We start from the raw sequence: 86,621 nt of genomic DNA on the forward strand, positions 1-86,621 counted from the left end.
TGCGATCCCCGTAAGTGTCGGGGACCTCCTTCACCAGCACGATGATCTTCACTGACATCTCCTCTCGCCGCCTTCTTCGCGACGGCTGTCGCAATGTGATGCGGAGCCGCAAGGACTCCTCGTTCAGCCAACTCTTGTCGAATATGTGCAGACCGCCCGTACGTGCCTCGCCATGAACGACGTTCGCCTGCAATGATCAACTACGTCAGGAATGAGCCTTCCTGGCCAACGGCCCGCTGCGCCAGAAGCACGTATTCTTCGGCCAGATCGGCCGGTGAAAGCCGGCCACCGAGCCGGTACCACTGCGCCACACCGGTACACATGGTGACGACGGCGCGGCTGGCAGCACGCGGGCTCTCCGTACCAAAAAGCCCTGTTCGAACACCTTCCTCCACGATCCCATCAAGAATCCTTTGCTGTCGGTCACGGGACGCAATGTGTCGCGCGCGGGCTTCCGGCTCCAGTGCGCGTATCTCGGTCGCCGCTACGAACGCGAGCTCGCCGCGATGCGCGTGGAACAGCACGAGAGACTCGATGTGCGACCTGAACCTGGCTTCCACCGACTCACCTGCCTCTTCGAGCGCGGCGATGCTGCGGCCGTACAGGTCCGCCATCGCGATCTCCATGAGACTCACGAGCATCGCTTGCTTCGACTCGAAGTGGTGATAGAGGCCAGGTACCGAGAGGCCCGCGGCGGATGCAAGCTGCCGCGTTGTGGTCCCGTGGTACCCGTGCTCGACGAAGCAGGTCAGCGCGGCCTGCAGGATCGGCGGCACCGGTGAATCGCCATATTCCTTCCAGCCGGCCATGGTCCCCGTTCCGTTCGTCCGCTCGGCGTCTGTCATGAGGCTGCCCCTGCGCTCGGCAACTCGCACCACCGAGTCCCATGGCACGGCCGCAGAGACCGAATCCGCCGACGGATGCGCGATCACGGATGCTCGTTCCGGGTTTGAGATCGTCTTATCCATCGCCATTGCGTGATACTTCCATTCGTCCATTGCACGGGCCGGGTTGGGATGCCGTCTTGACATCGCCCCCGGTTCGAACCAAGCTTACTTTACCGAGCGCTAGCTCGGCTAGCCTCGATCAGGAAGGGTGATAATGCTCGGAGAGTTGACCGCGCAGCGGCTGTCGGGCAAGCACGCAATCGTGACCGGAGCCAGCCGCGGCATTGGGCTGGCAATCACTCAGCGCATGGTGTCTGAAGGAGCCAAGGTCGTGATCACCGCGCGCGAGCCGGAGGCTCTCGCGCAGGTGGCAGCGACCTTCCCCGAGGGAACAGTTGTCGCGATAGCAGGCAAGGCTGACGACCCGCAACACCGGGTGGACGTGTTCGCGACCGTCGCCCGCGAGTTCGGCGGGCTTGACATCCTCGTGAACAATGCAGGCATCAACCCCGTGTACGGGCCCCTTGCAGATCTCGAGCTGGACAGCGCACGCAAGATTCTCGAAGTTAATCTGCTTGGTACCCTCGCATGGGTGCAGGGCGCGTTCCACCACCCAGAACTCCAGTTTCCAAACCGCGGCGGTTCAGTTGTTAACATCTCTTCCGTGACCGGCCAGGTGCCGTCTGAAGGCATCGGCTGGTACGGCGTGAGCAAGGCAGCGATCGCCCACTTGACGCGCACGCTCAGCGTGGAACTGGGGCCCGACATTCGAGTAAACGCAGTGGCTCCAGCAGTCGTCAAAACCCAATTCGCACGAGCCCTCTACGAGGGCAAGGAAGACGAGGTCAACGCGGACTATCCGCTCGGGCGGTTGGGCACCCCTGAAGACGTCGCCGCAGCAGTCGCCTTCCTCGCCTCCTCCGACGCGTCATGGATCACCGGACAGGTCCTCAACCTCGACGGCGGGCTGCTCAACGCGGGAGGAACGGCGTGACCACGACTGAAATTGACAACAGGAACGGCGTGACCATGACTGAGATTAACGACCTACGACTTCGCACCCGTGCCTTCATCCGCGACTACGTCATTCCCGCTGAGCCGGCACCCGGGGAACGGCTCGATCCGGCAGTCCGCGCGCGACTTCAATCGGAAGCCAAGGCCGCCGGGGTCTTCGCGCCCCACGTCGAACGGAGGTTCGGTGGGCAGGGGGTGGCTATCGAACATTGGTCCCCGATCTTCCAGGAAGCCGGCTATTCGCCGATCGGGCCAAGCGCTCTCAATTGCATGGCACCGGATGAAGGCAACATGCACATGCTCGAGCTCATCGCCACGCCGGAGCAGCAGGAGCGATACCTCATGCCGCTTGCGGCTGGTGTCATCCGCTCGTGCTTCGCAATGACCGAGCCGCACCCCGGTGCGGGATCGGACCCTGCCGCTCTCATGACGGAAGCCCGGCGCGTCGACGGCGGATGGCGCATCTCTGGTCATAAGCGGTTTATCAGCGGCGCGGACGGGGCGGCGCTAACGATTGTGATGGCACGCAATGGGGAATCGGACGGAGTTCCGGAGGGCGCGACGATGTTCCTCATCGATGCCGATAATCCGGGCATGCGCATGGGCGAGCATATCCACACCATCGACCGGGCCATCGACGGCGGACACCCGCATGTCTACTTCGACGACTGCTTTGTGGAAGATGCGGCCGTGCTCGGTCAGGCGGGCGAAGGCTTCCGCTACGCTCAGGTTCGCCTCGCGCCGGCGCGCCTGACGCATTGCATGCGATGGCTGGGACTGGCCCGCAGGGCCCTTGACGTCGCCCTCGACCGTGCCGATAATCGGGAGCTGTTCGGCTCAGCCATGAAGGACTTGGGACTCGTGCAGGAGCTGATCGCGCAGTCAGTCATCGACCTCGAAACGTCGGATGCGATCATCACAAAAACCGCGAACCTGCTCGCCACAGATCCGAGAGCCGGATCAGCTATGTCCTCGATCGCAAAGGTGCACTGCTCCGAGGCGATTTACCGAGTGATTGACCGCGCGATCCAAATCTGCGGCGGCGACGGCGTGTCTGACGCCCTTCCGCTCGCACAGTATCTTAACGAGGTGCGGCCGTTCCGGATCTATGACGGCTCCAACGAGACGCACAAGTGGGCAATTTCCCGTCGTGCATCGAAAGCCAGGGCCAAGGCCGTGACGAACGGCGAGCCCCGCCTCGATCAGGCGGTGATCCGATGAGCACCGTCGGCGACGGCGTTCAGATCGTCGATACGCGTGCGGACGCCGCCGCACTTGCCTTGCCGCCGCTGCTCGTCCTCGATGCAGTCCGCGAGTTCTTCGACATGCATCAGCTCGGCCTCGGGCCGCTGGAGGTCGACCGCATCGGGGACGGTCAGTCAAATGTGACCTACCGCATTGTTCGCGGAGACGAGACATTCGTCCTACGACGCGGCCCACGCCCGCCGCACCCGAAGTCCGCCCACGACATGGTGCGGGAGGCTAGGATACAGCGCCTGGTGCGCGCCGCAGGTGTCCCCGCGCCGCGCATAGTCGCCGTCTGCGAGGACGACTCGACGCTCGATGTGCCGTTCTATGTCATGGAGTTCGTCGATGGCGAGGTGATCACCAAACAAATACCGCCAAAATTCGACTCCGTAGAGCAGCGGCGCGCTACCGCGTTCGCCGCGATTGATACGATGGTCGCCCTGCACAGGGTCGACGTGGGGTCCGGGGAGCTGGCGACCCTTGGCCGACCAGACGGTTACTTAGAGCGGCAAGTCAGGCTCTTTTCATCGTTGTGGGACGGGAACACCGAGCGCGACCTGCCGGAAGTGGCAGCCACCGCAGATTGGCTCGCCGCAAATCTGCCAGAAAGTCAGATGGCGTCAGTCGTCCACGGCGATTTCCGCCTTGGCAACTTAATGTTCAATAGCAACCCTCCCGTAACAGTCGCAGCGATCCTCGACTGGGAGATGGCCACCATCGGCGACCCGCTCGCGGACCTAGGCTACTTCACTGCAACCTATGCCGAGCCCGGCGCGGAACCTACCCCGATGGAGCTGACGCCGGTTACCCGGGAAACGGGATATCCCTCGCGCGACGAGCTCATCGCCAGATACGCCCAACAACTGCCGCTGGACCTGAGCCAATTGCACTGGTATCAGACACTCGCCCTGTGGAAGGCGGCGATCTTCTGCGAAGCCATCTACACGCGTTGGCTGCACGGCGAACGCCCAGGCGATGACTTCGCACCGACCCTCGAGGAGGGCGTGCCAACCCTGCTTCGGGCTGCGTCCTCCTTCGCGCGGAACTGATTGTTGGTTGACCCGAGGTGACCTACCTGCAAAGTGCCGCCAGTCTCTACCCGCGATCGAGCAACGAATGAGCCTGCCGCCGATTACCATCACCGGCCACGCGCAGAAAGAAGCGTGGCAGAAGAAGGTGCTGCCGCCCGTGGAGCAGCTTAACGGGGATGTGTGGTCCATCCCCGTCCCGTTCCCGGACAACCCCATGCGCTATACCCTGAGCTACCTGCTCCTGGGTGACGGGGACGCCGTCCTGGTTGATCCGGGTTGGGACAGTGATGGCGGCCTGGCCCATCTGGCCGACGGGCTACGGCGGGCCGGCCTGGGCCTGTCCGATCTGACCGGCATCGTGGCGACCCATTTCCACTCGGACCATCTGGGCATGGCTGCCCGGCTGCGGACGGCAACGGGGGCGTGGGTGGCCCTGGGCGAGAAAGAGGTGCGCCGGCTCAGCGCCGCCGGGGACCTGGACCTTGTCCTGCGGACCCACCGCGAGGAGCTGACCTTGTGGGGCGTTCCGGCGGACCGGTTGGCCGAGGCGGCCATGGACCACTCGAGCCTGGTTCACCTGCAGAACCTCGCCGATCCGGACCTGCGGCTCACCGGCGGCAGCCGGGTGCCCGCCAAAGGGCTGGACCTGCGGGTCGTCACCACCCCCGGGCATTCACCGGGGCATATCTGCCTGGTCGATAAGCCCCACGGCATGATCTTCAGCGGGGACCACGTCCTGCCGCGGATCTCCCCGCATATAGCCCTGGAGCTGCCCGGGCCGCCAAACCCGCTGGCGGACTACTACGAATCCCTGAGCCTGATCGGGTTCGAGGACGAGATGGAGGTCTGCCCGGCCCACGAGTATCGGTTCAGCGGGATGCAGCGCCGGGTGGCCCAGCTGGTCAGGCACAACCGCGAACGCTCCGCCGAGGTCCTGCAGGTGCTGGAGGCACACCGGCCCGAAACCGTCTGGGACATCGCCCGGTGTCTTACATGGTCCCGCGGCTGGGAGTCCCTGCAGGCCTTCTCGCTGCGCCTGGCCGTCTCCGAAACAGCCAGCCACGTGGTGTACCTGCGCTCACAGGGCCACGACATTCACGTAGCCACAGAACTGAATGCAGTTCGCTGATTACAACACGATCAGATATTTATGCGGTTCGTTGCCTTCTTGAATGGATGGCGAGTAAACATGACCTACGAAACAATTATTTGGAAGATCGCAATGACGGGCTCGCCTCGCTGACGCAAACCGGCCCGAAGGCCTCAACGCCTTCAATCTCACGATGGCCCGGGAGTTCGAGCAGACTGCTTCCAAGCCCTCAACAGACAACAGCGTTTCCGCGAACACATACACGCGCACCCCCGACGGGGTACGCATCGGCGTGTTCTATACGAAGGTTCACTACCCGTTGCTCGGGCCGCTCTGCAGCGCAGATCAGCCCCCCCCACTCCGGTGGCGGGTGTCATTCGTCGGCGGCAGTAGTCGTTCGCCGCAAACGCCTGAGTTGCATCTTTGGCGAGATCGCCGTCAGGCTGTGGCTACCTTCGATACCATTCGGACTGCACGGTGTGTGTAGCGGGCGGCGATTTCCTCAGCAGACAGAGCCCCGCCCGCGGCATACCAGTCAAGGATTCCTGCGACCATGCCGAGGAGCAACCTGGTTGTGAAGCGCGGCTCTTCATCTTCGAAGATGCCTTCGGCGATGCCCCGCGTGAGCAAATTCTCCAGCGCGTCGTCGACAGCGCGTCTTCTGGATGCGTACTTTGCCCGGTAATCGGGGCTCAGGAACCGATACTCGGCATGCAGCATGGCCAGGTCCCGCCGATGGGTGTAGTGCAACGCGACGCTGGTGATTAAATTAGTAAATCCCTTGAAGGTGTCGTTGCCGGCATCCTCGAGACCCAGATTGATGTGCAACTGGAGATCGTCCATCGCAAGCTCAAGCAGGGCGTACAGAATCCCCTCTTTATTGCCATAGTGGTAGTAGAGCGTAGGCATGGTCAGATTTACGCCTGATGCAATACTTCGGACGGATGTCCCGTGATAGCCAAGCTGATGGAAGTGTTCCAGCGCGGAAGCGAGAATGGGTGGTATGTTCAGTTTGGGATACGCCCGCCAGTCGAGTTCGGCCGACGTCGAATCGCTTTCATCCCTAGCGCTCATTACATCTCCTCATGAAGGGGCAGCAGTAAGGGAGTCGCGGTGGGGCGTCCCACCTTTTGCCGCTGCATCCAAGCTTATCGAACGTTGGCTAGAGAGTCGAATTAAACTACGGCCGCCCCTATTGACGACTCACTGTGGCACAGGGCATAGTTACCCATAGCGAGCGCTACAAAAGGTGCGATCGCTATAAGTATTCCAGCTGACGAGTCCGGCGGGCTGGAGGCATCGACCGGGCCAGTCATTCGAATAGAAGGGACTCTTGCGTGAGTTTCCGTCAGTCAGCAGAGAGCATTGCCCGGATTAACGCCACTTTGGCGAACAAGCGCCTGAGCGGTGAGCGCATCGAGGTTGCTTTTCGTAGTGATCCCGATGTCATCGCTTCGGTACTGCCTGCGCCACTGAAGCCGAATGGTTCGGATCGCGTGGTCGTGCGCGTCACCCGATGGGTAACGAACTACTGTGGCGCCTTCACGATGGCGGGTCTGTATGTTGACTCGGTTCATAATGGCATCGAGGGCGAATACATCCTCGCGATGTTCATCGACTCCTTCGATCCGGCGCTGCTCATCGGACGTGAGGGGTTTGGCGAACCGAAAAAGATGGCCTCGATCGATCTGATCCGCACCCAGAACTCCTTCGTGGGAACCGTTGATCGGATGGGTGCTCGCCTGATGACGTTGCACCTGGATGCGGGGGAGAACGTGGGCCCTGTCGCAAGCAACGGGGTGCTCTACTCGGTCAAGGCGACGCTGGCGCTTGGAGGGGGCCTTCAGGACGATGCGCTCCTTCTCGCGCAAGAAGTCGAGGTTCACAGTGCGGAGGTTCGGCCGGGCGTCGGCTCAGTTGTTCTTGGCGGAACATTACACGACCCGCTCAATGAGTTCCCGGTTCTCGAGGTCCTGAGTTCCTCGTATGCAACATCTGAGATGGGTCAACCCCGCCCCGTAGGTGACAGCTTCATTCAAGCAGTCATCCCCAAGGAGGAGTTTCTCCCCTTCCATTACGGACGACTGGACGATTGGAGTGCTCACAACGCTCTGGACCAGCTCGAGAGCGGGCTGGTGGGAAATTACCGGGATGTGTTGTCCGCGTGATTGGTAGCGATCTGACTGACTCGCAAGCCAACGACTTCAGCTCACGATCACCGCAGAGGAGGTGTTGATCATCGCAGAAATGATCAGTAAGACGAAACCGGAGCCCGGCGTCTTTCTGCCGGGTCTGATGATGGACTTTCCTCTCACCGTACATCATGTGATTCGCAGGATGGCGGGGAATTATGCCACCAGCAAGGTCGTGACCCTCGTTGACCCTGACTCTGGTGAGTGCACCGAGCGAAATTTTCGCGACATTGTGGCGCGAGCGGGGCAGTTGGCGCATGCGTTGCAGCGACTCGGTGTCCGTCCGGGCGATCGTGTCGGGAGCCTGGCCTGGAACAACGCGCAGCATCTCGAGGTGTATCTTGCCGTGATGTGCATGGGCGCAGTGCTGCACACCATGAACGTGCGGCTTCACGGGGAACAGCTTGCCTACACCGTCGATCACGCAGAAGACGTCGTTGTGCTCGTGGAAAGCTCACTCGCCGATCAGTTTGCCGAAGTGCAGCCGAAGCTGTCCGCGGTGAGGGATGTCATCGTCATCGATGATTTCAGCACCCCCTGCGCAGAACTTCCGAACGCATTGGATTATGAGCGTCTGCTTGAGCAGGAAAGCCCCGATTTCGACTGGCCACAGTTCGATGAGAGGACGGCTGCCGCCCTCTGCTACACCTCGGGCACAACCGGCGATCCGAAGGGTGTGCTGTACTCCCATCGCTCGATTGTCCTGCACGCGCTGTCAATGGCGGGCGCCGACGCCTACGGAATCACCGGGCGAGATCGTGTGCTGGCTCTGGTGCCGCTGTTCCACGCGATGGGCTGGGGGCTGCCGTTCATCTGCGGGCTGGTGGGAAGTGACATCATCATGCCCGGGCGCCACCTCAAGCCAGCCCCTCTCGCACGCTTGATCGAGGATCAGCAGGCGACGTGGTCAGCTGGTGTCCCGACTCTCTGGCTTGACCTCCTCCAGTACCTCGACAGCGATCAGCAAGAGGGCCGGACGCACGACCTCTCATCACTTCGAACCATCCTGTGCGGTGGTACTGCCGTGGCAGAGAGCCTCATCGAGGAGTACAAGCGGCGATTTGATGCGACCATGATGGAGGGATGGGGCATGACGGAGATCTTCCCGGGCGCCTCTGTCGACCGTGGGACTGTTTCCGAGATGAACGTCAGGAGCAAACGTCGTAAGAGCGTTGGCCGAGCCTCGCCGTTGTACGAGTTCCGGCTGGTTGATGCTGAGGGCTCTGTCGTTGCGAACGATGGTGACGCCGTGGGTCACATAGAGGTCCGTGGCCCGGCCGTTGCCAGCGGATACTTCGAGGCGCCGGCAGCGACGGCGGCGGCCATTCACGACGGGTGGTTGCGTACCGGCGACGTGGGGACAATCGATAGCTCGGGGTATCTGCGCATCACCGATCGCGACAAGGACGTCATCAAGTCCGGTGGAGAGTGGATTTCTTCGCAAGATCTCGAGGTGGCGCTGTTGGCGCATTACGCGGTACGCGAAGCCGCCGTGATAGGTGTTGCAGATGAACGCTGGGGCGAGCGACCCTTGGCTTTCGTCGTGCTGAGAGCACCGGCGACGGACGCCGACCTGAAGGAGTTCCTTATGACTCGCGTAGCCCGGTGGTGGGTGCCGGAGCAGTTCAAGTTCGTCGAGGAGATCCCCCGAACAACGGTCGGAAAGTTTGACAAGAAGCGATTGCGATCATGGGTCGAGGAACGAGAATAGCTGATTGGGGGATTGGCGGGCGCGCTTTCTCAATACCCAGCCTCGGGGTACACGGTTGACCGCAACGTGCCAGGCCCCGGACGCGTCGTATGGCGCGACTGCCGCCTTCAAGTGGTTAGTTGAGCAGGGCGTGCCCTCCGGCCGCATTCTCCCCACTGGGGACAGCGGCGGAGCTGCGCCGGCGTTAACGACGTTGTTCGAACTCGCGCGCGATGTCTCCACACCGGCCGGTGGCATCCTCATGTCGCCGTGGGCCGACTTCACGCTCACGTCGAGTTCCTTCGAGTCGAACGCCGAATCCGACGTCGTGTGCTCGAGGCCGATGATGGTGCCTCTGCGCGAGAATTACTGCCAGTCGGGGGACTTTGAGAATCCGCGCGTATCTCCTGCGGCCACCGGCAACTTCGCCGGACTTCCTCCTCTGATTATTCAGGCGAGCGCGGAAGAGGTCCTCCTAGGAGACGCGAAGCCCATCGCCCAGCGTGCCGAGGAAGCAGGGGGCGATGCGACTTACCAGGAGTACGAAGAAGTACTTCCGCACGTCTTCCAGCTGTATGCCGGGAATCTCCCGGAGGCCGATGACGCGCTGCAAGCGATACGCCGAGTGGGCCACACAAAAGGTATTTTTGGACGCCTGAGCACGGACCACCAGTGTGTGTGCTGTTCGGCCATGAAAAAATCGTTTAGTACGGCGGGCCGCCCCAGCGAGAGCATTGGGGCATGAGAGCGAATCGTCGCGCCTGGCACCCGTCGGGATCCGTGCCATGACCTCCACCCCGAAAAGGCTTAGCTGTGTTGCCTTGTCTGGGTTATTGCTTAGCAGTCGCACCCGGTCCGCGCCGAGCGCGAGCAACGTCTGGGCCGCTGCCCGGTAGTCCCGCTCGTCCTCGCTTCGTCCCAGAGCCACGTTTGCCTGGTACGTGTCCAAGTCCTCGTCCTGCAACGAGTGCGCGTCAAGCTTTGGCTACAGGCCTATACCCGTCCTTCTTGCCGCGAGTACAGCAGGAATCCACCAGACGCCGTGGTCCGCTCGACCGCCTCGCGCAACTGCGGGCCGCAGTCGCACCGCTGCGACCCGAATACATCCCGCTCAGAGACTCGCTGTGAGGGCGGACCGGAGGTGCTTTACGGTTCTCCACGGTCTGGGGCGCGATTCAGGTGAGGGTTCGCGTATGTGAAAACTCCGACTTCCTGAACGTGCTTTCGCTCTTTGCGACTTGTCCGTCGAGGAAGCCCTGAGTGTACGCTTCGTCGCTGCCGAGCCTGAACATATCCTTCTCAGCGGGACGGACGAGAGCGCGGGCGCTATCCACCGGGTTTCGTTCGTTCAGGTGGGTGAGCACCAAATGGCCAAGTCCACGCACAACGGCTACTGGCCGACCGGCGGTTTTGCCCTTGACCAGGTCCGCGGCGCCGGCTATTTCGTCGGCGACGGCAGCGGCTGAAACGGCGAGCAGGTTGCCGTGGGTGTCGTGCATTCCCCTGTAGTCGTCCAGGACGCGCAGGCCGGCGGCGCCGATCGCGGCGTCGGTCTGTCCTTCGCGCCAGGGCCGGCCCAGAGTGTCGCTGAGGATCACGCCCAAGGTCACGCCGAATCTCGTACGCAGGGCGGTACAGAGCCGGCGCGCCGAGGCGTCCGGGTCCTCGGGCAGCAGCAGGATGGTGCCGTCCGCGGTGTTGCTGTTGTCCACCCCGGCGGCGGCCAGGATCAGCCCCTGCCGGTTTTCGACGATCCGGGTTACGCCGCCGGGATGGGTTCGGCTGGCGACCAGGCGTACGGTTTCGGCGGTGATGGCCTCCTCCCGGTCCGCCGCGGACAATTGGCGGCCCTCGGCCTTGGATACTATCTTGCTGGTAACCACGAGGATGTCACCATCACGGATGCCTTCGTCGTACGCGGCGAGGGCATCTCCTATAAGGGCCGCCAGGTCATCGCCCGGGCCAATTTCGGGAATGCCGTCGAGTGCTGTGATGGAAAGGCTTGGCATGGGATACCTCTGCAGGGTGGGAGTTGCGGAAACGGGAGGACTGGAGCAGCTGCGACCGGATCAGACGGCAGCCGCGGTCAAGGGTGAGTGGTCGCTGGCAGGTCTGGCGCCGTAGGCGCGGGGCGGGGCAAGCAACATCGTGGAGCGGGTGTGGTGGCCAGTGCCGCGGTGCAGCGCCCGGTTGAGGTCCTCGACGGTGTCGACGTCGAGGCGCAGGGTGGAGGACGCGGGGATGGGCAGCAGATCGTGGCCGCCCCGGCTGTGGGCGGCACACGAGCCGGGGCCGAACCGCGGGTTGAGTTCCTGCCCAGGCAGTGCGGTGACCAAGGTGGTGCCGGTGCCATGGCGGTCCGGAACCACCGAGCGCGGGTGCTTTCCTGCCGCGGCGAGGGCGGCGGCCAGGTCCTCCGGAACAAGGCAGGGCAGATCCCCGGTCAAGGCCGCGACCGGGCGGTGCGGCGCATGCGCCCTGGCCCATTCGATGCCCGCCGTCACGGCGGCGTTGAGCCCGTGTCCGGGGTCGGGGACCAGAACGATGTCCGAAATGGCGGTGAGCAGGGACGGGTCCGAGGAGACGATCACGATGTCCGCCACTTCGGGGACGATCTGGGCCGCGGCGACGGTGTCGGCCAGGAAGGCCAATGCCAGGCGGCTGCGCACGTCGGGGCGGACTCCGGGGGAGGCCTGCGCACTGTGCCCGAGCCTGCTTTTGGCTCCCTGACCGCCCTTGAACGGCACCACGAGGGTCCACGCCCGGTGCGGCGCGCTTGGGACGTTTGTCAGCGGCATGAGAGCACTCCTTCCACACGGTCCTGTTCCGGTCGTCCTAGCCCGGGCATGCCCAAAGAAACCGGGACGGCGTCGATGGGCACGCGGCCTGCGTCGGCAGCCTCGGGCAGGACTTTCAGGGATTTGCCGGTGGCTGCGTAGCCGGTCTCGGCGTGCTTGCGGGCAGTCGCGAGACGTTCCGCCGTCGGCGTGCCGTAGGTGGTGGTGCGCTGCCAAGGAGCGCGGCGGATGCCCCGGATCATCTTCTCGAGTTCGGAGACAGTTTTTTCCGAACCGTTCTCGGCCCCGGCCATGCGGGAGATGGTCTCCTCCATCAGGGTCCCGCCGAGGTCGTCCGCCCCGCCGGTGAGCATCAACTGCGTGCCATGGTTGCCGAGCTTGACCCAGGAGGTTTGGATGTGATTGATCCGGCCGTGCAGCATGAGACGGGCCACGGCATGCACGGCTCGGTTTTCCTGCAGGGTCGGCCCGGGCCGGGAGATGCCGGCAAGGTAGACCGGGGCGTTCGTGTGGATGAAGGGCAGGAGCACGAACTCGGTGAAACCTCCGGTATCGTCCTGAATGCGGGACAGGGTGCGCAGGTGTGCCACCCAGTGCGAGGGGTTGTCCACGTGCCCGTACATCATCGTGGCGCTGGAGCGGATGCCGAGCCGGTGGGCGGTGGTCACGATCTCGATCCAGTCGGCGGCCGGCAGTTTGCCTTTGGTCAGGATCCAGCGCACCTCGTCATCGAGGATCTCTGCTGCCGTGCCCGGGATGGTGTCCAAGCCCGCGGCTTTGGCCTCGGCCAGAAAGTCTGCGTAGGACAGACCGGTGCGGGCCGCGCCATTGACTATCTCCATCGGGCTGAAGGCGTGCAAGTGGATGCCGGGCTGGCGCTTCTTGACTTCACGGGCGAGGTCGAAGTAAGCGGTGCCGGGCAGGTCCGGATGGATGCCGCCCTGCATGCAGATCTCTGTCGCTCCGATCGCCCAAGCCTCGTCCACGCGCTCGCCCACCTGGGACAAGGAGAGTGTATAGGCATCTGCGTCGGTACGGCGCTGGGCAAAAGCGCAGAACCTGCATCCGGTGTAGCAAACGTTGGTGAAGTTGATGTTCCGGTTGACGACATAGCCCACACCATTGCCCACCGACTCTTGCCGCACCCGATCGGCCAGGGCTGCGAGGGCCTCCAGCTCGGAACCGTTGGCAGTGAGCAGTGCGAGGTAGTCGGCATCGGACAGGCCGGCAGGATTGTCTTCCGCCTTTGCCAATGCCGCCCGTACCTGGTTCTGGCCGCCGGTGGCGAGAGATGCCTGGCCGCGGGTGGCTTCCTCGCGCAACGCTTCCCAGCTCCCGTAGACCCCGTCAAAATCCCCGCGGCGGTCGCCGGCCCGTCCCATGGTGTCAATCTCACTGTGCAGGTCTACCCTGCCGGTCCCGGCCCAGTCGGGATCGGGTTCCTGCCAAGGCCGCCCCACCGGATCAGCGTCCTCGAGGGCCAGCCCGTCTTCGGACGCCAAGGCGCGCACATGCGGGGCAACGCGTGGATCGATCCAGGGTTCCCCTGCCAGGATGTAGCGAGGATGGGCGGTAAGCCGTTCACGAAGGGTGAAGCCGGATTTGGCAGTGAGCCGGGCCAAGTCATTCAAATGCGGCCATGGCCGCTCGGGGTTGACATGGTCCGGGGTCAGCGGGCTGACCCCGCCCCAGTCATCGACTCCGGCGCGGATAAGCAGAGACAACTCATGGGCGTCCGTCAAGTTCGGTGGTGCCTGGACCCGTGCTTTGGGGCCGAGCACCAGGCGGGTCACGGCAACCGCGGCCAAGTACTCCTCCGTTGCCAGGTCCGGGGCACCCATCATGGCGGTGGCGTCCTTCGCCCGGAAGTTCTGTACGATCACCTCCTGGATGTGGCCGTAGCGCCGGTCTGTGGCCCGGAGAGCAAAGATCGCCTCCACACGTTCGGCGTAGCTCTCCCCGATCCCCAGCAACAGGCCAGAGGTGAAAGGCACGGAGGAACGGCCGGCGTCCTCGAGTACCCTCAGGCGAACGGCCGGGTCCTTGTCCGGGGACCCGAAGTGCGGGCCGCCCTTCTCGGACCAGAGCCGGGTGGCCGTGGTTTCGAGCATCATGCCCATCGACGGGGCCACCGGCTTCAGGCGCTGGATTTCTTCCCAAGTCATCACCCCCGGGTTCAGGTGCGGCAACAGGCCGGTTTCCTCCAGGATCCGGACGGCCATAGCCCGGACGTAGTCCAGAGTGGAGTCGTAACCGTGGGCGTCCAACCACTCGCGTGCGGCCGGCCAACGATCCTCAGGCCGATCCCCGAGGGTCAGTAAAGCCTCTTTGCAGCCAGCGGCTGCGCCGGCCCGGGCGATCTCCAGGATCTCGTCGGGGGACAGGTACATTCCCTTGCCTGCCCTGGCCAACTGCCCGGGCGTCTGGACGAACGTGCAGTAGTGGCAACGGTCCCGGCACAAATGTGTCACCGGAACGAACACCTTCTTCGAGTAGGTGATGATGCCCGGACGGCCCGCCTGCTGCAAACCGGCATCACGCACCCGCGAGGCCGCTGCCAGCAGTCGCTCCAGGTGGTCACCACGCGCATGCAGCAGCGTCTCTGCCTCCACCTCATTTAGCGCTACTCCGTCTTCGGCTCGGCGCAGGGCTCGACGAAGCGCACTTTCGGACGGAACAAAGGGCTGGTGCTCGGACATTGGCATTGCTCCTAGAAGTCTGGGTCGGGTGAGGAAGTGTCGGGGCAGTCGGACGCGGAGGCCGAAGGCATTCTCAGGTGGGGGCGGGCTGCCCGGCCAGGGACAAGGCTTCGGCTGCAATGGCGGCGGTTAAGGGAACATCCGTCATCCAGAGGGGTACGGCGGCGGCCCTCAAGCCGGCATCGGACAGGGTAGCCAGGGCCGCCCCATCGGCGGTGTCAACGAGCCAGCCGTCCAACAGTCCGTTCCTGTTCCGAGCTCCGTAATGGCGTCCGACATCTGCTGCCGTAGTCGGAACCCCAATGGAAGCCAAGCACTGGTCCGCCATGCCGCGGACGGCCGACCCGCCGATAATGGGCGATACGCCGACCACGGAGGCCGGGGTGGCGCGCACCGCATCGCTGATGCCGGGCACGGCCATGATGGTGCCCACGGACACTACAGGATTCGACGGCGGGACCAGCACGACGTCGGCGTTCAGGATGGCATCGACCACACCCGGGGCCGCCGTTGAAGACTCCAGGCCCACCTGCACGAAGCCGGCGGCCGGCACGCCGGCCCGGTACCTAACCCACCATTCCTCGAAATGGATGAACTCCCCGGCCCGATGCTCGTCCGCGGCCTCGGCCAGCCGGACGTGGGTCTCCACCGGGTCATCGCTCATCGGCAGCAGCGTGACCCCGGGCTGCCAGCGCCGACACAGGAACTCCGTGGCCTCGCTCAGCGTGGCGCCCTCCCGCAGCAGTTCCGAGCGGACAATATGGGTGCCCAAGTCCAGGTCTCCCAGCGTGAACCAGTCCCAGCCGCGCCCGTACGCAGCGATTTCCGCGGATGTGCGGCGGCTTTCGACGGCCCGGCCCCAGCCCTGCTCCTCCTCGATGCCGCCGCCGAGAGTGTACATGATGGTGTCCAGGTCCGGGCAGACCCGCAGCCCGCTCAGCCACATGTCATCCCCGGTGTTCGCTATCACCGTGACCTCCACCGAGGAGCCGGTGCCGGAGGGATAAGCGGCGGAGAGATGGGCCAGCAGCCCGCGCACGAACCGGGCACCGCCAATGCCCCCGGACAGGACAGTGATTTTCTCCATGTGCCGCCCTTCTTCGCGCCAACGAGGCCTATTCAGCCACTCCCGTAATTCGAACGCCCGATCGGGTTTTGTAGCGCTTGTTGATGCTAATCAGAACCGCAGTCAGCGGCTCGAGTTGACGGGCCAGCCGCAAGGCACCTGCATCGATGCCGTCCCTGCCGGTAACGGCGCGGGCCAAGTCCATCACTACAGCTTTGGCTCCAGCATCATCGCCACACACGAGAACATCCTCGTGGTCAAGGAACTCGGCAGGCCCCCACAAACTCGGGGCCGAGAGATGGTGGAACGCTCCGACAACCGAGGCCGTTGGCACCAGGCGCTGGGCCTCTTCAGCAGCGCTTTCCGTCACATCCAGTCCGTACGGGCCGCGTTTGTCAAACCCCAACGGATTGACACAGCTAATAACAATCTTGCCGACAAGTTCACTGGCCAGTCCGGTCAGGAGTTCACTGTGTCCGTTATAGGGGACGGCAAGCAGGACGACGTCGGCGCCAGATACAGCCGCGGTATTGTCGATTCCCGAAACAGAGCCGATGCCGCCCAGCCGCTCAAAGACTTCCTTCGCGGCCGCTTCGGCACGTGCGGCAGCGCGCGAACCGAGGGCCACCGTGTGTCCGGCCATCGCAAATCGGTATCCCAAGGACTTGCCCTGCGGTCCTGAACCGCCGACAACCGCGATCTTGTATGTGCCCATTTCTAACCTCCTTCACACGTCCAGGCGCTAAGTGCTCCAGCACCGAGGATTCCAATATGCATGAGCTGCCCTTTCACTAGTCAGCCGGACCTAAGCCACTTTGCGTCCCACACGCGGCTCCTGCTGCTTAAATCCCGCTGCTTCACCTCCGACGGAACGGAGTTGCGTCTCAAGCCACCGACGGCGAGACGCACCTCCGACGGAACGGAGTTGCGTCTCAAGCCACCGACGGCGAGACGTCTCTCATCTGTTCGGCCAACGCGCCCACGTCCCGGATGAATTCTCGCTTTTCTGTAGGGGTCGCAAGGGTCGGTATCACGTAAACCACCCGGTCCACCCCCATGGCTGCGTACTGCTCGGCAAACTCGAGGCGTCCAAAGTTCAGGCTGACGTCGACCGTCCGACCCGCGTTAGCCGCCCGCTCACGTAGCTCCACAATACGGTCGCCCAATCCATCGAACGTATCGTCCGTGTGCCCCGGAAACCAGCCATCAGCATGGCTGAGAACTCGGTCGAGCACGGTAGGTCCGAGGCCTCCCATCATGATCGGTGGATGCGGCGAGGAGATCGGCTTGGGCCAACTAAAGATCGGGTCGAAATCTACATGCTCACCATGAAACTCGGCACGCTCTTCAGCCCAGATAGTCTTCATCGCGTCGATACGCTCGAGCATAAGAGCAGTACGGGTCTTGAGAACCACGCCGTGGTTCTTAAGTTCGCCTCGATTCCAACCGGCTCCTGCACCAACTCCGAAAATGAACCTGCCATTTGTGAAGTGGTCGATCGAAGCAACCTGTTTCGCAAGGAATAATGGCTCCCGTTGAACGACAAGGCAAATTCCTGTCGCCAGACGAAGCGTCGTTGTCACCGCACCCATTGCAGCGATAGTAGTCAGCTGGTCGTAGTTCCGATAATACTCACGAGGAAGGGCACCAGGCGAGGCAGCAAAGCGCTCTTCACGCTCTTCCCCTCCGCCATACGCGACCTTCTTTTCCTCTGCAAGTTGTGAGCCTGCCGGTACATGAGAGTGATCAGGGAGCCAAATCGACTCAATGCCACTGTCTTCAACGAGTCGGGCGAGATCCAGCGGCGAAATGCCGTCCTCGTCAGTGTTCATCGACATCACGCCGGTTTTCATTCTCAATACTCCTTCGTTATCGATCGATGTGCTCTTAATCGCGTTGAATAGTGCTTCTTCAGCGCCTAAACCGGGAGAGGTGCGGCGAAGGGTCGTACGACCGGTACTTCTGGTTCACCTTGATGAACTGCTCCAGGACGCTGGGACGTGTCGATTCCTGCGTAGCTTGGAACAGCGAGGACTTGGTCTAGGTGATTGCTCCTCGAATTCTCTGCTGGTTGAGCTGCGTTTAAGGCGCATGCAATTGAGTCGGCTGTGGCTGGAATGGGACGGAGTCGGTTCCAGAGTTTGGAAATCGCTGCTCCACACCCTAAGACTATCGATCGCTAGAACAAAATAGCAAGGGCCGAGGGCCGCTTGGATCATCTCGCATTCGCAGAACCGAAGATCGGTCCTGATCGACTTACCAAGGCGAAACGATTTCGCCGAGTTTGCCGTCGCGCTGGACCGCGGCGACCTGAACGTCTACCTGCCGGAGACCCGGCCACAGGTCTTTCAGCACGGGGATACCGTCTAAGGTGTCATCGAGCACCCGCAGCGCGCGGTCGAGGATGGTTTGCTCCTGGTCCGTCGGAGGGGCGTTGCGGCTGATGCCAAGGAATCTTCGAAAGCTTCCGAGAACATGGCGGCTTCCCGATCATGACCACTGGAAGCGGTAGGCGTAAACAACCCGGACGCCGCATTAGCGGGTCCTCCAAGGACCACTCCACTGAGGGAAACGAGGCGTGAGGTTCTCCGCGTTTCCGTGGTTCACCATTACGCGGTTGCCCCGCCCGTAAAAGCGCCCGCGTAGGAAGCTCAAGTCAGAATTTGGTTCCTATTTAGGGACTCTGGCAATCGCTCGTAAACCATGGGCCCGGCTGGGACTTTGAACGTCTTGCGGAACGCGGACTTCCAGAGAGGCTGGATCCGTACGTCTGGGAACCATCCTTCCGATGCTTTCTTCGGTTCCAGGTGTCCGGGGTCGCGGTGTTCTTTCATGTCGCAGCTGTAGAACGGTCCTTGCGGGCCCAGGAGGACTCTCATGTGGTGATCTGCGTGGTCCCGCCACCAGACGCTCATGCCGCTGGCAGCGTGCAGGCGCAGGTGCTCCCAGGAACGCCACATGGCCGTGACACGTGAGACTGCTTCGGGGTGGAAGTACCACTCGGTGCACCATTTTGCTGATTTTCCAGTGACACTGCGGACGTAGGTGGGCGGCAACTGCTCGTGCAGGAATTCTTCGGCCGAACCGTAGACGAGCTCCGGTCTCTCCCAGGCCTTTCCGTCCCCGCTCTGGCTTTTTTGTAACCGGCCTTTCGGCGCTCATCCTCTCCGGTCCGTCGATCGAACTCAGAGACTGCGAGTTAAGCCTTCCGCCATTGCGAGCGTTCTCAGGGGGCGTCAATAGGGGTGCGCTGGCGACGATGCTTCAGATATCTCCACCGTGTCCGGGTGTGGGTATGGTTGCGCGTCGATAGCCTCCCGCACTTGTCAGTGCACTTCTTGGGGCTAGAGGCCCTGCCAGTTTGGCGTGCGCTTTTGTGCGAATGCTCGAGGGCCTTCCAGATAGTCGGCCGTCTTCCTGAGTTCTGCGAATTCGTTTTTCGACTGTTCCCAGTACCGTTGGTCCGAAGCGATCTGGTCGCCCTCGATCCCAAGTGCCAGGCGTTTGGTGGCCTGTACGGAGAGGGGGGCGTTGGCGCAGATGCGCTCGGAGAGTTCAAGAGCTGCTTCCAGGAGTTGCTCTCTCGGCACCACGCGATTGACCAGGCCGAGGTCACGGGCGCGGTCGGCGCTGAGGGATTCGCCGGTCAACAGGATCTCCATAGCGATCTTTTTCGGGAGTTGCTGGGGCAATCTGAACGCGCCGCCGGCGCCCGCGAGCAGTCCGCGTTTGACCTCAGGCAATCCGAAGACTGCGGTGTCGGCCGCGACAACGAGGTCGCTGGCGAGTGCCATCTCTGTGCCACCTCCGAGGGCGAATCCGTTGACGGCTGCAATGACGGGTTTACTGATCACGTGTTTGACGAATCCTCCGAAGTGCCACTTATCGAACTCCTCCTGGGAGGCATGGGTCGACTCTCCGCGTGCGGCGGCCTTGAGGTCCACTCCGGCGCAGAAGGCCTTATCTCCTGCGCCGGTGAGGATGACGACCCAGACGGAGGGATCATGTGCCGCTTCCTCAACGGCGCTTCCGAGCGCCCCCGAGAGTTCCGCGTTCATGGCATTCATCGCGTATGGACGGTTCAGCGTAAGGATAAGCGTGCGACCCCGTCGCTCCTGCAGCAGTACTGGCTCTGTGCTCGATTGCGTCGGAGAGTTCACGATGAATCCTTTAGTTCGGAGGCCAAATTTGGCGTCTTAGCCAATATAACGATCGTACGCTATTGATTGTAGCTAGGATTGCCCAGTAAGGTCGAGTCGACGTAGTTCGGGAATCCACGGGTCGATGATCTACGCGTCGATGATCTTGGGACCGCGCGATGGCCGGGAGGTTTACGGTCGTTGGGCTGAGTCCCACGAAGTGTCCAGTACGTATCGATGTTGGGGAGGTTCTCACGATGCCCGCCATGGGTGCAATTGCAGGACTGGGTACGACCGATATGGGCAAGGGTCTATGGCCGGTCGGCTGAGGACTTCGCCGACGAAGCGGTCGTACGGGCCTGCCAGGACGCCGGGATACCCGTGTCCAATATCGATGGATTGTTGGTCAACGCAGGGCATTCGCCTGTGAGTATGAAGGTTCGAGTCTCGCTGATGCGATGCGAGCAACGACGTGAGTTGCATGCTCCACTTTCCTGTGCGCTTCAAGGAACGAACTTGAAAGAGCACCTGCAAGTGGGTGCTTATGGCGCGTCGATGTGCAGGCCCCCAGAAAAGAATGATTGCCCGAGCATGCGGGTAGGAAGTGAGGAAGCGTGGCTACGCTAGAGGATCTGGCGGCGATCGAGGAGATCAAGCGGCTGAAGGCGCAGTACTGTTACTGCGTGGACCATAAGGACTGGCCACGCTGGGCGTCCCTATTCACACCCGATGCGATAGTCGACGAGCGCGAGTTCGCAGTCGCTCGAGATCCGTTTACCAACGAGCGAGTCCCCGTTGAGCACTTCTCGTTCGAGTTTCTCGATCGTCTGGCCGATTTCGACTGGCCTTTGGTCGGACGCGACGCGCTCCGGTCGTTCGGCGAGACGATAGCCGTAAACAACCGCACGATCCACCATATTTTTGTGCCGGAGATCGAACTCACATCAAGCACCACCGCGAAAGCGATCTGGCCCATGGAGGATTACGCCTGGTGGCCGGAAGGCTCGCCTGTTCGTCACCAGCACGGCATGGGCCATTATCACGAAACCTACGAGCGGTTGGATGATGGCAGGTGGTATATCAAGACCATCAACTTCACCCGTTCGTGGATCGAATGGCGCTGACCACCTCCGCCGACCAGCCGACGAATCGCTCGAAGGAGCTCCGTCGCTGAACCCGCACGGCGGCTAGGGCTTCGTGGACCAGTACGACGTCGAGCGCAAGTTTCGCGAGACCCGCATGTACCAGGTGGCCCCGATAAACAACAACGAATAGCCCGAATTCGGTGCGGTTCGGAGGAATATGAGATGGCACACATCACGGCGCTGGTGCACCTGCCCACGGATACGGGTAGCTATTAGCAGCATTTCTGCCCTCCGATTCCGCATTTCCCACAGCTCGACACCCTAGCGACCAACGCCAAAACCGTCTTATTAACGGCACCGTTTCTTGGCGCTCCACGTTCATTCCAAACGAAGTTACGAAAGGGACAACCATGGCTTTTGAAACTGCCGACGCAATCCTGCTATCACAATCCAACGAGGCGCTGGCGAACATTCCCGGCAGCGATTTAGCGTCGCTCGGAGATATTCCGGTCACCGATCCAGCGACCGGCGAGCAGATTGCGATGGTGCCGAACCATTCGATCGAGTCGGCGATTGAGGCTGTCTCGCGTGCGGATGCCGCGGGCAAAGAGTGGGGCAAGACCACGCCTCGTCGCCGTTCTGATGTGCTGCACGCTGCGTACGCAAATCTCATCAAAAATCGAGACGCGCTTGCATTAGTGATGAGCCGTGAAATGGGCAAGACCATCACCGAGTCGTACGCGGAGGTGCAGTACGCGGCTGACTATGTGCGCTGGTTCGCCGAGGAGGCGCTGCGAGCGGGGGGCAGCTATCGGCAGGCCCCGGCCGGCGGTGCAACGATGATCACACTCCGCGGTCCAGTTGGTCTGTCCGTGCTGATCACGCCTTGGAACTTCCCAATGGCAATGGCGACCCGCAAGATCGCCCCGGCTCTGGCCGCTGGCTGTGGGTGCGTAGTGAAGCCCGCGACACTGACGCCGCTCACGACCTACCTCACCGTCAAGCTTATGGAGGAGGCTGGCGTTCCCGAGGGACTCATCCAGGTCGTCACCACTCGAAGCGCTTCGGCGTTCAGCGAGGCGGTTCTGGCGGATGAGCGGGTGCGCAAGGTCTCCTTTACCGGCTCGACGCCGGTCGGCGCCACCCTGATGGAGTTGGCGGCGAAAAACATTGTCAAGAGCTCCATGGAGCTTGGAGGCAATGCCCCGCTGTTGGTGTTCAATGATGCGGATCTTGAGCGCGCCGTCGAGGGGGCGATACTGGCGAAGATGCGCAATGGCGGCCAGACGTGTGTGTCGGCGAACCGCATGCTGGTCCAAGACGGAATCGCCGACGCATTCATTGAGGGCTTCACTGAGAAAATGGCGTCGCTTGTGCAGGGGAACCCGTTGAACCGCGAGGTGGAGCTCGGCCCGGTGGTGGATGGGCGTGCGGTCAAACGGCTCGAAGATCTCGTGAATGACGCAGTAGGGAAAGGTGCACATCTTCGCACCGGTGGCTCGGCGATGGAGGGTGATGGAACCTTCTTCCGAGCCACGGTGCTCGATAACGTGCCCAACGCCGCCGACATAACAACCACCGAGATCTTCGGTCCGGTGGCCGCGATTAGCCGCTTCTCCACTCAGGAGGAGGCGATCCAGAAGGCTAACGACACCTGCTTCGGTCTTGCAGGTTTCGTGTTCACCGAGAACGTCGATCGTGCGCTGAATGTCGCAGAAGCCCTGGAAACCGGCATGGTCGGCATCAATCAGGGTTTGTTGTCGAATGTGGCGGCACCCTTCGGAGGAGTCAAGCACTCGGGTGTGGGCCGTGAAGGCAGCTCAGAAGGCCTTGAAGAGTACCAAGAGATTCGCTATTTCAACCTCGGGCGGCGGGAAACTTGCTGACTCTTCCTAGGTTAGATGAGGTACGTGGAGGACGGCTGCCATAGGATTCATTCCCCACCGTTCTGATTTACGGTGCTGAACCAAAGAAGTCTCCGAGAATCTACTCATGGAGCCCCGCCGGGTACATCAGCTTGTTTACTGGCAGCAGGGAAACGCGGTTTGAAGTTATGGTTCCTTAGACCGCAGCGAGCCTGTGGCCCTGGATACACCTGCCGGCCTTCGGTTCTGGCTGGGGCGACAGGGTCGGCCATGCCATGTCCTACAGGGCTGTCTATGGACCTGGTGGTAGCGGCTGCGGATGAGGAAGGGCCCGGATTTCGACCCGCACTGGTTCCGGCACACCGCCGCGACGCGGATGCTGCGGGACGCGGTGCCGCTGGGGGTGGTCCCGACCCTTCTGGGACATGTCTGTCACCACGACGATGGTGGCAACTCACTGCCGAGGACACCCGCATGGTACTGCAGGAGGCCGGCTGGTTCGCGGGCACCGCGGTGGTCCTGTGCCGTCCTCGGCCCCTGACGGCCGGCCATGAGGCGGTCGGGGCGGAGGCTTCTGGAAAGACTCATGGGCGTCTTGCCCGCGATGTCCCGCTCCGACACCCTGCGAATTTGTAATCCGTCTTCGTTGTAGGTGTCGCCTCGGATCCAGTGGACGGATTTCGATGGCCCAGGTGTCCGCGATGAGGGCGTCAACTGACTAAGCCTCGATCTACCGATGGAGATCGGGGCTCGGACGGTGTTTTAAACCGCGAATGTCTGTCTTTTCAAGGAATATGGAGCTTGTCTAGAGCACATTAACAACCGAAAAGAGGGGCATCCCGTAGATGCAAGTTTCCCATAAGCGTGCCGCGAGGACGCGGGGCTGCAGGAGCCGGCCGATGAACGGCTGTCGATCCCTACGGACAAGGGCGCGAATGCCGGGCTGAAGGGTCGCGTCGCTGGTGGCGGGGATAGTGGGCGGCGCGGATTCGATCGATGACATGGCACTGCTGCGCCACGTGGGGATGAAACATGTTTTCCGGGCCTGCTACGCGCCTATCGCTTGGCCATCAGCTACGAGGATCCGGCATCCCCGTCGGGCTGGTGCGATCGCTCGGGGCCGGGCCGTAGTCAATTCTGCCGGGGCAGCTACGTCAACTGGGACGTCAAGACCACGGCCCACGAGCGGAATCACCCGCGCGTCGGGTCCGCTCCGAGAAGCAGGTCTTTGAGCGGGATGCTAGCGTCCGCCAGCTCCGATGGGTCGACGACCGCTCTTTGGTTGACCATTTTCCGCGCAATGCCAAAGTCTCTCGGACTGGACACGACCTCCGCGGCGCAGACCCGGTTGTCCCGCAGGTAGAACACGGCTATGCGTCGGGCCTTGTCGGGATCCCGGCGGACGAGCACCGCGTCACCCGGGCTCGCCAAACCAACGACTTGCAGCTTCATGTCGTACTGGTCGGACCAGAACCACGGCACCGCGTTGTACGGTTCCGGTTTGCCCGTGAGGGTCCGGGCCAGAGCGCGCGCCTGCTCCGTGCAGTTCGGAATGGATTCGAGCCGCCTGGTGTCCCCAAATTGGGAGTACGGATAACGCGCAGCATCGCCAATGGCGTAGATCGCTAGGTCGTTGGTGCGTAGCGAGGGATCAACCAGGATGCCGTCGCTGACGTCTAGTCCAGCAGAATGCGCCAGGTCCGTGCTCGGCTGTAGGCCGATGCCGATGAGGCAGACATCTGTCGGGATCGTTGTGCCGTCGTCAAGCACGACTGCTGTCAGTTTTTGATCCGTGTCGACCTCGAAGTCACTGACCGATCGACTCGTGCGGACGATGACGCCTTCTTGCTCATGGACCTCGGCGAAGAAGGCAGAAGTAGCAGGCGAGGTCACACGCGCCAGCACGCGTTCCTCGCGTTCAACGACTGTCACCTCCACACCTAGGCCTCTGGCTACAGCCGCAACCTCGAGCCCGATGTACCCACCCCCGATCACGGTCAACCGAGCACCGGGAGTCAGGTGTCCCCGCATCGCATCTGCATGCTCAGGATCCCGCAGGTAGAAGACGTTCGATGCCCCCTGCAAAGACTCGTCCGGGTAGGCCCGCGGCGAGCCGCCGGTTGCGAGGACAAGGGCGTCATAGTTGACGCTCTGGCCATCTTCGAGGATCACGCGCCTGTGCTCGCGCTCGATGGACACGGCCCGCAGGCCCAGCTTGACGTCGATGTCGAAGCGCCGATATGAATCTTCTGGCCTGATCAGAAGCTCCGGCCGTGTCTTGTGTCCCATGAGATATGACTTGGACAGCGGGTGGCGGGAATACGGATACGAGTCCTCACAGCCGATCACCGTGATCTGGCCGGCATACTCCTGCTCACGCAAGCTCGCCGCGAGATCGCCGCCAGCCTGACCCGCGCCGACGATCACAACGTGATTCACACCGTCTGCATCCACTGCTCGCTCGTGCACGTCGCCGATAGCCATGCTCACTGGCTTTCGGGGATGTGCAGCACAATGCCATCCGTCTCAGCGGTACAGGGAAGCTGGCAGCTCAGCCGGCTGAACTCGGTGGGCTCCTCGGCCGTCGCCTCGAGCATCCCCAACTCGTCGGCGTCGGCCGGAGGCAGGCGGTCGAACCATTCCGGCTCGACGAAAACGTGACATGTGGCGCATGACAACTCGCCACCACATTCCCCGATGACGCCACTGACCAAGTTGTCCGTGGCGGCGTGAAGCATGGACGTGCCGATGAGCACCTCCACTTCAGTCCGGTGCCCGTCCTTGACGAAGACAACTCTCGACTTATCGCTCATCTGTAATTTCCTTAAGTAATCGTGACAACTGTAGGTACTGCAAACCATCTCGTGGTCAACGATCGCGCTTTACGCCGATCATCCGACCCGCACGGTAACCGGGAGCGCGGAAAGTGAGTTCACGACGCCGCTCGCCTCACGCTCCGCCTCACCGTCCATGCTGATGACGACGATGCTTGGATGCAGCTCCTCAAGCAGGATGCGAAGCTCAAGCTTGACGAGCACACGCCTGATGCACGGTGCGGACCAGCGCCGAAGGCCATGCCTTCGCTCACTGCGACACCGGTGCGGTCGGCTGGCGCAAGGACTCGATCCGCATCGGCGCACTGTGGAACAGATTGATGAATGACTTGTCCGTATTGCCGACCACCTTGGCGGTGTCGATCGAATACGTCTCTACGCGCTCCAGCAGAGCCTGGATCACGGCGCCCACCAGGCCCTGTGCCAGCCCGGCACCAAGACAGGAATGCGCGCCGGCCCCGAAACCTAGGTGTGGAATGGCGCCCCGTGAAATATCGAACTCATCCGGACGGTCATACCTGGCCGGATCGAGATTTGCTGAAGGAAGCAATGCGAGGACGCGATCGCCCTTGCGGATCTGCATCCCTGCGAGTTCGACATCGCGCTTTGCGCTCCTCGCGACTCCCATCGCCACATTGAAATAGCGCAAGCCCTCGCGGACGAAGACCGGAATCTGCTTCGGATCATCGCGCAGCTGAGCGCGGAGATCGGGCCGATCGGCCAAAAACATAAGGGCGTGCGCGGTGAGTGCCGCTGCCGTATCCGCAGCCCCAAAGATGATGTTGGTGCACATGCCCTGGATCTCGTTATCCGTGAACTGACCGTCGTTCGCGAGAACGAGAGCAGAAATCACATCATCACGCGGCTCGGCCCGACGAGCCCTCACCACTTCCCCGATGTAGATCCAGCCATCCTTGAACGTCACAATGGCCTGGTTATCCACCTCAGCCTTCTTGTCGTGCGACTGGTCGGACATCGCGCGGAAGATGGGCGCCGGATCATCCAGTCCGAATCCCATGTGGTCATTGACGATTCCAGCCACGATAGGCGAAGCCAGGTCGTAGACGATGTCGAACTGGGACAGCAGTAAGACTTGATCGAGGACCTGATCCACCCTCGACTTGATCGCGCCTTCCATCGCTTTGACACGCCGCCTGGAAAAATGCGGGTTCAGCGCGGCACGCACGGTCTCATGGCGTTGACCGTCAAAGAAGTTGAACAATGTGTTCCCAGGCGACAACCACGCGGCTTTCGGCGGGGTAGGGATGAGCGAGCCACCCTCCGTCTCGCTGTCGACAGCTTCGATGGTGAAGGAGTCAGAGTCCTGCAGCACCGCGCTGGCGTGTTCAAAGTCGTTGGCGATCCAGAATCCGCCGTACGCTTCACTCCACACCACGGGACCGGCTTCTCGTAGTTCCTGGAACATCTCGCGGTGTCCCGTGGCGTACTCGGCGGAGTGGTGGTCGAAGGGACAAACCTTTCTACCGTCTTGGAACGCAGCAGACTCCGCGTTGCTACGGGCAGTTTCCCTGGCATCCATTGGGCCACCTCTATCGCGTTAGACCATATTGAGTAGTTGCGACTGCAACTGCGACTCGACGTCATCGCATCGAGCCACTTGACACATATTCCATCACCCCTGAGCACTTTAGCTATCGTGCGCTATAACTACAAGAGTGGCACAGGCCTGGGGAGCTGCCTGGACGGACCTCAGCTCAAGCGATGGTTGAAGCCGACGGCATCCCCGGTGTATTATCTAGCGCTATAGCAGCTCGCGTTCGCCTTCGCGACTAAGTACTTCCCTCGTCAAGGTCGGTCGACACGCCTGGGGCTAGGAGCAAGGAGATGGCACGGATGGACGACTTCGTACTAAGCGCGGTGGACGGCCCGATCGGCTGGATCACCCTGAACGATCCGGATCGGCTAAACCCCGTTACGTTTACGCGCATCCGCGCAATTAATGAAGCTGCGGCTGCCATGTCTGCGCGGGATGACGTACACGTCGTCGTCATCACGGGAGCTGGCCGCGCGTTCTGTGCCGGCGCCGATCTTTCTGGCGCCGACACCTTTATGAGCGACGACTCTCCGCCTGCGAGCGGATCTATCACCGACGCGGCTGGTTTGTGGACTCTCACCTCAATTCGCCAGCCAGTCATAGCCATGGTCAACGGGCCTGCGGTCGGGTACGGCTTCGAGTTGGCGTTGCAGGCGGACATCCGGGTCGTCGCCGCTGGCGCTAGGCTCGGGCACCCGGCCGTCAAGCTGGGCACTATCACCGACACCGGCGCTGCCACCTGGCTGCTCCCACGGCTCGTCGGCTTTGGAGTCGCCGCGGAGATTCTCTACTCAGGAACGCTTTACGACGCGACCGAGGCGTATGGGATGGGGCTAGTCAACCACGTCGTTCCCGACGCGGAGTTGCGCGAGTTCACCTTAGGACTCGCCAAAACCATCGCGGCCAACTCGCCTTGGGCAGTTCGCACTACGAAGGCACTGCTGTTCCAAGCTATGCAAGAATCCGCGCGCGCCAGCGTGCTGGAACAATACATCAAAGTCAACCAGAGAGATCCGTCGTACGACCCTTCGGCGCACTTCGAGCGGTTCAGGCGATGACAGCTCAACTCTAGTGAAAGGGCAGCGCATGCGTATCGGCATCCTCGGTGCTGGTTCGATCGGTGCGACTTTGACGCGATCGCTGAGCCGATCAGATCACGATGTCAAGGTCGCAAATTCCCGCGGGCGTGACACAATCGATCCCTGGCTACTTGGCTTCGGGGCCCGGCCAGTCGAGGCAACTGAGGTGATCACCGACGCCGATGTGGTCATCACCTCGATTCCGTTGAAGATGATTCCGGGGATCGCCCCGCTAATCGCTTCCGCCTCCCCTGAGGCAGTCATTATCGACACCTCGAATTACTATCCGAGCCGTGACGGTAGTCTGCCTGCGATCGACGAGGGCCAGGTCGAAAGCGTTTGGGTGGCCCAGCTGCTCGGACGGCCGATCGCGAAGGCTTGGAACGCGATCAGCGCGGAGTCACTCGCCACCAAAGCAACGCTTCCGGGAGCCAGCGGGCGGATCGCCATTCCGGTTGCCGCCGATCGGGATAGCGACCGCGCCATCGCGATGCAGCTTGTGGAGGAGACCGGTTTCGACGCTTTCGATGCGGGAGCCACGGCCCATTCCTGGCGCCAGCAGCCCGCCTCGCCAGCCTACTGCACCGACCTCACGCGCGAGCAGATGGCGGATGCCCTCGCCGGAGCCGACAAAGACAGCCTGCCGCGGCTCCGTGATCTAACAATGGCGATTATCGCAGAACGAACCCAGGGCTACACGAACAAGGGCGATGCATTCGGCGACTGGCTCGTGCGACTGAACCGCGCCATATATATGTAATCGCCTACTTGCACCGCGCCGTACATGTGTATGTACTCGAATGTCCTGGGACGTGTCGACGACGGTTGAACTGCGGGCGAGCCGTCCTGGGAAAGGATCGCGGGTTGGACGTCCCAGAAGAAGTCCTCGATCATTTTCCATGTGGGCAACCCGGCGGCGCGGTCTACCTAGGGATGCGGAGTGCTTTGAGCGCTGTGGGCGAAAGGTGATCTGTTTCACCGACGCTGACCGGGCTCTCCCGTTCATCAGTCCACCTCGCCGTTGAGCCCGAACGTGTGATCAAAGTTGCCGAGGTCGCGTGCGTGATCAACTGCGGGACTGAAGATCGAGGTGCTGGAACTGCTGGCACAGCCGGGCGGCCGTGTATACATGGGCGGGGCCGGTGACGGTCACCCCACGCGCCCAAACGCTGGCGTGGTCGGCAACAATCCGCCCGTCGGCGCTTGCGCGCGGACCCGGTCGAGGTCTGCTGTGACATTGACGAGTCGGCCGACCGCGGTCGGGTCGGAGTGGTCGTTCGTGTCCAAGCGGACGAAGGAGTCCCGGTCTGGGCGTCCCCTGTTGCGCCAGCCCAGTTGCAGCGGGATCGGTAGCAGCGGCAGCATCACGGCTGGGTCAACGTTCAGCCGATCAACGGGGGCAGTCTTCGTCGTGCGAACAACCGCGCGTTGGCTCGTCTCAACAAATCGGTGAACTGTGCGTTAAAGCTGCAGGCGACGCGAACGATCGTCCGGGATGAACTAGGTCTCGAACCAGGACGGCAAAAGCCTGATGATCTTCACGGGCAAGACGGCGGATCCGCTGCACGGGCCGTGACAGCTGATGCAGCAACCCGGCCCGATCCCGCGCCGGCGGATCGGACAACAGGGCCCGGCATTTGCCGCGGCAAACGTCACGCGGATGCCGTCCCCTTGTTTATGGGACTCGTGCAACGATGTTGGGCCCGTGATGTACTTCGAGTGTGCGGTCGTGATGGCCAGCGCCGGTAGCAGCATTGCCGTTCCGTCCTCGAGCGGGATCTTCCGCGGCGGGAACCATCGCATTGCGCAGCGTCGTCAGGCTCCCAGGGCAGGTGGTACCGTTGTGCTTTTGCTCTGCGTGTTCGTTCGTCGGGGTCCGGTATTCGTCCCGAGGTTTGGGGGCGGACTCGGTGGGGCCGGCGTCTGTGGGCGTGGTCAGTGTCCGACCCACGTCGGTTGGCGTTTCTCGGCGAAGGCGGTGGCGCCTTCGCGGGCGTCGGTGGAGGCCAGCAATCGTGCCATCTCTTCGTCTTGGCGTTTCCACAGGGCTCGGTCATCGTGGGAGTCGGCCCCTGCCGCTGCGTGCATCATTGCTTTCGTCACTGCCACCGCAAGTGGTGCGTTGGCCGCGATGCGGCCGGCGAGTTCGAGGGCTGCGGGCAGCACTTTGGCAGGCGGTGCGACTTCGTTGACCAGGCCCCACTGAACTGCTTCGCGTGCGGTCAGGGGTTGGCCGGTGCATGCAACATGAAGTGCGACTTTGAGCGGTACCTGGCGGGGGAGTCGGATTGTTCCGCCCGCTGCGGCGTAGAGTCCTCTTGTCACCTCGGGCAGGCCGATCACTGCGTCCTCGGACATTACCGCGAGGTCGCATGCCAGGACGATTTCGGCGCCGCCGCCCATCGCGTGCCCGTTGACGGCGGCGATCAGGGGCATCGAGACCGGGTGCTGCACGAGCCCGGCGAATCCCCATTCGGGGTGTCCGGGGGCGGTCAGGGGCTGACCGGCGGCGATGCCCTTGAGGTCGGCCCCGGCGCAGAAGGCCGGTCCCTCTCCCGTGACGACGACTGCGCGCACGGCAGGATCTGCTTCGGCCTCCTCGAGAGCTTCGCCGACCGCGAGCGACAGGCGGGCGTTGACGGCGTTGCGGGCGTGTGGCCGCCGGAGAGTTACGAGTGCGACGCCGTCCGAGACCTCGTAGGTGGCCGCCGGGTCCGTGCTCACGTCGGTCCTTGCCAGTTGCGCACTCATCGCGCCGCCATCCGTATGGCCCCGTCGAGCCGTATGACCTCACCGTTTAGCATGGGGTTGCGGATGATCGCGTTTACCAGGTCAGCGTACTCGTCCGGGAGGCCGAGCCGCGGCGGGAACGGCACCGAGGCGCCGAGTTCGTCTCGCACAGTCTGTGGCAGTTGGCCCAGCAGGGGTGTCTCGAAAAGGCCTGGCGCGATGGTTACCGTGCGGATTGCCGCATCCGCAAGCTCGCGGGCGATCGGGAGCGTCATGCCCGCGATCGCGGCCTTGGACGCCGAGTAGGCGGCCTGGCCGACCTGGCCGTCGAATGCAGCGACCGAGGCGGTGTTGATGATGATGCCGCGCTCCTCGCCCTTGAGCTCGTTGCCGCTCATCGCGTGCGCGGCCAACCGGATCACGTTGAACGTACCGAAGAGATTGATCCTGATCACACGCTCGAACCGCTCGAGCGCCAGGGGTCCGCTCCTGCTCACGACCCGGCCGGGGTCGCCGATCCCTGCGCAGTTGACCACGACCGCCAGATCGGCGTCCCGGTTGGCCACCGCGACGGCACGCTGGACCGCGTCGGAGTCACAGACGTCCGCAACCACAAACTCGATCTGTGGCTGGTGCTCTGCTGCGCGTTGCACCGCAGGTTCGAGATCGAGCGCGACCACTCGCATGCCGTCGGCGGCGAGGCGCAGTGCCGTGGCAAGTCCAAGTCCCGACGCACCTCCCGTGACCAGCGCTGTGCGTTCCTTTACGTCCATGTCATGCTCCTTTCACTTCGCGGCGGTCCGCAAAGGGGCACCGCGTCCTGTGCCGTCGCGCTTGTCGCGACCGTCTTTTGGGTCCCATGCGGTCTTTGTCAGACGCGTTCGATGATGGTGGCGTTCGCCATTCCGCCGCCCTCGCACATGGTCTGCAACCCGAAGCGCCCGCCGGATGACTCCAACTGGTTGAGCATGGTGGTGAGCAGTCTGGTACCCGAGGCGCCAAGCGGGTGGCCAAGAGCGATCGCTCCGCCGCGGGGATTGACCTTCGCCAGGTCCACGCTGAATTCCCGGGCCCATGCCAGTGGTACGGATGCGAAGGCCTCATTGACCTCGAAGGTGTCAATATCGCCAATGCCCAGTCCCGATCGCTCGAGCGCACGACGTGTGGCGGGAATGACGCCGCTGAGCATGATGGTCGGATCCGATCCGGTGACCGCAAGGGTGTGAATACGCGCGCGCGGCGTGAGGCCCAGTTCGGCGGCCCGCTTTTCGCTCATGATCAAGACGGCGGAGGCACCGTCCGTGAACGGTGATGAGTTGCCCGCGGTGAGCCGCCAGTCGATCTCGGGGAACCGTGCGGCGAACCGCTCGTCGCTAAACGCCGACCGAAGCTCGGAGAGCTTCTGCACCGTTGTGTCGGCCCGGATTGTCTCGTCGTTCACATGCTCACCGCCGCCCGGCAGCGCGACGGGCACGATCTCGCCCTTGAACGCTCCGGCCGCAGCAGCCTCAGCAGCACGGCGGTGCGATTCCGCCGCAAACGTGTCGAGTGTGACCCGGTCCGCTCCCCAACGGACCGCCATGAGCTCGGCCCCGATCCCCTGGTGGGGCATTCCTTCGGGATAACGCCCGGACAGGGGAGCCAAGGGATCACCGCCGACGGCGTTCGACCCCATCGGCACCCGGCTCATCGACTCCACGCCGCAGGCGATGACGATGTCATAGGTGCCCGCCATGACCCCCTGGGCCGCGAAGTGCACCGCCTGCTGGCTTGACCCGCACTGACGATCGATGGTCGTGCCCGGGACGTGTTCGGGCAGACCGGCCGTCAGAGCAGCAGTACGAGCGATATTGAGTGCCTGATCTCCGACTTGGACGACGCATCCTGCCAGCACATCCTCCACCAGTGCAGGGTCGAGTTCGGACCGGGACAGCAACTGCTGCAAGGTCTGGGCGAGCAGTTCAGCGGGATGGACCCCGCTCAACGCCCCGCCAGACTTCCCGCGCCCGGATGCGGTACGGACGGCATCGACGATAACTGCTCGAGTCAATTCATTCTCCTGAAGTCGATGGGGCCTCTTCGGCGAACGGTTTCGGCCCAAGTGGATATCTTATCGATCGATCGCTAGTAAGCTATGCTAGCATCCTTGGCACTTCCTGCACGCCGCGTAGCTCCGCCGTCGCGGATGAGCGCGGCCGCCCGGCGCCATCCCCGGGTTCGTGGAGATCGACTAACTGGCAGGGTCGCTAGCTCGACAACCAATACCTTACTTTTCCGGTTCGTACGATCGGTGAGCCGTTCGAGTTGGCTGAGGCGACGGTGGTGTCGCCCCAGCCGTAACGATAGTTTCAGGCATGTCCGCCGATCTCGGGTGGATCCTATGCGGGTGCGGTCGGGGGCTGCAGGATGTCCTCGGCGATCATCCGCTCAATTTCTGACAGTTCAATGCCGAGTAAGTTCGTGCAAATGTCCACCGTGTCCCGTCCCATCTCGGGGGACTCTTTGATCTCGGGGAAAACGATGTTGTGAGCCAAGAACGGCCGCCGAACTGCTGGTAGTGGGTCCTCAAAACCTGGCTGGATCTGCGGAGCAAGGAAGTCGCGGGCTAGGAGATGCGGGTCCGACTCGAGTTGAGGTGGCCGCTTCATGACTCCGGCCGGAACACTATTCGCCTGCAGGAGTTTCACTATCTCTTCCGGAGTATGTTTCCGCGTCCAATCCCTGAGGTGCTGGTCCAGCTCACCTTTGTTCCGGAGGCGCGAGGCTGAATCGCTGTACCTGATGTCAGCACTCCAGGCAGGGTGATCGAGCGCTGCGCGTAGACCCTCCCAGTCGCGGTCATCGCAAACGCAAATCACGCACCATTCGTCGTCACCAGCGCACTCATACACTCCCCACGGAGCATCTCGCGTTTCGGTTGCAGGTTGTCCGAGCGCAACCCGGGCGAATTGTTCCGACAGTTGATTCAAGACGACTTCCGCCTGCGAAACGCGAATGTCAGCGCCTCGACCCGATCGCTTTCGCCTGATGAGTGCTGACAGGATGGCCACACCCGCGATACGCGCGGCCGCGTGGTCGGGGTAAACAGAAGTGTTGTCGCCGAAGCCGCCGGGATCGTCTGGATACCGCCACAGTGATGTGAGTCCGGCGCCGCTCCGAACGCCGGGGCCGTAGGCAAGCCATTTGGCCCATTCGCCGGTGTCCCCGAAGCCGCTGGATGACATCCATACAATTTGTGGGTTGACGGCCGACAACTCTGAATATCCGAGGCCTAGACGCTCAAGCGTCCCGGGCTTGTAGTTCGATACGACGACGTCGGCTGACGCAACGAGCTTCTTCACGAGTGCCCGACCTTCGGGTGAGCGCGTATCGACTCCGAAGCTCCTGCGGCCACGGTTGCCCAAGGCGAAGTTTTTCGCGATCAGGGACCCTGGCTCGCTGCCGCCGCGGTACTTGTCCGGGTAAGCCTTGTTCTCGACCTTGATGACGTCCGCTCCCAAATCGGAGAAAAGGCGGCCGACCTCCGCGCCGAATACGATGCTTCCGAAATCAATGACTCGCACTCCCGACAGGGGGAGTGAGCGATCGTTGTTCAGCGAGGAAGCGTCCGGGGTTGTCGTCGCTAATGTCGAATCGCTGCCGTCGTCGCGTGGGGAAGTCAACTCGCGATTGTGTTCGCCAGGGCGTGGCGCGCGTCGTCGGTACCCAATGCGGTTCCGGTCGATCTCGACGAATCCGGAAGGTATGAGTGCGCGGATATCGGTGTCGAGTTCGGCGTCCACAAATGCTCCGCGCTGAGCGTAGTGCTCCTGTGCTGGTACTTCTGCGATGCTCAGCACCGGTGTGATCGGGATGCCGCGGGCCTGCCCCTCAGCAGCAAGATCACTCTTGCTTCGCTCGCGGAAGAGTTCGATGTAGGCGCTCTCTAACTGATCCTTTTCTTGATTCCGCCCGAGGATCGTTTGAAACTTGGGGTCGCTGAAAGCCGTCGGCTTACCCAGCCACTCATACATTGCCTGCCATTGGCCCGGTGCGAGCACCAAGCACCGCACGAATCCATCCGCGCAAGGGTAGATGGGGTAAGGAACCGACTGGGGTCTTGCCCACTCGGAGAGATCAGGGTCAGTCGGTGCGCCGACTTGCTTGGTGCCGGCGGAAGCAGAGCCGGCGGTTCCGAATGGCGGATCAACCACTTCAATCGTCGCCTCGAAGACGGAGAAGTCGATGTGGTCGCCGCGTCCTGATGCCAACCGATGGTAGTAAGCCGCTATGGCTGCCCATGCTGCTTGGGTTGCACTGGATTGATAGGCAAGATCGAACGGAATCATCGCGGGCTCGCGAGGCCATTTTCCTGACCTGCTGAGCTGACTTGCCATGGCTAAATGCACGTCGTCAGTTGCGACGAAGTCTTTGTACGGGCCGGTGGCGCCAAAGTCACTCACGGACAGCACGACCAAATGCGGGAAATGTAAGACTAGATCGGTCGGGTTGACAGGGTGCTCCTGTGCTCGGTGGCCGGCTTGAATGAAGATGTCAGTCGATGCGAGCAGCGTGAACAGCTTGTCCCAGTCTGCGGGATCCGACAAATCCAGTGAGGCGCCAGACTTGTTGAAATTCTCAACCAAGAACTTCACGTCCCGTGGTGACTGGTCTGGCGAGGGCTGGGCGTCATTCTTGCCGACCGGTTGCTCTATTTTGATCACTTCGGCGCCAAAATCCGCGAGAATTCTACCGGCCATGTCGAGCAGGCCATCGGTGAGTTCCACGACTCTGACCCCGCGCAGTGGCAGATCTGACTTTCTCATGCGGTCGACTCCATCTACTTCGTCAGGGCGCGGGGCAACTATCTCTCCGCGCCATGGTCATCGTATTCATAGCGATCGCGCGGATGATCATTCATTTCGCGATCAGAGACTTATCATAGCTATCGCTAGATTGATTGCAACAGACAACTCCTTTAGAATCAGTTGAGCAGTCGCATTGAACATCCACCGTAGGAGGAATTGTGGTAGCAGTACTCACCGAAGACCATGCGAGCCTGGTGGAATCGTTACGCGCACTCTTTGCGGCACGGGCTCCTGAGTCTGAAGTGCGCCGTCTTATGGATACAGACGAGGGCTACAGCAGTGAACTCTGGCGACAACTAGCGCAGGAGCAGGGTCTTCAAGGCATGATCGTGCCGGAAGAGCACGGTGGATCAGGCTACACCTGGGTGGAGTTGGGTCTCGTCCTTGAGGAGATGGGACGAGTTCTGTTCTGCGGGCCCTTCTTCTCTACAGCGGTCTTGGCTGTCAGTGCTCTTCTGGAGAGCGGAGACGAGCGCGCTCAGGCGGAGTACCTGCCGCGAATCGCATCGGGTGAGGCCATCGGGACGTTGGCCTTCCTGGAGGACTCGAAGCGGTGGGACGGCACTGGAATCTCTCTCGAAGCCACAGCGCGAGGCGACGGGTACTTGCTTACCGGCGAGAAACTCTTCGTGCTAGACGGCCACATCGCCGACTTCTTCGTTGTCGCTGCTCGAAACGGCGACGAAATTTCACTGTTTACCGTTGACAGTGACACCCCGCACGTGAGCTCAGAGCTTTTGGAGACGCTCGATCAGACGAGAAAGTTTGCGACCGTCCGATTCGACAACGCTCCCGCGAGGCTGCTTGGTTCTGAACGGACCGGAGGCGAAACGCTGACTCAGGTGCTCGATCTCGCTGCGATCGGCTTGGCAGCGGAACAGGTGGGAGCTGCTCAAGCGTCACTGGACATGGCCGTCGAGTACGCCAAGCTGCGAGTTCAGTTTGGTCAACCGATTGGCGCGTTTCAGGCCATCAAGCACATGCTCGCTGACGTCATGCTTGAAGTGGAATCGGCCAGGTCGGCGATGTTAATGGGACTCGCCACGGCCGCTGGCCAGTCTGAGATGAACCTCTCGACGATCGCACCGTTAGCTAAGGCGTACTGCTCGGACGCGTTCGAACTGGCGTCTCACCAAAACATTCAGGTCCACGGCGGAATGGGATTCACCTGGGAGGTGCCGGCCCACCTTTACTTCAAGCGGGCTAAGTCAACGGCGCTGTTCTTGGGAAGCGCTGACTACCACCGCGAACGGCTCGCAACGACTCTGGGTGTCTAACTCGTCTTTCTTACATTCGGCCGGATGCTCGGCCCCTCTCGCGCACAGGAGCGTTCTCATGAGTACCGACACTGAAACCCATGCACTTCGACGAGAAGTGCAGGCATGGCTGTCCGACAACTGGCACGGCACGGACGACGCAGAATGGCGACGAAAGCTAGTTGACGCTGGGTGGGCCGTCCCTACTTTTCCAACCGATGGGTTCGGGCGGAACCTCAGCCATGCGATGGCCAAGGTTGTCGCCTCCGAGTTCGACGCAGCGGGCGCGCCGCACGCCGTACAGGACCTGGGTATCGACGCGGTGTGTGGTTGGGTCCGCATGACGGGACTGGCCGTCGCGCTATATGGTGGGCCCCGACTGAAGGAGACCTTCCTGCGTGAGCTTCTGACCGGTGAATCGGTGGACGGCGTAGCGCTCTACAGCGAACCGGGTGCGGGTTCTGACCTCGCTAGTCTTCAGGCGAAGGCGGTCCTCGATGGCGACCACTGGGTCATCAACGGGCAGAAGATTTGGTCGTCGTCAGCTGAGGAAGCGGACTGGGGCGTGATTCTAGTTCGCACGAACGAAGACGTTCCGAAGCACCAGGGCATCAGCTGTTTCATTATTTCCATGCAGCAGCCCGGCATCGACGTCCGACCCATTAAGCAAATCACCGGCGACTCGGAATTCAGTGAGGTTTTTCTCACGGATGTGCGCGTCCCGGTCGAGAACATTGTGGGAGAGGTCGACGGCGGCTGGGCAGTTCTCCTAACGATGCTGGCCGCCGAGCGCGAATGGCTGGGCGAGTTTCTTGAAGCCGGCAACCGTCCGGGCGCTGGCGCCGAACAGGTAGCGCGCGCAGTCGAGTCGAGCCAGACTGGCGCGAGCGACCTTATCGAAGCGGCTCGTAGCGCCGGACGAAGTGGGGATGCTGTCGTCCGTCAAGAGATTGCGCGACTTTACACCTGGCGAATGGTCCACTCCTGGAACAACGATCGTCTGATGAACAGTTCCGAGCCGAGCCAACAGAATGCGGTCGCCGCAGCGGCACTGGGGAAGCTAGCCACCTCAAGGATCTTGCACACGGGCGGGCGGTTCAAGGCCGAGATGTTAGGGCCTGAAGCAATGCTCTACGGGTCGGAGCATCCTGCGGGGGATTACGTGAACCGGGAAATCATGAACGCTTTCATCAACTCGGTGGGCGGCGGGACCGATCAGATTCAGCGCAACATTATCGGTGAGCGGCTTCTCGGCCTACCTAGGGGGGAAGCCCCAGACCGGGGCATCCCGTTTAAGGACATTAGGAAGACCGCGACGGATCCCTCGAAGTCCAGTTAGTCAGCGCAGGCGGAACTTGCGCTGCTTTAGACGTGCTGTATATCCAGGAATCGATACGGAGACACACTTGGAAATTATCTCGCTAGACATGCGGAGCCCACGGTGAGCGCTTTGGGTGCCATTGCCGGCCTCGGTATGACTGAGATGGGCAAGGTGTATGGTCGGTCGGCAGAGGACTTCGCAGACGAAGCTGTCCTGCGGGCGTGCCGCGACGCCGGTATACCCCTCTCTGATATTGATGGGCTACTCGTCAATGCCGGGGCGATGCGCGGTGTGAATTTGCGTCTTTCCAAGAGGCTTGGCCTGGGCGACCTCCGGCTTGCGGCGGATGTCCAGGCCTTCGGATCGTCCGCCGGCGTAATGGTGCAGACGGCCTGCCTCGCGATTTCGGCAGGCATGGCTGAGGTGGTCGTTTGCATCTTCGCAGATAATCCGCTGAGCGAAGGCGCGTCCGCCGGGGCTCGATATGCGGGCAAGTCCGATGAGTTGACGGGCTTGGATGCTCTACCGCGTGCCGTGGGACTTCGGGGCGCAGTTGCGGGTTACGCAATGGCAGCTCGTCGACATATGTCGGTGTACGGAACCACGAGTTCCGATCTCGCGGAGGTTGCGGTGAGCGCGCGCTCATGGGCATCCATAAACCCTCATGCGCAGATGCGCCAGCCAATGGCGATAGCCGATCATCAGCAGTCGCGGATGATCGCTGAACCGTTTCGTCTCTTCGACTGCTGCTTGGTCTCTAACGGTGCAGTCGCCGTGATCGTGACGTCGGTCGAGCGTGCTCGCGACCTTGCCCAGCCGCTGGTCACGGTGATCGGCATCGGGCAGTCGCACCCGGATTATCCGATGGACGACCGCAGTCGGTTCGGGTTGGTAACCGGGGCAGCTGAATCGGGACGTCAGGCATACGAGATGGCCGGGGTAACGCCGAGCGACATTGCACTAGCCGAGCTATATGACTGCTTCACGTTCACGACCCTCGTCAGTGCCGAGGACTACGGGTTCTGCGAAAAGGGTGAGGGCGGGGAATTCTTCCGCTCCGGGGCTGCAAGCCCCGGGGGCCGTCTGCCCATTAATACCGGCGGGGGCCAGCTGTCCGGTTACTACATGTGGGGGATGACGCCGTTGTCGGAAGCGATCATGCAGGTGCGAGGTCAGGCCGGCGAAAGACAAGTGGTGCGTCATGACCTGGCGCTGGTCAGTGGAAACGGCGGAACACTTGACGACCACTCGACGCTGATTTTGGCAGACAGGGAATGACCGCATGAGTATGCTTGCGCTGCAGCGCGACGAATGGTCGACCCCATTTTTCGACGCCGCCCGGGAGGGCCGGTTGATGATTCGCCGTTGCCTGGATTGCCGGGGATTGTCGGCCCCGACCTGCTACCGGTGCGCACTTTGCTCGTCGCAAAATATCGAATGGGTGGATTCTTCGGGGCGGGGACGGATCGTCACCTGGACGGCACCACACGTGCGAGATGGTCAAGAGACCGCGCGTGCCTATCAGGTAGCGATTGTGCAATTGGACGAGGGGCCGTGGATCCATGTTCATGCGGGGGCGGAACTCGAACTCACATGCGAGCAACCCGTGGGAATTGAGTTCTCTTCAGAAAGCGGCGGTGAGCCGCTCCCCATTGTGAGGGTTCTGGAGTAGTTCAGTTGCTTCGCGCGCAACCGGTGCGTTGATGCCTAGTCCAACGAGGGAGAAATGTAATGAAGCTGGATCGTCTGGAGTTTGTTGGCATCGTAGTCGATGACCTGGAAGAGGGAATGAAACGGTTCTCCGACCTCCTCGGGCTTGAGTTCGACGTCGTCGATGTCTCGGCTCTCGAAGTGAAGGTGACCGAGGGCGTAGCGGTTGATACCAATGCGCCAACCGGCCAAATGCGAATAGCTCTTGACCGGTCTGGTGCCTTCGAGTTGGTGGAGTCCGCGGGGATGCAAGAAGGCTTTCGCAATGTACACATCCGAGTGGATGACATAGACGAGGCCATCAGGGAACTATCAGCGCGGGGACTTCGCTTACTTCGCCACTTCCACGTCGGCGGTGTGAGGGAGGCTATCTTTGCTGCCGAGGATCTTTACGGTATCCGGCTGTGTCTGCTCGAGTACGACGGCGACAGCCTCGCGGCAGCGCACCACCATCCTCTTCCCCAAGCGTAAGCCGATAATTTGGACCGCGCGTCGACCCCAAAAGTTCCCCAATAAGCCATAGCTAACGTAAGCTAGACTACGCGTAACCTGTTACAACAATTGGAGCAAAGATGCTTAAGTTGACATGGCACAATCTCTTCGCCGCCCTAGTCGTCACCGCCACGGCTCTCACGGCCACAGCGTGCAGCCCCGGGCAAGGCGAGACCGCCCCGGCCGCGACAGCTGAAGCGACGGTGACGATCGAGGATGCGAAGGCGTCAGTTGCCGGCCTCGAAAACCCACCCACCTTTGAGATCCAGGCGCTTTCGGCAGAGGTTCCGACCGGCAAGGTCGTGGCGCACGTGAACTGTGGCGCTCCGGTGTGTTCACCGGGCTCACTGAATGAGCCGGTGCATGCGCTCGGCTGGCAAATGGATCTTTATGAATTCGACCTTGGCAAGGGTGCGGAGGACTTTCTCCGCGCCTTTGACTCCGCGATTGCCGCGGCGCCTGACTATCTTGTTGTCAACCTGAACTACGGGACCGAGATCGCCCAGAGGCAGCTGGCGGCTGCCGAAGAGGCCGGCATTCCCGTCGTTGGCGCTGGCGCTGTGGACGTGTCCCAGATGGCCTTGATGACTCAAAGCCCCGTGGCACTGGAACAGGCGGGAATCTATATGGCTGATGTCGCAGTGGCTGACGCCGGTGAAGCCATCCACGTAGCCGTGCCAACCGACATGTCTCTGCCGTCGCTGGCATCGATGACGAACGGCGCCGTCAACCGAGTGACTGAATTTGCCGATTCCACCGCGGACGTGATCGAACTGAGCTTCGGCCAGCCGCAGCCGACCAACGTTTCAGCCATAACTAATTATTTGCAGAGTAATCCCGAGACCGACTACCTGCTCTTTCCCGGAAGCGGCTTCTATCCGGGTGTCAGTCAGGCGTTGGCTGCCGCTGGGCTCACTGACAAAGTGAAACTCATCCTTGCGCTTCCTGGTGAGAGCGATGTAAAGGCAATCGCGAACGAAGAATTTATCGCCGCAGTTGCGGGCGAATTCAGCTACCACTGGCGTCAGATCGACGCGCTAGCGCGCCTCGCGGTTGGGGATGCGATTGAGACGAAAACACCGTCAAACCACTTCCGTTTACTGACCTCAGAAAACCTAGCTGTCGAAGGCATTGACCCGGCGAACTTCAAGGAGATTTATCTCGCGGCATGGGGAGTGTAGCCGAAGCGACTCCGTCGGCGCTTGGGTGATGTCACCAATCACCGGCTAGCGCACACAGCAGGGTTCGAAGGAGAACACGCTATGAAAATCTGTAGATGTCACACTCAACTTCGGGCGCGTTCATTTCCTTGCGCAATACGCCGCTCTCGGGTTGGATCGAGTGGTCTTCTTGCTGCCCAGTAGGACCACTCACGATGAGAAACGTTGACTTATCCGGGAGATTGGCACCCTGGCGCAAGAAATGAAATAGGAACTGCCTTGCTAGGACCATGTGCAAAGAAGTATCTATCGATTGCTAACGAAAGGGCTGCCCGGTGAGTGTTTCGCAGAGTTGGGAGACGTTCCGGATTACACGGGACGGCGCGGTGGCGACACTTACGTTCACGCGACCGGATGAGATGAACAAGTTCGATGTGCTTCAGGAAACTGAATTTCTAGCAGCGTTGAAGCAACTCCGTCACGCGGACGATGGCACGCGCGTCGTTATTCTCGCGGCAGAGGGGAAGGCGTTCTCTGCGGGTGGCGATGTAGGAACTGTTCGCAACATGGCAGAAGACTCGGCCGCGCGAAGAAGAGCTATCTCTATGGGACTCGAGCTCATGAATGAGATGCTGTCTTTCCCGCTCCCGATCGTGACGGCTATCCAGGGAGCGGCGATGGGCCTTGCCGCTAACATCGCCTTCGCGACGGATGTCGTGGTCGCTTGGCGGCATGCGCGCTTGGCTGATCCGCATGTGAAGATTGGACTCGTCGCAGGAGACGGCGGTGTGGTTGTGTGGCCTGCCTCGGCAGGAATTCTGCGCGCGAAACGTCACTTGCTCACCGGTGACCCAATTACCGCAGAGGTTGGCTACGCGCTCGGACTTGTCACCGACCTCGTCGATAGTCCCGAAGAAGTGCTGCCGCTGGCGCAGGAGATTGCGCAGAAGATTGCCGCGCTTCCGCCACTGGCAGTCCAGGGCACAAAGGCAGCTTTCAACCGAATACTCAGTCAACGTGCCGGGGAGGTTCTGGAACTGAGTCTGCAGCTTGAGGGCATGACGATGGCCTCGCGCGACGTTGTCGAGGCCGCGTCGGCATTCATCGAAAAGCGTCCGGGTAATTACTCAGGCACGTGAGTGAGCTTCACTCTCATCACTAACGAATTCTCAATGGAGGCTACAAATACCATGAGCAACACGATTGAAATTCAGACAGAGACGGCCGCTTCCGTGCCGTCAAAAAGCGACAACAAGTGGGTTGCCGTAGCTCGCTCACTCGCCCCGTTGGTTGAGTCCGAGGTGGAGCAGGGGGCCGCCGACAAGATGGTCACCCGCAAGGTGATCCAGGCCTGGAAAGATGCCGGGCTGTATGGCCTGCTACAACCAGCAAGGCTTGGCGGCGGAGGCCTCGACACTGTCTCTTACTTGGAAGTTGCGGAGGAGATCTCGCGCCAGGACGCCTCCGCTGGTTGGACATACGCCATTCATACTGTGGGGACGGTCTTCCCGGGGATCCTGATGCCGGAGAGCACGTACCGCGAGATCATTGGGCCTGACGCCAACAAAGTCGCGTGCGGATTCGCATTTGGGAAGGTGCCGGGGACGGCTAGGCCGGTCGAGGGCGGTTACCTCGTGCAGTCGGAACCGATGCCTTTCGGGTCTGGCACTCAGCATGCCGACCGCGTGGCAAGCGCGCTCTACCTCCTCGACGCCGACGGTGAGCAGGTTCTTGACGATAGCGGAGCGCCGATCACTGTCAATGTCTATGCCGAACCTGAGAATATCGAGTGGCTTCACAACTGGGATCCCGCCGGGCTTGAGGGAACCGGGTCCGGCCACTACCGCATCAAGGAGCATGTGGTTGAGGAGAAGTGGCTCACTGTAGCAACCGGCGAGAGGGCTCCTGACACCCTTTTCAATCAGGGTTTCTTCCCGATTGTGCACCTGCATCATGCTGCGGTCGGGCTCGGGATTGCGAAGCGGGCTATCGAGGAACTGGCTCGGGTTACGAACGGCAGGCGACGCGGAGAGATTGCTGCGGTCGACGAGCACCCGGTTTTCCAAGCCGATTTCGTTCGTATCGACGCAGAATACCGCAGCGCGAGGGCGTTCATCATGCAGGCTTATCGGGACCTGTGGGACGCTGCGGAGGAGGGGCGGCCCACCGAGCTGGAAGAAGCGCGTGTACAGCAGGCGAATCTCAATCTGCATCGTGCGATGCGCGAGATCGTGTCCACGGCATCAATTTGGGCAGGCTCCGAAGTGATTCCGAGGGGTAGCGTTTTCGCTCGGATCAACGCAGATACCGCTATCGCATTGAACCATTTGATTCTGAGCCCTCATCAGGCAGTCGGTATTGCGCCCCTGCTGATTGAGGATGCACGTGCTGAGGACGCACCGGCTTGAGGACGCACGTGGTCGGGATGCCCGAAGAGGGGATCATCGGGCATCCCGGCCGCGTGACGACTATGTGAGGTGCGGCGGAAGGGAAGACTTCCGCGTCAGGGGGATCTAGGGGCCCCCTGGTATTCCGGCAGTAACTGCGGGCAATGGACCGGCTCAACGCGCTAGCTGTACTAGGACAGGACGTTGGTTGCACGGTGGAAGGGCGACGACCTTTTAGGTTGGTGGTTAACCACGAGTGCCAATTGAATCTAGTGGTCTTCATGGTCCACCGTAACTCCCGTCTGGCCCATGCCGGTAGGTGGATACTGGTTGAGCGTATTATGTCCGGCGGCCGGCAGCACACTTGGCCAGGGAAGTGGGCGTCTCCCGCACCTGTGCGTACCGGTGGTAAAGCCACTACCGGCAGCATAGCGGGGACGGGCTGGAAGACCGCTCGTCCAGGCCTCGCTCGTGCCCGCACGCTGCGGATGAAGAGCTCGTCGCGGACGTGCTCAGGCAGCGTGCCGAGCACCGCGAAGGCGCCCTCGAACTGGGCGTGCGCTGCGGCGTGCATCCGCGCGCTGTCTCGCGGAACCTAGCCCGGGCAGTCAATGCCCCGGCTTTGGGAGCTGGACCCGGTCACCGGAGTGAGGATCCGCGCCGGACGGGCCACGGAACACCGGTACGAACGCGAGGCCGAGGCGAACTGCTGCACGTTGACGTGAAGAAACTCGGCCGGACCTCGACGGGCGGCTGGCGTGCCCACGGACGCAGCGAGTCAGTGCGCGGGCGTGCATGTGGCCGTTGACGGTCCTTCCCGGCTGGCCTAAGGCGAGGTTTTGGGAGACGAAAAAGGCGCCACCTGCGGCGCTTTCCTGTCCCGGGCCGTGGCGTTCATGGCAACGCACAGAGCACCGGAGGAAAGGGGCATGACCGAATATGCGCTGGCCTACCGGCGCTCCCTCGACTTTCCAGTCCATCCTCAAGAACCTAGGTGCCAAAGCACAAGCTCATTAAACCCCGGCATCCGTGGCATAACGGCAAGGCAGAACGCTTCGACCGGACGCTTCCGGAAGGTTGGGTGCCGGCGCCCCTACGCCTCAAACCAGGAACGAGCCGACGCCCTAAGCGCCCTCAGGGGCCAATGGCCCGTCAGCTGTACTTAACAGCCTGCTGTTAAGTACAGCTAGCGGCCCCTGTCCGGATGGGCAAATGGCTCACTGGGCCATCCGGGGAGATCCTGAATTGCGGGCTGCGGCTTATGGGAGGCTGCGTACGCGCCTCCATCCAAAGGTATTTCAGCACCATTTATCAGCGATGATTCATCGGAAAGTAAGTGCGTTGCAACCGTCGCTACTTCGTCAGGCCGTCCGATCCTCCCAAGTTGCCATGCTGCGTTCGTGCTGCGGTAGCCGGGAATTTGCAGCGCTTGTTGAGCCCGTGCTGTCCCACTATCGACAAATCCTAAAGCTAAGCAATTGCAGCGGATTCGGTAGCGGGAATAGTACGTTGCAATCGACCGATTGAGCGCCACCATCCCGCCTTTTGCAGCGGTGTATGCATCCATCCCCATAACACCCCTGCTAGCCGCAAGGGATCCGATCAGAACTATGGAGCCTCCTCCACCGCTCTCGATCATCGCTCGCAAACCGAACTTTGCCGAGAGAAAGACTGATGTCAAATTCGCCGCGATCATCTTGTCCCAATCACGCGTGTCAATTTCACTTATCGGAGCGTCTCCGTTGCCCTGCTCTGTGCTCGCCGCGTTCACGACAAGTCCGTGAAACCCCCGTCCCGCCGCCATTATGGCCTCGAAGAGCCCCTTCACTTCGTCTGCACTGCTAACATCGGCAGCCTGGTAAACGGCTTCGCCGCCCTTGGATTCGATGTGGTGCACGACCTCGCGGCCGGCTTCTGTGTTTCGCCCGGTGACCATCACGAGCGCACCCTCAAGGGCAGCGCGCTCCGCTATGGCGCGCCCGATGCCGCGCGTAGAACCTGTGATTAGGACGGCCCGACCCTCTAGTCGCGGTGAAACAGGCACAAACCGGCTCGATTCCATTGAAAACCAATCCTCTAGACGCTGCGTGCATGCACCTGGAAAATCGCCGCTGCATGCACGTTCTTGCTGAGCTATCGATCGCTATGCTACATTATTTTCACAAGGCTTTTTCACGGTCAACGGTGACCCCCGCGTTCCCGCCGCCCTGAGCGCGTCGGAACATGGCGAACGGTCCCCTTTGACTCTCACGACGCAGCTGAGTTCCATATGGACTTATCGCTCGCTCACCAGGAGGTGCACGTTGCTTGCAAGTTATGCGGCACAAGGGGAGGACGCAGCGCAAGCTGCCGACGCTGACCTATTCAAGTCCGCGTTTCGACACCACCCAGCCGGTGTTGCGGTCGTTACTGCGGATGCTGGCAATGGGCCGGTCGGACTCACCGCGACATCCGTCATCTCGATTAGCGCGGAGCCCCCGGTGCTGGCGTTTTCTGCATCTGAACTATCATCCAGCACGCCGACAATTCTCGAAGCGGAGACGGTCGTCGTGCATATGATCGATCGCGAACGCTTGAACCTCGCCGTGCTATGCGCAACGAGCGGGATTGACCGCTTCGCCGACACCTCGCTGTGGGAGCGGCTTGAGACCGGCGAGACCGTTTTCACGTCGGCTCCCGTGTGGATCCGAGGCAAGGTCATCCAACGCTTCCCGGTTGGTGGCTCCACGCTGATCGTGGTGCAAGCGCTCGAAATCGGGGGGAGCGACCTCGTCGGCGCTTCCAATCCGCTCGTTTACCACGACAGGACCTGGCACCAATTAAGTGACTCCTCGGCGTTGGATCGTTAACTCGAGCAACTCGCTGTAGCGGCACCGCTATCGCCCGTGGAGCATGCAGGCTCATCTTCGTGTGGATTTGCTATCTGGCCGCCTCCTTCGTCTATCGAACGCCAATGACGGAGATGCGCCTCCCTCGTAGCATTCTTCATCAACCGTGAGGCATGACCTGGCCTTATTCGAGCATCCGTTGAATCAAAGGAGATTATTGTGCTTGAAGCTACCGTCTGCGAGTCCTGGCTGGGCCGTCTCGAAGAAGCACTCCAGTCGACGGATGAAGCGGCTCTGAATTCGCTCCTTTCCGAAACCGTCACGTGGCGCGACCTGCTCGCCACCCACTGGGACCTTCGAAATTTCTTAGGCCGCGACAGAGTTTCTACGCAATTGTTTGCCGGTCTCAAGGAATGCGGAGCACGCTCCTTCAGGCTGAGGGCGGGCAGAGGGCCCGCCGCTGAGAGACTTAGCGGGGACGGGTCTGTCACAAGCATCTCTGCATTCTTTGAATTCGACAGTTCGCGGGGGCACTCGAGCGGCTTCCTTCGGCTAGTCCAGTCATATGGCGACTGGCGTGCCGAAACAATGATGACGCAGTTGGACCAGATCCAGGGGCACCCCGAGATGGTCGGGTCCTTGCTGGATGAGTCGAAGAACTACACCCCGACGCGAAACCGAGTCCCTTGGGCAGAGGCGCGAAAGCGTAAATCCGAGTTCGCTACTGAAGACCCGCAGGTCGTCGTGGTAGGCGCAGGCCACAACGGGCTCGCCGCAGCTGCCCGCCTCGAGGCTCTGGGCCTCACGGTGCTCGTCTTGGACAAGCATCCTCGCGTCGGCGACAGCTGGCGGAATAGATACGAACTCCTGTCTCTGCATGACCACGTTGGATCAGACCACATGCCGTACATGCCACTCTCGCCGCGATGGAAGAAGTGGACTCCGAAGGATAAGTTCGCCAACTACCTTGAGCACTATGTGGAAGCTTTGGAGTTGACCGTCTGGACGGGTACGACGCTGCTGGATGCTGTCCCCAACGACGCAGAGGAGCGGTGGACGCTCCGAGTTCGCCGCGCAAACGGGGAAGAGAGAACTCTCCAGGCCCGCCACCTGGTCATGGCACCCGGTCTCAACGGACCTCCGAAAGTACCTGCGCTGGAAGGCATGGAAGACTTCAAGGGCGAGGTGATGCACGCCAGTCAGTATCGCGAAGGTTCACGCTGGTCAGGTAAGAACGCGCTGGTCGTAGGTGCCGGAGTGACCGGTCACGAGATGATGCAGGACTTGTGGGAGCACGGCGCTAACGTCACTCTTCTGCAACGCTCGGCGAACTACGTCATCGATCTTGACACACACCACAGGCTGTCCTTTGCCCCGTATCTTCCGGAATCAGGTCTTTCACTCGATGAAGCTGACCTAATCGCCTGGTCTGTTGCGCCCGGTGCCGTCGTAAACAGTGAAATCCTCAGGAAAAGCACTGAACTCGCCGCAGAAACCGACAGGGAAACCCTCGACGGCTTACGCAAGATTGGTTTTGCCCTCGACTTCGGACCCAATGGTGGCGGGTCAACAGACCTGTTCTTGAACGGGCTCGGGGACGGTGTGCCAAACACCGGATTCTCGTCGCTGCTTATCAACGGCGATGTTGCATTCAAGCAAGGTGCCGGCATCAAGCGACTGACGAAGGTGGGTGCAGAACTCACCGACGGCAGCGTGATCCCGTGCGACCTTGTTCTGCTGGCTACGGGCTACGAGAAATACCGGGAAGCATGCAGGGCGGCAATCGGCGACGTCGTAGACCGGGTGGAAAGACTTTTCGGTGAGGGCGTCGGGCCGGACGGCGAGCTGGGTCGCACATGGCGCCGTTCAGGAGTTCCAGGATTGTGGTTCACAACAGGCGGCGTCCCTCAAGTCCGCGTCTTTTCCAAGGTGCTCGCGCTCCAGATCAAAGCGGTCGAAGATGGCTTGTTGCCCTGGGGCGAGGACATCGACGAAGCAGCTAGGGGAGTCGAGGCACCTGCTAGTCTCGGCGACGAAACAGGGCCGCGCCTCATCGGTGTTGTCTGAATCGTGATTTAGCGCAATAAAAGCACGAGGCACCCAGCCAGCAAGGGTGCCTCATGTCGACCCAGTAGCGCACCGAATCAGTTGGGGTGGCACGGTCACGCCCCAGCGATGCTCTGACGCGTCCCAAGGTGTGGCAGGAGCCGCCCAAGCTGCTCGCTGTCAGTAGGCTCTGCCGATATGCAGATTACCGTGATCCCGTCGCCAGCAATAGCAACGAGATACCTTTTTGGGCCACAGCCCTGATTCTGGATTGCGCATTCCACTTCGGCTCGCGGTTCCGCCACCTCGTGTGCAGTTAGGTAGCGGTTTCATCGTTCAACAGGGCACGCTGACTCTCCAGTAAGGTGTAACGACTTATCATCGCACCCTTGCCAGAGCAACTTAGTGAGCGCTAGTGTGATACTGGTCTCGCGATTGCGGACTCTTGACGGTTGAACGGGGAGAACTAATGGTTGACAGGCTTAAGGGCAAGGTAGCGATTATCACCGGAGCGGGCTCAGGAATCGGCCTTGCCACAGCGCGGCGATTCCACGCACAGGGCGCACAACTGGTGCTTGCTGGCAGAAGCGACGCTGTGCAGGCTGCGGCTGACGAGCTGGGTGATGGGGCCATAGCCATCCGTGCCGATGTTTCGGATGCAGCGGACGCTCGGAAAATCATCGATCTCGCTGTCTCGAAGTTTGGCGGTTTAGATATCGTCTGCAACGTCGCGGGAGCCAACCCGGACCCGGTGACGTCCTTCGCGGAAGAAACTGACGAGGCTTTCGATCTCATGGTGGATGTGAATCTTCGCGGCGTATATAACACCATGAAGGGTGCCCTCCCCCACCTTCTCGAACGCGGAGGAGGTTCGATCGTCAATGTTGCATCCAGTGCGGCGCTCATGGGGACCCCGAGCCTGAGTAGCTATAGCGCCGCGAAGACAGGTGTGCTTGGTCTAACCCGGAGTGTTGCCCTTGAATATGCCGCCCAAGGCGTCCGCGCCAATACAGTCTGCCCTGGGGCGATCAAGACTCCGATGTTTGATAGAGGAGTGGCAAGCAACCCGGGAATGGCGGATTACCTCATCGATATGATTCCGCTGCGTCGTGTCGGGACAGCCGAGGAAGTGGCTGACGCCATGCTTTACCTCGCGAGTGATGAATCCTCGTACGTGACAGGCATCGCGCTCCCGGTGGAGGGCGGACAGACCGCTAAGTGACCCGCGTATCGAGCCCATCGAAAAGCGCAAGTCTAGGAAGGGCTGGAAGTCCTGACGCGCTGCCGACGCATCTCCGAGAAACTCCCGGCGCATCGGTGCGCCAGAGACAGCAATCAGCGGGAAGACTGCTGCGCTCCAAGCCAGCTTTACCTAGACGACTGAATGCCACAAAGCCATAGGAGGCTGATATGTCCAGAATTCTGACGCAAGAGCAAGACGAGCTTCGCGCAAAGGTGCGCGCTTTCGCACGCGATGTCCTTCGACCTCGCCGGCTAGAAGCCGACAGTCCATCGTTTTCGATCGAGATGAATCAGTTGATGGGCCAGGAAGGGCTGCTTCGCACCGTGATGCCCAAGTCCGCCGGCGGGGCAGAAATGGGGACTATGGGAGGAGTGCTGGTGGTCGAGGAGCTCTCACGAGAGTGCCCCGCCGTCGCCATGAACGCGATGAACCAGATGCTGTTCCCCCTGAACATGCTTATGAACCCGCTGGCGTCCGAGCGTTGGCTCGAAGGAGCGCTTGCTGGCGAGACCACAGTCGCAGTGGCCTTCACTGACCCGGTCGGAATCGCCAATTATGCCGAACATCCGGAAATCGCCAAGCGTGATGGGGACGACTACGTTGTCAACGGAGTCCGGTATTACGTGGGGCAAGCTCCGTTCGCTGACATGATCGGCGTGGGCGGGTTGTTTAACGACGACATGCATATGTTCTGGGTCGATGCGCGTCAACCGGGCGTGACGGTCACGGATATGCCAAGGATGGGCTTCGGCGCACCCTGGGGCCGTGTAGAGATGAACGACGTACGAGTGCCTGCGGAGCTCGTCAACGATCTGAGCGCCCTAGTCAAAGATCGCAAGCTCGCCAACATCGGGGGCACCGGAACTGCGTCAACGCACTTCATCACAGCGGCGGCGCTCGGGATTGCTGAAGGTGTGTGGGAAAAGACCGAAGCCTTCGTGCGAGAGCGAACCGTCCGCGGTGAGCCGCTTGCTGCGATGCAAACCGTTCAACACAGGCTCGTGCGCATGAAGCAGAACATCGAAGCGGGCCGTTCGATGCTGTACGACGCCGCCCAGCTTGTGGATGCGGGCAAGGGCGACAGCATCATCGACCACCTCGTGAAGCCATTTGTCACCGAGATGGCGGTTGAGGTCGCGCAGGAGTGCGTCACGCTCCACGGCGGTCGTGGGTACTTGCGTTCGGCCGGAATCGAGATCTACCTGCGTGATGCCATCGGAACGCTCATCGGCGAGTGCACGACTGAGATGCACTACTCAACCGTGGCAGCAGTGATGGGATTCCCCGGAGCCGAGCCGGGTGCGTTCTGAGCGCAGCGACAATTGGACCGACGGCTACAGTTGCCACGCGCACCTATCGAGCGCTAGTGTGAAGGCGTTACAATGAACACTCGCTGGCGCCCCGTAACAACAACCACGACAACATGGAGAACTCAATGGTGAGATCCACTTTCAGGAGAATCGCGACATTCGCAGGCGTTTTGACGCTCGGAGCGGTGCTAGTTGCTTGCGGATCCGAGGCGGAGTCGCCGCGCACCCCGGCTGGTGCTTCATCCGGCGATTCGCGAGTGATCGAAGAGGCGAAGGCGACGGTTGCGAAACTGTCGGGGGACCAAGAATTTGTCATCGAGCCGTTGCCCGAGACACCGCCGAAGGGCAAAGTCGTCGCGCAGGTCAACTGCACGATCCCGCAGTGTGGGCCGGGAGAATTGGACGAGCCAGCTGCGGCACTCGGCTGGACCGTGGAGAAGTTTGACTTCGACATAACAAAGGGGGCCCAGGACTACTTGCGTGCCGTCGATGCGGCAATAGCCTCCAAGCCGGACTACTTGTGGCTCGTCATGAACTTCGGTGAAGAAGTCGTCGCGCGACAACTCGCCACTGCGGAGTCCGAAGGCATTCCGGTGATTGCTGTGGGAGGCGGGACAGCGGGGGACGATGTCGACGTCATGATACAGAACTCGCAGACGCTGGCGCTTGCTGGAGAATATGCAGCTGACGTGGCACTGGCTGATGCAGGTGGGTCCGTGAATGTGGCGATTCCTCTCGATCCGTCCACGCCGAGTCTGGTCGATATGGCGAACGGCGTGAAGGATCGTTTGGCTGAAGACCCGAGTTCTAACGCGGATCTCATCGAGCTGAGTTTCGCACAGCCTGCTCCCGCGAATGCGAGCGGCATCATCAATTACCTCCAAGCCAATCCCGACACCGACTACGTGCTCTTTCCGGGAGCCGCGTTCTATGCCGGCGTACAGCAGGCACTTCAGGCGGCCGGCCTAGCGGACAAGGTCAAGCTTGTATTGATGTACCCGTACCCGGGGACGGACACTCAGGCAATCGAGAATGGTGAATTCCTGGCATCAATCGCCGGCGAGTACTCGCACGAATGGCGGTCGATTGACGCCATGGCGCGCCTGTCGGTGAACGAGGCACTCCCTACGAAGGACCCGATCGGCGCGTACCGAATCTTGACCGAGGACAATGCGTCTGAAGACGGGTACAACCCGCCGAATTTCAAGGAAGTGTACACGGCTGCTTGGGGTTACTGAGAATCTGTCCTGATGGAGAGCTGGCGGTGAACCTTCGCGGAGCCGCCAGCTCTTCGCGCCTGTTGGGGAGTTCGTCAGTTCGGCCTAAGGCCTCAAGTGAGAAGGCGCAGAATGTCTACTAGTTTCCGGAGTTTCCCTGTCTTTTGGTCATGGTGCATGCTGCGTGAGGTGACTGTTAAATGAGGCAGTGGGAAGTGACTGGGCGGGGGCGGCGCAACCTTATTCTGGGGGAGGCCCAGATGCCTGTTCCGAAGGCAGGGGAGCTGCTCATTAGGGTTAGTGCCGTCGCTCTGAACTACCGCGACAAGGTTTTGCTTGAACGCGGCGGAGGGCCGAGTACAGACGCGCTGAAGTTTCCATTCGTGCCCGGTTCCGACATGGCGGGGCGAGTCGAGGCTGTAGGGGACGGAGCGCATCGCTTTGTGCCCGGTGATCGTGTCATCACAACCTTCTATCCACGCTGGGAAAAAGGAAGAGCTCCGGCCGGCGTTACTGCTCGAGATCCTGCGGACCTTGCACTTGGTGGCGCCCTGCCGGGTGTGCTGGCGGAATACGTATGCCTCCCCGAGGAGTGGGTCGTTTCTGCTCCTCGGAGGCTGGGCGACCCCGAAGCGAGCACGTTAGTGTGCGCCGGAACCACCGCCTGGTCTGCGGTGGCAGCACACCGTGACGGGTTAGAAGGCAAGACCGTGTTGGTCCATGGAACGGGTGGGGTAGCGATCTTCGCGCTTCAAATCGCGAAGGCAAAGGGCGCTGATGTGGTTGTCGTCTCTCGGAGCGACGACAAACTGGCCCGTGCCAAGGCCCTCGGCGCAACGGATGCGATTAACAGGACCGAAGAAAGTTGGGTCGAGGCTGTCTACCGTGCCACGAATGATCGTGGTGCGGATCTGATCGTGGACACCATCGGGGGTGACAACCTTCGTGACTCGCTGCGCGCGGTTGCGCCTGGCGGGGAGGTGGCTGCCGTTGGGTTGCTCGGCGGCTCTGAGTTCAGTGGGCAGCTCGCAGTACTTGGCGCGAAGAGGGCAATAATTCGCGGCGTTTCGGTGGGGTCGCGGGAGGCCACAGAAGCGCTCGTGTCGATGGTGGACATGCACGACCTTACGCCGATTGTCGGCGGAAAATATTCGTTCGAAGATGTCCATGTCGCATTTACTCATCTTGAGCGAGGACCCTTCGGCAAGGTCGTTATCGCGCTCTAGTGGACGCCATCCTGACGCGGGTCATCTCCTGAAAATCGCCCCCGGCCGATGCTGAGGCCTGATCCCGCCACCCTCGGCGAGTCGAGGGTGGCGGGACTTAGCCACCTACATCGTCCCCCGAAGCAACGCGGCTGGGTGCGGGCTCTGCAAGTGCGGAGTGCTCGAGCCAAACATCTTTTCGCGAAGAGTCCCGGTAGCGTACTCCCGTTTCATCAGGTTGCGTTCTTGCAGCAGCGGCACGACATGGTTGATGAAGTCGCTGTAGGTGCCAGGGGTAATGAGCGAGATCATGTTGAAGCCATCTATGCCGGCCTCAGACCACTTCTCAAGTTCGTCCGCGATTGATTCTGGTGTGCCGACGATCTCGTACTTCGCGGCGAAGTCGAGCGCAAGGTCTCGAACCGTCAGGTTCGCGTTAGGGCCGTAACTGTCGATGATCTGCTGAAGAGCGGCCTTAGAGGGTGCGTTCTCAAGTACCGTCGTCAGGGGCGTGTCCGGATCGGTCTTTGCGAAGTCAATTCCCATGAACGCACCGCCATGGACCATCGTTGCGACCGGATCGCGGAAGGCTTCGAACGAGTCATGTTTCGCCTGAGCCTCATCCATCGTTGATCCCACCACGAACGACAGAGCAGCGAAAATCTGTAGGTCCTCTGCTCTCCGCCCTGCCTCGACCGCACGCCGCCGCAGGTCAGCGACGATCGGCGCGGCTTCCTCTGGGGTTTCTGCCAAGATAAAAACGCCCTCCGCGTGGCGCGCAGCGAAGTTTCGACCGGTATGCGAACTGCCAGCTTGGAAAAGAACTGGCGTGCGCTGTGGCGACGGGGCGACCAAGAATGGTCCCTCGCTGCTGAAGTACTTGCCTTGATGATTGATTTTGTGAACTTTCGCAGGGTCGGCATAAATGTTGCCGGCGACATCCCGTACCACCGCTCCGTCGTCCCATGACGCCTCCCACAGTTTGTAAGCGACCTCTACGTACTCCTCGGCAATCGCGTAACGCTCGTCGTGTGCGACAAGGTCTTCCAGCCCCACATTTCTGTGTGCGTTTGCGGAGGAGCTGGTGACGATGTTCCAGCCGATACGCCCTCTTGTAAGGTGGTCCAACGTGCTGACCGACCTCGCGAAAGAGAAGGGAGGGTGCTGAATCATGGAGCTGGTGAAAACAAAACCGAGATGCTCTGTCGCTTGCGCCATCGCCGAAATCAGCATCAGAGGGTCGCTAGCTGGAAACAGCAGACCTTTCTCTGGGTAGACATCCCACCCGCCGCCAAACTCCCCGCCGAGCCCAACACCGTCCGCCAGGAAGATGGCATCGAAGCAGCCTTGCTCGGCGAGTTGGGCGAGCTCGACCCAAGTCTCAAGCTCGTTGTGCAGAACAGCTTTGTTCTCTGGGTGTCGCCAAAGCCCCATTTTCATGTGGGAAACGGTGCTCATTGCAAACATGTTGAACTTCATAGGACGAGCCATGCTTCGGTCCCTCTCTCCGTTGAGATGCGGTTCACTAGGGTGAAACGACGCAGATGTGGTCAAGGGTGACAGTACAGCAATCTTTGGAGCGCTCGCTAGGTAGGCCGGGGGAGAGGCCAATCTTGGGGATCCCCAGATCGAAGGACGGTACGAGCTTCACCGCTAACAGCATCGGCTCGTTCCTCGATCGGGTGCTTACCAAGGTCTCATCGGGTCAGTTCCGCTTGCCGGAGAAGCAGCGGCAGTGATGGGGCGTGGCGTCAGCGGCCGTCACGCGTTGGTGCCGGCAATGTGGCGGCATGCCGCCACTCCGTCCGAAGCCGCCTTCGGCTGAGTTGCGGGGCGAAACAGGCCCGGCGTGGAAGGGTAGGGCATGGGTTTAAGCGTGGAGGCCGGAGCAGACGCGGACTGGATCAGGATTGACTCCCACATGAATTGATCCATATCTGCACTCAGACGGGAACTGATCTTGTGTCTTAGCGCCGGCCGCCGTTGCGCGCACCGCGGGAGCCAACGATGTCGCTGATAAAGCAGCGGCATGAAACCCGGAGCGGTTCAAGGGCCTGCTTGCGCCCGTCGCAAAAGTTGGCGTTTCTCCGGGCCCTCAAACGCCGCGCTAAAGTGACTTGACACACTCCTTGAGTATAGCTAGCGTTACATTCGCTCGATCCGAACTTATGCAAAGATGCTGAAGGAGCAGTCAATGTCGACCGAACGCTACACGGGAGGAGCCCTCCTAGGCTCCGCTGTAAGGTCGCGCCCAGCGTGCCGATCACACGCATCGCACACCGTTAAGTCGAGCTTCGTCGTATCGGATTCAGCGGCGAGTGATGAAAACCGCGGGAATGGCTGAGATGGCGCCCACGGCATCGAAAGGCCCGTCGCCGGTACTGACGCTGAGCGGCCTGTCGAAGACGTTTCAGGGGCAGCGGGCCCTCCACGATGTTTCGCTCGAACTGCAACGCGGTGAGATCCATTGTCTGCTCGGACAGAACGGGTCTGGTAAGTCAACTCTGATCAAGGCTCTTGCGGGCTATCACGCGCCTGATCCTGGATGCGAAGCCACGATATTCGGTGAGCCCGTCGAGCTGGGTGGGCACTCGCCGTCGGCGGCTGGGCTGAGGTTCATTCATCAAGACCTGGGCCTACTCGACAGCCTGTCGGTCGCTGACAACATGTCCCTCGTGGGCGGCTACTCAGGTCGCTTCTGGATTTCAGACCGTCGGCATATTCGGGAAGCGCAAGCAATTCTCGATTCTTACGGCGTTGAGGTGAAGGCATCGGCGATGGTCGCGGAAATCGGTGTCGCGGCCCGAACCCTTGTCGCCATCGTTCGGGCCCTTCACTACGCCCCAAGCGAATCCATACTCGTGTTGGATGAGCCGACAGCCGCACTTGCGGAGTCCGACAAGCGGCGTCTCTTCGAATTGCTGCACGCAGTACGCGCGCGGGGACAGACGGTTCTATACGTGACTCACCACTTACAGGAGGTCTTCGAGCTGGCGGACCGGGTGACGGTCCTTCGCAACGGACGTGCTATCACTACATGCTCGGTCGCAGACCTCACTCCAGATTCGCTTGTGGAGTTGATCGTGGGAAAGAAGCTGGGCGCGCTTTACCCCGAGCATGACGAGTCACGAGGCGCGGCAGTTCTTGAGGTAGACGGTCTCAGCGGTAGCTCGGTGAGGGACCTCTCATTGTCCGTGCACGAAGGCGAAATCGTCGGCATCGTCGGGCTGATGGGCGGCGGCGCGGAGGACGTTCCTCATCTTCTCTTTGGCTCGCGGGAACGGTTGTCAGGCTCAGTCCGGATCGATGGCCGTGAAATCCGACCGAACTCACCCGCCGCATCGATTAAGGCGGGCATGGCTTTCAGCCCGGGCGAACGCAAGCGGCTTGCAGTGGTAGGCGACTGGTCGATTCGAGAGAACATCACGTTGCCGCGACTCGCAGGACGCGGGCCACTCAAGTGGCTGTCCCGTCGAGGCGAAACCAAAGACGTCAAGCCATACATTCGCGAGTACGAGGTGCAGCCTCCCGAGGCTGAGACGCGCCTCGCGTCCTTGAGTGGGGGTAATCAGCAGAAAGTGGTTATCGCACGCTGGATGCGCAGCGGCGCCCGCGTGTTCCTTCTCGAAGAGCCCACAGCCGGTGTCGACGTCGGTGCGAAGCGCGCCATTTATGACGCGATCATCAAAGCGGCCAACGAAGGCTCTGGGGTTCTTCTCGTGACCTCAGACTTCGAAGAAGCCACCTCTATGTGTGACCGGGTGCTCGTGCTACGGCAAGGTGTCCTGGGCGCGTCGGTGCCTCGTTCGGAGGCATCCTCAGACCGGCTTCTGGCCGAATCCATTGCCACCTCCAAAATGAAGGAACCCGTCGATGTCTGATGCCAACACAGATGTAATACCGTCTCGCACTAACACGTCTGCTGACGTCGACAGCGTGCCTACTGAACCGAAGCGATCACAACGTCTGCGCATGCCTGCGGGTTTGGGCAAGCTGAACGGCGTCATGCTGATCGCAGCGGTGGTCCTCATCTTCGGGCTCCTGATCCCTGAGACGTTCCTCACGCTGACCAATATGCGCTCAATCCTCGCTGCGCAGGCGATTGTCGCCATCGTCGCGATCGGGGTTCTGTTTCCCCTGGCCGCGGGCGCGTTCGATCTCTCCGCAGCCCAGAACCTTGGATTCAGTGCCGTTTTGTGTGGGTGGCTTCTTGAGAGGGGCGGCGTCCCTGTTGCCGTCGCGGTTCTCGCGACTTTGGCCGCTGGTGCCCTGATCGGAATGCTGAATGGCACGCTGGTGGCGGTCATCGGGATCAATAGTTTTATCGCAACCCTGGGGACGACGTCTCTTCTTCTGGCGGGGTCACAATTGCTCGCTGGTGGCTCGTTCCTAGGCCCGTTCGACACTCAGTTCCTAAACTTGACTTCCGGATCCATTTTCGGGCTCCCGTTTACTCTCATCTACGTCGCCGTGATCGCACTGGTTGCTTGGTATGCGCTTGAGCACTCGCCCGTCGGGCGTCGTTTGTATGCAACAGGTGCTAATGCCGATGCGGCGCGGTTGTCTGGCGTCGCCACATCTCGGACGGTGTTCGGAACAATGGTGGTGTCGGGCACTGTAGCGTCTGCAGCAGGCATTCTTCTCGCATCGACTCTGGGAGCGGTCAGCCAGACGATGGGCCCCGAGTATCTGTTGCCGGCATACTCTGCCGCTTTTTTGGGTACTGTGCTGCTCAAGGCTGGACGTTTTAGTGTGGGTGGCACGCTTCTCGCAATCCTTCTCTTGGGTACCGGTGTGCAAGGGTTACAGCTCATGGGTGGTCCCGTGTGGGTGATCGCTCTCTTCAACGGCGTCGCCCTCATCGTCTCTGTCGGCGCGGTCCTTGTCGTGCGGCGTATGCAGGAGCGACGGGCGGTGAAGAAGGCGGCACGTGGCGCGGTTTAACGCGCCTGGAAACCTCCACCCTTCAGCAGGTGGAGTCGGTCATGAAACGAGAGGTGAATTAGAATGGTTAGTCCCGAAGCAACCAAGTTGAACAATGATTTACGCGAAGCGAGCTCCGGTGCCACGCCACAGTTGCCACCGTCTGTCGAAGAGTTGCGCGCATTTCTAGAGACGATGGCATTCTACGGAACGCCGCGTGATGACGTATCGATCAGCGAGGTCGACATGGGTGGGCGCCGGGCGCTCAAACACGTTCCTGAGCACAAAGGCGAGCGTGTCGTCTTGCATCTACACGGAGGAGGACTCTCTCTGGGTTCGCCCGAGTCCCACAGCACGCTCGCGGCCCATCTGGCTGCGCACAGCCGCATGACTGTTTACAATCTGGACTTCCGGCTGGCGCCGGAGAACCCATACCCCGCCGCTCTGGAGGACACCGCAGCTGCGTTTTACTGGTTGCTTGACCAAGGGGTGCCAGCGGAGCATATTTTCCTCAGCGGGGACAGCGGTGGGGCCGCCTTGGCATTGACCACTTTGATCGAGCTTACGCAGGCAGGTCATCGTGCGGCGGGAGGGATCCTTATGTCGCCATGGGCGGACTTGACTCTTAGCTCAAGCTACTTCGACATCAACGCAGAAACTGACTATGCGTGCTCGAGACCGATGATGCTGCCGCTCCGCGACAATTACTGCCCGTCAGGTGACTTTGAGGATCCGCGGGTGTCTCCCGCAGCGACAGGAGACCTATCCGGGCTTCCGCCCCTAATAATCCAAGTCAGCGCTCAAGAAGTCCTCCTCGGAGACGCGAAACTTGTAGCCGATCGGGCCTCCGAAGCCGGCACTGACGTCACCTACCAGGAGTACGAGAGTGTTCCCCACGTGTTCCAGATGCACGCCGGAAATCTGCCGGAAGCGGATACTGCACTGAAAGCGATCGCCACCTGGGCGAGCCTCCAGGACTAACGGAAGCGCTTAACGTATTTACGGCGACCATTTGCGAAGCTTCCGTCTGATCTCGACCACTCGTGGGCGGCGCGCACTGCCCACGAGTGAAGAGTTCTGCGAGTGACCGGCGGAAACTATCCATGGAGGTCTGCAGGTTGCTTTGAATAGCTCACCACGCCTGGTCCGCGGCTCGGATCAGAATCTCATTGACTGCGACGCGTCGTGGGCTGGTGACGATGAAGCGAATAGTGCGGGCGATGTCCTCCGGCATCATGCGTTCGATGGCACCCACCTGTACCTCGAGGTCTTCTCGCAACTCCGTGCGGGTGTGACTTAAGAGTTCCGTATCAACGTTGCCGGGCTCAACGACGCTGACGCGAACACGATGCGGCTGCATCTCCCGGCGCAGGGCTTCGGAAAATGCGACGACGCCGGTCTTGGTCATGTTGTAAACCGCAGCTCCCGGTGACGCTACCCGGCCTGCCGTCGAGCTGACGTTGACGATGTCCGACACGTGACGCGGCTCGGACTGAGCCGACCGCGTCAAGTGCGGCTGTGCGCGTTGCGTTACGTAAAGGAGGCCGAGTTGGTTCACCTCGACCATCCGTTCCCATTCTCCTTCTGGGGCGTCAGCGACGGGACCGAGGAGCATCACACCAGCATTGTTGATGACGGTGTCCAGCCGGCCGAAGTGTTGCACCACGCTGTCCACGGCGGCGAATGCCGCGCCCCTGTTTGAGACGTCAGCCTCAATACAGAGCGCGTCACCGCCTCGACTTGCGATATTCCCGGCCAGCTGCTCGAGACGATCCCTACGACGCGCCACTAGGCCGACTGCAGCTCCCTCGTCGGCTAAAACAAGCGCCGTGGCTGCTCCGATGCCGCTGCTGGCACCGGTGACGAGGGCCACGGTTCCAAGCAAGCTTCGGGGTCCGACTGTCCACCGTTGGTCGTTCGTCACCATGAATCCCTCCCTTGTACGACGAGCGAAGAGTATTCCTCTTCAAGAGCAGCAAGCCAGGCCGGGTGGAGAGTTCTAGACCTAGGGCGGCTCCACGCGCGGTCAAGTTGACTGTGCAAAGCCGCGCAACTCCTGCAAGCTCGAATCCGAGTGGTAGTGCATGAACCGTCCTTTATCGAGCGCTATGGAGCTATTTTACCGACAAGAGAGCCGTATGAGCGACAACCACTCCCGCGTGGTCGAAGGGTGGGACGGACGCCTCTTCGAAGATTTCACCGTAGGCAACATTTACTACCACCCGTTCGGGAAATCCGAAATGCAGGCTGACAACCAGTGTTAGCGGCCATGAAAAACTGCCCATAGATGGCCACGAAAGTGCCCGCTGGCGGCCAGTAGAACTGCCCATTCGCGGCCATGAAATCTGCCCACTTCCTTACTGAACCGACCGCGTCTTAAGCAGATCCCTTAGACCGCGCATACCGTCGCGTTCGGCCTCCCGGGCACGGTCCCTGCGAACACTCCGATGGTCACGTTCGAAAACGGCCAGTACTCCGTGCCCGGCCAGGGCCCGCCCTGGCAGCCCGGCCATCATCGAGGAGCATTTCCCCGCCGGTCAGGAGAAAACACCCGGCGACTACACGCCCCGGGCCACGCACCGCGGGTGAGGCCGAGTTCCTGGCCATCGGCGACGGCGCCCGGACCTGGCTCCTGGAAGCCGCAGCCGCAGGTACCGCGCGGATGAACATGAAAATGACCGAAGCCGTCGCCCTGGCCAAGATCGCCGGCACCGCCGCGGTCGACCGGGCGCTGGGCCTGGCCGCCGTGAACGGCCGCTTCGCCCACGGCGACCTGGCTTCCATCCTCAATGCCGGCACCCGCGGAACCGCAACCCGGACCGCCGACGAAACCCGCTCCTTGACTCAAGGCACCGCCGCCTGGTCCGCCCTGGGCAGCACCGATACCAAGGAGACAGCCGAATGACGCTCACCACCCTGGCCCCTCCGCTGCCGGCAGACCTTGAGCAGCTCATGCGCCAGCTGAAAATGCCGCACGCCCGCGCGCTGGCACCGGAGCTGCTGGCCACCGCCAAGGCCCAACGCTGGGAACCGGTCACGGTGATCAGGGCGCTGTTCACCGAAAAAACAGCCGGACGCGCCCGCTCCATGCTCGCCAGCCGGCGCAAGGCCGCCGGCTTCCCGACCGGGAAAACCTTCGACGCCTGGGACCCCGGCGCTTCCTCGATCCCGGCCCGGACCCAGCAGGCCCTGCGCACCCTGGAATGGATCCACCGCAAGGAAAACCTGGTCGTCTGCGGCCCCTCCGGCACCGGGAAAACGTTCTTCCTCGAAGCCCTCGGCCAGCAGGCCGTCGAAGCCGGGATGCGCGTTGCCTGGTTCACGCTCGAAGACCTCGGCACCCTGATCCGGGCCCACCGCGCCGAGGACAGCGTCACGAAAGCCGTCACCCGGATCCTGCGCGCCGAACTCGTCATCATCGACGACATCGGCCTGCTTCCGGTAGCCACTGACGCCGCCGAAGGCCTCTACCGCGTCGTGGACGCCGCCTACGAAAAACGCTCCGTCGCGGTCTCCTCCAACCTGCACCCGGCCGGCTTCGATGAACTGATGCCCAAAACCCTCGCCACCGCCACCGTGGACCGGCTCCTGCACCACGCCCACGTCTGCCAGACCAACGGAGAATCCATCCGCCTCACCCAGGCCCTCGCCGGGAAAGGAGTCACAGCCCTCAACTAACTCGTACCGGTGACGGCCAGCCGCGGAACCACGACGTGGGCAGATTTGCTGGCCACCACCGGGCAGTTTAACTGGCCACCGGCGGGCACAATACCTGGCCGCTAATGGGCAGAAACCAATGGCCATTGACAAACCAGTCTTCTACGCTCGCGACGCAGAACGTTTTATGACGCACGTCGACGCGCACTTCGCAGCGGCAACAGAGTCTGGTCACCGCTCGTCAATTCGACTTTCGTCGCCGCTGTCGTGGCCGGTCAGTCGACAATGAATGTTTTCACTAACCTCGGATGGGACGAGGTGCGGCTTTCGCATCCGGTATTCGAGGGCGACACAATCTACTCACGCTCTAAATTGCTGAGCCTACGCGAGTCGGATTCCCGTCCTGCGGTCGGGATCGTCAATGTAGCAACGCAGGGCTTTAACCAGGACGGGAAGATTGTCGTGAGATATAGGCGCACCCTCACGGCCTATAAGAAAGGTTTCCTCCCCGGCCGTGATTCGGTCCAGCCCTCGGAGGAAACGCTGCCGGACGTTTCCACCGACTCATGACCGGTGTTACTGGCGCCTCGTCGGCGCTGTTCGTTCCTGGCCATCGTGACGATCGCTTCGGTCAGGCTGCCGCCTCCGGCGCCGGCTTCGTAATCCTCGACCTTGAGGACGCGGTCGGCGCGGAAGAAAAAGAAAGTGCACGTGATGCGGTCCTTCAGGCGCTCACGGCCGAATCTGGTTCCGCACCGCGGAGCGCATTAACAGTCTGGATGAAAATGGCGGCGCAGCAGGCCCTGTCGCCGCTCTGGTGAGGATGACGCGCACCGACTCGTAATGGGCGCGTTCTCGATGGCAGGCCAAGCGCTCCTGAGAGCGTGGCGGTGAGTCCGACTTCACCGCCTTGATCGCCATCGTCCGCGAGATCGGCGTCTTCGCGGCGATCTGCCACGTCGGCGCACCCTCGAAGCTAACCTCTTGATGGAAGAACGACTTCATAGCGGTAGGGTCGCCGCACGCCGCGACCCTGCCCATCAAACCCTGCAACTGATGGCTCCTGAGCACACGGACGAATTTCATGGAACGCGATCAACTGCCCCTGTCGGAGTGGACGATCGTGCCGGCCGGGTCTCGCACGGCGATCGCGTTCCGCAACGCTGAGGCCGCCAGCGACGCCTTCATCCGCGGCGATCGAGTAAGTCACAATCTGCCGGGAGTAGCAGTCCTTGATTGCACACAAGTAGAGTTTGACCTCGCCTGTGTGGTGCTCGGCGGTGGCAGCTCCTGCGCAAGATGCTCGGGCGAATGTCGGTCAGCCATTTCTCGTTCGGCCTGGAGGCGGATAAGTCGCGACCGGGCCGGCCGTGGGCGGTCAACGGTTGCAGCAGGTCGCCATGCATCGGCGGGCCTGGCTGGCCCTGGCTTGTGGTTCAGGCCACCCCGAACCCTGCACGCTAACGCGACCGCGACCGGCACCCTGATGCGGGCGCCGGTCTCGGCCATTTCTCGGACGAGCGGGAAGACCACATTCCCCGCAGTTCGATCCGATGCTGCGGGGATGACGAGGTCAGTCGCTTCCCTGCGCCAGCAGTGACTCTCGATGCTCCACCCACGCTTGGGCGGGCTTCGTCGGGTGATCGGCGTTCATGCCGCCGTCCGCGACGAATTCCGACCCGGTGGAGTATCCACTTTCGTCGGACGCCAAGAACAGCATCATGTTGGCGATGTCGTCCGGCTGCCCCCACCGACGCAGAGGCAGGGACCAGTCCGTGGGCGAGCTGTCCAGCGCGCCCGGACCGAACCAGGAGGCCGCATCCGCGGACATTTGCGTAGCGACTCCGCCCGGCAACACCACGTTCACGCGGATGCCGAACGGTCCCAGTTCGATTGCCGAACTCTTCGTGAGTCCGGCCAACGCGTGCTTGGAAGCGGCGTACGCGGTGGCACCGGGCGCTCCGCGGACACTGTTGGTAGACCCGATGTTGACGATCGACCCGCCTCCCGCGCCGCGCATCGGACCGAAGACGGCCTTTGTGCCCAGCCATGGCCCCATGACGTTGACCGCAAGGTGAGCGACCAGCTCATCTTTCGGCATTTGGTCGATGGTGTTGTACCTCGCGATACCAGCATTGTTCACCAGCACGGTAGGGGCGCCGTAGCGATCGACCGTGGTGGCGACAGCCGTCGCCCAGTCGTCCTCATTCGAGACGTCGAGGTGGACGTAGGCGGCATTTTCTCCGATGTCTGCCGCTACCGCGCGGCCCACATCATCGAGCATGTCGGCGATCACGACCTTGGCGCCTTCCGCGGCGAACAACCGCGCTCCTGCCTCGCCCATCCCCCGAGCTCCACCTGTGATGATGGCGACCTTTCCATCCAAACGATTTCCCATTGAGAGTCCTTTCAGTTCGTTTCTCGTCGTCTGACACGTCGGGCAGACTCGACAACAAGTGTTGGCGGTGGTAACTGCTCAGCCAGCTGACGTCACTTCACCGATACGGAGACAGGGAGCGCAACCAACTGGTTCACCACGCCGCTGGCGCCGCGCTGCACCTCACCGTCCATCGCCAAGACGACTGCGCGCGCATGCAGCTCCTCCAAGAGAATTCGGAGCTCGAGCTTCGCCAGGTGGTGTCCGGGACACCGGTGTGGCCCAGCGCTGAACGTCAAGCCCGAACCACCGACACTTGCGGCAGGTTTTGCGTCTGCGCGGAACGGATCGAACGTGTTCGGGCGAGGGAAAGCCGCTGGGTCGCGGTTCGCAGCGGCAAGGCTCACCACCAGCGTGTCTCCTTCGCGAATGGCCTGCCCGTTCAACTCGGTGTCACGCGTAGCGACCCGGGCGAAGTTCATCGCAGGCGTGATGTATCGAAGGAACTCATCGACCAGCGCGTCCGCCCTACCTTCGTCAAGTGCCCGGGCGGCCGCAGCCGCCACCTCGGGGTCCGAAGCGAGTAGATGTCCGATATGAGCCATAGTGGTGTCTGTCGTCTCGGCGCCCGCATTGAGCAACGCGGACAAGTACATCTGATATTCAACCGGGCCGATCTCCCCAGCCTCCAATGCCTGGACAAGGACGGTAGACATGTCATCAGCCGGGTTTTGAAGTTTTTCCTGACCCAGACGCGCCAGATAGTCGCCGACCTTCATCAGCTCGTTTGCGATGCTCGCACCCCCGTCCCGCGCGCTCTGAGCCGCGAAGATGTCGCGGCTGGCGGTGACGATGTACTGCCTCTCGTCTCGCGGGACTCCCAGGATGCGGGCAATTACCAAGGGCGGGATGACATGGCAGACATCATCGATCCAGTCGAATCGCTCTCGCTGCAGCGTGTCGTCTAGCGTCTCAACAACGCACTCGCGGATCCAAGCGTCGAAGTTAGCCACGATGCGGGGGCCGAAGGATTTGGTAGCGGTTCGACGTACGGGACTATGCTTCGGAGGGTCCATGAACAGAATGTGCTTGCTCAACGGCTCTTCTCGCGTTGGATTCGGGAGCGGATAAACGGCGCCGAAGCTGGACGAGAACCGATCAGGATCCTGCAACACCTCCACCGCCTCGTCGTACCGCGTGACTACCCAGAATCCGTCGGACAGGGTGCCAGCATCAGCGTGTTGCCATGGGAGCCCTGGCATTTCGCGCATGCGGTCATACGCCTCGTATGGCACGCCTGCCTTGAAGGTCTCGGGATCGGCCAGATCCGGGATCCAGGAGACGTCGGAAATGGTTGTCATAGAGGCATCGTCACCTTGGTAGTTTTGACATTTACGAACGATCGCTAGAGTGACACGCGTCACCCGTATTGGTCAATGACCTGGCTGTCCATAGGCGTCGTGAGAGCGATGAGTGACGGGAAGCGTGCTGTGAATGGAGGTGTCAGCCTGCCCGGAGAACACCTGTCTTGGCCGCCGCCGCGGCATCTGTCTCGGAGATTGAGGCATTACTGGCTGGGGCGCCGGATGACCAAACGGGGGACCAGTCGCTCGACGAAGTCATCGCCCGCAGCTCACGCCGCTCTGACCACCGCAGCCCGGTCCACCCGGCGAGCCAGACCGCGTGGGCGAGTGCCGAGTGGGTGCGGCAGTCTGCTTGCGGCGATTATGGACGCCGAGTTGTTGCGGTCCGGCACGGCGCATAGGCGGGCGATTGGCTTCGGTGCCAAGCTGTTCATCCGCCCTTCTCAGGTTGGCCCCGTCGATGAGGTGTTCGGTCCCACGGAGGAGGAGGTCCGGTGGGCGTGGTCGGTGCTGAACGTGCTGGGTCACGGGGGCGGGGTGATCGACGGACACGTGATTGACGACCCCGTGGTGACCCGGGCGCAGGTGCTGCCGGAGAGGGTGGCGAACGCGTACGCGACGCATGCGAAATAGTCTTCCTCATCGGTCTGTATCTATCGCCCGCTCAAATGCTCGCGTAAGGTGCGTCACATGCATTTGTCCGAGATCGAACTCTCCGTCCGCGACCTGCTCGAGCTGCAAGCGATCCAGGAGGTCATGCAGAGGTACGGGCGCGCCGTCGATCACCGACGCCGACTTGATGGCCTCGATCTTCTGAATGGAGGGCGTCGACAGCCACGGCATGTACGACGGGGACGCCGCCGGCTTCTTCGAGCGCGCGCTCAACGCGCTCAACGCGCGCAACGACGCCGCACGTGCACGTCACCACAACATAGGAGCCCCGCGGATCCCGTCCCGCGAGGTGGACCAGGCCAAAATGGAGACGTACTTCGTCTTCGTCGGTGTCTACGGGGCCGGGCCCAACGACATCCTCGGGACGGTCGAGCACGACACGATCGGGTTCAACTCGGGTCGCTGCCGCGACCTGTTCGTGAAGCTTGACGGCACCTGGCGAGTGCTGAAGCGAGTCACGATCTACGACTGGGCCCGGGCCAGCGTCTATGAGCCGGCGTGGGACTTCTTCAGGATCCCGCCCGGCATCAACGAGGCGCGATCGAGCCGCGCGACGCCACCTACGACACAGAATGGTAGGCCCTGAAGTGACTTGGACGAACATCGCCGGCGACGCCCTCGTGCGTCGTATTATCCGCCCCTAAAAGCACCACGCCCCCACCGCCGATGCCGCGGCTCGGCATCTTCCGACACTCTAAGGACATGATCATGGACACAGACCCCCGCCAGCTCTTCCTCGACAGCATGCTCAGCGGCGACGTCGAGACGAGCGTGAGCTTCATTCATCCAGATTGCGTCATCAGGCATCCTCCGGGCGTCTCCTACGGAGGTGACATCTTCGGTCCGGAGGGGTATCGAGGCCTGCTGGACGCGCTCTTCGGATCGTTCGACCTCGAGCTGGAGAAGACGGAGTCGATGATGGCAGACGACTACCTGATCGTACGGTTCTGGGCCACGATGACGTACAAGGCGACAGGCAGGTCGACGTCAATGACCGTGGCCGAGTTCTATCGGTTCGAGGATGGGCTGGTCATCGAGGGGGACAATTACTACAAGTCTCCCGAGGACGTCAGGGCGCTGATGGACGGCGTCACGACGTGAACGCGATCGCCGTTCACTCCTCAGGCCACATCTTCGTGAAGTTCGAGCTGCGGAACCTGCACGAGTGCCGCGTCGCGTTCGCCATGGACGCTCCGCGAAGGGGCCAGCGGTGTGGTCAACCAAGCTGACCGCGCTTCCGTGACGGTCGCGGTTGGCTGATGCCGGCCACGGTCGAGACCGATCGGCGCGCTAACCGATGACGTCGGGCCTGCTCGTGGGCGCGGCAGAGATAAAGACAGGCACAAGCGTAAGGAATGTTCGATGACTCAGATGTCAACTGTGGTGTTCGTCAAGGGCGGGGACCGTCGAGAGGTCGAGGCGCCGGTTGGACTGTCGGCGATGCGAGTGGCGACCGACAATCTCATCGGTGGGATCATCGGTGAGTGGAGGCGACCTGTCATGCGCCACCTGCCATGTGTTTGTTGACCCGGAATGGTTCGGCCGCTTAACGCCCCCGAGTGACGACGAGCTGGACATGTTGGAGGCGACCTCGGAGGAGCCCACCGAGCACAGTCGTCTGAGCTGTCAGGTCTTCTGCACGGCCGAGACCGACGGGATCGTCCTCGAGATCCCCGAGTCCCATTGAATGTGGACAGTCGACCCGCCTCCGTGCTGAGGACATGTATGAGCGCTTCGACATCGCTGTGCGGTGCGGCGTCGGTGTCGAGCGCATCGATCGCGAGCGCAAGCAGGTCGTGCTGGCAGACGGCCAGCAGGTGTCCTACCACGCACTCTCCGGCGAGTCGGCCCGGGTGAGGGCAGACGTGACCGCTCTGCGCGGCGACCGCATAATGCCGGAATTCCATTGCGTGCTGCCGAACGACCACGAATCTGCGGTCGACTGCTGCGTGCGCGGCGAATAGTGCGTGGGTGGTCGTGGGCAGCTTGTCAGAGGACGTGGGGTGACCGAACATCGGGAACGTGCCCGTCGCTTGCCGTCCGCGGACGCTCGCCCGGAGGACGGTGCCATCCCGCCGGGACGCCTCTCTGTATGGCTCGTTCGACGTAGATGGAGTTAAAAGGCTGCTCGTTCTTTGGGGTGTTGTGCGCTCAGGGTCGAACAAAGCCCCGCACCGATCCGCCTACAGCTCAGAACGCGCCCGGCTCCGCGCATGATGGTTGCCACGGCGGAATAGTGCATCTCTGTGGTGCATTCCGCGATCAAGCAACCGATGGCGTCCCGCAGGTAGACCTCGATGCCTTCTCCCACACGCGTTCGAAAAGGAAGTGACGTGGCGGTCGCCTGACGTTGCGTTAATGCCCCAGTGCTGTGCCGGATCACGGGCGTGTGTCACGTCTCGGTTTCGTCGGTGAGCTTGTGAGATTCGACGGCTATTGCGGACGGCCAGCGGCCGTCGGTGACCGCGGTCCGGACAAGACGCAGCACTTCAGTTGCGACCGCGCGCACGGCTGGGGGAGTGGTGCCGGTTCGGGGGAGTGCAAGGCTGACCGAGCGCACAATCTCTGGGTTGCGAATCGGTGCCGCGCAGAGCCGGCCGGCCGCCACTTCATCGGCAATACCAGCAGCAGGAAGGATCGTCCATCCGTGGCCGGCGCGTACCAACTCAGTCTGCAGCGACATGGTGTTGGCCTGAGCGGTGATTCGCGGCTCGACGTCGCACGCGATGCGGGCCTCATCGATCAGGAGGCGCAGACCGTGCTCGCCTGCGATCGGCATGATGAACGGTTGCTCAAACACGGCCGACAGGTCGATCGGCCGGTCGGCTCGAAGTTTTGAGTCAGGCGGTGCCACAGCCCAGAGTTGGTCCCGTAGGAGCGGGTGCACCCTGACCGACTGAGAGGTGGTCAGGTTATAGACAAGTGACATGTCCAGGTCGCCGGCATCGAGCCATGTCTGCAAGTGTCCGGAATAAGCTGTCGCGAGTCGAAGCTCGATGCCAGGATGCTGGGCGGCCACTGCCGTGACCAGATCGCCGGCTAGCAGGTGCTCGACCGATCCGAGGATGCCCACCGTGACAATTCCGGTGACCTCTGCTTGCTCTGGACGGATCTCGGCCCGGGCTCGCTCGAGTTCGCCGAAAATTCGGCGAGCTCGAGCGACGAGCCTCGCCCCGACAGGTGTCACACGCATCCCTTCGGGCCTGCGATCGAACAGCCGGACACCGAGCTCCTGCTCGAGCGCTGCGATCTGCCGCGATACCGCGGGCTGGACGACGTGAAGGAGTTGCGCGGCACGCGTCACGCTTCCCGATTCGGCAACAGTGACGAGAGCGAGCAACTGCTTGAGGTCCACCTCGGCCTCCAGACATGCGGGCCCCTGATGGGGCTATGCGGAAATAGTATTCGACCTTCAGGTCTATACCTGTCCATGATAGCCACATGAGTCTTGACAGCGAATGGGCCGAATGGATTGGCCGCACCACGACCAGTCAGGCCGTGCTAGACCCATCCCCCGCCAACCGACTGGCCGTGACTCTGGATCGGGAGCCTGACTTCGAGGTCGGCCGTTCGCTCCCCCCGGCCTGGCACTGGCTCTACTTCCATGAGCTCGTCGCTGCCTCCGGCCTCGGGGTCGACGGGCACCCAAGGCCAGGGATCATGATGCCGCCGTTGCTTCCACCACGCAGAATGTGGGCCTCGGGGAAAATTGAGTTCATCGCGCCTCTCGAGCTGGGACAGAGCGTTACGCGATCCAGCGTCATTCGGTCGGTCGTGCCGAAGGACGGGCGAACCGGCCGGCTGGTTTTCGTGACTGTTGATCACACGCTCCAGGTCGGGGGCGAGAGCATGGTCCGGGAGGAGCAGGTCATCGTTTACCGCGAGCCCGCGGCTCCGGCGGGCGGGGTCAGTCCGAGTGCACCGGTCGACGCAGATTTCAGCGACAAGTGGCAGCTCGACGCTCCGGCGCTTTTTCGCTACTCGGCACTGACTTTCAATTCCCACCGCATCCACTATGACGCTGACTACGCTCGCGATGTCGAGGGCTACCCGGCCTTGGTGGTCCACGGGCCGCTGCTTGTCACGTTGCTCCTGGACGCGGCCGGGCGCCGAGATATCGACATCGCCAACGTTCGATACCGGGCGGTCTCTCCCGTATTCCTACCTGAGGAGTTCACCGTGAACGGCCGGCGCGATGACCATGAGCTCGCGCTCTGGGCGACTTCCGCTTCCGGTCATCTAGCCATGGATGCCACCGCCACTATCCGACAGGAGATCAATCGATGACAGAGTTGTCCCACGACGAAGCAGAGGTTCTCGACCTCGTCCGGAGGTGGGTTGACCGTGCGGTCCGACCCGTGGTCCACGAGCTTGAGCATGCGAATACGTATCCCGAGGACCTCATCGAACAGATGAAGGCAATGGGTATCTATGGTCTCGCGATCCCGGAGCCTTGGGGCGACGCGGCTGTCAGCACGCCCTGCTATGCGGCGGTAACCGCAGAGCTCGCGCGGGGATGGATGAGCCTTGCCGGGGCGATGGGCGGGCACACCGTGGTCGCGAAGCTCCTGCTGGCTTACGGCACGCAGGAGCAGAAGGACAAGTACCTTCCCAAGATGGCGACCGGAGAGATCCGTGCCACTATGGCCTTGACAGAGCCCGGTGGTGGATCCGACCTGCAGGCCATGCGCACCATCGCGCGCAGGGTCGGCGATGAGTACGTCGTCAACGGCTCCAAGACCTGGATTTCGAATGCGCGCCGGTCACAACTCGTGGCGTTGCTCTGCCGCACCGATCCCGAAGCCCAGCCGGCTCATCGCGGTATCAGCATCCTGTTGGTGGAGAAGGGGCCCGGCTTCGAGGTGTCGCGTGATCTCCCGAAACTCGGTTACAAGGGTGTCGAGGCATGTGAACTCATGTTCGATGACTTCCACACTCCTGCCACGTCACTGCTCGGGACGATGGAAGGGCAAGGGTTTGCGCAGATGATGCGTGGACTTGAGGTCGGACGCATCCAGGTCGCGAGCCGGGCTGTTGGAGTCGGCCAGGCCGCGCTCGACGACGCGGTGAAGTATGCGCAGGAACGCGAATCATTCGGCCAGCCGATTTGGAAGCACCAATCTATCGGCAACTACATCGCCGACATGGCCACAGAACTGGAGGCCGCGCGGCAGCTTGTGATGCACGCCGCGAGGCAGTATGACATCGGCCGGGCGGACAAGGAAGCCGGCATGGCGAAGCTGTTCGCCTCGGAAGCGGCGATGAGGATTGCCCTTAACGCCGTACGGATTCACGGCGGTTACGGCTACTCCACCGAATACGACGTCGAACGCTACTTCCGTGATGCCCCGCTGATGATCGTCGGCGAAGGTACCAACGAAATCCTGCGCGGCGTCATCGCGCGCCAAATCGTACAAGGTTCCCCGCGCTAGCGCGCCCGAAGAGAGACACAAGCACCGTGCAACCACTTGAAGGAATCACCGTCGTCTCGCTCGAGCAAGCTGTCGCCGCGCCCTTTGCGACGCGGCAACTCGCTGACCTCGGGGCCCGGGTAATTAAGGTTGAGCGACCGGATACCGGCGATTTCGCGCGCCAGTATGACCGCTCTGTCCACGGGGAGTCCAGTTATTTCGTATGGCTGAACCGCGGTAAGGAAAGCATCGAGCTCGACGTCAAGAATCCTGACGACAGGGCTGTGCTCGGTCGCATCATTGATTTTGCCGATGTGCTGGTGCAGAACCTCGTTCCGGGCGCGGCAGAGCGCCTCGGGTTGGATGCCGCGACCTTGCGTGCACGCCACCCGAAGCTCATTCACTGCTCTATATCTGGGTACGGCTCGTCCGGCCCCTACCGCAGTAAGAAGGCGTATGACCTCCTCGTCCAGTGCGAGGCAGGGCTCGTCTCAGTCACAGGCACGCCCGATGAGTATGCGAAGGTGGGCGTGTCGATTGCCGACGTGGCAACCGGAATGTATGCGTACACCGGCATCCTGACGGCTCTGTACGAGCGAGAACGCGCAGGAACCGGCAGCACGCTGGAGGTTGCGATGCTCGACGCGTTGGGCGAGTGGATGACTCAGCCGACCTACTACACCGTGTACGGCGGACAGCCATGGCATCGGACCGGCGCGCGACATGCAACGATCGCTCCGTACGGGCCGTACCGCGCGGGCGACGGCGCGGAGGTGTTCCTCGGGGTCCAGAATGATCGGGAGTGGGCGGTGCTCTGCCGCAAGCTCATCGGGCGGCCCGAACTGATCGAAGACGCGAGGTTCGCCCATAATCCCGAACGGCTCGAGAATACCCACTTGATTACCGAGCTGATCGAATCCGCAATCGTCGCGATGGCCGCCGACGAGGTCGTCGAACAGCTGGATTCCCTGGGAATCGCGTGCGCTCGTTTGCGGACGCCCCTCGAATTCTTCGATCACCCGCAGCTGAAAGCCCGCGACCGATGGCGGTCGGTCGACACGATGGGCGGACCGGTGCAGGCGCTGTTGCCGGCGGTCACAGTGGAGGGTCGTGAGGCCCCGATGGGGCCGGTGCCCGCCCTGGGTGAGCACAACGCGAGCCTCCGCGCCGAATTCCATCCGGATGTCCAATCCGCGGGCGCCGTATGAGCCGGCAAGCGCGTCTGACACCGCGCCACCTCGAGGTCGCGCGCACCTTCCTGTTCGTTCCAGGTTCGCGACCGGAGCGGTTTGACAAGGCTGTTGCCAGTAGCGCCGACGTCGTCATTCTTGACCTGGAGGACGCTGTCGCACCCGAGGACAAAGATAGGGCGCGGGTCGAGGTAGCCAACTGGCTGGCCGCTGGGGGTCGAGCCGCTGTGCGCGTGAACGGGCCTGACACGGAATGGTTCCGGCAGGACTTGGCTGTGGCGGAATCGGCCGGCGCAGTCATCTTACCGAAGGTCGAGGACCCGTGTGACGTCGACGAGCTCGAACTCGGCGGGGCATCTGTGATCGCACTCCTCGAGACGCCAAAGGGTGTGCTCAATGCCGAGAGCATCTGTGCGCGCCCGGGCGTTGTCCGTGCGGCTTTTGGGAATGTCGACTTCGCCGCCCATCTTGGGGTTGATCCCGGCTCGGTGACCGCGTTAGCGCACGCACGCTCACACATCGTCTATGCGTCGAGCGCGACGGGGTGCGCCGCGCCCATCGACGGCGTCACGACAGCAATCAAAGACATCGGCCAGCTTCGATCCGATGCGATGCACGCACGCGAGCTCGGGTTTCGGGCCAAGCTGCTGATCCACCCCGCACAGGTAGGGCCGGTCGAGGGTGTCTTCCGGCCGACGGACGAAGAGATCCGGTGGGCACGCAATGTCCTCGGATCGGTGTCGAGCGGGCTGGGGGTCGTCGATGGGCATATGATCGACGAACCCGTAATCACGCGAGCGCGGGCTCTGGTCGCCCAAGCGGCTGAGAGGGTCGCATCGAATCGCGTCGATTCCTGAGCGGACCCAGCTCTATATAGCGCACGTTCAGCCTTTTCGGTATGATGTGATCATGAGCCTTTCTGACACGGAACTCCTTGAACTGCGCAAGCTGTTGGACGTACAAGCGATCCAAGAGGTGATGCTCCGCTACGGTCGAGCTGTCGATCGAGCCGATGCCGACCTGATGAGCACCATCTTCTGGCCTGAAGGTGTCGATAACCACGGTATGTATGACGGCGATGCGGCCGGGTTTTTCGAGCGTGCTCTCAACGCACGCAGTGACAAGAGTCGGGCGCGTCACCACCTCATCGGCACCCCACGCATTTTGTCGCGGGACGGCGACCGTGCCCAGGTAGAGACTTACTTCATCTTCGCGGGAGTTTACGGCGCTGGGCCGAATGATAATCTTGGCATCGTCGACCATGACACAGTCGGTTTCAACGCGGGTCGCTACGAAGATCTATTTGAGAAGCGCGACGGCGAATGGAAGGTTCTTCGCCGCCTGACCATATATGACTGGAGCTATTCGAGTCGGTACGAGCCTGCATGGGAGTTCTTCAAGATCCCCGCCGGGATCAACCGCGGAGCAATAGCGCCGCACGATGCTTCGTACGACAGTGAGTAGTAAGCGTGCGGAGAGGCATCAGGTCCTTGGATACAACGTTGTGGCGTCGATGTTTCATTCTGCTGAGTTCTCCTCTCCGCTCGGGTCGAAGGTAGTGTGTCGATTCCCGTGTTCCTGAGCAGGTAGGACGAGCCTTTGAGAGGGATGACGTCCGAGTGGTGAACGATGCGGTCGATCACCGCGACTGCGACGCCTTGGTCGCCGAACACATCACGCGGCGATGTGGAAGTGGTGTACGTCTGAAGTGCTCGATCGTTTCCGGGTCGGGAACTCAACTTCAATCCGCAGCTGGGCGCCGGAGGCATCTCGGGCGTTGACTTCCCGTACCGACACCGCTGTTAAATACTCTTCATGCGACCAGCCACTATCGCGGGCCTGGACCGCGAGCCGGCCGCGGCGTCACGAACCCGTGATGCTTTCAGCACCCGCGCCCAGTAATCGATCTGCTTGCTGACCTCCGGAGTGGTCATAACAGCCACCTCCCCGGTGCTGAACTCGAAACCGAACGCGGTGTCGTAATCGGCTATGTCTCGCGCAGCAGCACGTCGGTTTCAGTCGGTGGCGTCGATGGGTTCTTGAACGTTTCGCGCAGCCTGAGCATGCGAAGGATCGAAGGTCGTTAGAGCGTCGTCCGAGGAGCGGCCTGGTCGTCGGCGACGGCCCGCCCGTCGCAAGCACCAGCATCGTTGCGAGAGTCCCATGAACAAGGGGACGGCATCCGCGTGACGTTTGCCGCGGCCAATGCCGGGCCACGTTGTCAGATCGGCTGGCGCGGGACCCGGGCGGGTTGTTGGATCAGCTGCCACGGCCCGAGCAGCAGATCCGCCGTCTTGGGCGTGGGGATCATCCGGCCCGTGATGTACTTCGAGTGTGCGGTCGTGATGACCAGCGCCGGTAGCAGCATTGCCGTTCCGTCCTCGAGCGGGATCTTCCGCGGCGGGAACCATCGCATTGCGCAGCGTCGTCAGGCTCCCAGGGCAGGTGGTACCGTTGTGCTTTTGCTCTGCGTGTTCGTTCGTCGGGGTCCGGTATTCGTCCCGAGGTTTGGGGGCGGACTCGGTGGGGCCGGCGTCTGTGGGCGTGGTCAGTGTCCGACCCACGTCGGTTGGCGTTTCTCGGCGAAGGCGGTGGCGCCTTCGCGGGCGTCGGTGGAGGCCAGCAATCGTGCCATCTCTTCGTCTTGGCGTTTCCACAGGGCTCGGTCATCGTGGGAGTCGGCCCCTGCCGCTGCGTGCATCATTGCTTTCGTCACTGCCACCGCAAGTGGTGCGTTGGCCGCGATGCGGCCGGCGAGTTCGAGGGCTGCGGGCAGCACTTTGGCAGGCGGTGCGACTTCGTTGACCAGGCCCCACTGAACTGCTTCGCGTGCGGTCAGGGGTTGGCCGGTGCATGCAACATGAAGTGCGACTTTGAGCGGTACCTGGCGGGGGAGTCGGATTGTTCCGCCCGCTGCGGCGTAGAGTCCTCTTGTCACCTCGGGCAGGCCGATCAATGCGTCCTCGGACATTACCGCGAGGTCGCATGCCAGGACGATTTCGGCGCCGCCGCCCATCGCGTGCCCGTTGACGGCGGCGATCAGGGGCATCGAGACCGGGTGCTGCACGAGCCCGGCGAATCCCCATTCGGGGTGTCCGGGGGCGGTCAGGGGCTGACCGGCGGCGATGCCCTTGAGGTCGGCCCCGGCGCAGAAGGCCGGTCCCTCTCCCGTGACGACGACTGCGCGCACGGCAGGATCTGCTTCGGCCTCCTCGAGAGCTTCGCCGACCGCGAGCGACAGGCGGGCGTTGACGGCGTTGCGGGCGTGTGGCCGCCGGAGAGTTACGAGTGCGACGCCGTCCGAGACCTCGTAGGTGGCCGCCGGGTCCGTGCTCACGTCGGTCCTTGCCAGTTGCGCACTCATCGCGCCGCCATCCGTATGGCCCCGTCGAGCCGTATGACCTCACCGTTTAGCATGGGGTTGCGGATGATCGCGTTTACCAGGTCAGCGTACTCGTCCGGGAGGCCGAGCCGCGGCGGGAACGGCACCGAGGCGCCGAGTTCGTCTCGCACAGTCTGTGGCAGTTGGCCCAGCAGGGGTGTCTCGAAAAGGCCTGGCGCGATGGTTACCGTGCGGATTGCCGCATCCGCAAGCTCGCGGGCGATCGGGAGCGTCATGCCCGCGATCGCGGCCTTGGACGCCGAGTAGGCGGCCTGGCCGACCTGGCCGTCGAATGCAGCGACCGAGGCGGTGTTGATGATGATGCCGCGCTCCTCGCCCTTGAGCTCGTTGCCGCTCATCGCGTGCGCGGCCAACCGGATCACGTTGAACGTACCGAAGAGATTGATCCTGATCACACGCTCGAACCGCTCGAGCGCCAGGGGTCCGCTCCTGCTCACGACCCGGCCGGGGTCGCCGATCCCTGCGCAGTTGACCACGACCGCCAGATCGGCGTCCCGGTTGGCCACCGCGACGGCACGCTGGACCGCGTCGGAGTCACAGACGTCCGCAACCACAAACTCGATCTGTGGCTGGTGCTCTGCTGCGCGTTGCACCGCAGGTTCGAGATCGAGCGCGACCACTCGCATGCCGTCGGCGGCGAGGCGCAGTGCCGTGGCAAGTCCAAGTCCCGACGCACCTCCCGTGACCAGCGCTGTGCGTTCCTTTACGTCCATGTCATGCTCCTTTCACTTCGCGGCGGTCCGCAAAGGGGCACCGCGTCCTGTGCCGTCGCGCTTGTCGCGACCGTCTTTTGGGTCCCATGCGGTCTTTGTCAGACGCGTTCGATGATGGTGGCGTTCGCCATTCCGCCGCCCTCGCACATGGTCTGCAACCCGAAGCGCCCGCCGGATGACTCCAACTGGTTGAGCATGGTGGTGAGCAGTCTGGTACCCGAGGCGCCAAGCGGGTGGCCAAGAGCGATCGCTCCGCCGCGGGGATTGACCTTCGCCAGGTCCACGCTGAATTCCCGGGCCCATGCCAGTGGTACGGATGCGAAGGCCTCATTGACCTCGAAGGTGTCAATATCGCCAATGCCCAGTCCCGATCGCTCGAGCGCACGACGTGTGGCGGGAATGACGCCGCTGAGCATGATGGTCGGATCCGATCCGGTGACCGCAAGGGTGTGAATACGCGCGCGCGGCGTGAGGCCCAGTTCGGCGGCCCGCTTTTCGCTCATGATCAAGACGGCGGAGGCACCGTCCGTGAACGGTGATGAGTTGCCCGCGGTGAGCCGCCAGTCGATCTCGGGGAACCGTGCGGCGAACCGCTCGTCGCTAAACGCCGACCGAAGCTCGGAGAGCTTCTGCACCGTTGTGTCGGCCCGGATTGTCTCGTCGTTCACATGCTCACCGCCGCCCGGCAGCGCGACGGGCACGATCTCGCCCTTGAACGCTCCGGCCGCAGCAGCCTCAGCAGCACGGCGGTGCGATTCCGCCGCAAACGTGTCGAGTGTGACCCGGTCCGCTCCCCAACGGACCGGGATGAGCTCGGCCACGATCCCCTGGTGGGGCATTCCTTCGGGATAACGCCCGGACAGGGGAGCCAAGGGATCACCGCCGACGGCGTTCGACCCCATCGGCACCCGGCTCATCGACTCCACGCCGCAGGCGATGACGATGTCATAGGTGCCCGCCATGACCCCCTGGGCCGCGAAGTGCACCGCCTGCTGGCTTGACCCGCACTGACGATCGATGGTCGTGCCCGGGACGTGTTCGGGCAGACCGGCCGTCAGAGCAGCAGTACGAGCGATATTGAGTGCCTGATCTCCGACTTGGACGACGCATCCTGCCAGCACATCCTCCACCAGTGCAGGGTCGAGTTCGGACCGGGACAGCAACTGCTGCAAGGTCTGGGCGAGCAGTTCAGCGGGATGGACCCCGCTCAACGCCCCGCCAGACTTCCCGCGCCCGGATGCGGTACGGACGGCATCGACGATAACTGCTCGAGTCAATTCATTCTCCTGAAGTCGATGGGGCCTCTTCGGCGAACGGTTTCGGCCCAAGTGGATATCTTATCGATCGATCGCTAGTAAGCTATGCTAGCATCCTTGGCACTTCCTGCACCCCGCGTAGATCTCACCCTGGGGCGCTTCCCAGAACGAGAGCAAGCAACAAGGATGCGGACGCGGACCGGCACAGATGCTCTCCGCGAATCGATCGACCGAGAGGCCAGTATGAGTCAGTACCTCAACCGCTTTCGCGCCGACGGCAAGGTAGCAATTGTGACCGGTGCCAGTTCTGGCCTCGGGCTTGGGTTCGCCCGCGCTCTTGGCTCGGTCGGGGCATCCGTCGTCGTCGTCGCCCGCAGAGGACCGCGGCTCGACGAACTGTGTGAAGACTTGGCCTCAGACGGGATCACGGCCCACCCCGTTGTCGCGGACGTAACGGAGCCGGACCAGTGCCGGGGCGCGGTCGATGCCGCTGTCGATCGTTTCGGAGCACTGGACATCCTGATCAATAACGCCGGTCTGGGCGGGTCGGTGCCCAGCCATAAGGAGTCGCCGGAGCACTTCCGGACCGTTGTGGACGTTAATCTCATGGGAACCTATTGGATGGCCCAGGCAGCCGTGGACGCGATGAGACCCGGTGCGACCATCGTCAACATCGCCAGCCTGCATAGCGTGACAGCCTCGCAGTTCCCGCAAGCGGCTTACTCTGCCAGCAAGGCCGGCGTTCTCGGTCTGACCCGAGACCTTGCAAACCAATGGTCCAAGCGAAGGGGCATCCGCGTCAACGCCCTGTGCCCCGGCTATTTCGAAACAGAAATGACCGGCGGAGCGATCGCGCCACTCTCGCAGATGGTCGAGCAGCACAGCATTCTCGGCCGTTTCGGCCGCCAGGAAGAGATCGACTCCGCTCTGATCTTCCTGGCAACGGAGGCGTCCTCTTACATGACGGGAGGCACCCTCGTCGTCGACGGCGGGTATTCCGTTGTCTGACCACCCCTCTCCATAAGCCGCGCGCTGGTTAACCGGCGGCAAACGCCGCAGCGTCGCCTCGCTCACGCCGTCGCCGGCTCGCTGGATTGACCAGCCGAGCCCCGCTGTGGACAGTTCGAACTGGTGAGTGCGCGGCAGTCGGGGCGATGCAACCAATCGCCTGGGCTCCTTGGAGTCGCAGGAGGGAGACGCGAGAACAGCCACCTTTTCTCTAGGTAGCGATCGCTAAACGAGCATGCTAGGCTCGCATGCATCCCCGGTTCACAGATGAACCCACTCCGGGCCCCTTGGCTCACCGTCCAGGAAGGATTGCAATGACGCAGATAAAAGCGACGAAGAGGTGCGCCGCTATCGCGGGCAGCCTGGCTGTCATCGCAGTCCTCGCGTCGGGCTGCTCCGGCTCGCAGTCGCAGCCCAGCGCACATGGTGATGTCGGCGACAACGCCTTCGCCGATCTGGAGCCGATGGAACTCACGTTCAATCACACCAGCCCCGCATCTGGATATTTTGCAGAACCGACGGAGGCGTTCACGGACTACGTCACTGAGGCAACCGGCGGAAAGGTGACCTTCGAGACGTTCTATTCGGGATCCCTCCTTACCGCTCCCGAGACCATCACGGGCGTCGGGGACGGAATTGCAGACATCTCATACATGTCCCCGATACTTTGGGACACCGACCTCCCCGTCAACACCTGGCTCCATTCGGCTATGACGCAGGATCGGGAGCCGTTCCCCATCGAAGAACTCGCGGCTGCGATCGCCATACGCGACTTCGTGGAGAACGATACCGCGATGCTCGCAGAATACGAAGCACTCGACGTCTACCCCCTGTGGATGATCGGCGGTGCGGCGGCCGACATGATCTGTGTCGACCCGGTCAATGACCCGGCCGACCTCCAGGGTCGCGTCGTCCGCGTGAGCAGTGAGCAGGCCACCGCCGAGGTGGAAGCCCTCGGGATGGTGCCGGCCAGTCTGCCGTTCGCCGATGTGTACGAGGGGCTGCAGCGGGGAGTCATTGACTGCGCATATTCCAACGGCGGAAGCAGCACCTTCAAGCCGTTTGGGCTTACGGAAGTGGCGAAACACTATGTTCCCGTCAATGGGTGGGTGCCCACCTCCGGAGTGGGCTGGGTAATCAACCTGGATCTTTGGAACTCGTTCTCCGACGATCTGAAGCGCGTATTCAAGCATGCATCGACGCTTGCAGCGATTTCAGAGACTGAGGGCCGGATGCGGTCACACGCTGAGTTCGGTCAGACGGCTGAATCTGATGGAGTGGAGTTTGCCGAAGCGGCCAAGATTCACCGCGTGATGGACAAGCTGCACACGGAACAGTACGACTCGATGTTCGCCGACGCGCCCCCCGCGGTCACCGATCCCCAGAAACTGGTGGGGAGTCTGCAAGAAACACGCGCGAAGTGGGCGGGACTTCTTGTGGACAACGGCGTCGTGGAGCCAGCTGCGGGCAATCCGACTGGCGGGGAAGCGCTTCGAGATGCATATGCCGGAATCTACGATGCCATTGACTGGGACGCGCTTCTCGCCGTGATGGAGGGCGAATAGCCGTGCCAGGTCGCCGAGCGGGCAACCCTCGGAGCGCTCCGCCCGACTGCGCTCCAAGGGCAACAAATTAAACCTGGAGATCTACCCGTAATCGGAAGCTTTAGATCGCCAGCAAGGAGGTCGACCCATGACGGAATCAGGTGCTCGAGGAGCTGCCGAGGCGAGAGGGATCGAGTCGTGGCTTAAGTGGATCGACAGATTCAGCATCCTCTTGGCGGTTGTCGGCGGAGCGGCAACCGTAGCGCTGATGCTCAATATAGCCGCCGACGTCGTCGGGCGATTTCTTTACCGCAGCCCACTGGCCGGAACGCTCGACTTCACACAGTATGTGTGGATGCCGACTTTGGTGTCGCTTGGCCTCGGGTACGCACTGTTGCGGGAAGAGCACGTCAGAGTAAGTCTCTTGACGGCTCCAACCGGACCTCGTGTGCAGCGAGCAATTGAGGTCGTCGGCATAACATCTGTCCTCGGCATGGCTGCCTTGTTCGCCTGGTTCGGTGCTGCGGGAGCCGCCGCGGCGATGGATCCCCCGGAAAGGGCTATCGGGACGCCTTGGCTGGCGATCTGGCCGTCCCGGTGGGCGATCGTGGTCGGTATGGCAGGCCTGCTCCTCCAGTCGCTCGCACAGGTCGTGCGGGTGTTGGCGGATGCGGACTTCAGGCCTTCTGATGATGAGGAAGAAGCCTCCGCATTGATCGCGGCAGAGGCGACCGTTTTCGATGAATTGGAGCCTTCTTCGTCGGCGCGGGAGTCCGCCGATGAAGACGCATGGACCGCCGCACGGCGGGAGGGATCTTGATGAGCGCGATGTTGCATGACGAGCCCGGGCCGCCCGCGAAGATGCACGCGCCAGCGTCGAAAAAGTCCCTGAGAGCGCACCGATCCACGATCGCTGTGGTGGTGACGTCGGTCGTGGCCATCCTGTTGACGATAAGCCTGTTGGTTATCCCGTCGAGCAAGCTGATGGTCGGGTTGCAAATCATCCTGCTGATGATGGCGCTGATGCTCCTCAAAATTCCGATCGGCATCGCGATGTCGGCGGCGGGGGCACTCGGACTCTACGTGCTAGTAGGGCCGAAAGCCGTAATGGGAACGTTGGAGGAGGTCGTCTTCACATCGTTCGCATCCTGGTCGCTGAGCGTCATCCCGATGTTCGTGCTCATGGGGGTGGCAATGGGGAAAAGCGGACTCATGGGCGGAGCGTACGACGCCGCTCGCAAATGGCTGGGCCGGCTTCCGGGCGGCCTCGCGATCGCGACCAATTTCGCAGGCGCGGGGATGGCGGCGACGAGCGGCAGCACCATCGGCATCACGTACGCCATCGGTCGGGTGTCCATCCCGGAGATGATCCGCTCCGGCTACAAGCCGGCGCTCGCCATGGGTGCGACAAGTATGGCCGGTACGCTCGGCCAGGTCATTCCGCCGAGCATTCTGCTGGTGATCTATGCCGGAATTGCGGAGACTCCCATCGGACCTCAGCTCATCGCGGGAATCGTGCCCGGAGTAGGGCTCGCGGTCCTTTTCGCGATCGTGATCGTCCTCTGGGGGTGGTTTAGTCCGAAATCGGCGCCGCGGTCGCAGAGATACGCGTGGAAGGAACGCTTCGGCTCGCTGATTCACCTCCTGCCGATGCTCATCATCGTCCTCGTGGTGACGGGAGGCATCTATACCGGTGTCTTCACTGCCACGGAGGCCGGCGCCTACGGTGCCCTTGTGACGCTCATTCTTGGCGTCGGACTAGTAATTGCGAGATCGCGAAAGAGCCTGAGACAAGGCAATACCACGGTATCCACCCGAAAGACGGTGGGCACCTACTTCTCCACCACACTCATGGAGACGGTCTCGGCAGTTGCCGCCGTCATGCTGATGCTCGTCGGAGTCTACATTCTGACGCGCGTAATGGCGCTGAGCGGCCTCGCGCAGTGGGTCGCTGACCTGGTTGTCGATTTGGGTCTCACCAAACTCACCTTCTTGCTGATGTTGATCCCGATCTACCTCATTCTCGGGTTCTTCCTCGACACCCTAGCCATGATGCTCTTGACCATACCCGTGTTCATGGGGCCGCTCATGGAGCTCGATGTCGACCTGATATGGTTCGGCGTATTCCTCATCATCCTCGCCGAAATCGACATGGTCGCACCGCCGCTCGGCTTGCTGAATTTCGTCGTTCTGGCTATCTCTCAGTCCAGTACGAAGGGGATGGGCCTGAATCTGAAGATCACCGATGTCTTCAAGGGCGTCATGCCATTTATCGCGGCGTGCATCGTCATGCTCGTCGGACTCATCGTATGGCCGGATCTCGCGCTCTGGTTGCCAAAAGCTTCCCTGGCAAAGTAGTCGTCTCTCCGGGGCGGCAGCCTGACCGCCAGGGGCGCGGTGGGCGTGACATCCAAGCCGCGACGAACATTGGACATCGGGATCACTTAGCTACAGATTGGATTCAGAAAATGACTCATGCGATTGCCCCCGAACGGTTCCGCGAGGTTCTCGGTCAGTACCCTACGGGCGTGGTCGTGGTGACCGCCGCGATCCCGGGCGAGTCGCCAGTAGCTCTGACGATCGGGTCATTCGCCTCCGTCTCCCTTGAACCGCCGCTCGTGGCTTTCTATCCCAGCAAGGGCTCGACCTCGTGGCCCAAGATCGAGGCTCAAGGTCGATTTTGCATCAACGTTCTCGGGGCTGATCAGGAGGCGCTATGCCGTGTGTTCGCATCGAAGGCGCCTGACAAGTTCGACGGGGTCGACTGGCACGCCTCGCCGGGCGGCGCTCCCGTCCTCAAGGGGGCTGTCGCGTGGATCGACTGCGACCTCGACGACGTGCAGGCAATCGGGGACCACTATCTCGTTGTTGGTCGCGTGACTGCACTGGAGACTGCTTCGCGTGACCTGCCGCTCCTGTTCTTTCGTGGCGGCTACGGCCGGTTCCTTCACGCGTCTCTCGCCGCGTCCGAGGCGACCCTTGCGGGATTCCTTCCCGTTGTCGACGCCGTCCGGTCGGAACTCGAGAGCATCGCCGCCGACTGTGGAGCGGAATGCATTCTTGCAGCCCAGACTGGAGGTGAATTCATCGTGCTGGCGAGTTCGGGATCGAAAGCGACCCCGGACGATGGATTCCCCACTCGCGTCGGCCGCCGGCTTCCGTACGTGGCACCCAACGGCACGACGCTAGCCGCTTGGGGCGATCCCGCCGACGTGGGACGCTGGGCGGAACCGCTGGGCAATGATAAGGATGACGGATATGGCGAGTGGCTCGACGTTCTGACGCTGGTCCGCCGGCGTGGGTACGTGATCGGTCGTGGGGGCGTGCCTTACGCCGCTATGGAGGCTGCGATCGAAAGTCGCACTAGTGGGATCTCCGATCCGGCTTTCCTGGATGCGTTGACCAGCGTCCGAAAGACGATGCTGGACCAGCCCACGCTCGATGAGCCCGGCGACGGCTACGACATTCGGTCTATTACTGTCCCGATCTTCTTGTCAAATGGACAGGTTGTGCAAATGGGTCTCTACGGGCTGCGAGCGGAGATGTCTCGCGAGACGGCTCGTCGGTACACCCAACGGCTCCTCGAGGCGTCTTGGCGGTGCACGGCGCTGATCGGCGGTGAACTGCCCGCCGACTTCCCGCGCCCCCCGAGGACGACCTGAACCTGGCTATGTCAGTCCCTCAAACTATGCGCGCCGTGCGCATTGCCAACCAGTGCGGCCCACACACGCTGACCGTTGAGGAGGTGCCCACTCCGAAGCGGGCAGCCAACCAAGTATTAATCGATGTGCACGCCGCCGGGGTCACCTTCCCAGACGTCCTGCAGACCCGCGGCGAGTATCAGTTGCGCGTGCCCCTGCCCTTCACAATCGGCTGTGAGTTCGCAGGTGTCGTCATCGAAACGGATGCCTCATCCGGGTTCGAAACCGGTGATCGCGTCGCTGCGATCGGCCCAACCGGCGCGTTCGCAGAGTATGCGGTCGCGGATGTGCGCCAGGTCCTGCCGCTTCCTCTGGGCATGGACTTCACAATCGCCGCCGGCATGCCCATGAACGTGCTGACAGCGGACTTCGCGCTCGGTCACAGGGGCGGTCTGCGTGCCGGTGAGTCTGTGCTGATCCACGGGGCGGCGGGAGGTCTGGGGGTCGCGCTCGTCCAACGCGCCAAACTCGCAGGCGCCTTCGTTATTGCGGCGGTCTCGACTGCAGCGAAAGAGGAGGTCGCCCGGCGCGCAGGTGCCGATTGTGTCATTCACCCGGATGGCTTCCGCGAAGCTGTGGGCAAGTTGACGGACGGGCGGGGCGTGGACATGGTGGTGGACCCTGTCGGCGGTGATAGATTCACTGATTCGCTCAGGTCCCTCGCGACGGACGGTCGACTCCTCGTCCTCGGGTTTACCAGCGGAGAGATACCCGTCGTGAAAGTGAATCGCTTGCTTCTGAAGAACCTCGCCGTCATCGGTGTCGGCTGGGAGGGTCTCTCGGGCGCTGGCAAAGTATCGCCGTTCGAACAGTGGCTGCGACTGCTGCCTGATATCAAGGGTCGAAAGCTCGATCCGATCGTGACAGAAGTGTTCGCATTCGAGGACGCCTCGGCGGCGGTCGCGAGTCTGCAAGAGCGCCGAGCCATGGGCAAGGTCGTCATCCGGGTTCGAGGACGATAGCAATGATGTCGAAAGGTCCGGAGCCAAGCACCGGGAGCTGGTTCGATATGTGCCCATCCCTAACATCCTTTACACGTCCATGCGCTGAGTGATTGCCAGCCGAATTCCGCGGCTGGCTCCGGCCACGATTGCGTGCTTGCCCGACATCCGCGGCGCGGTCAACTCTCCGAGCATCACCACCCTTACTAATCGAGGCTAGCCGAGCGAGCGCTCGGTAAAGTACGCTTGATTCGAACCGGGGGCGATGTCAAGACGGCATCCGAACCCGACCCGTGCAATGGACGAATGGAAGTATCACGCCTTGCGGCTCCGCATTAATACATTGCGACAGCCGTCGCGAAGAAGGCGGCGAGAGGAGATGTCAGTGAAGATCATCGTGCTGGTGAAGGAGGTCCCCGACACTTACGGGGATCGCA

Annotated in this window: 79 protein-coding genes and 4 pseudogenes; 49 read left to right on the forward strand and 34 right to left on the reverse strand. The window is 61.9% G+C overall.

Annotated features, from left to right (window positions below):
- Positions 1-193 (reverse strand): hypothetical protein (locus tag AC5RUP_RS14740; RefSeq protein WP_494153062.1); only part of this gene is annotated, 193 nt, incomplete at its 3' end.
- A 7-nt stretch (positions 194-200) separates the two neighbouring features.
- A complete protein-coding gene (locus AC5RUP_RS14745; protein WP_494153061.1) occupies positions 201-974 on the reverse strand; it encodes a TetR/AcrR family transcriptional regulator in 774 nt (257 codons plus the stop codon).
- Positions 975-1,101: 127 nt separating this feature from the next.
- On the opposite strand from AC5RUP_RS14745, the gene AC5RUP_RS14750 reads away from it, so the two are divergent.
- From AC5RUP_RS14750 to AC5RUP_RS14765, 4 genes are all read left to right on the forward strand, one after another.
- The gene (locus AC5RUP_RS14750) at positions 1,102-1,881 is read left to right on the forward strand and encodes an SDR family oxidoreductase (RefSeq protein ID WP_494153060.1); all 780 of its coding nucleotides are present in this window, start codon (positions 1,102-1,104) and stop codon (positions 1,879-1,881) included.
- Positions 1,878-3,122, forward strand: coding sequence for an acyl-CoA dehydrogenase family protein (locus AC5RUP_RS14755; RefSeq protein WP_494153059.1), 1,245 nt, complete (start codon positions 1,878-1,880; stop codon positions 3,120-3,122). The genes AC5RUP_RS14750 and AC5RUP_RS14755 overlap by 4 nt, the downstream gene beginning before the upstream one ends.
- On the forward strand, positions 3,119-4,198 hold the full coding sequence (locus tag AC5RUP_RS14760; RefSeq protein ID WP_494153058.1) for a phosphotransferase family protein: 1,080 nt from the start codon (positions 3,119-3,121) through the stop codon (positions 4,196-4,198). The genes AC5RUP_RS14755 and AC5RUP_RS14760 overlap by 4 nt, the downstream gene beginning before the upstream one ends.
- A gap of 67 nt (positions 4,199-4,265) precedes the next feature.
- Entirely contained in the window at positions 4,266-5,309 is a 1,044-nt protein-coding gene (locus AC5RUP_RS14765) for an MBL fold metallo-hydrolase (RefSeq protein ID WP_494153057.1), read from the forward strand.
- 399 nt (positions 5,310-5,708) lie between these two features.
- Here AC5RUP_RS14765 and AC5RUP_RS14770 read toward each other — a convergent pair whose 3' ends face one another.
- The gene (locus tag AC5RUP_RS14770) at positions 5,709-6,344 is read right to left on the reverse strand and encodes a TetR/AcrR family transcriptional regulator (protein WP_494153056.1); all 636 of its coding nucleotides are present in this window, start codon (positions 6,342-6,344) and stop codon (positions 5,709-5,711) included.
- A 263-nt stretch (positions 6,345-6,607) separates the two neighbouring features.
- Between AC5RUP_RS14770 and AC5RUP_RS14775 the strand changes: the two genes are divergently transcribed.
- The 3 genes from AC5RUP_RS14775 to AC5RUP_RS14785 all read left to right on the forward strand — a co-directional run bounded on the left by AC5RUP_RS14775 (position 6,608) and on the right by AC5RUP_RS14785 (position 9,897).
- Complete coding sequence (locus AC5RUP_RS14775) at positions 6,608-7,438, forward strand: acetoacetate decarboxylase family protein (protein ID WP_494153055.1); 831 nt, start codon at positions 6,608-6,610, stop codon at positions 7,436-7,438.
- 64 nt (positions 7,439-7,502) lie between these two features.
- Positions 7,503-9,173, forward strand: coding sequence for a long-chain-fatty-acid--CoA ligase (locus AC5RUP_RS14780; RefSeq protein WP_494153054.1), 1,671 nt, complete (start codon positions 7,503-7,505; stop codon positions 9,171-9,173).
- Between the two features lie 55 nt (positions 9,174-9,228).
- Positions 9,229-9,897 carry an alpha/beta hydrolase fold domain-containing protein gene (locus AC5RUP_RS14785; RefSeq protein WP_494158705.1) on the forward strand — a complete coding sequence of 223 codons (669 nt, stop codon included), beginning with the start codon at positions 9,229-9,231 and terminating at the stop codon, positions 9,895-9,897.
- Positions 9,898-9,984: 87 nt separating this feature from the next.
- Here AC5RUP_RS14785 and AC5RUP_RS14790 read toward each other — a convergent pair.
- From AC5RUP_RS14790 to AC5RUP_RS14835, 10 genes and pseudogenes are all read right to left on the reverse strand, one after another.
- Positions 9,985-10,080 (reverse strand): annotated as a pseudogene (locus tag AC5RUP_RS14790) (GTP cyclohydrolase); the annotation flags it as partial.
- A gap of 65 nt (positions 10,081-10,145) precedes the next feature.
- On the reverse strand, positions 10,146-10,220 hold the full coding sequence (locus AC5RUP_RS14795; protein ID WP_494153064.1) for a hypothetical protein: 75 nt from the start codon (positions 10,218-10,220) through the stop codon (positions 10,146-10,148).
- Positions 10,221-10,327: 107 nt separating this feature from the next.
- Complete coding sequence (locus tag AC5RUP_RS14800; RefSeq protein ID WP_494153053.1) at positions 10,328-11,161, reverse strand: coenzyme F420-0:L-glutamate ligase; 834 nt, start codon at positions 11,159-11,161, stop codon at positions 10,328-10,330.
- Between the two features lie 60 nt (positions 11,162-11,221).
- On the reverse strand, positions 11,222-11,950 hold the full coding sequence (gene cofC / locus AC5RUP_RS14805; protein ID WP_494153052.1) for a 2-phospho-L-lactate guanylyltransferase: 729 nt from the start codon (positions 11,948-11,950) through the stop codon (positions 11,222-11,224).
- Positions 11,941-14,649 (reverse strand): bifunctional FO biosynthesis protein CofGH, encoded by a 2,709-nt coding sequence (locus AC5RUP_RS14810; RefSeq protein WP_494153051.1) that lies wholly within the window; start codon positions 14,647-14,649, stop codon positions 11,941-11,943. The genes cofC and AC5RUP_RS14810 overlap by 10 nt, the downstream gene beginning before the upstream one ends.
- Positions 14,650-14,722: 73 nt before the next feature.
- The gene (gene cofD, locus AC5RUP_RS14815) at positions 14,723-15,736 is read right to left on the reverse strand and encodes a 2-phospho-L-lactate transferase (RefSeq protein WP_494153050.1); all 1,014 of its coding nucleotides are present in this window, start codon (positions 15,734-15,736) and stop codon (positions 14,723-14,725) included.
- A 28-nt stretch (positions 15,737-15,764) separates the two neighbouring features.
- Positions 15,765-16,430 (reverse strand): NADPH-dependent F420 reductase, encoded by a 666-nt coding sequence (npdG, locus tag AC5RUP_RS14820; protein ID WP_494153049.1) that lies wholly within the window; start codon positions 16,428-16,430, stop codon positions 15,765-15,767.
- Between the two features lie 217 nt (positions 16,431-16,647).
- A complete protein-coding gene (locus AC5RUP_RS14825) occupies positions 16,648-17,568 on the reverse strand; it encodes an LLM class F420-dependent oxidoreductase (RefSeq protein WP_494153048.1) in 921 nt (306 codons plus the stop codon).
- A 903-nt stretch (positions 17,569-18,471) separates the two neighbouring features.
- Positions 18,472-18,822: pseudogene (locus AC5RUP_RS14830) on the reverse strand (DUF4913 domain-containing protein); the annotation flags it as partial.
- Positions 18,823-19,059: 237 nt separating this feature from the next.
- Positions 19,060-19,875, reverse strand: a complete 816-nt coding sequence (locus AC5RUP_RS14835; RefSeq protein WP_494153047.1) for a crotonase/enoyl-CoA hydratase family protein — start codon at positions 19,873-19,875, stop codon at positions 19,060-19,062.
- A 593-nt stretch (positions 19,876-20,468) separates the two neighbouring features.
- On the opposite strand from AC5RUP_RS14835, the gene AC5RUP_RS14840 reads away from it, so the two are divergent.
- From AC5RUP_RS14840 to AC5RUP_RS14850, 3 genes are all read left to right on the forward strand, one after another.
- Entirely contained in the window at positions 20,469-20,978 is a 510-nt protein-coding gene (locus AC5RUP_RS14840; protein WP_494153046.1) for a nuclear transport factor 2 family protein, read from the forward strand.
- Positions 20,979-21,349: 371 nt separating this feature from the next.
- A complete protein-coding gene (locus tag AC5RUP_RS14845) occupies positions 21,350-22,825 on the forward strand; it encodes an NAD-dependent succinate-semialdehyde dehydrogenase (RefSeq protein ID WP_494153045.1) in 1,476 nt (491 codons plus the stop codon).
- A gap of 355 nt (positions 22,826-23,180) precedes the next feature.
- Positions 23,181-23,345: a hypothetical protein gene (locus AC5RUP_RS14850; protein ID WP_494158714.1), complete on the forward strand. Its 165-nt coding sequence runs from the start codon at positions 23,181-23,183 to the stop codon at positions 23,343-23,345.
- A 650-nt stretch (positions 23,346-23,995) separates the two neighbouring features.
- Here the strand turns inward: AC5RUP_RS14850 and AC5RUP_RS14855 are convergent.
- From AC5RUP_RS14855 to AC5RUP_RS14870, 4 genes are all read right to left on the reverse strand, one after another.
- Positions 23,996-25,288, reverse strand: a complete 1,293-nt coding sequence (locus AC5RUP_RS14855; RefSeq protein ID WP_494153043.1) for an NAD(P)/FAD-dependent oxidoreductase — start codon at positions 25,286-25,288, stop codon at positions 23,996-23,998.
- Between the two features lie 2 nt (positions 25,289-25,290).
- The gene (locus AC5RUP_RS14860) at positions 25,291-25,617 is read right to left on the reverse strand and encodes a 2Fe-2S iron-sulfur cluster-binding protein (protein ID WP_494153042.1); all 327 of its coding nucleotides are present in this window, start codon (positions 25,615-25,617) and stop codon (positions 25,291-25,293) included.
- Positions 25,618-25,695: 78 nt separating this feature from the next.
- Positions 25,696-25,842: a hypothetical protein gene (locus AC5RUP_RS14865; RefSeq protein WP_494153041.1), complete on the reverse strand. Its 147-nt coding sequence runs from the start codon at positions 25,840-25,842 to the stop codon at positions 25,696-25,698.
- Between the two features lie 46 nt (positions 25,843-25,888).
- A complete protein-coding gene (locus tag AC5RUP_RS14870; RefSeq protein ID WP_494153040.1) occupies positions 25,889-27,178 on the reverse strand; it encodes a cytochrome P450 in 1,290 nt (429 codons plus the stop codon).
- Positions 27,179-27,492: 314 nt separating this feature from the next.
- Here AC5RUP_RS14870 and AC5RUP_RS14875 point away from each other — a divergent pair, with 314 nt between their 5' ends.
- Together AC5RUP_RS14875 and AC5RUP_RS14880 are read left to right on the forward strand one after the other, a co-directional pair.
- Positions 27,493-28,251, forward strand: coding sequence for an enoyl-CoA hydratase/isomerase family protein (locus AC5RUP_RS14875; protein WP_494153039.1), 759 nt, complete (start codon positions 27,493-27,495; stop codon positions 28,249-28,251).
- Positions 28,252-28,279: 28 nt separating this feature from the next.
- Positions 28,280-29,032, forward strand: a complete 753-nt coding sequence (locus AC5RUP_RS14880) for an NADPH-dependent F420 reductase (RefSeq protein WP_494153038.1) — start codon at positions 28,280-28,282, stop codon at positions 29,030-29,032.
- A 389-nt stretch (positions 29,033-29,421) separates the two neighbouring features.
- Here the strand turns inward: AC5RUP_RS14880 and AC5RUP_RS14885 are convergent, their stop codons facing one another.
- From AC5RUP_RS14885 to AC5RUP_RS14905, 5 genes are all read right to left on the reverse strand, one after another.
- Positions 29,422-29,637 carry a Mu transposase domain-containing protein gene (locus tag AC5RUP_RS14885; protein WP_494153063.1) on the reverse strand — a complete coding sequence of 72 codons (216 nt, stop codon included), beginning with the start codon at positions 29,635-29,637 and terminating at the stop codon, positions 29,422-29,424.
- Between the two features lie 570 nt (positions 29,638-30,207).
- Complete coding sequence (locus AC5RUP_RS14890; protein ID WP_494158706.1) at positions 30,208-30,996, reverse strand: crotonase/enoyl-CoA hydratase family protein; 789 nt, start codon at positions 30,994-30,996, stop codon at positions 30,208-30,210.
- 23 nt (positions 30,997-31,019) lie between these two features.
- A complete protein-coding gene (locus tag AC5RUP_RS14895) occupies positions 31,020-31,775 on the reverse strand; it encodes an SDR family NAD(P)-dependent oxidoreductase (protein WP_494152996.1) in 756 nt (251 codons plus the stop codon).
- A gap of 98 nt (positions 31,776-31,873) precedes the next feature.
- Positions 31,874-33,052, reverse strand: coding sequence for a thiolase family protein (locus AC5RUP_RS14900; RefSeq protein ID WP_494152995.1), 1,179 nt, complete (start codon positions 33,050-33,052; stop codon positions 31,874-31,876).
- 328 nt (positions 33,053-33,380) lie between these two features.
- Positions 33,381-35,807: a CaiB/BaiF CoA-transferase family protein gene (locus AC5RUP_RS14905; RefSeq protein WP_494153036.1), complete on the reverse strand. Its 2,427-nt coding sequence runs from the start codon at positions 35,805-35,807 to the stop codon at positions 33,381-33,383.
- Positions 35,808-36,007: 200 nt separating this feature from the next.
- Here AC5RUP_RS14905 and AC5RUP_RS14910 point away from each other — a divergent pair, with 200 nt between their 5' ends.
- The 8 genes from AC5RUP_RS14910 (at position 36,008) to AC5RUP_RS14945 (ending at position 44,196) form a co-directional block, all read left to right on the forward strand.
- On the forward strand, positions 36,008-37,126 hold the full coding sequence (locus tag AC5RUP_RS14910; protein WP_494153035.1) for an acyl-CoA dehydrogenase family protein: 1,119 nt from the start codon (positions 36,008-36,010) through the stop codon (positions 37,124-37,126).
- A gap of 58 nt (positions 37,127-37,184) precedes the next feature.
- Complete coding sequence (locus tag AC5RUP_RS14915; protein WP_494153034.1) at positions 37,185-38,444, forward strand: acyl-CoA dehydrogenase family protein; 1,260 nt, start codon at positions 37,185-37,187, stop codon at positions 38,442-38,444.
- Between the two features lie 102 nt (positions 38,445-38,546).
- Positions 38,547-39,704 carry a thiolase family protein gene (locus AC5RUP_RS14920; RefSeq protein WP_494153033.1) on the forward strand — a complete coding sequence of 386 codons (1,158 nt, stop codon included), beginning with the start codon at positions 38,547-38,549 and terminating at the stop codon, positions 39,702-39,704.
- Positions 39,705-39,708: 4 nt separating this feature from the next.
- Positions 39,709-40,098, forward strand: coding sequence for a Zn-ribbon domain-containing OB-fold protein (locus AC5RUP_RS14925; RefSeq protein ID WP_494153032.1), 390 nt, complete (start codon positions 39,709-39,711; stop codon positions 40,096-40,098).
- 59 nt (positions 40,099-40,157) lie between these two features.
- Positions 40,158-40,607 carry a VOC family protein gene (locus AC5RUP_RS14930; protein WP_494153031.1) on the forward strand — a complete coding sequence of 150 codons (450 nt, stop codon included), beginning with the start codon at positions 40,158-40,160 and terminating at the stop codon, positions 40,605-40,607.
- Between the two features lie 101 nt (positions 40,608-40,708).
- On the forward strand, positions 40,709-41,809 hold the full coding sequence (locus AC5RUP_RS14935; RefSeq protein ID WP_494158707.1) for a sugar ABC transporter substrate-binding protein: 1,101 nt from the start codon (positions 40,709-40,711) through the stop codon (positions 41,807-41,809).
- Between the two features lie 314 nt (positions 41,810-42,123).
- Complete coding sequence (locus AC5RUP_RS14940; protein ID WP_494153029.1) at positions 42,124-42,927, forward strand: enoyl-CoA hydratase/isomerase family protein; 804 nt, start codon at positions 42,124-42,126, stop codon at positions 42,925-42,927.
- A gap of 51 nt (positions 42,928-42,978) precedes the next feature.
- Positions 42,979-44,196, forward strand: a complete 1,218-nt coding sequence (locus tag AC5RUP_RS14945; RefSeq protein WP_494153028.1) for an acyl-CoA dehydrogenase family protein — start codon at positions 42,979-42,981, stop codon at positions 44,194-44,196.
- Positions 44,197-45,361: 1,165 nt separating this feature from the next.
- Here AC5RUP_RS14945 and AC5RUP_RS14950 read toward each other — a convergent pair.
- Positions 45,362-46,237, reverse strand: a complete 876-nt coding sequence (locus AC5RUP_RS14950) for an SDR family NAD(P)-dependent oxidoreductase (RefSeq protein ID WP_494153027.1) — start codon at positions 46,235-46,237, stop codon at positions 45,362-45,364.
- A gap of 241 nt (positions 46,238-46,478) precedes the next feature.
- Here AC5RUP_RS14950 and AC5RUP_RS14955 point away from each other — a divergent pair, with 241 nt between their 5' ends.
- From AC5RUP_RS14955 to AC5RUP_RS14980, 6 genes are all read left to right on the forward strand, one after another.
- Positions 46,479-47,024, forward strand: a complete 546-nt coding sequence (locus AC5RUP_RS14955) for a flavin reductase family protein (protein ID WP_494158708.1) — start codon at positions 46,479-46,481, stop codon at positions 47,022-47,024.
- Positions 47,025-47,222: 198 nt separating this feature from the next.
- Positions 47,223-49,070, forward strand: coding sequence for an FAD-dependent oxidoreductase (locus AC5RUP_RS14960; RefSeq protein ID WP_494153025.1), 1,848 nt, complete (start codon positions 47,223-47,225; stop codon positions 49,068-49,070).
- 448 nt (positions 49,071-49,518) lie between these two features.
- Complete coding sequence (locus AC5RUP_RS14965) at positions 49,519-50,271, forward strand: SDR family NAD(P)-dependent oxidoreductase (RefSeq protein ID WP_494153024.1); 753 nt, start codon at positions 49,519-49,521, stop codon at positions 50,269-50,271.
- A 188-nt stretch (positions 50,272-50,459) separates the two neighbouring features.
- A complete protein-coding gene (locus AC5RUP_RS14970) occupies positions 50,460-51,602 on the forward strand; it encodes an acyl-CoA dehydrogenase family protein (protein ID WP_494153023.1) in 1,143 nt (380 codons plus the stop codon).
- Positions 51,603-51,715: 113 nt separating this feature from the next.
- Positions 51,716-52,840: a sugar ABC transporter substrate-binding protein gene (locus AC5RUP_RS14975; RefSeq protein ID WP_494158709.1), complete on the forward strand. Its 1,125-nt coding sequence runs from the start codon at positions 51,716-51,718 to the stop codon at positions 52,838-52,840.
- Positions 52,841-53,079: 239 nt separating this feature from the next.
- A complete protein-coding gene (locus tag AC5RUP_RS14980) occupies positions 53,080-54,045 on the forward strand; it encodes a zinc-dependent alcohol dehydrogenase family protein (RefSeq protein WP_494153021.1) in 966 nt (321 codons plus the stop codon).
- 105 nt (positions 54,046-54,150) lie between these two features.
- Here AC5RUP_RS14980 and AC5RUP_RS14985 read toward each other — a convergent pair whose 3' ends face one another.
- Positions 54,151-55,515: an LLM class flavin-dependent oxidoreductase gene (locus tag AC5RUP_RS14985; protein WP_494158710.1), complete on the reverse strand. Its 1,365-nt coding sequence runs from the start codon at positions 55,513-55,515 to the stop codon at positions 54,151-54,153.
- 845 nt (positions 55,516-56,360) lie between these two features.
- Between AC5RUP_RS14985 and AC5RUP_RS14990 the strand changes: the two genes are divergently transcribed.
- From AC5RUP_RS14990 to AC5RUP_RS15000, 3 genes are all read left to right on the forward strand, one after another.
- Positions 56,361-57,905 carry a sugar ABC transporter ATP-binding protein gene (locus tag AC5RUP_RS14990; RefSeq protein ID WP_494153019.1) on the forward strand — a complete coding sequence of 515 codons (1,545 nt, stop codon included), beginning with the start codon at positions 56,361-56,363 and terminating at the stop codon, positions 57,903-57,905.
- Positions 57,898-58,968, forward strand: coding sequence for an ABC transporter permease (locus tag AC5RUP_RS14995; RefSeq protein WP_494153018.1), 1,071 nt, complete (start codon positions 57,898-57,900; stop codon positions 58,966-58,968). Before AC5RUP_RS14990 ends, AC5RUP_RS14995 begins: the two co-directional genes overlap by 8 nt.
- 63 nt (positions 58,969-59,031) lie before the next feature.
- A complete protein-coding gene (locus AC5RUP_RS15000) occupies positions 59,032-59,928 on the forward strand; it encodes an alpha/beta hydrolase (protein ID WP_494153017.1) in 897 nt (298 codons plus the stop codon).
- Between the two features lie 151 nt (positions 59,929-60,079).
- Here the strand turns inward: AC5RUP_RS15000 and AC5RUP_RS15005 are convergent, their stop codons facing one another.
- Positions 60,080-60,820, reverse strand: coding sequence for an SDR family NAD(P)-dependent oxidoreductase (locus tag AC5RUP_RS15005; protein WP_494153016.1), 741 nt, complete (start codon positions 60,818-60,820; stop codon positions 60,080-60,082).
- A gap of 265 nt (positions 60,821-61,085) precedes the next feature.
- Between AC5RUP_RS15005 and AC5RUP_RS15010 the strand changes: the two genes are divergently transcribed.
- The 5 genes and pseudogenes from AC5RUP_RS15010 (at position 61,086) to AC5RUP_RS15030 (ending at position 63,425) form a co-directional block, all read left to right on the forward strand.
- The gene (locus AC5RUP_RS15010; RefSeq protein WP_494153015.1) at positions 61,086-61,211 is read left to right on the forward strand and encodes a hypothetical protein; all 126 of its coding nucleotides are present in this window, start codon (positions 61,086-61,088) and stop codon (positions 61,209-61,211) included.
- A gap of 129 nt (positions 61,212-61,340) precedes the next feature.
- A pseudogene (locus AC5RUP_RS15015) lies at positions 61,341-61,852 on the forward strand (hypothetical protein); the annotation flags it as partial.
- Positions 61,849-62,625 carry an IS21-like element helper ATPase IstB gene (istB, locus tag AC5RUP_RS15020; protein ID WP_494153014.1) on the forward strand — a complete coding sequence of 259 codons (777 nt, stop codon included), beginning with the start codon at positions 61,849-61,851 and terminating at the stop codon, positions 62,623-62,625. The pseudogene AC5RUP_RS15015 and the gene istB, both read left to right, overlap by 4 nt.
- Before the next feature lie 264 nt (positions 62,626-62,889).
- Complete coding sequence (locus AC5RUP_RS15025) at positions 62,890-63,174, forward strand: hotdog family protein (protein ID WP_494153013.1); 285 nt, start codon at positions 62,890-62,892, stop codon at positions 63,172-63,174.
- Entirely contained in the window at positions 63,171-63,425 is a 255-nt protein-coding gene (locus tag AC5RUP_RS15030) for an aldolase/citrate lyase family protein (protein WP_494153012.1), read from the forward strand. The genes AC5RUP_RS15025 and AC5RUP_RS15030 overlap by 4 nt, the downstream gene beginning before the upstream one ends.
- Positions 63,426-63,594: 169 nt before the next feature.
- Here AC5RUP_RS15030 and AC5RUP_RS15035 read toward each other — a convergent pair.
- The 3 genes and pseudogenes from AC5RUP_RS15035 to AC5RUP_RS15045 form a co-directional block, all read right to left on the reverse strand.
- Positions 63,595-64,019, reverse strand: a pseudogene (locus tag AC5RUP_RS15035) (DDE-type integrase/transposase/recombinase); the annotation flags it as partial.
- Between the two features lie 158 nt (positions 64,020-64,177).
- Positions 64,178-65,002: an SDR family NAD(P)-dependent oxidoreductase gene (locus tag AC5RUP_RS15040; protein ID WP_494153011.1), complete on the reverse strand. Its 825-nt coding sequence runs from the start codon at positions 65,000-65,002 to the stop codon at positions 64,178-64,180.
- A gap of 92 nt (positions 65,003-65,094) precedes the next feature.
- Positions 65,095-66,342 carry a cytochrome P450 gene (locus AC5RUP_RS15045; RefSeq protein WP_494153010.1) on the reverse strand — a complete coding sequence of 416 codons (1,248 nt, stop codon included), beginning with the start codon at positions 66,340-66,342 and terminating at the stop codon, positions 65,095-65,097.
- A gap of 366 nt (positions 66,343-66,708) precedes the next feature.
- On the opposite strand from AC5RUP_RS15045, the gene AC5RUP_RS15050 reads away from it, so the two are divergent.
- From AC5RUP_RS15050 to AC5RUP_RS15065, 4 genes are all read left to right on the forward strand, one after another.
- Entirely contained in the window at positions 66,709-66,978 is a 270-nt protein-coding gene (locus AC5RUP_RS15050) for a hypothetical protein (RefSeq protein ID WP_494153009.1), read from the forward strand.
- Between the two features lie 184 nt (positions 66,979-67,162).
- On the forward strand, positions 67,163-67,603 hold the full coding sequence (locus AC5RUP_RS15055) for a hypothetical protein (RefSeq protein ID WP_494153008.1): 441 nt from the start codon (positions 67,163-67,165) through the stop codon (positions 67,601-67,603).
- Positions 67,604-67,719: 116 nt separating this feature from the next.
- On the forward strand, positions 67,720-68,118 hold the full coding sequence (locus AC5RUP_RS15060; RefSeq protein WP_494158711.1) for a nuclear transport factor 2 family protein: 399 nt from the start codon (positions 67,720-67,722) through the stop codon (positions 68,116-68,118).
- A 620-nt stretch (positions 68,119-68,738) separates the two neighbouring features.
- Entirely contained in the window at positions 68,739-68,981 is a 243-nt protein-coding gene (locus AC5RUP_RS15065; protein ID WP_494153006.1) for a hypothetical protein, read from the forward strand.
- 428 nt (positions 68,982-69,409) lie between these two features.
- On the opposite strand, the gene AC5RUP_RS15070 is transcribed toward AC5RUP_RS15065, so the two are convergent.
- Positions 69,410-70,372, reverse strand: coding sequence for a LysR family transcriptional regulator (locus tag AC5RUP_RS15070; protein WP_494153005.1), 963 nt, complete (start codon positions 70,370-70,372; stop codon positions 69,410-69,412).
- Positions 70,373-70,458: 86 nt separating this feature from the next.
- Between AC5RUP_RS15070 and AC5RUP_RS15075 the strand changes: the two genes are divergently transcribed.
- Genes AC5RUP_RS15075 through AC5RUP_RS15095 form a run of 5 tightly spaced genes read left to right on the forward strand, consistent with a single transcriptional unit; the run spans position 70,459 to position 75,082 of the window.
- Complete coding sequence (locus tag AC5RUP_RS15075; RefSeq protein ID WP_494153004.1) at positions 70,459-71,304, forward strand: HTD2 family dehydratase; 846 nt, start codon at positions 70,459-70,461, stop codon at positions 71,302-71,304.
- Positions 71,301-72,449, forward strand: a complete 1,149-nt coding sequence (locus tag AC5RUP_RS15080; RefSeq protein WP_494153003.1) for an acyl-CoA dehydrogenase family protein — start codon at positions 71,301-71,303, stop codon at positions 72,447-72,449. Before AC5RUP_RS15075 ends, AC5RUP_RS15080 begins: the two co-directional genes overlap by 4 nt.
- 26 nt (positions 72,450-72,475) lie before the next feature.
- Positions 72,476-73,636, forward strand: coding sequence for a CaiB/BaiF CoA transferase family protein (locus AC5RUP_RS15085; protein ID WP_494153002.1), 1,161 nt, complete (start codon positions 72,476-72,478; stop codon positions 73,634-73,636).
- Positions 73,633-74,475, forward strand: coding sequence for an HpcH/HpaI aldolase/citrate lyase family protein (locus AC5RUP_RS15090; RefSeq protein WP_494153001.1), 843 nt, complete (start codon positions 73,633-73,635; stop codon positions 74,473-74,475). Before AC5RUP_RS15085 ends, AC5RUP_RS15090 begins: the two co-directional genes overlap by 4 nt.
- 52 nt (positions 74,476-74,527) lie before the next feature.
- Positions 74,528-75,082: a nuclear transport factor 2 family protein gene (locus AC5RUP_RS15095; RefSeq protein WP_494153000.1), complete on the forward strand. Its 555-nt coding sequence runs from the start codon at positions 74,528-74,530 to the stop codon at positions 75,080-75,082.
- Here the strand turns inward: AC5RUP_RS15095 and AC5RUP_RS15100 are convergent.
- From AC5RUP_RS15100 to AC5RUP_RS15120, 5 genes are all read right to left on the reverse strand, one after another.
- Complete coding sequence (locus AC5RUP_RS15100; RefSeq protein WP_494152999.1) at positions 74,980-75,387, reverse strand: ATP-binding protein; 408 nt, start codon at positions 75,385-75,387, stop codon at positions 74,980-74,982. The genes AC5RUP_RS15095 and AC5RUP_RS15100 overlap by 103 nt on opposite strands.
- 452 nt (positions 75,388-75,839) lie before the next feature.
- A complete protein-coding gene (locus AC5RUP_RS15105; RefSeq protein WP_494158712.1) occupies positions 75,840-75,986 on the reverse strand; it encodes a hypothetical protein in 147 nt (48 codons plus the stop codon).
- 180 nt (positions 75,987-76,166) lie between these two features.
- On the reverse strand, positions 76,167-76,955 hold the full coding sequence (locus AC5RUP_RS15110) for a crotonase/enoyl-CoA hydratase family protein (RefSeq protein ID WP_494152997.1): 789 nt from the start codon (positions 76,953-76,955) through the stop codon (positions 76,167-76,169).
- Positions 76,956-76,978: 23 nt separating this feature from the next.
- Positions 76,979-77,734, reverse strand: a complete 756-nt coding sequence (locus AC5RUP_RS15115) for an SDR family NAD(P)-dependent oxidoreductase (RefSeq protein WP_494152996.1) — start codon at positions 77,732-77,734, stop codon at positions 76,979-76,981.
- 98 nt (positions 77,735-77,832) lie between these two features.
- Positions 77,833-79,011 carry a thiolase family protein gene (locus AC5RUP_RS15120; protein WP_494158713.1) on the reverse strand — a complete coding sequence of 393 codons (1,179 nt, stop codon included), beginning with the start codon at positions 79,009-79,011 and terminating at the stop codon, positions 77,833-77,835.
- 222 nt (positions 79,012-79,233) lie between these two features.
- Here AC5RUP_RS15120 and AC5RUP_RS15125 point away from each other — a divergent pair, with 222 nt between their 5' ends.
- The 6 genes from AC5RUP_RS15125 to AC5RUP_RS15150 all read left to right on the forward strand — a co-directional run bounded on the left by AC5RUP_RS15125 (position 79,234) and on the right by AC5RUP_RS15150 (position 86,205).
- Positions 79,234-79,998, forward strand: a complete 765-nt coding sequence (locus tag AC5RUP_RS15125) for an SDR family NAD(P)-dependent oxidoreductase (protein WP_494152994.1) — start codon at positions 79,234-79,236, stop codon at positions 79,996-79,998.
- 314 nt (positions 79,999-80,312) lie between these two features.
- The gene (gene dctP / locus AC5RUP_RS15130) at positions 80,313-81,563 is read left to right on the forward strand and encodes a TRAP transporter substrate-binding protein DctP (RefSeq protein ID WP_494152993.1); all 1,251 of its coding nucleotides are present in this window, start codon (positions 80,313-80,315) and stop codon (positions 81,561-81,563) included.
- 127 nt (positions 81,564-81,690) lie between these two features.
- A complete protein-coding gene (locus AC5RUP_RS15135; RefSeq protein WP_494152992.1) occupies positions 81,691-82,362 on the forward strand; it encodes a TRAP transporter small permease subunit in 672 nt (223 codons plus the stop codon).
- Positions 82,362-83,900, forward strand: a complete 1,539-nt coding sequence (locus AC5RUP_RS15140; RefSeq protein ID WP_494152991.1) for a TRAP transporter large permease — start codon at positions 82,362-82,364, stop codon at positions 83,898-83,900. The genes AC5RUP_RS15135 and AC5RUP_RS15140 overlap by 1 nt, the downstream gene beginning before the upstream one ends.
- Before the next feature lie 110 nt (positions 83,901-84,010).
- Positions 84,011-85,204: a flavin reductase gene (locus AC5RUP_RS15145; protein ID WP_494152990.1), complete on the forward strand. Its 1,194-nt coding sequence runs from the start codon at positions 84,011-84,013 to the stop codon at positions 85,202-85,204.
- Positions 85,205-85,230: 26 nt separating this feature from the next.
- A complete protein-coding gene (locus AC5RUP_RS15150; protein ID WP_494152989.1) occupies positions 85,231-86,205 on the forward strand; it encodes an NADPH:quinone oxidoreductase family protein in 975 nt (324 codons plus the stop codon).
- Positions 86,206-86,621: the final 416 nt, after the last annotated feature.

The sequence above is a fragment of the Arthrobacter sp. Y3223151 genome (assembly GCF_059091125.1).

Excerpts from the sequence above, each read along its gene's own strand:
- AC5RUP_RS14745 (WP_494153061.1), bottom strand. The coding sequence starts at position 974 with ATGGCGATGGATAAGACGATCTCAAACCCGGAACGAGCATCCGTGATC.
- AC5RUP_RS14750 (WP_494153060.1), top strand. The coding sequence starts at position 1,102 with ATGCTCGGAGAGTTGACCGCGCAGCGGCTGTCGGGCAAGCACGCAATC.
- AC5RUP_RS14760 (WP_494153058.1), top strand. The coding sequence starts at position 3,119 with ATGAGCACCGTCGGCGACGGCGTTCAGATCGTCGATACGCGTGCGGAC.
- AC5RUP_RS14765 (WP_494153057.1), top strand. The coding sequence starts at position 4,266 with ATGAGCCTGCCGCCGATTACCATCACCGGCCACGCGCAGAAAGAAGCG.
- AC5RUP_RS14770 (WP_494153056.1), bottom strand. The coding sequence starts at position 6,344 with ATGAGCGCTAGGGATGAAAGCGATTCGACGTCGGCCGAACTCGACTGG.
- AC5RUP_RS14800 (WP_494153053.1), bottom strand. The coding sequence starts at position 11,161 with ATGCCAAGCCTTTCCATCACAGCACTCGACGGCATTCCCGAAATTGGC.
- cofC (WP_494153052.1), bottom strand. The coding sequence starts at position 11,950 with ATGCCGCTGACAAACGTCCCAAGCGCGCCGCACCGGGCGTGGACCCTC.
- AC5RUP_RS14810 (WP_494153051.1), bottom strand. The coding sequence starts at position 14,649 with ATGTCCGAGCACCAGCCCTTTGTTCCGTCCGAAAGTGCGCTTCGTCGA.
- cofD (WP_494153050.1), bottom strand. The coding sequence starts at position 15,736 with ATGGAGAAAATCACTGTCCTGTCCGGGGGCATTGGCGGTGCCCGGTTC.
- npdG (WP_494153049.1), bottom strand. The coding sequence starts at position 16,430 with ATGGGCACATACAAGATCGCGGTTGTCGGCGGTTCAGGACCGCAGGGC.
- AC5RUP_RS14825 (WP_494153048.1), bottom strand. The coding sequence starts at position 17,568 with ATGAAAACCGGCGTGATGTCGATGAACACTGACGAGGACGGCATTTCG.
- AC5RUP_RS14845 (WP_494153045.1), top strand. The coding sequence starts at position 21,350 with ATGGCTTTTGAAACTGCCGACGCAATCCTGCTATCACAATCCAACGAG.
- AC5RUP_RS14850 (WP_494158714.1), top strand. The coding sequence starts at position 23,181 with ATGCTGCGGGACGCGGTGCCGCTGGGGGTGGTCCCGACCCTTCTGGGA.
- AC5RUP_RS14855 (WP_494153043.1), bottom strand. The coding sequence starts at position 25,288 with ATGGCTATCGGCGACGTGCACGAGCGAGCAGTGGATGCAGACGGTGTG.
- AC5RUP_RS14860 (WP_494153042.1), bottom strand. The coding sequence starts at position 25,617 with ATGAGCGATAAGTCGAGAGTTGTCTTCGTCAAGGACGGGCACCGGACT.
- AC5RUP_RS14870 (WP_494153040.1), bottom strand. The coding sequence starts at position 27,178 with ATGGATGCCAGGGAAACTGCCCGTAGCAACGCGGAGTCTGCTGCGTTC.
- AC5RUP_RS14875 (WP_494153039.1), top strand. The coding sequence starts at position 27,493 with ATGGACGACTTCGTACTAAGCGCGGTGGACGGCCCGATCGGCTGGATC.
- AC5RUP_RS14880 (WP_494153038.1), top strand. The coding sequence starts at position 28,280 with ATGCGTATCGGCATCCTCGGTGCTGGTTCGATCGGTGCGACTTTGACG.
- AC5RUP_RS14885 (WP_494153063.1), bottom strand. The coding sequence starts at position 29,637 with ATGCTGCCGCTGCTACCGATCCCGCTGCAACTGGGCTGGCGCAACAGG.
- AC5RUP_RS14895 (WP_494152996.1), bottom strand. The coding sequence starts at position 31,775 with ATGGACGTAAAGGAACGCACAGCGCTGGTCACGGGAGGTGCGTCGGGA.
- AC5RUP_RS14905 (WP_494153036.1), bottom strand. The coding sequence starts at position 35,807 with ATGAGAAAGTCAGATCTGCCACTGCGCGGGGTCAGAGTCGTGGAACTC.
- AC5RUP_RS14915 (WP_494153034.1), top strand. The coding sequence starts at position 37,185 with ATGAGTACCGACACTGAAACCCATGCACTTCGACGAGAAGTGCAGGCA.
- AC5RUP_RS14925 (WP_494153032.1), top strand. The coding sequence starts at position 39,709 with ATGAGTATGCTTGCGCTGCAGCGCGACGAATGGTCGACCCCATTTTTC.
- AC5RUP_RS14930 (WP_494153031.1), top strand. The coding sequence starts at position 40,158 with ATGAAGCTGGATCGTCTGGAGTTTGTTGGCATCGTAGTCGATGACCTG.
- AC5RUP_RS14935 (WP_494158707.1), top strand. The coding sequence starts at position 40,709 with ATGCTTAAGTTGACATGGCACAATCTCTTCGCCGCCCTAGTCGTCACC.
- AC5RUP_RS14945 (WP_494153028.1), top strand. The coding sequence starts at position 42,979 with ATGAGCAACACGATTGAAATTCAGACAGAGACGGCCGCTTCCGTGCCG.
- AC5RUP_RS14950 (WP_494153027.1), bottom strand. The coding sequence starts at position 46,237 with ATGGAATCGAGCCGGTTTGTGCCTGTTTCACCGCGACTAGAGGGTCGG.
- AC5RUP_RS14965 (WP_494153024.1), top strand. The coding sequence starts at position 49,519 with ATGGTTGACAGGCTTAAGGGCAAGGTAGCGATTATCACCGGAGCGGGC.
- AC5RUP_RS14970 (WP_494153023.1), top strand. The coding sequence starts at position 50,460 with ATGTCCAGAATTCTGACGCAAGAGCAAGACGAGCTTCGCGCAAAGGTG.
- AC5RUP_RS14975 (WP_494158709.1), top strand. The coding sequence starts at position 51,716 with ATGGAGAACTCAATGGTGAGATCCACTTTCAGGAGAATCGCGACATTC.
- AC5RUP_RS14980 (WP_494153021.1), top strand. The coding sequence starts at position 53,080 with ATGCCTGTTCCGAAGGCAGGGGAGCTGCTCATTAGGGTTAGTGCCGTC.
- AC5RUP_RS14985 (WP_494158710.1), bottom strand. The coding sequence starts at position 55,515 with ATGGCTCGTCCTATGAAGTTCAACATGTTTGCAATGAGCACCGTTTCC.
- AC5RUP_RS14990 (WP_494153019.1), top strand. The coding sequence starts at position 56,361 with ATGGCTGAGATGGCGCCCACGGCATCGAAAGGCCCGTCGCCGGTACTG.
- AC5RUP_RS14995 (WP_494153018.1), top strand. The coding sequence starts at position 57,898 with ATGTCTGATGCCAACACAGATGTAATACCGTCTCGCACTAACACGTCT.
- AC5RUP_RS15000 (WP_494153017.1), top strand. The coding sequence starts at position 59,032 with ATGGTTAGTCCCGAAGCAACCAAGTTGAACAATGATTTACGCGAAGCG.
- AC5RUP_RS15010 (WP_494153015.1), top strand. The coding sequence starts at position 61,086 with ATGAGCGACAACCACTCCCGCGTGGTCGAAGGGTGGGACGGACGCCTC.
- istB (WP_494153014.1), top strand. The coding sequence starts at position 61,849 with ATGACGCTCACCACCCTGGCCCCTCCGCTGCCGGCAGACCTTGAGCAG.
- AC5RUP_RS15025 (WP_494153013.1), top strand. The coding sequence starts at position 62,890 with ATGAATGTTTTCACTAACCTCGGATGGGACGAGGTGCGGCTTTCGCAT.
- AC5RUP_RS15030 (WP_494153012.1), top strand. The coding sequence starts at position 63,171 with ATGACCGGTGTTACTGGCGCCTCGTCGGCGCTGTTCGTTCCTGGCCAT.
- AC5RUP_RS15040 (WP_494153011.1), bottom strand. The coding sequence starts at position 65,002 with ATGGGAAATCGTTTGGATGGAAAGGTCGCCATCATCACAGGTGGAGCT.
- AC5RUP_RS15045 (WP_494153010.1), bottom strand. The coding sequence starts at position 66,342 with ATGACAACCATTTCCGACGTCTCCTGGATCCCGGATCTGGCCGATCCC.
- AC5RUP_RS15050 (WP_494153009.1), top strand. The coding sequence starts at position 66,709 with ATGGACGCCGAGTTGTTGCGGTCCGGCACGGCGCATAGGCGGGCGATT.
- AC5RUP_RS15055 (WP_494153008.1), top strand. The coding sequence starts at position 67,163 with ATGGAGGGCGTCGACAGCCACGGCATGTACGACGGGGACGCCGCCGGC.
- AC5RUP_RS15060 (WP_494158711.1), top strand. The coding sequence starts at position 67,720 with ATGATCATGGACACAGACCCCCGCCAGCTCTTCCTCGACAGCATGCTC.
- AC5RUP_RS15065 (WP_494153006.1), top strand. The coding sequence starts at position 68,739 with ATGTATGAGCGCTTCGACATCGCTGTGCGGTGCGGCGTCGGTGTCGAG.
- AC5RUP_RS15075 (WP_494153004.1), top strand. The coding sequence starts at position 70,459 with ATGAGTCTTGACAGCGAATGGGCCGAATGGATTGGCCGCACCACGACC.
- AC5RUP_RS15080 (WP_494153003.1), top strand. The coding sequence starts at position 71,301 with ATGACAGAGTTGTCCCACGACGAAGCAGAGGTTCTCGACCTCGTCCGG.
- AC5RUP_RS15090 (WP_494153001.1), top strand. The coding sequence starts at position 73,633 with ATGAGCCGGCAAGCGCGTCTGACACCGCGCCACCTCGAGGTCGCGCGC.
- AC5RUP_RS15095 (WP_494153000.1), top strand. The coding sequence starts at position 74,528 with ATGAGCCTTTCTGACACGGAACTCCTTGAACTGCGCAAGCTGTTGGAC.
- AC5RUP_RS15100 (WP_494152999.1), bottom strand. The coding sequence starts at position 75,387 with ATGCCTCCGGCGCCCAGCTGCGGATTGAAGTTGAGTTCCCGACCCGGA.
- AC5RUP_RS15105 (WP_494158712.1), bottom strand. The coding sequence starts at position 75,986 with ATGCTGCTACCGGCGCTGGTCATCACGACCGCACACTCGAAGTACATC.
- AC5RUP_RS15115 (WP_494152996.1), bottom strand. The coding sequence starts at position 77,734 with ATGGACGTAAAGGAACGCACAGCGCTGGTCACGGGAGGTGCGTCGGGA.
- AC5RUP_RS15125 (WP_494152994.1), top strand. The coding sequence starts at position 79,234 with ATGAGTCAGTACCTCAACCGCTTTCGCGCCGACGGCAAGGTAGCAATT.
- dctP (WP_494152993.1), top strand. The coding sequence starts at position 80,313 with ATGACGCAGATAAAAGCGACGAAGAGGTGCGCCGCTATCGCGGGCAGC.
- AC5RUP_RS15135 (WP_494152992.1), top strand. The coding sequence starts at position 81,691 with ATGACGGAATCAGGTGCTCGAGGAGCTGCCGAGGCGAGAGGGATCGAG.
- AC5RUP_RS15140 (WP_494152991.1), top strand. The coding sequence starts at position 82,362 with ATGAGCGCGATGTTGCATGACGAGCCCGGGCCGCCCGCGAAGATGCAC.
- AC5RUP_RS15145 (WP_494152990.1), top strand. The coding sequence starts at position 84,011 with ATGACTCATGCGATTGCCCCCGAACGGTTCCGCGAGGTTCTCGGTCAG.
- AC5RUP_RS15150 (WP_494152989.1), top strand. The coding sequence starts at position 85,231 with ATGCGCGCCGTGCGCATTGCCAACCAGTGCGGCCCACACACGCTGACC.